The organism is Pseudomonas sp. LS44 (assembly GCF_024730785.1).
GTDB lineage: Bacteria > Pseudomonadota > Gammaproteobacteria > Pseudomonadales > Pseudomonadaceae > Aquipseudomonas.
Genome location: NZ_CP102830.1, coordinates 57,672 through 171,846, shown reverse-complemented (window position 1 = coordinate 171,846; position 114,175 = coordinate 57,672). Strand labels below are relative to the sequence as shown.

Sequence of the window (114,175 nt, the reverse complement as noted above, 5' to 3'; positions counted from 1 at the left end):
TGTGGGTTGTGGAAGCGGATCTGCGCGAGGGCTATCGCCACCTGTACAGCAAGCGGACCCTGTTCATCGACGAGGACACCTGGAGCGGTGTCATGGCGGATAACTACGACGCTCAGGGTCAGCTATGGAAATTTGCCCTCATCAACTACTACTACCACCCCGACATGAGCGCTTGGCACACCGGCACGTCTTTCTATCACGATCTCAGTTCCGGTCAGTATGTGGGGTACAACATGTCCAACGAAGCGAAGAAGGGGCCCGTGCTGGATGAGGGCAAGTTCGATCGCAGCATGTACACGGCCGACGCCATTCGCGGTCTAGGTCGTTGAGTGTTGCAGGGGCAGGCAGCACCCGCTGACCGCCCCTGAGCCCCCTCGCAGCCGGCACTAAACGAAGCCGCTCTCCCTCGGGAGAGCGGCTTTTTTGTGCGCCATTCGATGCCGGGGCATTTTGATAGCGTCAGCTCAATACCTCGTGAGACCAGAGCAGGCTCTTAGTCTCATCGGACGATGCCAGCCCCTTGGTGACTCGGTTAAATCCATAGCTCATGGGGCTTTGCGGCTTCCCGGCCGGCAGATCAAGTGCTGGGGGGCGGCCAGGCCAGCGCGACATCATCGAGCGGCACCAGGCGGACGGCTAGCCAGCGAGCAGCCTGTGGAAAACGCCTGAGTCGTCGGAGAGCGACAATGCCAATCTGCAAAGACCGCACAGTCAGCGTTGCCGACATCGGGCAAGACACGACTCATGCGCTGGCCTTCGCCGTCGCGAACGCCAGGGTGCCGATCAACAACATCGACCTCTCCACGGCCATAGCTGCGCCAGCGCAAAATGCGTACGGCAGCCTGGCAGTCTTGAAGCGCCCAGTGACGCCGTCTGCGGGCGCTGGTGGCGCTGTTCTATCCGAGTTGATCGGACTGGTTTATGAGGGGCTGAACGAAGCCACGCCCTGGGCCGGCCTGGCCGAGCGCCTGCGGCATGTACTGGCGGCGAGCAATGTCACGGTCACCCTGCATCACTTCAATGATCGGCCATACGATATCCAGGTGATGTCCGTCGCGCAGGACGACGACACGGACTGGCAGCTGGCGGAAAGGGTCTACCGCGAGCGCTTCTCGCATATCGAGCTGGTCAATCCCAAATCGCTGACGCCGGGCGATATCATCGTCTTCGGTCCGCGAGATGTGGAACCGGAGTGCGCCGCGCGCATGGAGTTTATAAATCTCGCCAGCTGTCTCAGGACCTGCTTTGCCGAGCCCGGAGGCATGCGCTGCTGGGTCGACGTGATCCGCGGGCGGGCTGTCCCGGAGCATCCTTTTTCGGCCAGCGATCTGGAGCTGATCAGGGCGCTGCTGCCCCACCTCTCCCGCGCCCTCGGGCTCTATGCCAGGCTCAAACAGCAGGAAGCGGAAAAGCTGATCTACGAAGGCTGCCTGGACCATCAGGCCCTGGGCTGCCTGCTGCTCGACGGCGATGCCCGGTTGCTCTACGTGAACCAGGCCGCCAGGGCCATAATCGACAAGCATCAGGGCATCGAGCTGAACCATGGTCGCGTGCAACTGCAGGACCGCACGGTCCAGCGTGCACTGGAGAAGGCGATCGCCAATGCCATCGCGGCCAGGGAGCAGGAAGGCGGGCGCTACCGTGGCGAACTGGTGCGTTTGAGTTCCCAGAATGGCGTGCTCCTGGGCATGCTGGCGATGCCAGCACCGTTGTTCGATTACTACCAGGGCCGGCATGTGCCGAGTGTGACCATCCACCTCTCGGAACTGACCGAGAACCTGGCCATGCAGCAGGTCTCGGGTGATTCTCCGACGAACCTGATAGCCCAGCTGCTGAATCTGACACGTCAGGAAGCCCGACTGGCCGAGCTGCTGGCCTACGGCCAGACCATCAGCGAAGCCGCCGGGCAGATGGGCATCGCGGTGACCGCCGCGCGCAATTACTCGAAGAACATCTACGCGAAGCTGGGTATCAAGGGGCAGGCCGACCTCATACGCATCCTCTTCAAGAGCTTCGCCCTCCTGCGTTGACCAGCGCATCCCGAAGGGCACGGGCCTGTTTTTGGGGTCATCGCGCGTTCCCGGGGAGTGCCGCTTTGATTTTCAGGAAGAAGGGGTATTGGTGTTTTGTCAGATTGGCTCAATCTGGATCACGGCACGCCTGCCGGGCTGGTCTTCGCCACCCGCCCCTTCAGTCTCAATGAGCTGTATCTCATCGCCCGCAGACCCTTTGCGGTAGAAAAGCACTCCCGGCTTGGCAGAGTGATCTGGGCATTACGCGGCTTTGAGCTGACAGAACACCAGATGCCCTATGCACACACCTTAAGCTCGACGTCAGCCTACTCGAAAGTGTCCGTGGCAAAGGGGGTAGACCCCGCGCACAAAACTCATTTACATCAGCTAGTTACTTAACTATTTTTAAGCCCGCCTGGTGCGCCACCTAACAAACGAAAGACCTCACGTGCAACGTGGGGCCTTTTTGTTGGCGGTGCCAGAACCCGCGCCAGCCAAGACCCTGAAGGTCAATCATCCCTCCTCGTACCGAGAACAGCCGATGAGCAGCGAATTGCAGATTGAAGATATCCAGCTCGGCGACGGCAAGGCCGTGGTCAAAGGCGCGCTGATCATCACCCAGTACCGCGGCTTTCTGGAAGACGGCACGCCGTTCGATTCCTCCTACGAGCGCGGCAAGCCGTTCCAGTGCGTGATCGGCACCGGCCGGGTGATCAAGGGCTGGGATCAGGGCTTGATGGGTATGCGTGTCGGCGGCACGCGCAAGCTGTTCGTGCCGGCGCATCTGGCCTACGGCGAGCGGCAGATGGGCGCGCTGATCAAGCCACACTCGAATCTGCGCTTCGAGATCGAACTGCTGGAAGTAATGACCCGCGACGATTGAATGGCGCGCGGGCCTCTCAACTGGGCCGTCGCGCAGCCTTCCAGCGCGCATAGTCCGCCGGCAGGCACACGGCGCAGGGTCGATAGCCGGCGGCTTGCGCAGCGCTGGCATTGAGAAAAAACACCCGATCGCTGACGTAGCCACCGCGGGCGATGGCTTGCAGGGCGGCGCGGCAATCGAGACGACCATAGATGCGGGTGCGCCGATGGCCGCCCAACGTGCCGGGTTGTTCGCTGAACCAGATCTGCCCATCGGGACCGAGCACGCGCCAGCGTTGGTCAGCCTTCGCCACCCCGGCCGGGTCAGCCACGCGTCTCGCGCTCGAGCAGCTGACGTTTGCGCTCCACGCCCCAACGGTAGCCGGACAGCTGACCGTCGCTGCGCACCACGCGGTGACAGGGGATCGCCACCGCCAGGCTGTTCGCCCCGCAGGCCTGAGCCACCGCACGTACCGCTTTAGGCATGCCGATGCGGTTGGCGATCTCGGCGTAGCTGGCCGTGCTGCCCGCCGGGATCTCCTGCAAGGCATTCCACACCCGCTGCTGAAACGCCGTGCCGCGCACGTCCAGCGGCAGGTCGAGGCCCAGCGCCGGCGCCTCGATAAAGCCGACCACTTTGGCGACCAATGCTTCGAACTGCGCATCGCCGCCGATCAGCGTGGCCCGGGCGAATTTGTCCTGCAGATCGCGCAGCAACGCGTCCGGATCGTCGCCGAGGAGAATTGCGCAGACCCCGCGCTGGCTCTGCGCAACCAGGATCGCGCCGAGTGAGCAGTCGCCGAGCGCGAAGCGAATCTCGGTATTCGCGCCGCCGGCGCGGTAGTCGCTGGCTTTCATGCCCAGCAGCCGATCAGCGTTTTCGTAGAAGCGGCTGTTGGAGCTGAAGCCGGCGTCGTACAGCGCTTCGGTCACCGAGCCGGCGTGGGGCAGTTGCGCGCGCATGCGCGCGGCGCGCTGGGCGGCGGCATAGCCTTTGGGCGTCAGGCCGGTGAGGGTTTTGAAGATTCGGTGGAAGTGATGCGGACTCAAACCCACTGCGCTGGCCAGCGCCGCCAGACTCGGCGTGGTTTCGGCCGTTTCGATATGCCGGCAAGCCTCGGCCACCCGCGCCGCATGTTGCGCGGCGAGGCTGCTGAGATCGGCGCCGGCGCGTTTGCTCGGTCGATAGCCGGCGGCTTCGGCGGCTTGCGCGGTGGCGAAGAACTCCACGTTGTGCGGGCGCGGCAAGCGCGAGGCACTGCTCGGCCGGCAGTACACGCCGGTGGTCTTCACCGCATAGACGAACTGGCCGTCGGCGCGTGGATCGCGGGCCAGCATCGCCGCCCAGCGCGGATCGTCTTCGATCTGCTCCGGCACCGGCGCGGCAACGTGCTTGGCGGCTTTCATGATGGCTTCCCGGGCTGTTCAGTTGCGCTCAGGTTATCCGCCAGGGCGGAGGGCGACACTCCGAGTCTTGCGCTGGAACTCGCCGGGTTCAACCCTCGCCCGTCAACCGATGGCGGCTGGGCGCCTCGACACTAGGTGCGCCCGGTCTGGATCTGGAGCAGACGCCGCGCACGACGGCACGCCTTCCCAGCGCAGTTCGAGGTGCCGTGGAGGCCGCTGCGGATCAGGTGCCGGTGCGGGGCGCCACACGAGCGGCGCCGCGAGCTCTCTCTAGCGCCGCGATGTGGTGCCGATCAAGCGCGCATCGAGCAAGGCCGCAGTGCGGTGCACGGTGGCGGCGTGGTATTCGGGATCGGCGAGCATGCCGAGAAACGCCGCCTTGGACGGATAGCGCACCAGCAGCAATTCGTCCCACTGCTCATCCACCGGGGCGATCAACGCCGCGTGAGCATCGGCGAACACCTGCACTTCGCCACCCAGGCCATTCACCTTGGCCAGCGCGATCCGGCTGTAGCGCGCATAGGCGCCACGGCCGCTGCACGGGCTGTACTCACTGCCCGGCGGATAGACCGCCTGCTCGCGGCAACGCAGCAGGTTGAGCATGAGGATCGGCGTGTCCGCCGGCATCTGCTCGGCAAAGGCTTTGAGTTGTTCGCGGGTCGGATCGATGCACGGCATGGGCGGAGTCCTGGTCGGTGAGGGATCAGGCAACGCTAGTCACTCAATGGCGGAGAAGCCAGATCGATCGGCTGGGTGAATGGAACAGCATCCAGCCTGTCGCAGCGCAGGTACGCCCTGCGTGATCCTCGGCTACAGCACCTTGGCGCTGCGTAGCGCGGCGATGCCGGCGGCGTCGAGGCCGAGCAGGCGTTGCAGGATCTCCTCGGTGTGCTCGCCGAGCAGCGGCGCGGCGTTGCGGTATTCCACCGGGGTGGCCGACAGGCGGATCGGGCTGGCCACCTGCGGCACCGTGCCGGCCAGCGGATGCGGCAGATCGAGGCGCATGCCGCGCGCCTGCACCTGCGGGTCGGCAAACACCTGGGCCAGATCGTTGATCGGCCCGCACGGCACGCCGGCCTGTTCCAGCGTGGCGATCCATTCGGCGGTGGTCTTGAACACCGTGGCTTGGCGGATCAGCGGGATCAGCTCGGCGCGGTTGGCAACGCGCGCGGCATTGCTGGAAAAACGCGAGTCGGCGGCCAACGCCGTGAGGCCGGCGACCTCGCAAAACTTGCGGAACTGGCTGTCATTGCCAACCGTGAGGATGAAATCGCCGTCGGCGGTGGGGAAATCCTGATACGGCACGATGTTCGGGTGGGCGTTGCCCAGTCGCCGTGGCGGCACGCCGGTGGTCAGGTAGTTCATCGCCTGATTGCCGAGGCAGGCGATCTGCACGTCGAGCAGCGCCATGTCGATGTGCTGGCCGCTACCGCCCTGGTCGCGACTGGCCAGAGCGGCGAGCACGGCGACCGTGGAGTACAGCCCAGTGAGGATGTCCGTGAGGGCCACGCCGACCTTGACCGGGCCGCCGCCCTCTTCGCTGTCGGCGCGGCCGGTGAGGCTCATCAGGCCACCGAGGGCCTGGATCATGAAGTCGTAGCCGGCGCGTTTGGCGTACGGCCCTTGCTGGCCGAAACCGGTGATCGAGCAGTACACCAGTCGCGGGTTGAGCGCCTTCAGCGACTCGTAGTCGAGACCGTAGGCGGCCAGGCCGCCGGCCTTGAAGTTCTCCAGCAGCACGTCGGACTGGGCCGCCAGCTCGCGGATCAGGCGCTGGCCCTCGGGCTGGGTGAAGTCGACGGTGATCGACTGTTTATTGCGGTTGGCCGACAGGTAGTAGGCCGCCTCGCTGGTGTCGCGGCCCTCGGTATCCTTCAGGAACGGCGGGCCCCAGCTGCGGGTATCGTCGCCGACCTCGGGACGCTCGACCTTGATCACTTCGGCGCCGAGGTCGGCGAGGATCTGCCCGGCCCACGGGCCGGCGAGGATGCGCGACAGGTCGAGCACACGGATATGCGAAAGGGCACCGGACATAAGAACCTCACGGAACGAGTCCCCTCTCCCGCTGGCGGGAAAGGGTTAGGGGGAGGGCGCGATTTCGCGGCGGACCACAGCCCTCTCCCCCGGTCCCTCTCCCACACGTGGGCGAGGGGGGAAAAGCCTGCGCGCGCGGATGAATTCGCGCCTACAGGGTCGTCAGAAAAACGCCTGGATGCCGGTCTGCGCGCGGCCGAGGATCAGCGCGTGCACGTCATGGGTGCCTTCGTAGGTGTTGACCACCTCGAGGTTGACCAGATGGCGGGCCACACCGAACTCGTCGCTGATGCCGTTGCCGCCCAGCATGTCGCGGGCCATCCGCGCGATGTCCAGCGACTTGCCGCAGCTGTTGCGCTTCATGATCGAGGTGATTTCCACCGCCGCGGTGCCCTCGTCCTTCATCCGCCCGAGACGCAGGCAACCTTGCAGGGCCAGGGTGATCTCGGTCTGCATGTCGGCGAGTTTCTTCTGGATCAGCTGGGTGGCGGCCAGCGGGCGGCCGAACTGCTGGCGGTCCAGGGTGTACTGACGTGCGGTGTGCCAGCAGAACTCGGCGGCGCCCAGCGCACCCCAGCTGATCCCGTAACGTGCGGAGTTCAGGCAGGTGAACGGGCCTTTCAGGCCACGCACCTCGGGGAAGGCGTTCTCTTCCGGGCAGAACACGTTGTCCATGACGATCTCGCCGGTGATCGAGGCGCGCAGGCCGACCTTGCCGTGAATCGTTGGGGCGGACAGACCTTGCCAGCCCTTCTCGAGGACGAAGCCGCGGATCTCGCCGGCGTCGTCCTTGGCCCAGACCACGAACACGTCGGCGATCGGGCTGTTGGTGATCCACATCTTGCTGCCGGACAGGCGATAGCCGCCGTCGACCTTCTTCGCCCGACAGATCATCGAGCCCGGGTCGGAGCCGTGGTCCGGCTCGGTCAGGCCGAAGCAGCCGATGAATTCGCCGCTGGCCAGCTTGGGCAGGTACTTGCGCTTGGTCGCTTCGTTGCCGAATTCGAAGATCGGCACCATTACCAAGGAGGACTGCACGCTCATCATCGAGCGGTAGCCGGAATCGATGCGCTCGACTTCGCGGGCGATCAGCCCGTAGCACACGTAGTTGAGGCCGCTGCCACCGTACTCGCTGGGAATGGTCGCGCCGAGCAGGCCGAGCTCGCCCATCTCACGGAAGATCGCCGCGTCGGTCTGCTCATGGCGGAAGGCTTCCAGCACGCGTGGCGCCAGTTTGTTCTGGGCGTACTGGCGGGCGCTGTCGCGGACCATGCGCTCTTCTTCAGTGAGCTGTTGATCGAGCAGCAGCGGGTCTTCCCAGTTGAAGCTTGCTTTGCCGGCCATGTGCGGAATCCTCGGGAGTGAATCAAAACGAACGTAGGTTGGGCTGAGTCCAGCGACGCCCAACAGCGATGTATTGATCCTAGGCCCGTCAGACGGTGCGGGCAAACGAGGATTTAGCACGCTATTGTGCGCATTACGCACTTCGAGATAGGTTTAATCGGCATTCAACTCCATTCAGAGTGAGGGTACTGCATAGATGCGCCGCAAGATCCCCAGCACCGCGGCCCTGGTGGCCTTCGAGTCCGCCGCCCGCCACCAGAGCTTCACCCGCGCCGCTGAAGAGCTGGCGCTGACCCAGAGCGCGATCTGCCGGCAGATCGCCGGGCTCGAGGAGTTCCTCGGCCTGGCGCTGTTCCGCCGCTCGCGGCGCGGCGTCAAACTCACCGAGGCGGGCCTCGCCTACAGCCGCAAGGTGGCTGCGCAGCTCGACGCGGTGGAGCGCGACACCTTGGCGATGATGGGCCAGCAGGGCGCGACGAGCATCGAGCTGGCGCTGGTGCCGACCTTCGGCACGCAATGGCTGCTGCCGCGCCTCAAGGATTTCCAGCGCGAGCATCCCGAGGTGACGGTCAATCTGACCAATCGCACGCGGCCGTTCCTGTTCGCCGATACCGAATTCGATGCGGCGATCTATTTCGGCGATGCCGATTGGTCGGGCACCGAGTCGCACTTCCTGATGCGCGAGAACTCGCAACCGGTGTGCAGCCCGGCACTGCTCGAAGGTCGCGCGCAGTTGGATGCGGCGAGCATCGCCAGCCTGCCACTGTTGCAGCAAACCACCCGCCCGTACGCCTGGCGCCAGTGGTTCAACTCGCTAGGCCTGAACGTTGCGCAGGACCTGCGCGGACCGCGCTACGAGCTGTTTTCCATGCTCGCCCAAGCGGCCAGCCATGAGATGGGCGTGGCGCTGATTCCGCCATTTCTGATCGAGCGCGAGCTGGCCGAAGGGCGCCTGGTGGTGGCGCTGCCACACAGCTGCGTCAGCGAGCGCGCCTATTACCTGATGATTCCCGAGCGCAAGGTCGAATCGGCGGCGCTGCGCGCGTTCCGCGACTGGCTGCTGCCGGTGGCCGAGGCGTATCGCCGCGAAACCGGGCTCTAAGCCTGAGTCTCACCCGGCTCTGTCCAGTTACGTGTTGCATGGTCTCGCGTAGGGTGGGTTAGCCGAAGGCGTAACCCACCGACCGTCAGGCTAGCAATGGCAATGGCAATGCCTTGTGGCATCGATGGTGGGTTACGCCGCGACGCGGCTAACCCACCCTGCGGAAACACCAAGTTTCGGCAGTCATCCGCGCCACCAACACGCAACTGGGGCATAGCCTTTCACCCAGCGAAATGACCGGATGTCGGCGGAAAATATGCTTTTTCCGGTTCGGGTCCACACTTCTAGCAGGCCGAAAGCCATCAGCTCGGCTCAGTTGGAGTACCAGCACCATCAACACCGTCAGCCCGAGCCGTCCGGCTCATTGGCGATAGTCCAACAGCCGTATCACTGTGACTCTTTTTGCCAGCCGCTGCGGCGTGTACTTCGCACACAACAACCGCAAAGGTCTCACGCATATGATCAGCTCTCGTTTTCTGCCTTGCAGCTGTCTGGCGCTGTCGCTGCTGGCCAGCAGTGTGATGGCTGCAGTCTCCCAACAAGAAGCCGACCAGCTCGGCACCACGCTCACCCCACTAGGCGCCCAGAAGGAAGGCAGCGCCGATGGCAAGATCCCGGCCTACGATGGCGGCCTGGCGAAGAACGCCGCGCCGATCAACAACGGCTTCCTCAACGATCCGTTCGCCAGCGATCAGCCGGAATTCACCATCACCGCGCAGAACGTTGACCAGTACAAAGACAAACTGACCCCCGGGCAACTGGCGATGTTCAAGCGCTACCCCGAGACCTACAAGATCCCGGTGTTCAAGACCCGCCGCACGGCCAACGCGCCCGAGGCGCTCTACGCGATCGCCAAACGCAGTGCGGTGCAGACCCAGTCGATCGATGGCGGCAATGGCCTGACCAACTTCGCCGACACCCACTACTACGCCTTCCCGATTCCCAAGTCCGGCGTCGATGTGGTGTGGAATCACATCACCCGTTACCGCGGCGGCAATGCCAGGCGCATGCTCGCCCAGGCGTCACCACAGGTGAACGGCAGCTTCACCATCGTGAAGTTCGATGATCAGGTCGCCTATCCCGATGGCATGCCCGATCTGGCCAAGGAGCAGGGCGCCAACATACTGCTGATGTTCCGCCAGGAAGTGACCGCTCCGGCGCGTCTGGCCGGTAACGTCACGCTGGTCCACGAGACCCTCGACCAGGTCAAGGAACCGCGCATGGCGTGGGTCTACAACGCCGGCCAACGCCGCGTGCGACGCGCTCCGCAGGTTGCCTATGACGGCCCCGGCACCGCCTCCGACGGTATGCGCACCTCGGATAACTTCGACTTGTTCAATGGCGCCCCGGACCGCTACGACTGGAAACTGATCGGCAAGCAGGAGATGTATATCCCCTACAACAGCTACCGGCTGGAGTCCAACAAGCTGAAGTACAGCGACATCCTCAAGGCCGGCCATATCAACCAAGATCTGGCCCGCTACGAGCTGCACCGGGTCTGGCATGTGGTCGCCACGCTGAAGGCCGGCGAACGGCACATTTACGCCAAGCGCGACCTGTACTTCGATGAAGACAGCTGGCAAGCCTCTGCCGCCGACCACTACGACGGTCGCGGCCAGTTATGGCGGGTTGGCGAGGGCCATGCCGTGCATCATTACGGCCAGCAGGCTTCGATCTATGCGGTAGAAGTCCTGTATGACCTGATCGCCGGCCGCTATGTCGCTAACGGCATGCGCAACGAGGAGAAACGCGGCATTCAATACGGCGGCACCGCCAAGTTCAGCGACTTCACCCCTGCCGCGCTGCGCCAATCCGGCGTGCGTTAAAGACCGTTCCTGTCGCCCTGCGACGATTCGTCGCGAGGGCGGCGGGCTTCCACCCCAGTTTCATCCCCCTCGGGATGCTTACGCCAGGCGTGCTGCATCCGCCGCGAACCCTACCAAAGCGCGGCTCGGCGCGATTACCTGACCCCGTAGTCAATAATTGCAGCACTACAGAAAGCCTCGGGAAAAATCGCTCTCCTGCGCAATAAAATCCTTTATATCCAATGGATTAACTCTTTCCACGCGCCCCTCGGCGAACCTAGTCCATAGGTGTGGTTCCGATGAATGGGCATTCAGCGCAGGTATGGAGCTCCAGCCGGCAACGTGCCATGCAACCCAACCAACGCCGGATGGCGCGGCGCTTTGCGCCCGTCCGTGGTGGCTCAGCGGTCAGCCGGTGACTTGTAGTAAACGCCGGGATCACCTTCAAACGTCTTGAAGGCCTCGGCGATCACCTGCAAAATGCCGCGCCCCGCCGGTTGCATACCTGCTTTCGCGGGTTGTGATGATCCGCCCCCAGCACGCCAACGTAGTGCGCTGGTCATGAAAAAAAACGATCACGCAGGAGATTCAAACGTGCTCATTGGTGTTCCCCTCGAGACCTTTACCGGCGAGACGCGGGTTGCCGCGACCCCGGAAACGATTAAGAAACTGATCGGCGCTGGCCATCAGGTCACTGTCCAGAGCGGCGCCGGCGTCAATGCCAGCGTTCCGGACGGTGCCTATGAGGCTGTCGGTGCCAAGATCGGTACTGCCGCAGAGGCTTTTGGCGCCGACCTGGTGCTCAAAGTAACGGCCCCGAACGATGCCGAACTGGCTCAGTTCAAAGCCGATGGTGTGCTGGTTGGCATGCTCAACCCGTTCAACAACGAAACCATCGCCAAAATGGCTGGACGCGGTATCACCGCCTTCGCCCTCGAAGCCGCGCCGCGTACCTCGCGGGCGCAGAGCCTCGACGTGCTGTCCTCGCAAGCCAACATCGCCGGCTACAAGGCCGTGATGCTCGCTGCCAATCACTATCCGCGCTTCATGCCGATGCTGATGACCGCTGCTGGTACCGTAAAGGCCGCCCGCGTGCTGATTCTCGGCGCCGGTGTCGCCGGTCTGCAGGCCATCGCCACAGCCAAGCGCCTGGGTGCCGTAATTGAAGCCTCGGACGTACGTCCGACGGTGAAAGAGCAGATCGAATCGCTCGGCGCCAAGTTCGTCGACGTGCCGTACGAGACTGACGAAGAGCGCGAATGCGCTGTCGGTGTCGGCGGTTACGCCCGTCCGATGCCGGCCAGCTGGATGGCCCGTCAGGCCCAGGCTGTACACGAGAAGGCCAAGCTGGCCGACATCGTCATCACCACCGCGCTGATTCCTGGCCGCGCCGCACCGGTGCTGCTCAAGGAAGAAACCGTCAAGGAGATGAAGCCCGGTTCCGTGGTCATCGACCTGGCCGCCGCTCAGGGTGGCAACTGCCCGCTGACCGAAGCCGAACAGGTAGTGATCAAGCACGGCGTGACCATCGTCGGCTACAGCAACCTGGCGGCCATGGTGCCGGCGGATGCTTCGGCCCTGTACGCACGCAACCTGCAGGACTTCCTCAAGCTGGTCATCGACGGCGAAGGCAAGTTCCACCTCAATCTCGAAGACGACATCGTCGCCGCGTGCCTGATGTGCCGCGACGGTCAAGTCGTCCGCAAGAACGGATAAGGAGCCCGAAATGGAAGACATGCTGATCTCCCACGGCATCTACAACCTGATCATCTTCGTGCTGGCCATCTACGTTGGCTACCACGTCGTATGGAACGTCACCCCGGCCCTGCACACCCCGCTGATGGCCGTTACCAACGCCATCTCGGCGATCGTGATCGTCGGCGCCATGCTGGCCGCCGCCCTCACCGTCACCCCGCTGGGCAAGACCATGGGCACCCTGGCTGTGGCCCTGGCCGCGGTTAACGTGTTCGGTGGCTTCCTGGTCACCCGCCGTATGCTGGAAATGTTCAAGAAGAAGGCGCCGAAAGCAGCATCGGCTGCCGCACCGGTGGAGAAACACTGACCATGAGCATGAATCTGATCACTGTTCTCTACCTGATCGCTTCGATCTGCTTCATCCAGGCCCTCAAAGGCCTGTCGCACCCGACCACCTCGCGCCGCGGCAACCTGTTCGGCATGATCGGTATGGGCATCGCGGTCGTGACCACGCTGTTCCTGGTGTTCAAGCTGGCGGCACAGCTCGGTGAAGGCGGCAATACTGCTGCCGGTCTGGGCTACGTGCTGGTTGGCCTGCTGGTCGGCGGCACTGCCGGTTCGATCATGGCCAAGCGCGTCGAAATGACCAAGATGCCTGAGTTGGTGGCCTTCATGCACAGCATGATCGGTCTGGCCGCGGTGTTCATCGCCATTGCCGCCGTGGTTGAGCCGCAGTCGCTGGGTATCGTCAAGCAACTCGGCGACGCCATCCCGGCGGGTAACCGTCTGGAGCTGTTCCTCGGCGCGGCCATCGGTGCCATCACCTTCTCCGGTTCGGTGATCGCCTTCGGCAAGCTGTCCGGCAAGTACAAGTTCCGCCTGTTCCAGGGCGCGCCGGTGCAGTTCAAGGGCCAGCACAAGCTGAACCTGCTGGTCGGCCTGGCCATCATCGGCCTGGGTCTGTACTTCACCTTCACCGGCAACCTCACCGCCTTCGCGGTGCTGGTAGCGCTGGCGTTCGTGATCGGCGTGCTGATCATCATCCCGATCGGCGGCGCCGACATGCCGGTCGTGGTGTCGATGCTCAACAGCTACTCGGGCTGGGCGGCCGCCGGTATCGGCTTCTCGCTGAACAACTCGATGCTGATCATCGCCGGTTCGCTGGTTGGTTCTTCGGGTGCGATCCTCTCCTACATCATGTGTAAGGCGATGAACCGCTCGTTCTTCAACGTCATCCTCGGTGGCTTCGGTGGTGCGACTGAGGCAGCCGGCCCGGCTGGCGACAAAGAAGCACGTCCGGTGAAGTCCGGTTCGTCCGACGACGCCGCGTTCCTGCTGACCAACGCCGACACCGTGATCATCGTTCCTGGCTACGGCCTGGCGGTGGCCCGTGCTCAGCACGCGCTGATGGAGCTGGCTGAAAAGCTGACTCACCGCGGCGTGACCGTGAAGTACGCGATCCACCCGGTAGCCGGTCGTATGCCTGGCCACATGAACGTGCTGCTCGCCGAGGCCGAAGTGCCGTACGAGCAAGTGTTCGAGATGGAAGACATCAACTCCGAGTTCGGCCAGGCCGACGTGGTGCTGGTGCTCGGTGCCAACGACGTGGTCAACCCGGCCGCGAAGAACGATCCGAAGTCGCCGATCGCCGGCATGCCGATCCTCGAGGCTTACAAAGCCAAGACCGTGATCGTCAACAAGCGTTCGATGGCCAGCGGTTACGCCGGCCTGGACAACGAACTGTTCTACCTCGACAAGACCATGATGGTGTTTGGCGACGCCAAGAAGGTCATCGAGGACATGGTCAAGGCCGTCGATTAAGACGTCTCTGCCTGTTAACGAAAACCCCGGCCCAGTGCCGGGGTTTTTCGTTTCCGGCACGACTGTAATGGGTCGGGGTGCCCAGTTGACGGGCATCGCAAGCTCAACCCATCCCCGCCTGTAGGAGCGAATTTATTCGCGAACCGGGGCAACTGCGGGCTGCCCTCAATCGCGAATAAATTCGCTCCTACGCAAAAGTCGCGCTCCCGAAAACCACTTTCCGCCCGACCAAAGGCGCCAGCCAGAGCGCTTTCTTCGACCTTGGTATAGAGGCCACCGCCCTCCCCGCGGCCTAGACTGCGCGCCTCGTTTCCGTTGTCCGAGGTTTCCCCCGTGTACCAAGATCGCGTGCGTCTGCCCTCCCTGCTGAGCAAACTGATGAGTGCGGCCGACGCCGCGGCCCTGATCGAGGACGGCATGACCGTCGGCATGAGCGGCTTCACTCGCGCCGGCGAAGCCAAGGCGGTGCCGCAGGCGCTGGCTGAACGCGCCAAGCACAGCCCACTGCAGATCAGTCTGATGACCGGCGCCAGCCTCGGCAACGACCTCGACAAACATCTCACCGAAGCCGGCGTGCTGGCCCGGCGCATGCCGTTCCAGGTCGACAGCACGCTGCGCAAGGCGATCAACGAGGGTTCGGTGATGTTCATCGATCAGCATCTCTCGGAGACGGTCGAGCAGCTGCGCAACCACCAGCTGAAGAAGCCCGACATCGCGGTGATCGAAGCAGTGGCGATCACCGAGCAGGGCCACATCGTGCCGACCACCTCGGTGGGCAACTCGGCCAGCTTCGCGATCTTCGCCGAGCGGGTGATCGTCGAGATCAACCTGGCGCACAACCCCAACCTGGAAGGCCTGCACGACATCTACATCCCCACCTACCGGCCGACGCGCACGCCGATTCCGCTGACCCGCGTCGACGACCGCATCGGCAGCTCGGCGATCCCGATTCCGATTCCGGCCGAGAAGATCGTCGCCATCGTCATCAACGACCAGGCCGACTCGGCGTCCACCGTGCTGCCGCCGGACGCCGAGACTCAGGCGATCGCCGATCACCTGATCGATTTCTTCAAGGCCGAAGTCGCCGCCGGGCGCATGGACAACAGCCTCGGCCCACTGCAGGCCGGCATCGGCAGCATCGCCAACGCGGTGATGTGCGGGCTGATCGAGTCGCCGTTCGACAACCTGACCATGTACTCGGAAGTGCTGCAGGATTCGACCTTCGACCTGATCGACGCCGGCAAGCTGCGCTTCGCCTCGGGCAGCTCGATCACCTTGTCCGGGCGGCGCAACGCCGACGTGTTCGGCAACCTCGAGCAGTACAAGGACAAGCTGGTGCTGCGCCCGCAGGAGATCTCCAACCACCCCGAGGTGGTCCGCCGCCTGGGCATCATCGGCATCAACACCGCGCTGGAGTTCGACCTCTACGGCAACGTCAACTCCACCCACGTCGGCGGCACCAAGATGATGAACGGTATCGGCGGCTCCGGCGACTTCGCCCGCAACGCGCACCTGGCGATCTTCGTCACCAAGTCGATCGCCAAAGCCGGGGCGATTTCCAGCGTGGTGCCGATGGTCAGCCACGTCGACCACACCGAGCACGACGTCGACATCCTGGTCACCGAACAGGGTCTCGCCGACCTGCGCGGCCTGGCGCCGCGCGAGCGTGCCCGAGCGATCATCAACAACTGCGTGCACCCGGACTTCCGCGGCCCGCTCAACGACTACTTCGCCCGCGCCTGCGCCAAGGGCGGCCACACCCCGCACCTGCTGCGCGAAGCCATGGCCTGGCACATCAATCTGGAAGAAACCGGGCGCATGCTGGCCAGCTGAGCGAGGGAAAAACTGTTTGCGGGAGGTGTGCCGCTGACCGCAAACAGGATCTATCCGGTTATTTCGAGATGCACTAGAACTGTGCTGGTCTCATACCACCGCAGCTCTCGGTTGATTGCTGGGGTTTCGGCTGATTTTTCCTGAAAACCAGCACAGCTTGCCGGCTCCGAAACACCGTCATTGCCGCGCTGGCAGGAATCCAGATGGTTTCGAGATCGAACATCGGGCGCCGCCAGACGGCGCCCTGCTGGGCATCACTTCGTTCAGCACCAGCCTACGGAGCCAGCCTACCCCCACGCTGGCGGCTTCGGCCGATAAAAAAGGGCGTCTGGGACGCCCTAAAGTTCACGCTCACTCGGTGGCGGCCCGCTTTCGACTGACAGCTTCAGACCCGCGGGCAGCTAACTGCAGCTGCTCATCGATAAATTGCTGGACCAGTCGATTGAACTTCACGGGTTGGTCCAGCGGCGTGGCATGCCCGGAGTCTTCAATCACCGCCAGGCGCGCATTGCGCAGTTGCCGCACATAGCTCTGTTTGTAGGCCAAGGGGGTGTAGTCCCGGTCACCGGCGACAATCAGCATCGGTGTGTCGACCACTTGCACGGCAGGCAGCGTCGACCAACCCAGAATGGCGCGCAGGGCATGCAAGTAGGACACTCGGTCATTGCGCGTGATACGTTCGGTGAATTGGGCGCGCAGTTGCGTCTGTTCGGCATAGGGGAACAGCTTGTGCGCCAGCAATTTCCCCATGACGCGCAACCCCAGCAAGTGGATCAATACCTTGCGTAACGCTACCTGGCTGCGCAGCCAGAGGGAGTCCAAGGGAAAGCTCGGCGCGCTGTTGACCGCCACAAAGCCACGCACCAGTTCCGGATTGCTGACCAGCAACTGAAAACCGACCATGCCGCCCATCGAGATACCGACCACGAAGCACGGCTCGCACTCCAGCGCCGTGATGAATTCGGCGACATCCGCCGCCATATCAGCGACCCCCAACCGGGCTCGCAGCAACTCGCTCGCCCCATGCCCGCGCAAGTCCAAGGCATATACCTTGAAAAAACCCGACAGATAATCGATTTGCGGCTGCCAATCCAACAGCGATGAGCCCAAACCGTGTAACAACAATATCGGTACCCCCTGCCCTTGGCAGGTATAGGCAAAACGCCCAGTACTCAACTTTATAAATTCCATTCTGGCATCCCCCTATATCGTTAAAACCGAATACCACCAATCCATTGATAGGCAATACCGACGCCTTATTGTGTTCGGCGCTAATTCCACGGCGCGAAACAATAGCCATTTGCTTTGCGGCGGTAAAAAAATTAAAATCTCACGAATTATGCTCAAGGGATTTCATATGAACGACCTCGCCAGCCCCACGCAAGAGCGCAGTAAGCAGGCCCTTGAGCGCTTTCTCAATGTGGCGGCAGAACTGCTGGCTAATAACACCTTCGAAGAAACCAGCATTTCCCAGATCACCAAACTTGCGAAATCTTCGGTAGGAACTTTTTACCGATTGCTCGGCGACAAAGATGTTTTGCTCTATGCCGTTCATGATCGCTTTGTTGAGGAATGCGAAACAGCCATCGATCAGGCGATCGAACTGATACTGCAAAGCGATCTTGACGCCAAAAAACAGATAGAAAGTGTTATCCACACGCTGATCGAACTCTTCCGTAATCGTGAAGGCCTGCTCCGTGCCTTGATCCGCCGCAGCTCGGTAGACCTTAAGTTCCGCCAACGCTTCCATGGGTTGAACGCCTATATCGCCAACGCTTTCTGTCGCATTGCCTTGGCCCATCTGCTGACGATCCAACACCCAAACCCCACCCAGGCAATCGATATGGTTGCGCATTTACTACTGGCGAGTTTGAACTACTACACCATGACGGGAAGTTTAGGCGTAACAGCCGAAGAAGATATCCCGACCGAACTGTCACGCCTGTTATTGAACTACCTAGAAGTCTCCAGCACTAATTAACCATTAGCGCAAACTATCCCGCCGTAACTGTGCCGGAGTGAAGTCCGTTGGCTTTAATGGAATGGAAAACTCATCGGCCGGTTCTTCATTCGACAAAATACCAATGACATAACGGCCACTGGTCAAGTCATATACAGCATCACCTTTCGTCCAGACCAAGGGTTGGTCGTAATAGTTGATGGTGTAGGACTCGCCTACGCGCCAAAGGTTGTCGCGATTGTCGTAATGATCGACCACGAGAATCTGGTAACTGTCCTCATCAAAGTAAAAGTCGCGCTGCTTATATTGGTGACGCATACCCGCCTTCAAAGTTGCGCGGACGTGCCAGACCCGGTGTAACTCGTAACGCAATAAGTCGGGGTTGACGTGGCCCGGCTTGACGATGTCGGCGTATTTATTCGATCGGGAAGCAAACTTGTAACTGTTGTACGGCACGTACAGCTCCTGCTTACCCACCAGCTGCCAGTCGTATTTGTCCGGCGCGCCCGAGAACATGTCGAAGTTGTCCGTGGTACGCATACCGTCGGACGCCGTGCCGGGTGAGTCATAGGCGACATTCGGCGCGCGCCGTACCCGCCGCTGACCAGACGCATAGAGCCAGGCTAGCCGCGGCTCCTTCACCTGGTTGACGGTCTCGTGCACCAGCAGCTCGGTCCCGGCGAGTCGGGCCGGAGCCAGTACTGACTGACGGAAGTAGAACAGGACGTTGCCGTTTTCCTGGCTGGCATCGCCGGCGGCCTGGTTGAAGAGGAACAGATCCTTGATCTTGGTGATGAAGTAATCACCGCCGGCCTGTGGCACAGCCTGCGCGTAATTGCGCTTGACGCTGTCACCGCGGTAACGCACCAAGTGGTTCCACAACACCTCCAACGCAGATTGCGGAATAGGGAATGGCGTAGCGACCTTGAAGTCCGCAATGCCATTGCCTTTCTCGATCAGCGTGGCCGATTGCGCATTGGCCTTGATCGCCGCATACACCTGCTGCGGGTAGGAGGCGGAGCGATGGGTCGGGTAGACCGGTAGCTTCCAGGTATCGGGAAAGCGCTTGAGCATGGCCATCTGGCCCGGACTCAGTTGCTCGCGATACTGCTCGGCATTGGCAGCCGTTATGGTGAACAGCGGTTTGTCTGCCGCGAACGGGTCCTTGTAACCCTGCGCCGAATCGAGGGCGCCGCTCGATTGCGCAAGGCCGCCGTCCCACGCCGGAATAGTGCCGGCGGCGTTGCCGGCGCGCTCCGCACCCATCGGGGTCAGATCTTTATCGAGGCGAGCCGCCTGCTCGCCGCCGACCTTGGCAAAGGCTTGTGGCAATGCGCATTGCGCGATCAAGGCAACCAGCGCGACACGGCTGAATCGTCTGAAATTATTGTTGTTGTTCATGCTGTGGCTCCACTCGTCAGAAGCTGTACTTGATATTGAGGCTCAGGTAGTCGCGATCAGTGCGCTTGTTCGACAGGCCGCCCCCGCTATAGCCGATATACTTGGCGCCGACAGTCATGGACTCTTGGTAGATCGCATCGATGCCCAGCGAATAGCTTTGCGCCTCTTCATCCAGGCCGTTGGTCAACTGCGGCGCAACCCCGTTGATGCTGTACTGGTAGCTGACGCTGGGCACCAGGTTCACCAGGTTGAACACGTTGCTATAGGTCAGTTGCAGGCTGGCCTGGGCGCCATAGGCACTGCTGGTGGCCTCGTAATAATCGATATCCGATTCCAACCCTTGCACGCGGCTGCCGACCACTTCCGAGAGGAGTTGCGCCGAGTTGGAACCGAGCAGGCCGTTGAAGCTGTAGATCGCTGACAGCGAGGCCTGGAACATGTCCTTCTCGCGGTAGCCATCCAGACGGGTACCGACGGGCATGCCGGCCAGGTTGCCGAGTAGCGCGGTCGGCAGGTATTCGCCCAAGCCCAGGGCAATCGGGGTATCCGGCCGGAAGCTCAGCTCACCGGCCAGCGACAGACCGTTGAAGATGTTGTCGCCGTCGATGCTGGTGTTGAAGCTGATGCCATAGAGGTCACGCTTTTCCAGGTATTCGGCGTAGTAGTTCGAGGTGCTGGCGACCGGCAGCACTCCAACGACCGGCAGCCTCGTCGGGCGACCCACCGTCAGACCGATCATCGGCACCTGCATGTTGTAGCGCAGGTAGTAGAGCCCCAACTCGGTATCGTTCAACTGCGGCACGAACCAGCGCAGCGACGCACCGTATTGCGCAGCGCTATCGGCGTCGATGTCGCTACTGCGCGGGATAAAGGTGGTCGGCAGATAGCCTTTGAGCAAGTTGTTGACAACGCCCGGAGACAGGCCATTCACAAAGTTTTGCGCCTGTTGCGGGTTGTCGAACGCCCGGCCGCCGACCAAGGGTTCCTGCAGCGGCGCCACGGAAAGGTAATCGCAACCTTCACCGATTACATCGAGGGTCGAGAAATAGGTGCCACACGGATCGATCTTCGAGGCTTCCCAGGCCCAGCCCGGTTGCCAGTAGCCTTCCACGGTCAGGTTATCGCGCAGCTCGTATGAGCCGGAGATCATGAAGGTCGGCATAAAGGCCTCCTTGATCTCGGAGCCGGGTGCGCGCAGGGCGTTGATATCCACCGGGTTGGTTGCGCCGATACCGTTTTGGTAGAACAGCCCCTCGCCCCAGTTGATCACCTGCCGGCCTAAGCGTGCGTTGAGGGCGCGCTCATCGAGCGTCCAACTGCCGTAGACGAAAGCATCCAGCAGGTCAGCGCTGGAGCCCGCCTCATCGAGCCCCTCCGAGCTGATCTCCCGATGCCGACGGTCGTCATCTTTCAACTCGAAGTCATAGAACGCACGACCGCGCACGAACAAACCGAACCGGTCCTGGTAGCGCAGATCCATCTCGGACACGGCTTTGACCACTTCAGAGAACAGATCCCCTTTGCGGAGGTTGAGGTTGCCATCATCCGAGTTGATCAATCCGGAGTTGCTGCCCGTACCGCCGTTGGCACGGGCGATCAGCTTGTCGTCCTGCCCCTCCATGCGATAGCTGACGCCATAGGACAACGTGGTATCCAGCGAAGTAGTCCAGTCGCCTGAACGCACCTGAAACGCTAATGATTGAGTCGCCGGCAGTAAGGCGAGTAGTGCCGCGGCGATAACGCCAAGGCTTTTCCCTTGTTTAACCACGATGACCTCCATTTTTTATTATTTGTCATGGTACATTCGGAATCGGAACCTCGATTCCGATACAATGTAGCCAGACCGCTTCGTCCTTGCAAGGGGGTATCTGGGAAAAATATTTTTCCTTCCACTAAGCCTTATTGCAGAGGCTGCAACGCGCATCAACGAACACAAGGCGGTGAAATACCGACTTGACGGAATCGGAATTTCTGTTTCGATTTAGCACCGCAAGGTGCTTCTCGAAGCATCTTTAGCGGCGCCAGGAGGCGCTGTTAGCGAGCCCGGACGTGCATATACCGGGCTCAATCATTCTGAATCGCTTAGGACGAAACGGTTCAGCAGCAATCCCGAGCATCCCAACAATAAGAAGGGCTCCCCATGTTTCGTTCCCGTTTCAACTGCCGCATCCTGTTGCTCAGTACCCTACTGAGCCTCATCTGCACTACCGCCGCCTGGGCTGACTCACGCTGTACCGAGCGCAAGCCGTTCCTGGGCATAGCGGGCAAGATCAGTTGCAGTCATCAATCGACCTGGATCTCTTCTGGAGATCTGCTCAGCCGCAAGGTGATCTATCAGACCCCCGTTGGCACGCCCCCGGCCGGGGGATGGCCGGTGGTGATCATGTATCAGGGGTCGTTCTTTGCGCTGGATAACTTCGTCTACTACAGCGACCAATGGCTTGGCCGGCTGTACAACGAGGGTAAGCTGATCAAAACCTTGCTCGACAACGGCTATGCGGTGATTGCCCCGAGTGCCCCAGCGGATCTGTTCTGGCATACCAATATTCCGGGGATGGCCCAGCTTTATGAGCAGACCACCGACTACACCCTCATCACCAACCTGCTACAGGCCATGGCCCAAGGGCATTTTGGCCCGCTGAACCCCAATCGGCAGTACGCCACCGGTATTTCCAGTGGCGGCTATAACACCAGTCGAATGGCCGTTTCCTTCCCGGGCAAGTTCAAGGCCCTGGCAATCCAGTCCGCCTCGTACGCCACCTGCTCAGGCCCGCTGTGCGTAGTGCCGGAGTTACCGGCCGATCACCCGCCAACCACGTTCTTACACGGGTTCGTCGACGCGGTAGTGCCTTGGTGGACCATGGATCTGTACTACGACCGCCTGCTCTATCAAGGCATCGAAACCACCCGTTACACCGACCCGCTCGGCAACCACGAATGGCCGGCGGCCGCACCGGCGCACATCCTCGCCTGGTTCAACGCCCACCCATAACCCCCCTGGAAACCTCTCCCTCTGCTGGCAAGCGCAAGCTGCCAGCAGTCCTGGCGCTCGCTATAACTCAGCACGCCCCGATGCGCCTGGTGTGGGTAGATGCCTGCCTACGCCCAGGCGTATACCGGGCATTCGGAGCTGCTCATGATTCACCGGCTTTTCACTTTTCTATTGGCCACACTCGCCACACTACCGTGCGCTGTTGCGGTTCCAACCAAGCCCGATGCAAACCTGCTCCGGCTGCATCAAGTGCAGTTGGCGACTCAGGGTGCGCTGGGCGACTTTTACCTGATGTATGGCGTCGATCCCGACCCGACCCACGCCCAGTCGATGGAGCTACGCATCCAGACTGCCACTCGTAATCTCGCCGGCATGGCCGAGCTACCCGGAACGAACTCAAGCACCCTGCTCACTCAACTCGAGCAGCAATGGCGCGCCTATGTTCAACTGCTTTCCGGCTTGACCGGGGAGCTGCAACGTCAGGGCAGCACCAGTGGCGGTGACATAGCCGAACTGGTCAGCCTGAATCGACAACTGGTCACCCTATGCCGCTCGCTCGAGGTCAGCCTGCGGCAAGAAAGCCCCCTCCCTCCGCCGCGGTTGGCGGAGCAAAGCCGCAACCTCAGCCTGCTGATGCAAAACATCGCTACCGACTACATCGCCCACAGCGTCGGGGCAAACTCCCTAGGCGGCGATGGTAAAGCGCTGGATGCACAGGCCGAAGAGTTCGCTACGCGTCTGGCCACGTTGCAGGATCACCCGGAGCAGCCCGCCGAAGCCCGTCAGGCGCTGGCCGACATCGCCCGCAAATGGCGCTACATCGAGCCGTCGCTGAAGCACTACAACGAGGCCGCGGTTCCTTCCTTGGTCAACCGGTATTCGGCCCGGATCATCGAAGAGCTGACGCAGCTGGAGACATCGAGCTCGGTCCCTGCCCCTGACAGTTCAGGACGATAGGGGCTCGAGGCGGAAGGTTGGGACCGCGCACTGGAGTCGCGGCTCCATGTTGGGCATCACTTCGTTCAGCGCCAACCTACGACCGCCGCACTCCCGTAGGTTGGCGCTGAACGAAGTGATGCCCAACAACAGGTCTGTAAAGGCGGGACTTAGCGGGCCGAGCGAACGCAAACGAAATCTAACAGTCAGCGGTTTATTTCGAGCAGCACTAAAACTGTACCGGTCGTAACGCCACAGCTCTCGGTTGAGTGCTGCGATTTCGGCTGATTTGGCCCGAAAACCAGCACAGATTGCCGCCTCGTGAGCAGAACAGTTTTTCAAAAAACCAGGTTAGACCAGCACAATTCTCCCCAACTGTGGCTGTGAGGCTAGCGCTAAGCAGCGGATCATAAGGGTCGTGAAATTCTCAATCCCGCCACAAGCGGAAGGACGACCACCATGGAACGTACCCTCGGTTCCAACCTGCACTTCGTAACCACCCCAGCCCTTGCTCACGCCACCCTGCCCACGCGGCTGATCGCCAATGTCATGCTCTGGCAGCGCCGGATCACTACCCGCCATGAGTTGGCCCGCCTCAACCCACGGCTGCTGGCCGACGCCGGTATCAGCGAAGCGGATCGCTATGCCGAACTGAGCAAGCCGTTCTGGCGCTAGAACCCAGATTCGTTGCATCCCAAACCCCGGTCAGTTCGCTGCATCGGGGTTTGTCGTTTCTAAGAACCTGTTTACGATCTTTTTGACTAGAGCCAGACAAGGCAAAAACAGGCGAGGAAGCGGAGTTTACGAGCTGTAAATGAGCATTCCGAGCCTGTTTTTAACGCGGTATGGCCGACGGACAGGAGATCGTAAACAGGCTCTAAGGCAGCCGTCAGGCATTGCCCGCACAGCTGTGGCTCGCCAACACCGATACAGTTTATGAAATAGATAATCTGTCCCAATACAATTTCAATGTACTGTGACTGCACAGGATCACGCGCCCACGCCACCATGAGTACCCATTCCTACTGCCCCCGCCGCTCGCGGGAAGGAACGTGCCATGGAACGCACTCTCGCCACTGCTGCTCCGCAGACTCTAAGCCCCCGCGTACGCGACCGCCTCCAGCGCCTGTTCGCCTGCCTGGCCCGCTGGACCGAAAACCGTCGCACGCGTCGACAACTGGCGCAGTTGGACGATCGCCTGCTGGCCGATGTCGGCATCACCCGTAGCGAGCGGCTGGCCGAACTGGATAAGCCGTTCTGGAAGTGAGCTGTTACAGCGCTGGGACTTTCCGCCGCTTGCTGTCCAGCAGTTCGGCATACAGCTCGGCGGTCTGCTTGCCCATCCGCTCGATGGTGAACAAACGCTGATAGCGCAGCCCCGCCTGGCGGCCCATCTCGGCCGCCAGCTGCGGGTTGTCCCAGAGCGTGCGCATCGCTTCGCGAAACGCCTGCGGGTCACTCGGCGGCACCACCAGACCCGTTTCACCATGGATGTTGATGTAGCTGGTACCAGTGCCGATCTCGCTGGAGATCATCGGTTTGCCGTACATGGCGCCTTCCAGCAGGGAAATGCCGAATGCTTCCGAGCGCAAATGCGAGGGAAACACGATGGCGCTGCACAGCTGCAGCAGCGCCACTTTGTCTTCGTCGCCCAGCCGGCCAACGAAATGCACATGCTCCAGGTTAAGTGCCTGCGCCTGCGCACGCAGTTCTTGCTCGAGCGGCCCGGCGCCGACGATAACCACCGGATAGCTCGTGCCGCGCAGCGCCTCGAGCAGAATATGCAGGCCCTTGTAGTAGCGCATCACCCCGACGAACAGGAAGAACCGCTGGCCAAAGCGCTGTTCCCAGCCCCGCATACGCTCGGCAGACGGCTTGGGGTAATTGTCTTCATCCAGTCCGTACGGAATGATCGAGGTTTTGTCGCGGTAGCGCGCCAACACCTCGCTGGTATCCAGGTAATTCGGCGAAGCCGCGACAATCCGGTCGGCGCTGCCCAGGAAGCGGTTCATCAGGGGCCGATAGAAATTCAGCAGGAGCTTCTGTCGCACGATGTCCGAGTGGTAGGTGACCACCGTCGGCTTGTTGATCCGCGCCGCAAAATGCAGCACGTCCATGAACGGCCAGGGAAAGTGGTAGTTGATCACGTCGGCTTCGGCGGCCAGTGCCTTGAACCGCCCCAGCACGCTGAGGGAAAACCCGGTCGAGGCCACATGCAGGTCCAGTTGCGCGCGGTGCACGCGGTGATCGCCAACCATCAGCTCGCGCGGCTCCGGGTCGGTGCTCAAGGTCAGCACGTCGCTCTCGATGCCATGGGCGATTCCGCTTTGGCAGATCTGGTAAATCACCTGCTCGATACCGCCCACGGTCTCCGGCAAGTAGGTCTTGAAGAGGTGCAGAATCCGCATGTCGTACTACTCCAACGCCTGCCGATAGACGGAAGCGGTGATGCTTGCGCAGCGCTTCCAGGAAAACTCTTGCGCCCGCTGCAGGCCCACGGTCCGGCGGGCCTGCCATTCCGGTTGATCACCCAGCAATCTCTGGATCGCCGCGCACCAGCCCTGGTCATCACCGGGCTCCAGGTAGACACCTGCGGGGCCGGCTACTTCCTGTAACGAAGTCCTCGCGGTGAGGAGCACCGGCACGCCGCTGGCCATCGCCTCCAGAACTGGCAGGCCGAAGCCCTCATACAGCGAGGGGAACAGCAACATCCGTGCCCCCGCCAGCAGCTCCGCCAAGGCCTCATCCGGCTGATAGCCCAACAATCGCACCGCGCCGCTGGCCAAGGCCTTTTGCAACTCAGGGGCCAGGTTGGCGTCGCGCCATCCGGGCATGCCGGCAATCAACAGCGGGAAACGGCGGCGCAGCGCTTCGGGCAGCAGGGCATGGGCGCGCAAGGCCTGGGCCAGGTTCTTGCGCGGTTCCAGAGTGCCCACGCAGAGCAGGTAACCACCGGGCTGCAGGCCGAACTGCGCCAAGCAGGCGCGCAACGCGTGTGCCTCGCGCGGGCGGAAGCGCTCGGCGTAGCCCAGCGGCGCCACCTTGATACGCTCGGCGGCGACGCCGTAGTGCTGGCGGATCTCGTTGGCGACGAACTGCGAGTCGGCGAGGATGAAGCGCGCGCGTTCGACGGCCGGTCCGACGCGACGGTCGATCTCGGCCAGCCGATCACGCGGCTGGGTCTGCGGGTAGTGCACGTGGGTCAGGTCGTGCAGAGTCATCACCATCGGCCCGGCAAACTCCAGCGGCCAGAGGCTGGGCTCATGGTAGAGATCCGCCGCGTGCCGACTGACGCCTCGGGTGAAGCGATACTGATCCAGCTGACGGCGCAACGAGTAGGCACCGGGCACCTGTTTGGCCAGGGTGGTCCACTTGTTGTAGCCGGGCAGCGCGGCGGCGGGCAATTGGCGACTCCAGCCCCAACCATGGAAGAAATCAAGTTCCAGCTGGGCATCGCAGCTCAGTGCCTGGCTCAGCTCGGCCACGTAGTGACCGATGCCGGTGCGCGGCGCCTGCAGAATCCGCGCGTTAAGGGCAATCCGCATGCGCCTCCCGTGCGGCCGTCGCCGGCGCTGCCTGGCGAATGCCGGCCAGCGAGCGGCCGATCAATTGCTGCGCCGCCTGTGGCCAGTCGATCCATTGCCAATCGGCAATCGGGCGGGCCGCCGGGAACTGGCCGCTGCGTTCGAAGGCCTGGATGTGCGCCACCAAGCTCAGCGGCTCAGCCAGATCGAAATAGGCCATGAAGTCCGCGCCGATCTCGCGAAACACCGGAATGTCGCTGGCCATCACCGGCAAGCCACGCTGCATGGCCTCGACCAGCGGCAGACCGAAGCCTTCGGCGTAGGACGGAAACACCAACGCCCGCGCCTGTGAATAGGCGAACTCCAGACTCGTGTCGTTAATGCCGTTGAACATGAACAGCTGGCGGTTCTTCTGCGGATGCCGGTCGATCCGCTCGATCAGCGCCGCGCATTTCCAGCCCACCTTGCCGATGATGCACAGCCGCACCGAGGAGCCCTGGGCCCATAGCTGCTCGAAGGCATCGAGCAGGTAAGCATGGTTCTTGCGCGGCTCGATGGTGCTGACGGCCAGATACACCGGCTCGCCCGCGGCGAACAGCGCCTGCAACTCGAGGTTGAGCGGCGCGTCGGCACGACTCAAATCCAGCTCCGCGCCCAGATGAAAATGGCCATGCCAGCGCCGTGCGGCCTCGGCAGGGCCCAGGCGTTTGTGCAGCTCGGCCTCGACCTGGCGGCTGATGGTCTGCGAGATCGCCATAAAGCCATCGGCGGTCCTGGCGATCCAGTCGAACCACTGGTCGAATACCCGCACCAGGCCTTCGTCACAGAACTGCGGATGGGTCAGCGGGATCAGGTCATAGATCACCGAGACGATGCCCACGTCCTGCGCCTTGAGGCGCTCGGCCAGCTGGAAAAAGTCGGCATGCCAGGACGAGTCGAGCAGCAATAACTGATCACCGGCACCGGCCTGCAATGGCACGGCGCGCTCCGGCGCTGGCTGGCCGTCGCGGTTGAGCCACATCAGGCCGCGCAGGGGCAGGGTAATGGCCAGGCTGGCGATCTTGCAGGGCCAGAACAGCAGGCGCCGCGCGAGCCGCGAAGTGCGAAACGGCCACAACCGCTCGAGCCGCGCATGCACCCACCAGAACCGTGTGCGGGCATGATCCAGCTGGATAATCAGCGCTTGGCGCAGCGTCGCGGCCGCGCTCGCCTTCAGCGGCGCCAGACTCAACACCCGGTACAGCTGGCCGCCATTCATCATCACCGGGATGCACTCGACCGCCGTATCGCCAGCGCTCAGCTGCTTGATGATGTTGCGCACCACGCGCTGGATTCCGGAGTTGTCCCGCGGGTGCTCGTAGACGTAGGTACATTCGATCAGAAACCGCATGGTGGGCTACTGCGCCTCGTGTTCGGCGGGCTCAACCGCGCTGCTGATCCGCTCCACCGTGGCGTGCGAGTTCAGCCAGGTACAGCCGACGAAATCCGCCTGCTTGACGTTGATGACATGGAACACCAAGGCAAAATCGCGCCATTCGTAATTGGTGTCCAGGTGCGAATCGAAGCGCGACAGTGACAGGGCGATCGAATAGTTGCCCTTGCCCAGCGCGGCCATGAAGTCGAAGCGATAGATGATCCGCTCGCCGGCAGCCACCTGCTCCATCGCCTGCCCGAGGCGGTGGGTGTTGATGCCATAGATGGCCTGGCCCATGCGGTCCTTGATCATGAAGCCGAGCACCAGGCGCGGGATGTCGACCTTCACATCGATCGTCACTTCGAGGGTGACCTGGCTACCCACCTCGATGACTTCGACCCGCTGGCCGTGCGCGTTGAGCAAGGCGATATCGGCGAAGCCAGCCTCGCCGGTGCCGGAAATCGTGCGCACCTTGCCATTGGCCAGACGCTCCTGGCGTACGGTCTGCTGCTCGCGCTCGGCGAGCATCGCGCTGTAGAAATCCATCACCTCTTCCGGCGCGCCTTCCAGCGCCAAGCGGCCGTTGGCAAGCAGGATGGCCCGGTCGCATAACGACTGAATCGCTTGGCGATCGTGGGAGACGATCAGCAAGGTGGTGCCCGCCTTACGAAACTCGCGGATGCGCTCGAAACTCTTGTGCTGGAAGTACGCATCGCCCACCGACAGCGCTTCATCGACGATCAACACGTCCGGGCGCCGCGCGGTGGCCACGCTGAACGCCAGGCGCATCTGCATGCCGCTGGAATAGGTACGCACCGGCTGATCCAGGTACTCGCCGATCTCGGCGAATGCCTCGATCTCCGGCATCAGCGCCTGCAGTTCCTCCATGCCCAAACCCAGCAACTGGCCGGCCATGAAGACATTCTGACGACCGCTGAAATCCGGGTGAAAACCCATGCCCAACTCCAGCAATGCGGCCACCCGGCCGTGGATCTCGATGCTGCCCGCGTTGGCCTGGGTGGTGCCGGTGATCATCTTCAGCAGGGTGCTTTTACCCGCGCCATTGATGCCGATGATGCCCAGCGCCTCACCCGGCTGGATCTGGAAAGACACGTCCTGCAGCACCCAGTGCAATTGATGCCGTGGTCGTGAAAAGGGCAGCAGCCATTCGGCCAGGCGTGCCCAGCGCGACGGATATTGCTTGTAGGCCTTGCCCAGCTGGTTAACTCGAATACTGCCCATCACAGCTCATCCACCATTTCGCCGGAGCGTTTGCGGAACAAACGCATGCCCAGCAGACACAGGACGATCGCCAGCACGGCGCTGGGCCACAGCGACTGCCAATCCGGCCAGCGGCCGTAGACGAAAATCCCCTGATACGCGGCAATCAGCGCGACCATCGGGTTGAGCTGCAGCCAGCCCTGCACGCGTTCGGGCAGTACCGCCAGCGGATAGACGATTGGCGTGAACCAGAACCAGAACTGCAGGAGGATGCCGACGAACTGCCCGACGTCGCGGAAGAACACGTTGAGCACGCCGAGGATGATGCCCAGGCCGATCGAGAGCGCGATCTGGATGAGCAGCACCGGCAGCACACCGAGCACCGCCCAGCCGGGGAAGTTGTCGGTGACCAGCAGAAAGCCGAGGAACAGCGCGAAGATGATCGCGAAGTTGACGCTGGCATTCAGCACCACGATCAGCGGCAGGCAGATGCGCGGGAAGCTCAGCTTCTTGATCAGGTTGGCGTGCTCGAGGAACACCGCCTGACTGCGACCAATCACCTCGGCGAAAAAGCCCCAGGCGAGAATTCCCGCGCACAGGTAGATGCCGTAGGCGAGGCTGTTATCCACGCCGGGCAGGCGCGCCTTCATCAGCTGGGAAAAGATCACCGTGTAGACGACGATCATCGACAGCGGATTGAGGATCGTCCACGTCGCGCCGAGCAGCGAATTGCGATAGCGCGTCTGAAACTCGCGCTGCACGCTGCCGAGAACGAAGCCGCGGTAATTCCACACCGCGCGCGCCATGCCCACCGCCATCACATGACCCTGCCGTATTGATCCTCGAAACGCACGATATCGTCCTCGCCCAGGTATTCGCCGCTTTGCACCTCGATCATCACCAGATCGATGACCCCTGGGTTTTCCAGGCGGTGTTTGTGCCCGGCCGGAATGTAGGTGGACTCGTTGCTATTGACCAGCCGCGCGCCTTCGCCATTGGTGACCTTGGCCATGCCATGCACCACCACCCAATGTTCGCTGCGATGGTGGTGCATCTGCAGAGACAGCGCGGCGCCGGGTTTGACCACGATGCGTTTGATCTTGAAGCGCTCGTCTTCCTCCAGCACGGTGAAGGTGCCCCACGGGCGACTCACCGTACGGTGCAGGCGGTAGGCGTCATGGTTGCGATCCTTCAAGCGCTTGACCACCTGACGCACGTCCTGCACGCGGTCGGCGCGGACCACTAGGATCGCGTCGGCGGTGTCGATGACGATCATGTCCTCGACGCCGACCGTGGCCACCAGCCGGCCCTCGCTCTGCACGAAGTTATTGCGACTGTCGATAAAGATCGCGTCGCCGGTCGCCCGATTGTTCTGCGCATCGGGGGCGACCAGATCGCTCATGGCATTCCACGAGCCGATATCGCTCCAGCCGAACGCCCCTGGCACCACTGCCACGTTGGTCGAGCGCTCGATCAGCGCGTAGTCGATGGAAATGTCCGGCAGCGCGGCGAAGTGGCTGGCGTCCAGCTCCTGCTGCAACAGCGCGCCCATCTCGCGGGGCGGACTGGCCGCCACGCAGGCAGTCGCCAACTCGAGCAGCTGCGGGGCATGCAGCTGCAATTCGCGCAGCAGCGTGGCGGCAGTGAAACAGAACATTCCCGAGTTCCAGAGGAACTTGCCGCTCGCCAGATAGCGCTCGGCGGTCGGCAGATCAGGCTTCTCGACAAAGCGCTCGACCTTGGCCGCGCCCTGGCTGCCCAGCGTTTCACCGGCCTCGATATAGCCAAAGCCGGTCTCCGGCGCGGTCGGACGAATGCCGAACGTCACCAGATAGCCGTCCGCGGCCAGCGCGCTGGCCTGGCTGACCGCCGCGAGGAAGGCCTCGCGATCCTGAATCAGATGATCGGCCGGCATCACCACCATGGTCACGTCGTCGCCATGCCGCTCGCGCAGCGCCAGCGCCGCCGCGGCAATCGCCGGTGCGGTGTTGCGGCCCATCGGCTCGAGGATGAAGTGGGCCTGCTGCTGGGGCAGCTTGGCGGCAAGGAACTGATCCTTACTTTGAAAGTAATAATCCCGGTTGGTGACGGTGACCAGTTCACCGCCCGCAGTGAGCAATTCGGCCGCCCGACGATAGGTCTTGAGCAGCAGCGACTCGCCATCCGGCAAAGCCATGAACGGCTTCGGTTGACCTTCGCGGGACACTGGCCACAGCCGCGTGCCGGCCCCGCCGGAAAGGATCACGGGAATCAGCATGGCCGCTACTCCTTGCTGACGCGCTGGAGGTCGGCGTCGACCATGGCATGGAGCATGTTCTGCAATCCGGTCTTGGGCATCCAGCCGAGCACTCGCTCGGCTTTACCCGGATTGCCGAGCAGCACTTCCACCTCCGCCGGACGGAAGAACGCCGGATCGATCACCACATGGTTGTGGTAGTCCAGGCCGACATGGCTAAAAGCGATCCGGCACATTTCCCGCACCGTGGTGGTGACGCCAGTGGCGACCACATAGTCGTCCGCCTGCGGCTGTTGCAGCATCAGCCACATCGCTTCGACATAGTCCCCGGCGAACCCCCAATCGCGTTTCGCGTCGATGTTGCCCAGGCGCAATTCCTGCTGTTTGCCGAGCTTGATGCGCGCCACCGCATCGGTGACTTTGCGGGTGACGAATTCGATGCCGCGCAGTGGCGACTCGTGGTTGAAGAGGATGCCGCTGGAAGCATGCAGGCCGAAACTTTCCCGGTAATTGACGGTGATCCAGTGGCCATACAACTTGGCCACGCCATACGGGCTACGCGGATAGAACGGGGTGTTCTCATCCTGCCGCTCGGCCTGGATCAGGCCAAACATTTCGCTGGTCGAGGCCTGATAAAAACGCGTGTGCGGGCTGGAATGGCGGATCGCTTCGAGCACGTGGGTGACGCCCAAGGCGTCGACCACCCCGGTGGTGACCGGCTGACTCCAGGAACTGCCGACGAAGCTCTGCGCCCCCAGGTTGTAGACCTCGTCGGGACGGCTGGTGAGCACCGCGCGATGCACTGACGGCGCATCGGCAAGATCGCCATCCACATAGTGGATGTCCGCCTCGACGCCCAGTTCGCGCAGGCGCCAGCGCGTGTCCGAGCTGCGCCGCGCGACCAACCCGTGGACCTCATAGCCCTTCTCCAACAGGAGCTTGGCAAGGTAGGCGCCGTCCTGGCCGGTAATCCCCGTAATCAGTGCACTTTTAGTCATTATTTTCGCCCTCTTTTGCTTCCCAGCCCGACAGCACGCGGTGCAGGGTTTCTTCGATAGAAATGCCGGGTTGCCACCCGGTCTCGTTGTGCAGCTTGGTGGAATCACCGACGACACGACGCTGCTCGGAGCGGCGCATTCGCGTCGGGTCCTGGACCAACTGCACTGTCACTCCCGCCAGCTCGGCCAGCTGCGTTATCAACTGACCGACCTGACGTTCTTGTCCGGAACAGACGTTGTAGATCTCGCCATTGCGGCCGCTCTGCAATAAGCGCAGGTACGCCTCGACGACATCGTCAACATCCAGAAAATCGCGGGTCACCTCGATATCGCCGACCTCGAGCGTCGCCGGCTGCAGGCCCCTGCGCACCCGCACGATCTGCCGGGCCATGCTGGAGACCACGAAGGAGTCGCCCTGGCCAGCACCAATGTGATTGAACGGACGGGCCACGACGATCCGCCACGGCTCGCTATAGCTCCATTGCCGGCACAGCAGCTCGGCGGCCAGCTTGCTCACCGCGTACGGGTTGCGCGGTTGGGGCGTCAGCGTCTCGACAATCGGCAGATCGGCCTCGCCGACCTGCCCATACACGTCGCCCGAGCTGACATACAGAAAGGTCCCGCTGAAGCCCCGGCGCTTGAGAGCCTGGAGCAAATTCAAAGTGCCGAGCAGATTGACCTGCAAGGTGCGCGCGGGATCGCGAAATGCTTCGGGCACGAAGGTCTGACCGGCCAGGTGAATCACCGCGTCCGGGCAGGTCGGCGCCAGCCAGGCATCGATACTGGCGGGATCGAGCAGGTCGTAAGCCTGCGGCGGGATTAGTTGCCAAGGCCCGTCCGTGGCTAACCGCCGTTGCACATGCCGACCGACAAAACCGCCCAAGCCTGTGACCAGTAACTTGTTCACTCCACTCTCCCGCGCGACATCAGCATTCCGACAACTTTATTTAGCGCTGCAACAACGGCTGAATAGTTTCTGCCTGCACTTCGCCCGGCTCCTGGCGCAAACGCCGCCGCGCAATCTCCGCACCTTTCTTGCGCAGCGGTTGCTCGATCAATCGATAATTCAATTCAGACAAGACGATGATGAAAAACGCGGCGGTCAACAGCAACTCCATGGTCAGTCCGCCGTTAAAGCCGATATTGTTGTTTTGCGCATAGCGATGCCAGATTTCCTGGCTGATTCGATAAGCCGGGAAATGAATGACATATATTCCGTAAGAACGTGATCCTAACCATTCCAATGCAGGAGAAACCAACGGCACACTCATGATGTAACCGCTGTTGAAACTAGCCATGAATACCAGCATGGCCGAAACCATGGCAATTAAACCGACCGCAATCGGTGCGGCCATCATCTGCGCAGAAATTGCGCCGAGCATATAAAGCAACAACAGATTCAGCCCGAGCACTTTGAGCGGAGAGTTGCTCAGGAACACCGGCTCGAATTGTCGATAGGTCGCCGTACGCGAAAACAGGCAGATCAGGATGCCCCACATCATCGCGTCCAGCCGGAACGACGCGGCCATCGCCGTCACCGAGTTGGCAAATGGATTGCGATCGAAGCAGAACTGCACGGCGATCAGCAGCAGCAGAATTGCCACCCGCCATCTGACCGTCGTCACCAGCAACAGAAACAGCGGGAAGATGAAATAGAACTGCTCTTCCAGGGCCAGGCTCCAATACACCGAGTTAGGCCCAAGGATCATGTTGTACTGATTGGCCAAGTTTCCGCTGAAGGTGATTACCGCAGTAATACTCTGCAGGTTTTCATACCAAGTCCCGAAGGCTTTCGACTCGTTAAAACAGATCGATAGCACCAGCGGAATCAATACCCATAACCAAGCGGTAGGTAATAACCGATAGATCCGGCGAATCCAGAAGCTTTGCGCCGCCAGCCAAAAGCGTCCTTGTTGGCGATGTTGGTCGAACGAGTCGAGATAGGCCTTGCTGACCACATAGCCGGATATACAAAAGAACAGGTCAACACCCGTCCATGGCATATAAATACGAAACAGCGAGTTCAATAATTCTTGATGAAACGGCAATAAATTCGGCAAGTGGCTGAGCAAGGTCAAACCAATCGCTACGGCGCGCAGATATTCAATTTCCATATTCTTGGTGGCGGCCATGGCGTTACCCAGCCGCCTGAGGCTTACGGGCAATGATCGCCTGGCTCTTGGGCATCACTTGATCCAGCGCCTGTTTGATCCGCGGACCGTCACGGGTGGTCAACAGGGCTTCCCAGGTGCGCGCCCAGTTCTCCAGCAACGGGTGCCAGGGCGGCGACAGGTCTTGATTGCAGGTCCAGAAGAACGCCCACCACACCGACCAATAGAAGCCGTAATACGCCCGCCGCTCGATGATCAGCCCGGCATCGGTGACCAGTTTCTCGAACTCATCGCGGGCAAAAATGTTGATGTGGTTGGGTTTCTGGAAGTGCGCCGACGGCGCCAGTTGCTGCTGCACGCCTTCGCTGACCGCATCCGGCACGCTAAGCAGATACAGGGCGCCCGGCTTGCCGATGCGCACCAGTTCGCGGAGGAAATCCGCAGGTGCGTCGACATGCTCCATCACTTCCATGGCGATGACCTTGTCGGCATAGCCAGCGGCCAGCGGTAGCGGGTTGGCGTCGCTGACCAGCGGGTGCACAGCGCGCGCCTTGGAGTTCTGCAGGCGCTCGGTAACCGCGGCAATCTTCTCGGCATCGATATCGGCGAAGGTGACTTCCGCGCCCAGACTGGCGCAGAAATTGATGAACACCCCATCGCCACAACCGACATCGATCACGTGGTCGTCGGGATGGATCGGGAAGCCTTCCAGCAATTCGCCGCTGTCATGGCGAAACCAGCCACTCAGGGTGGCGTCTTCGAACGTGAAATCGGCTGCTACCGGAGCGGTTTCAGGGTTCGCTGGGGGGTGATCGGACGAGGTAACGATCGGCTGTGCTTTGCCCTGACCGAACAAATGGCGCATACGGCTCAGCATGTCATTGGATCCTTTCATTAAATCCCCCGGGTCCCGTGAATCTATTTATTTGTTGTTGGCCGGCAAAATTGGCACGGCCTTAATTTCGCCAATTTTTAGATAGGCTTACGGGCAATAATTATTTGCGTCTTGGGTAGCGTCTTATCCATGGTCGCGGCCAGCGCTGGCCCGCCCGGTAGCTCGATGGCTGCATGCCAAAGTGCTGACCAGTCATTGACCAATGAGGGATACGGCGCGGTCAGCTGGTTATGAGTGGCCCCAGTGAAATCGCGGCCTTCGGCATTGGCCGCAGTCCAATAAAACATCATCCACAGCGCCCAGAAGAACCCGTAGGAATGTCGCTCGATAATCTCCAGGCCAGCCCCGCTGACCAGTTCGGCAAACTGCTCGGCGGAAAACACATTGATGTGGTTGGGCGCCTGAAAGTGCGAAGCCGGCGCGACGGTTTGCTGGAGTAGTTCACTCTCACGGGCCGGCACGGAAAGAAAATACAAAGCTCCCGGGCGACCCACGCGATAGAGTTCGTTCAAGACGTCTGCCGGGCGCTCGACATGTTCGAGCATCTCCAGCGCAATGATCCGGCTGGCGTGCGCATCGGCTAGCGGTAACGGAAGGCTGTCGGACACGATGCCCTCGATTTGGCGGGCCGCGCTGTGTTGCAGGGCAATGCGCAGCGCTTCGACTTTGGCCGCGTCCGAATCGGTAAAAATCAGGTGCGCGCCACGCCGTGCGCAGAACTGGCTGGCCCCGCCACCGCCGCAGCCGACATCCAGCACGATGTCGTCGGCGCTGATCGGAAAGCCGCGATACAACTCATCACTGTCGTTCTGAAACCAGCCCCCGCGCACCGCATCGACCAGGCCGCAGTTCTGTGTGGCGGCGCTGTGCACGGGCGAGTTATCCGCCGGCGCTGAAGAGCCGAAGTACTTCTTCAGCCATTTCATACCGGTAACTCCAACGGCTGGAGAAACGCAGTTAATCGGGAATGGGCAGTGGCCCGCGAACAATGCACGCGCATCCGCTCAATCGCATTGCTGGAAAGTTCGGCATAGCGCGCCGGATCATGTTTGGCGCAGTCATAAGCGGCTCGATAAGCCGTCTTCAGTGATTGCCAATCGATTTGATGCCGCAGGGTGCGATAGGCCAGGCGCGGGTCATGGGACCAGGCGGTGGCATCCAGCCAACTGTCGACCACGAAACCCACTTCCGCATCGAGGTAATCGACCATCGCCGAATGCCTCGGGGAAATAGCCGGTTTGCCACAGGCGAGAAACTCCATCAACGGCAGACATTGGCCTTCGCCATGCGAGGCATTCACGGCAAAGGCACTGGCGCGGATTAAGTTGTCGAAGTTTTCGCCTTGCAGATAACCATGCAGGATCACCACCCGGCACTGAAAACTGGGCATCCGCGCCAAACAAATCAACATGCCGTGCATGGCCGATTGGTATTCATGGTGGCCCAGTTTGAATACCAGCGTGGCATCAGGAATATCGCGGAAGGCGGCGCAGAAGGCGGTCAACATATCCGACCAGTTCTTACGGCCATCGTAAGGATTGAATAGGGCGGTAAACACCACGCCGGACAATTCCAGCCGCTGATCCGCCGGCCGCCATTCCGGCATCCGCGGGGTTATCCCGGATGCGGAGGGGAGCGGCGGCTCCACCGTATTCCGCGGTTCCAGGCGCTTTTCGCCTTGGGCAAAAACGACTTCCACGGGCGGCTTGGTCGGCGCAACCGACTCCTTAACAGCCGCAGCTGGCGCACCTGGCCGGGGCAAAAACGGCAGATGCTGGCAAAGCACACGGAGGTACCACTCGCCCATGTAGCGCCGGGTAATCTGCCGGCGCGACTGTATGCGCGCTGCCTGCATCGGCGCGCTTGCTGCGCGAGCGGCGGCCTGGGCGCGCTCATGATCGCGAATCGCCTCAGCGACTTTTTCCGCCGCCTCTGGACCGGAAAGGTACGAGGCCAACGCCGCGTCGCGACTGTCCACCACCACACCCGCCGACACCTGAATGGCGATCGGCTCGGTCAACGGCAAGCCCGGCGGCTGGGCACGGAAGGCGGCGAACTTGTCCCACACCGGCGATGGCACCGCGATGATCGGGAACTCCGCACCCAGCTCATTGCGCACGGCTTGCACGATCATTTGCGAATGGGTAATCCCAGCGCCGCACGCACCCAGCACATGCCGCCAATCCTGTTGCAGCTCATCCAACCAGGACTCATTGGGGATGCTGTCGAATTCCCAGGCAAATACCGGAATGGTCGGACAGCGCAGCCCCAACGGCGCCTTGTGCGGCGGCGAGAACGCCAGGAACAGACAGTCCTCGCCGGCGGCGCAGGCCTGGTCGTACAGCGCGTCGACTTCGAGCTCGGGACGCTCGACCACCACCACCTCGCCCAACTGCTGCAGCACCGGGAGGAAGTCGCGCAGGACGAAGTAATAGCTGTACTCGGGCAACCCCAGGCTGGTGGAGATGCGCTCAGCGGTGACCTGTGAATAGACCAGCAACTTCATAGCGCCACCTGGCTACGTTGCTGCTGGCAATCGGCTCGATCAGACACCTGCACGACGCCGTGCAGAAACCCCTCCAACGGTGCGGCAACCGCGTCGATCGAGGCGAACGCCTGCATCTTCGCGTAGGCATGCCGCGACATGCGCCGGTAGTCCCCGGGCGCCTGTTTCGCGGTCTGGTAACTGGCTTGATACGCCTCTAACAGCGACTGCCAATTGAGGCGATGGCGGTGCGTGACGTAAACGCCGCGCGGGTCATGCGGCCAGCAGAATGGCTCCAGCGAACACTGCAGAAGAAACGCCAATTGGTCGTCCACATAGTCAGCCATGGCGGTATGTACGGGGGCGATGGCCGGCTTGCCTGCAGAAAGAAACTCCATCAGCGGCAGGCACAGGCCTTCGCCAGACGACGCATTCACGTAGAAGCTCGATGCTTGAATGAGCGCCTGGTACTGCGCGTCGTCGAGAAAGCCGTGCAGGACGATCACTCGGCAGCGGAACGGCGACAAACGCGACAACAGGGTCAGCAAGACGACGCGGTAATGCTCCAGATCGTGATGGGTCATCTTCACGATCAGCGTGGCATCCTCGACGTCCTTGAACGCCCAGCAGAACGCGGTCACCAGTTCGAGCCAATTCTTGCGGCTATCGGCCGGATTCAACACGGTCGTATAGACCACCCCACGCACCCCGATCAGCTGTTGCGTGGGTACTTCAGGGCTGGATTGTGGCGCAGCAACGGCGCTCGGTTGCGCCGCCGACGGCTCAGTTTTACTGGTCGCAGGCAGGGTGGCGGAGACGGAGACGATTGGCTGACGAACCTCACGCCACCAGCCCTGCAGTAACGCTTTGCTGTGCTGCCAGCTCAAGGCCAGGCGCCTTGGCGCTGGCTTTAACTTGGGCGCCTGCATCGGCTGCGGCGGACGCACCAAGCCGTCCGCCGACAAGCCCAGTACGGGACTGTCGATGACAATGCCGTTGAAGGTGAACTGCCGCTCGCCATGCTCGACGCGCACGCCGGCTGGCGAGCCGAGATGCGCATAGCGATTCCACACCGGCGCCGGTAGCGCCGCGAGTGGAAAGCCATCGCCGGTGGCTTGTCGCACCAGCCCGGCCGTTTCCTGGCTGGTGCAAATAACGCCCTGCACATTGGCGAACACATAACGCCAATCGTTCTGTGGATTGTCGCCCCAGGTCACGTCCGGGAGGCTATCGAACTCCCAGGCAAACACCACCACGGTCGGGCAAGCCAAGCCCAGCGGCGCTTGGTGGGGTGGACTGAAACTGAAGAACAGCACCTGCTCACCGGCGGCCCGATAGTGCTGATGCAGCGCCTCGATTTCCGCCGTGCTTTTGACAAATTTGACCTCCCCCAGGCGCTCCAGCGCTGGCAGGAAATCCTTCATCAGAAAGAAATAGCTGTATTCCGGTTTACCCAGGGCGCCTTGAATACTGTCTTGGTCAATCTTCGACCCCACGAGGATGATCATATGGCGACCGCTACTCCTATACATCCGGACGCTCAACACAGGCTCCGCACGTGCCAGCCATGGCTATCGGAATCACTGCGTGGCCCTCTGCGGGGCTCCGTCATTGTTTGCGCGCTGATCGCGGCAATTTCTTCTTATGTGATTTCATTTGTATAGAGTTTCTCGGCAAAGTCAAACGGGCGCTTTCGAAGCTGATCGCCACAGCTTTTCGAAACTTATCAGTCACTTTGCAGCCTCATAATCACCTCCCGTTCTCTCTTGTTTGCAGCGGCTGGCAACATAATCGGCGCCAGGAAGACGAGAATCCGCGAGGGCATTGAGCTAGGATTGCACTGTGCAGCGACTTCGTCGTGCCGTTCCCTGCTCAACAGGAGCCTGATCATGACTGCTTTACGTCTTCTTACCGCCGCCGCGGTGCTTGCCTTTGCCACTGGCGCTTCGGCCACCAGTTTCGTCTACACCACCGACACCACCGTTGGCGCCTTCAAAGGCACCTCGGACATTACCTCGGATATCTCCTCGTCTTTCAGCGACGACAAGATCGTCCGCGCCGCCCGTGACGATGCGGCCAGTTTCGTCGCCAGTGCCGGCGAGGTTCGTGGTGCGCAGCTGGAAGCGGCGCTGCGCCACATCCGCGGCCAGCTGCCGCAGCTGGCCGCCAGCGACATGCAGCTGGCGCAGGCCATCCTGACGCTCTAGTTCGCCACATTGCACTGGCTCCGGCCGGTGCATTCGGCTAGCCTTGCGGCCGCCCAAAACCGGCCGCTCTCCAGTAGAGCTTTTCACGCCACACCGAAGCGGAACCGGCGGTGGAAGCGGCGGTGGAAGCGGCCCGTCCAATCCGTCACGAGCCCCAAGCCTTCTGGAGACCTTCATGCGTAGCCCGCTCATCGCTGCCCTCGCAGCCCTGACCCTGCTGTGCGCCAGCGCCCAGGCGCAAACCCTGGTGGCCACCAGCAACATCATCGTCCGCGCGGTCGACCGCAGCCTCGATTTCACCTCCGACACCACTACCTCGATTCGCGACATGAAAGTCGTGGTCGCGGCGCGTGACGATGCCGCCAGCTTCGTCGCCAGCCACGGTCAGATTCGCGGCGCGCGTCTGGAAAGCGCGTTCCACGTCCTGCGCAGTCAACTGCCGGCCGCCCAGCAAGCCTCCGACCACGCCCTCGCCGAAGCCATCCTCGCCCTGTGAGCCGCTGCCGCGCCTGGTTGCTTGGCGCCGTCCTGCTCCTCGGCAGTGCAGCGACCCAGGCCGGACTGCGCCTGAGCCTGGATGCCGACGGCCTCGACCCGAGCCAGCGGCAGGCCACTCAGGCGCTACTCGCCGAAGCCCAGGCGGCGCTGCCACCGTTGTTCATCGAACGCCTCGACCGTGAGGTGCAGGTGCGCTGGAGCGATGACCTGCCGAATCCGGTATTCGGCCGCGCCAGTCGCCCCAACCGGCTGCTGCTCAACCGCCGCCTGCTGCCCGCACTGAGCGACGGTTCCGCCGCTCGGCAAAGCACCGGCCGACCGCACGGCACCTTGCGCGGTGAGCTGCTGGCCACCGTGCTCCACGAGCTGACCCATCTGTATGACCGCGCCCGCCTGTGGCCGAGTGCCGACTGGCGCCACCAGCAACGCTGCCGGCAGAACGCCAACACCTACGGACCGGTTGGCCTGACCGACGAGTGTCGCGGGCAGACCGCGCGGCGCTTCACCCTCAGCGACGACCCGCGCCTGCTCGATCTGGCCGGCTGGCCGCAATACGTTGGCCGGCGCGGCATGCGCGAACAGCACAACGCGCAAGACGCCCGTAGCCCGGATACTTACGAGCTGCGCAATCCGCGCGAGTTCGTCGCGGTGAACATGGAGTATTTCCTCCTCGACCCGAGTTACGCCTGCCGCCGGCCGACGCTGCATGCCTACCTGCGTGCGCATTTCGGCTGGGCCCCGGCGAACGCCCCGGCCTGCGCCAAGGCTTATCCGTTCCTCAACGCCGGCCGCGATTTCGCCCGCCAGCCACTCGGCCAGCTCGACCCCGAGCGCGTCTACCAAGTCGACTATCTGTTCGCCGAGGCCAACGACAACCTGGCCAGCCGCTGGGGCCACAGCATGCTGCGCCTGGTGATCTGCGCGCCCGGCCGGCCGCGCGGGCCGGACTGCCGGCTGGATCTCGACCAGCATCTGGTGCTGTCCTACCGCGCCTTCGTCAACGATGTGCAACTGTCCAGTTGGGACGGCCTGACCGGCGCCTATCCCTCGCGGCTGTTCGTCCTACCGCTCGATCAGGTGATCGACGAATACACCAAGGTCGAACTGCGCAGCCTGGCTTCGGTGCCGTTGAAGCTGACGCGCGAGGAAGTCCACGGCCTGGTCGAACACGCTGCCGAGCTGCATTGGGGCTATGACGGCGACTACTGGTTCCTCTCCAACAACTGCGCGGTAGAAACCCTCAAGCTGCTGCGCAGCGGCACCGCCCGCCCGGAACTGCAGGGGCTCGACAGCATCATGCCCAATGGCCTACTCGCCAGCCTGATAGGCCGCGGCCTGGCCGATCGCAGCGTGCTCGATGACGATAAGGAAGCCTTGCGCCTGGGCTATCGCTTCGACTCCTTCCGCGATCGCTACCAGGCCATGTTCGACGTGCTCAAGCAGCGTCTGCCGATCCCGCAAACCGCGGTCGAAGACTGGCTGGGTCTCACTGCCGTAGAGCGCCGTAGCTGGTTCCCCCAGGCCGATCTGCGCGCCAGCGCCGCAATGCTACTGCTCGAACAGGCCGCGCTGCGCCGCCAACTGTTGCTCGCCCAAGACCAACTGAAACGCAACTACCTCGGCGCCCGCGAACAGCTCGGCGACAGTCGCTTCGCCAAGGCCGGCGGCACCTTGCAACAGATTCTCGCCAACAGCGGCTTTCTCAGCCGCCCGGCGGAGCTGCTCGACAGCGGTTACGGTCTGCCCCAGGCCGGTGAATGGCAGCGCTTGGAACAGCAAAGCGCCGAGCGCCAGCAAGTGCTCAAGCGCCTCAGCGAGGATCTCAATCAGGAAGTGCGCCAGCTGCTCGACCCGGCGCTGCTGGCCGAAATCGAAGCCGGTGAAACCAACCTGCAGCAGCTCGGCGAGCACCTGCGCGCGCTGCACAAGGCCAGTGGCGGTATGCGGCTGCCCTAAGAACCTGTTTACGATCTCCTGGCTCGCGGCCAGACCGCGTTAAAAGTGGCCTCAAAATGCTCATTTACACTTCGTAAACTGCGCTTTTCCGGCCACTTTTGCCTTGTCTGACTCTAATCCAGAAGATCGTAAACAGGCTCTAAGCGCGCAGATCGGCCGCTTGGCTTTGTGATGGGTTCTGCGATACCCATAGATCCGCGCGTGCCGCGTGGGTATCGCTGCGCTCAGGCTAGGCGCGCCCACCCGTCCTACGGTCTGGCGTGCGCTGTAGGAGCGAATTCATTCGCGAGCCGGCGATGCTGGATAGTCCGCTTTCGCGAATGAATTCGCTCCTACAAAGGCCGACACAGGGGCGATTGGATGGGTTGAGCCTGCGATACCCAGCGCATCGCCATGATGGCTATCGCGATGCTCGCCCATCCGGACTAGAGCACCGCGATCGGCTCACAACCGCTCCTCATCCTCTTCCGGCAGATGCGAATCCAGATGCAGCCAGGGCAAGCGGTTTTTCACCCAGATATGCCGGTCGGGCTTGGCGTACTCGGGCTGGTCGAGAGTGGCGACGGTGATATCGATACTGTCTGGACTGCGCAGGCTGAACAGCGCCAGCTGGGCGCCGCAGGTCGGACAGAAATAGCGCGTACAGCTGGCCGAGGAGCGGTATTGCGCCGGCTCGCCAACGCTCCAGGTAAAACACGCCAGCGGCACGCTGATCCAGGTGGTCACCAGGCCGCCGCTGGTGCGCCGGCATATCGAGCAATGGCAGTGGGCGATATCGCGTAGCGGCGCGCTGAACTGATAGCGCAGGCTGCCGCAATGGCAACCACCCAGATGCAATTCGGACATAGAACCTCCCGCTTCATCGGCACGGTCTGGGCACATGCACAGGGGCCATTCACCACGATAGCCAATCGCAACCCGCGCCGACCGCAACTTGCAGCGAGCCGATTCGCCAACCAAGCTGACGGGCTGGCTGGCCGATGGCAGTCTTATGTGTGTTTACTGCCTGTCCCGCGCGCCAAGCGCCTACCTGCCGACCTGAACGGAGCCGCGTTATGGAGTGGTTGAGCAGCCCGGAGCTGTGGATCGCCTTTCTCACCCTGACGGTGCTGGAAATCGTTCTCGGCATCGACAACATCATCATGATCACCCTGCTCGCCGGGCGCCTGCCGGCCCATCAGCAGCACCGCGCGCGGATGTTCGGCCTGGCACTGGCGATGGTCACGCGCATCGGCCTGCTGCTGTCGATCACTTCGGTGATGCGCCTGACCACCGACTTGTTCGAGGTGCGCGGCCATGGCCTGTCGGGGCGCGACCTGGTGCTGCTGGTCGGCGGCCTGTTCCTGCTCTGGAAGAGCAGCCAGGAGATCTACTACCACGTCGAAGGCCTCGAGTCGGATGCCAGCGAGCCGCGGCGCCGGGCCGGCGGACTGATCGGCACGGTGATCCAGATTGCCCTGCTGGATATCGTCTTCTCGCTCGACTCGGTGATCACCGCGGTCGGCATGGTGCAGCACGTGCCGGTGATGGTCGCCGCCATCGTCGCCGCGGTGCTGGTGATGATGCTCGCCGTGGGCCCGGTCGGCGACTTCATTAATCGCCACCCGAGCCTGCAATTACTGGCCCTGTCATTCCTCACCCTGGTCGGCACGGTGCTGATCGCCGAAGCCTTCGACGTGCACGTGCCGCGCGGCTATCTGTACTTCGCCATGGCCTTTTCCCTGGGGGTCGAGGCGCTCAACATCCGGCGCAGTCGCAGTCGCAGTCGCGAAAAGTCGCCCGCCGCGGACGCGAAGCAGGAGGATATTTCCGGGCCCTGAGCGGCTTGCCAGTGGCGGCAACCCAGACATTCCCCGGATTGCATCCGGGCTACGAGCTGCCGCTGTGGCCGGGGGATACCGATTCCGTAGCCCGGATGAAATCCGGGAGCAGCGCGGGACACTCCCAAAACTTCTAAAACAGATCGAGCTGTACGTCTGGCGCCGCCACGCTGTCGCTGGCTGGCGCGTCGATCGCCAGCCGTTCGGCCAAGCCGGCGGCACGTTCGGCGCGGGTATTCACCGCCTCGGCCAGGCGCGCCGGCAGCGCCCAGATTTCCACCTGGCGTTTGGCGCGGGTGATCCCGGTGTACAGCAGCGCGCGGGTCAACAGCGGGCTCGGGGTTTCCGGCAAGGCCAGCAGCACTTCGGCGAATTCCGAGCCCTGGCTTTTGTGCACGGTCATGGCGAAGGCGCTGTCGTGGCTGGGCAGCCGTGCCGGGGCGAAGGCGCGGAACCCGTCCTCGCCTTCGAAGAACACTCGCAGGCCGAATTCGCTGTTCAGGCACAGACCGATATCACCGTTGAACAGGCCCAGCGCGTAGTCGTTCTGGCGCACCATCACCGGCCGCCCGACGTACCAGCGCTCGCGCGCGGCAATCCGTTCGGTGCGCTTGATCCGTGCTTCCAGCGCCTCGTTGAGACCGCTGACGCCGAACGCGCCTTCGCGCTGCGCGGTGAGCGCGCGAAAGCCGTTGAAGGCCGCGAAGGCCGCTGCCGGATCGCCGGTCTGCGTGGCAGCCAGATACGGCGCGTAGCCCTGTTCCAGGCGCTCGAGCAGCGCCTGCGGGGTCGGCTGCGGCTGCCAGACCAGATCCGCGCGCCCTTCGCCGAGCAGCTGCAGCGTGCCGGGCGCATCGCCAGCATTGATCCGCCGGGCCAGCTCGCCGATGCCGCTGTCGCCGGCAAACCGGTGGCTGTGGGTGAGCAGGACCACGGCGTCGCCCAAGCGCGAGCGCGGGTTCTCGATCGCCACGGTCTGGCCGCTGATGCGCTGCAGATCGGCCGCCGCCTGGGCATCGAAACCGCGCCCTTCGCAGAGTTCGGCGAACACCGCGCCGGCCTCGACGGCGGCCAGTTGATCCTTGTCGCCGAGCAGGATCAGCCGCGCGTTGGCGGGCAGGGCCGCGACCAGCTTGGCCATCAAGGCCAGGTCGACCATCGACGCTTCATCGACCACCAGCACGTCGAGCGCCAGCGGGTTGCCGGCGTGATGGCGCACCTGCGGGCTGTCGCCACGACTGCCGAGCAGGCGATGCAGGGTGCGCGCCTGCTCCGGCAGCGCGGCCTTGATCGCCTCGCTGACCGGCAGCGCGGCCTTGGCCTGGCGAATCGCCTCGGCCATCCGCGCCGCCGCCTTGCCGGTCGGCGCGGCGAGACCGATAGCCAGGCTGGTGCCCGACTGTTCAAGCAGCGCCGCGAGCAGGCGCACCACGGTGGTGGTTTTACCGGTGCCAGGGCCGCCGGAAATCACCGCCAGATTGCGCCGCACTGCCTGCGCGGCGGCCAGGCGCTGCCAGTCCGGCGCGGTCGTGTTGAAGGCGAACAGGCGCGTCAGGCTGTCGCCCAGCTGCGCCTCGTCGACCAGCGGCTGCTGCGCCGCGCGGGCCAGCAACTGCGCCGCCAGCTGCGCTTCGTAGGCCTGATAGCGGGCCAGATAGAGGCGTTCGCGGTCGAGGATCAGCGGCGCGAAACCACCTGCGCCGGCGACTAGCGAGGAGTGCTGCAACTGTTCGCGCCAGCGCTGCAGCGGCGGCAGATTGAACGCCACCTCCGGCCAGGGCCGTTGCCCCGCCCAGCGGGCCAGCGGCAGGCACACGTCGCCACGCCCCAGCGCTTCGCAACACAGCGCGGCTGCGGCCAACACGCCGACCTCGGCTTGCGGGTCGAGGCGGTGCAGGCTGTCCAGCAGCGCGCGTTCCAGCGGGCCGAGCGGCAAATCAGCGAGATTCATCGGCCAACCTCCCGATAGCGGCGGCAGTAACCCGTAGCCCGGATGCCATCCGGGGCCATGGAAATCGGGTCCAGTTAACCCCGGATTTCATCCGGGCTACGTAGGTTGGGTCGAGCGCCTCCGCCCATCCGAGGGAACGCCCGCGCACAGTTCGGCCACGCGGGATGCGCGCATCGGTAGGACGGGGGCAACCCGCCGAAGGGATCGCGGCATCCAACCACGCGGGTTGCACCCGCCCTACGCAAATCATCGGCGGCCTTCCTCGAATAGGTCGTCCAGCGCATCCAGCAAGCGCTCGCTGGGGCGGGCGAAATAAACCCCGGCGGTCGGCATGCCGCGCAGGAACAGGTAGAACGCACCGCCCAATTGCTCGTCGCGAAAATCCGCCAGGCGCTGGCGCAGAAAGCGCCGCAGTGCCACCAGGTAGATCAGGTACTGCAGGTAGTAATGCTCGCCGGCCAGCGCCTGCACCAGGCGGTCGCCGCCGTAGTAGCTGACATCCGGACCCAGCCAGTTGGACTTGTAATCGGCGATGTACCAGCGCCCGTCATGCTCGAAGGTCAGGTCGATAAAGCCTTTGAGAAAGCCCTTCAAACTGTCGAACTCCAGACGTCCGGCGGCCTCGCGCAGCGGCTCGGCCAGACCCATCGCCGGATCAGTGAGGATTGCCCGCAGGCGCAGTACGTCGAGGCCGCCGACCGGGAAGGTGAAGCCCAGCTCCGGCAGACGCCGCGCCGGGGCGAGCGCACTCAGGCGCAGGCCGTGGCCGTCGAGGTCGCTGTCGAGCACCTGCTGCAGCTGCTCGACAGCGATCGCGCCCCATAGTTCGGCGGAGATGCCGTGGGCGCTGAGCGCCGGCTCGACCAGCTCGGTCAGGGCGCCTTTGCCGCGCGCCCAGTCTTCGAGAATCGCGTGCAGGCAGGTACCGGCGCGCGCGCCACGCGGGAAGGCAAAGAAGCCCAGGCCCGGCTCGCTGGCATCCGGCATTACCAAATGGTCGCGGTCCGGTGCCTCCATGTGCAGGCCGGCGGCCAGCCCGGAGAAACTGCCAATGCGCCAGGCGCTGGACAGGCTGCGGGTGAAGCGTTGCAGCAGCGCCGGCGCAGCGCCGCGTTGTTCGCCGGCGGCGCTGGCTTCGTGGCCGAGCAGCGGCAGGCGGGCGATCAAACCCTCGCTGCTGGCCGCCAGGGCATCGACTTCGGCGGCCAGCTGGGCGCCGTGGTTGTCCTGCAGGTGCGCGGCCAGTTCGCCGAGCGGATCGGCGCCGAGCGCATGGCGACCATGCAGCAGCCAGGCCAGGGCGCTGCTGTGCAGGCCTTCCTCGGGCAGCCCGCCATCCTTCTTGGCCTTGGGCACCGCGACCGGCCCCCAGTGCAGCCACAGCCGATCCCGCGCGCGGGTCAGCGCCACGTAGGTGAGGCGCAGTTTCTCGGCGAACACTTCGCGGCGCGCCTGCTGCAGGCGTTCGTCGAGCCGCGCACTGCCCAGATCGAGCAGCGGCTGGCCGTCTTCGTCGTGGCAACGCGCGCTGCTGGTATGTGGGCCGAGCAGGCGCCCGTCCCAGAGGAACGGGCAGAACACCAGCGGGTATTCGAGGCCCTTGGAGGTGTGGATGGTGACGATCTGCACGCGTTCGGCATCGCTTTCCAGGCGCAGCAGGGCATCTTCGCCGGCGCCTTCGCTGCCGCGCTGCGCGTTGAGCCAGGCGAGCAGCGCCTCCAGGCCCGGACGCTGGAGACTTTCGGCCTGCAGCAGTTCGGCCAGGTGCAGCAGATTGGTCAGCCGCCGCTCGCCGTCGAGCCCAGCCAGCAGGCGTTCGGCAACCGCCTCCTGATCCAGCCAGGCGCGGAACAGGCGCATGAACCCGTGCTGCTGCCAGAGCTGGTGATAGTGCTCGGCATCGCTGCGCTCCTTGTCCCAGGCGTGCTCGTCGTCCTGGCAACGCGCCAGTTGCGCGGCGTCGCGACCGAGCAGGCGAGTCGCCAGGGCGTAGCGCAGCAAGCCCTCACGACCCGGCTCGACATACGCGGCGAGCACTGCGCCGAGTTCGCCGGCCTCCTCGCTATGCCACACGCTGTCGCGGCCGCGGCGCACGCTGGGGACGCCGCGCATGGCCAATTCCTCCGCGATGCTGGCGGCCTCACGATGACTGGCGACCAGTACAGCGATATCGCCGCCCTTGAGCGGGGTGCGCTCTCCGTCCTGGTCGAAATACGCCTGGCCCAGCACGCTGGCCGCCAACAACCCGGCAATCCGCTGCGCGGTATCCAGCGCCGCCAGTTCACCCGCGCGGCCTTTGTTCAAGCCTTCGTCGGCGAGCCAGACCAGCGCCAGCGGCGCCTCGCCTTGCTCGGCCGGCAACACCAGCTGCGCCCGCGACTTGCTCCCGGCGCTCACCGGTGGATAGTCCAGACCGCGTTCGGCGAACGGCTGCGGACGGTCGAACAAGCGGTTCAGCGCGGCGATCAGCTGGGCCGTGGAGCGGTAGTTGAACGGCAGGTCGTAGCGCCGTGCGGCGGCATCGCGGGCCTGCAGATAGGTCGCCAGATCGGCGCCGCGAAATGCGTAGATGGCCTGCTTCGGATCGCCGACGAAACACAGGTCGCCACCGTCGCGGTAGATGCGCTCGAAGATCGCGTACTGCACCGGATCGGTGTCCTGGAACTCGTCGATCAGCGCCAGCGGATACTGGCTGCGCAGGGTGCTCGCCAGGTCGTCGCCGACCGGACCCTGCAAGGCCTGATCGAGACGATTGAGCAGGTCGTCGAAGGCCAGCAGGCGCTGCGCCGCCTTGCGCGTCGGCAATTCGGCATTCAGGTGATCGAGCAGCCTGACCTGCAGGGCGATGAATTGCTGTTGCCCGGCCGGCAGCGCCAGCTCGAGGGTCGTGGCCAGCGCATCGAAGGCTTCGCCGAGCGGGCTGTGCGGCGCCTCAAAGCCTTTCTTGCTGGCCTTGTGCAGTACGGCGTTGCCGAGTTTGGCCAGCGCCTCGGGCGCACCGAACAGCGCCGCCGGGTCGGCGAAATAAGCGTCCAGTTCGGCGCCCCAGAGCGCCAGCTTGCTCAGCTTGTGGGTGCTCTGGCTCAGGCCGCCGTGAGCCAACAGACTGGCCAGCCAGGCCTGGCCGTCACGGTGCCAGAGTTGCGCGGCCTGTTCCCAGGCGGCGCCGGCGGCGCTCAACTCATCGCCGGCCAGCAGCTCGCGCGGCTCGATGCGCAGATAGGGTTTGCCCAGATGGCTGCGCAACTGCTGGCGCAAGGTCGCCGGGGTGATCTTCTGCTTGGCCAGAAAGCGCGCCCAGGCCGGTTCGGCGGCCACCAGTTCGTGGCGCCAGGCGTCGGCGAGCAGCGCGTCGAGCACTTCGCGGTCGTCCTGGGTGAGCTCGCTGTCGAAGTCGCCACCGGCCTCGAACGCGGCGTCCTGCAGGGCGCGCTGGCAGAAGCCGTGGATAGTGAAAATCGCCGCCTCATCGAAACCATGCACCGCCAGCAGCAAGCGTCGGCGCGCGTCCTCGCCGGGATGGCGGCGGTGCAATTCGCTGAGGAAAGCATCCTCACTGGGCGTGCCGGCATAGATCGCCAGCAGTTCGGCCAGGCGCGCACGGATGCGTTCGCGCAGTTCGGCGGTGGCCGCGGTGGTGTAGGTGACCACCAGGATCTGCCCGACGCTGAGCTGCTGCTCGAGCAACAGCCGCGCATACAGCGCGGTGAGCGTCCAGGTCTTGCCGGTACCGGCGCTGGCTTCGATCAGCGAGCGGCCGCTGAACGATGAGGTGTGCAGGTCGAGGCTCATGCGTCGTCCTCGTCGCTGGCCAGGGCACGCAGCGCCGGGCCGAGCAGTTGTTCGGCGAGTGTTTCGAAGCGCGCGTCCAGCGGGTCGCGGTCGCGGAAGGCCAGGGCGTACCAGGGATCGAGGCTCTCGCCGGGGATCGGGCTGAAGTCAGCGCCGAGCCAGGCGGCTTGCGCGGCGCCGCGGGCGGCGTCGATCGGCTCCTTCTTGCTGCGCGCGCTTGGCGTGCACAGCGATTTGGCGAAGGCATAGCTGCTGCGGGTGAGGAACGGCAGCGGCGCGCAGAGCGCCTCGCGGTAGCCGACCAGCCAGGCTTCGAGCAGCGCGGTCGGGTTGTCCAGCGGGCCGAGTTGCCAGTCGCCAGTCGGCGAAATCAGCCGGCTGTGGCGGGCGATGCCGAGCGGCGCGGCACCCGCGGTCACGGCGCAGTTGAGCAGCAGGTGGCGCAGCCAGAAGCCAGGCAAGTCCCAGGCGCCGGGCGCATACAGGCGCCAGTCGAACAGGCCCTCGCTGGTCACCCCATCGAGCCAGCCGTACACGCGTACGCCGGCCAGCTGAATATCCACCAGCAACGGCTGTGGCGCCTCGGCCGGGCGCAACTCGAACAGCTTGGGCGCGAACGCGCGCACCGGGCCGCGCAGCTGGCCCCAGAGCGCGTGGCCGAGTTCACCGGACGGCAGCCAGCCGGCGGCGCGGGCTACCTGGCGCTCGGCGTGCTCGCTCCAGCCGCGCTCGATGGAATCCAGGGCGAGCAGACGCAGGCCGCGGCGCGCCGAGCCTTCGAGGGCGAAGGGTTCATCGGCGGCGATGGCTTCGTCGGCATCGGCCAGGCGCAACCCCAAGCGCTGTTCGAGCAGGAAGCGCGCCGGCTGGCGGAAGCACAGCAACAGTTGCGCCGGCTCGATGATCAGCGGAGCGCCGCCCGGCCCGTCGGCGGCCGGCTCCGGCAGCCGTTCGATAAACGCCGGGGCTTGCCGCAGCGGCGCTTCGGCCAGGCGCTGGGCGGCGCGGAACCATGGCGCGGCGAAACCCTGATGCGCGCCGCTGGGTTGGAAGTTGCCAGCGGCGAACGGCTGCAGCGGATGGGCGATGGTGATCTGCGCGCTGGCTTTCTGCTCTTCTGGTAGGAGCGAATTCATTCGCGATGCTTCTGCGCTGCCTGGATCGCGGATCAATCCGCTCCTACCCACGGCGGTGAGGTCGACGGCTTCGAGCACTTCGCTGATCAGCACCGAGGGCGGCAGGTGGGCGTTGTCGCGCGGGTCGCGGCCGACATAGCTGAGGTACAGGCCGTCGCGCGCCGAGAGCAGGGTTTCCAGCAGCAGGTAGCGGTCGTCGAGGCGCCGCGCGCGGTCGCCGCGTCGCGGGCGCTGGGCGATCAGGTCAAAGCCGGCGGCCGGCGCGCGGCGCGGCAGCGCGCCGTCATCCAGGCCGAGCAGGCAGACCCAGCGAAACGGCAGGCTGCGCATCGGCACCATGGTGCAGAAGGTCACCGCGCCGGTCAGGAATCCCGAGGCGCTGCCGCCCTGTTCCAGCTGGCCGGTGAGTTGTTGGCGCAACAGGGCGAGTTCCAGCGGACGCTGAATGCCGGACGCCTCGGCCTGGTCACGCAGCGCGGCGCAGGCCTGGCTGAGCAGCAACAGGCTGTCGCCGGCCTCGCGCTCGTCGAACAGGCCGTCGATCAGCAGTTGCAGGCTGTCGGCCCACTCGGCCAGCGGTCGCGGCCGTTGCAACTGTTCAGCCCAGCTGGCGAGGCGCTCGATGAACGCGGCGAGACGCCCGAGCAGCTGGCCACGGCCGCCTTCCACCGCATCCAGTGGCCAATTGCCGCCGAGCAGCGGCAGGCCGTCACCGGCCAGTTGCGGCGGCGCGGCGAAACCCAGCAGCAAGCGGTCGAGACCCTGGCGCCAGCTGAACGCGGCATCTTCCGGCAGACCCAGGCGGCCGCGATGCGCAGCATCCAGGCTCCAGCGCACGCCGGCTTCGTGCAGCCAGTCGCGCAGCAGCGGTAGGTCTTCGGCTTCGATGCCGGCACGGCGGGCGATGGCCGGTTGCTCCAGCCAGGTGAGCACCTCTTCGGCGGCGAAGCGGCTTTCTGGCAGGCCTAGCAGTTCGAGGAAGGCCTCCAGCAGCGGCACTTCCTTGCGCAGGCTGCGGTCGGCCAGGCTGAACGGAATGCGCGGCGCCACGGCCCGCGGCACGCCATCGCGCGGGGTGCCCTGGCGGGACGCGAACACCGCTTCGATATAGGGCGCGTAGCGCTCGATGTCGGGGGTCAGGACCACCACCTGATCGGGGCTCAGGCTGGGGTCGGCGGCGAAGCGGGCGAGCAGCTGATCGTGGAGGATCTCCACTTCGCGCAACGGCGAATGGGCGATGTGCAGTTCCAGCGAGCGGTCGTCGTCGCGCAGCTGCACGCGTTCCTCCGGCAGCCGGGTGCGCAGGCGCAGAATGTCGTGTTGCAGGGCGTGCAGCAGGCTGTCGTCGTGCAGGTCGGCGTCTTCGGAATACAACCCGGTGTCCTGCCCGCCTTCTTCGGCGGTGAGGGCGAACAGGCTGTCGAAGAAGTCGCGGCCCTGCTTGCCGAGACTGGCCAGTAACGGGTGGCCGACGTCGAGGTACCAGTCGTCGGGGGCGAGCGGCGGAGAAGCTGCTGCGCTTGAGGAGGCTGCGTTAAAACCAGGCTCGGGATGCTCATGTACTACTCGTACACTCCGCTCCCTCTCCTGGTTTTGCCTTGCCTGCTCTGCGCTCGCGACGCTTTCCGCTCGCCCGCCAAACGCCCCCTTGGCCAACTCGCGAACGTCGCGGATTTCGCCCCACGCCTCGCGGCACGGATTGAGGGCGAAGATCACCACCTCGGTATGCCGCGCCAGGCCGTCCAGCACGCGCAAGTGGTGCGGCGGCAGGCTGCTGATGCCGAACACCAGCAGGCGCTCGGGCAGGCCGGCGAGCGGCGCCGGGTCATGCAGGCGCTGGAGCAGATCGTCGAGCAGGCGCGCGCGATGCGGATGGCCCTCGGCAGTCAGCTCGCGCCACAGCAGCGCCTGCCAGGCTTCGTCGCGACCCAGCTCGAGCAGTTCGTTGCGTTCCCAGGCAGCCAGCCAGTCGTCGCGGTACAACAGATATTGGTCGAACACATCGGCTATCCGCGCCGCCAGGGACAGCCGCCGGCGTTCGTCGCCGCCTTCCAGGTACTGGGCCAGACGCGGCGCGCGGTCGAGGTTGGCCGGTTCGCACAACCAGTCATACAGGCGCCAGGCGAGGGTCTGCGGGGAAAAGGCCGATTGCTCGGGCAACTGACCGAGCACCTGACGGGTCAGTTCCCAGACGAACTTGGCCGGCAGCTGCACGTCCAGATGCATGGCAATGCCTTGCTCGCGCGCCAGCTCGAGGCTCAGCCAGCGACCGATCCCCTGACTCGGCACCACCACCCGCGCCGGCGCCAGCGGGTCGCGCTGCGGTTGGGCGAGCAGGGCGGTCGCCAGGGCGCCGAGGGTTTCCAGATCGGGGGCGTGGTAGAGGTTGAGCATGGGGCGAGCCGGCGTCCTGTCGAGGGCGTTAGCGTATCAGCTCGCTCGGGAGGGCGGGCAGGCGCGACAGCCGGTATCGCGTACGAGGCAGGACGCCGCCTGGGTGGCATGGGGGCGTAGGTTGGGTCGAGCGCAGCGATACTCAACAGAGGATCAGCCTTGGGTATCGCCGCTACGCGGCTCAGCCCAACCTACTGGGCAACCGGGATCACCTGCATCTTCAGTCGCGGCTTCGACCAGTAGCCGGTGCAGCTGTCCTCGTTCTTGTTCAGCGCACCTTCGGGCGGCGCGAGGACGAAGCCGTAATTGGGATGATCGTTGAGCACCCACTGCTGCACTTCGGCGGTCACCGGCAGGCTGACTGTGGTGGTCATGCTGCTTTGCGCCACCCGCTTGGGCGCACCGGGCAACGGGGTGCCGGCCACCACGGCAAAGCCACTGCCGCTCTCGACGGTCTCGCTGGCCATCAGCAGCGGCAGCGCGCATTGGTCGCCGCCGCCCACGCGATTGCTGAGCGCGGTGTTGCGCCGGTCGAGGAGCAGCTCGGCGGAGACGATGGTGGCGCCTTGCAGATCGTCGAGATTGAAGCCGAACACGCCGTTGTAGGCATGGCTGATCTGCGTGCTGCAGGGTGCGCCGAGCTCGACATGGTTGGTGTAGCCGGCGATGAATTCGCCGGGCTGGCCGGGGCCGACCGGGTTGCGCACGCTGGCCGGATCGAAGGGGCCGGGCAGGCAGCCAAAGCGGTCGGTATACAGCGAAACCTTGGTGCCGACCCGCTCGGCAGCCCGATCCGGGAGAATTTCCCCCGACGGAGTAGACGAGCTACTGGCGCAAGCAGCGAGGGTGCTAAGCAGGATCAATAGTGGGGGTAGGGACAGGACGTTGTGCATGAACGGTTCCTCCAGACGGTCGGCTACCGGGACGCTGCACCTCACTTACTCACTACGGCTCCGGGCTGGCGTCGGGACATCTCTAGCTCAGACCGTACAAACGGCAAAAAGTCCAAGACCGAACATTGGCGCGATCTGGGGTTGGAATTACCAACTGCCGTAGGGGATTCCGTACTTGTCGATGTAGCCCTTTGCCTCCTTGGATAGAGGGCGATGCTTGCCGCCTGAAGTTCCGTCGTAGGGGCCTACTTTGCTGATCGCGGCTTCGAAGCGGCCGACTTCAATGGACTCCATACAGCTTCCTTGCAACCACACCTTGGCAATACCCCCAGGCGCCAAACCAATGCTGATGAATTTACGGTAACCAGTGGTTACCTCTTTCCCCCAATCACCTTTCCAAGGACAAGCCACCGGTCCTCTACTCACCATGGCATTGCGCATTTCCTTGGAGATATTGATGCGCACGTTATAGGTCTGCGGTTCCGCCAACGACTGCCAACGCACGAAGATAATTTCCGGCAGATCGACACCGCCTACCGATTTAGTACTGCCGCCCGGATTTTTCGGCCAACCGGCCGGATTGCCCTTGCTGTTCGCGGGGTTGGTAATGGAGGCCACACCGCCATGCACGTGCTCGAACACCAGGCCGCGCTGATCGATCACATCCACGCTTTCAATCCAGGCCTCCATGTAGCTGGGAGCAAACACACCCACCTCCCAGGCATCATAGGGGAGCTTTGGGCGCTCCTGGCCTGTGGCACACGCGGCCAATAATAGGGTCAAAGAAACCAGCAATGGTCGCTTCATTCCGGATAGCCCTCTTGCGGTTTGTTGTTATAGGTCAGTCGAATGTTGGGTGCAGGCTTATTGATTAACAGGCCGTAAGTAGGTGTCCAATGCGCGGACAGATGGATATAGCGCTCCCGCAAATAGCATTGTTCCGTGGGGCTCAATTCTCCGCTGCGCCCTGCTGCAATACCCATGAGCTTTTCGGCGATGGCTTGCAGGTCTTTCGGAATGGCTGTGCGGTTGTCCGTTTCATCGATGCTGTCAAACGGCACCCCATGACCCACGGCCAATTCCCGCATGAGACGCAGATAGACCAGTGCCAATTCACCTCGCACTTGTCGCTCGATGCTCAAGGAAAGGGTGAAGCGTTGATGGATGTCCCGCTGGAAGGGATGACCTGCTGGCTGATTAGCCCGCCAATACACCGGGCGCAAGGTGCCTTTACCGGGTAGACCGGCTCGTTCCAGAACCAGCTGCTCACGCTCGAGCCCTTGCCAGGCACTGGTGGACTGCAGAGGTCGGCCCGGCGTGACCAAAACGCTAAGCGGCTTGGTGAGCAGCAGCTTCTCAATCATGTTCGGCGGGTAGCCGCCACCGATGTCCGAATGCACGCCGGGTACCGTCAGCTCCGTATGCCCGGGCGTCGGTGTCACACAGCTAAGGGAAAAATTCCAGCGCTTCTCGTCCTTCGCGGTTAGGTGGACCACCTTGCGCGCGCAACCGGCTGGCAGATACAGGTTGATGCCGGGATTAGATTCGTCGGCTGGGCTCCAATCGTTGCGGCTGAAATCGACAACCGCAGCCACCGTATCGAAGAGGCCGATAAAGTTGATGGTCGCTGCTGATTGCCAGTCGAATGTGGGAGCAAATCCGGGAGTGTCAGCATTGAGAGTTTCGGCCAACAGTCCACCGTGCGGCTTGAGCAACTCGTTGGCGAAATGCCGGGCCGCTGCCGCGCCGCGGCTGAAGCCGAAAATATCAAACTCGACATGGGAAATTTTTAAAGCGGCGTTCCTACTGACGAGCCGTATCAACTGCTCCCGAATTTTGGCCGGACTCTGCCTGACCCGCGCCACTATCCCCGTCTCACCATTCCCAGTACCTGAACCAATAATGGAATCTGACCCACCGCTACTGGTGCCAATACCTTCCAGATAAATCTTCACATGCGCGGTTTTAGTATCGGCGGACAACTGCTCAGAAGCCTGGTCCTTATACAGCCCATGCAGAAGCGCCACGTTGCTGGCGCTATTGGCGTAGCTATTGTCCGGCGGCAGTAGTCCATCGACGCCGTTGTCGCGATAGCCAAAGGCCGCGCAGTGGCGGGCGGTCTCCTGCAAAGTGCGCTCATCCAGCAGCTGCAGGTCGTCGCGCCGGCATTGTTCGGTGGCCGCGGAGTTGGCGAGGTTGTTGCCAGTGCCGTCGAAGAACACGCCGACGCGCAGGGTGATGAGCTGCTCGACCGATTCCTCCAGCTCTTCCTCCTCCTCTTCTTCCTCCACAGGCGAGGGCGCGGAGTCGCCAGGCTGTTCCTGCCAGATGCGCGCCTGCGGGGATTGCAGCGCCTGCGGCGAGGTCGATGCCGACGTGGCGCCGGTAAACAACAACGGGCTAGGCGCAGTGAACGAGGCGGGGCTGAACTGGGTGCCGATGATCACCGTGCCGGAGCCGCCGATCACCACATTGCCGTGCTCGCCGGTGCTGCCTTGCACGGCAGCCGCACGGCCGTTGATCAGCACATTGCTGATCAGCTTGCCGCTCAGCGCCGCGCCGCAGGCACAGCGGTCACCTTGGCGGGCGCTGGGCAGGCCATCGAACAGCACATCGGCAGAGCCGCTGGCGATGGTGTTGGGTTTGCATTTCGGACAGCTGACGGCATCGCTCAGGCGCGCTGCGGGTTGACCGGACATACCAATCTCCTTATCGGTAAAAGTCGGGCGCAGACCATGCCGCAGCGCGCCGCAGCAGGCAACTGCCGCACCGCGATTGCGGGGCTGGATCACATCTCGCGGGGCCAGTGCGCAAGATCTGGCGCAGCTGCACAGGGCAGTTCGCCTGACCCACAACGGCGCTATTTACCGGCACGACTGGCGCGGTCATCGAACCGCAACTACAGCTACAGAGACGGCCACGACGCAGTGATCAAGCAAACCAACCAATCCGCTGCGCGTGCGTCGATTTTTGATCGAGCGACGCCCGCCTATCGTGCCGTTGGGCCAGAGCGCCGCCACGTTGGTTTAGGGGGCGCTGCACATGCTGACCCTGCTCAATCTGCTGTCTGCCGTGACTCTGCTGATCTGGGGCACGCACATCGTCCGGACCGGCATCCTGCGGGTGTTCGGCACACAGCTGCGGCGCGCCCTCAGCCACACCATGAACAAGCGGCCGCTGGCGTTTGTCGCCGGTATCGGCGTGACCGCGCTGGTGCAGAGCAGTAACGCCACCGCCCTGCTGGTCACCTCGTTTGCCGCCCAGGGTTTGATGGCCCTGACCCCGGCGCTGGCGATCATGCTCGGCGCCGACGTCGGCACCGCGTTGATGGCGCGGGTGCTGACCCTCGATCTGTCGTGGCTGTCACCGCTGCTGATCTTCCTCGGGGTGATCTTCTTTCTCTCGCGCAAGCAGACCCGCGCCGGACAGCTGGGCCGGGTCGCCATCGGTTTGGGGCTGATCATCCTGGCCCTGGAGTTGATCGTCGCGGCCGCCGCACCGATCACCCAGGCCCAAGGCATCAAGGTGCTGTTCGCCTCGCTGACCGGTGACCTGCTGCTCGATGCGTTGGTCGGCGCCCTGTTCGCCTTGATTTCCTACTCGAGCCTGGCCGCCGTGCTGCTCACCGCGACCCTGGCCGGCGCCTCGCTGATCAGCCTGCCAGTGGCCATCGGCCTGGTGATCGGCGCCAATATCGGCAGTGGCGTGCTGGCGCTGCTCAGCGCCGGCATGCAGACCGCCGCCGGTCGCCGGGTGGCGCTGGGCAGCTTGCTGTACAAGCTGATCGGCTTGCTGCTGATCATTCCCGTGCTGCATCCCCTGGCGCAATGGATGGACGGTCTGAAGCTCAGTCCGCAAGGTCTGGTGATCAGCTTTCACCTGCTCTACAACAGCCTGCGCTGCGTGCTGATGCTGCCCACAGTGCGGGCCATGGCGCGTTTTTGCACCTGGCTGCTGCCGGAACGCGCGCCGCTCAACGACATGTCCAAAGCGCGCTACCTCGACCCCACCGCCCTGCAGCTGCCGGGTCTGGCGTTGGCCAACGCGGTGCGCGAAACCCTGCGGATCGGCGACCTGATCGACGCCATGCTGAGCAACTTCCTCGAGGTGCTGCGCGGTGGCCAGCCGGCGCTAAGCCGCGAGCTACGGCGCCTCGACGATGAGGTCGACGCGCTGTATAGCGCGGTGAAACTGTACCTGGCGCGTATCGACCAAGAGAGCCTGAGCGAGCGGGAGAAGCGCCGCTGGGCGGAAATCATCGAGTTGGCGGTCAACCTGGAACAGGCCGGCGACCTGATCGAGCGCATGCTGTGCAAGGTGCAAGACCAGAAGACCGCGCAGCGGCGCGATTTTTCCGCGCACGGCCTGGAGGAGCTGGCGACCCTGCACGTGCAGCTGATCGCCAACCTGCATCTGGGCCTGGCGGTGTTCGTCTATGGCGATCACGAAAGCGCGCGCCAGCTGCTGCGCGAAAAGCGCCGCTTCCGTGCCCAGGAACGGCGCTTGGCGCACGCGCACGTCAGCCGCCTGCATCATCAGAATCTGCAGAGCATCGAAACCAGCTCATTGCACCTGGAATTGATCGCCGAGATGAAGCGCCTCAATTCGCTGTTCTGCAGCAGTGCCTATGCGGTGCTGGAAGGCCACGACACCGGCGCGCTAGCCAGCGGAGCACGCGACGAAGCCAGCGAGGGCGTGCCATCGTCAAGCTAGGTTCGACCACCCCATGGCCCAGCGACCCGCCGCGCGGCCGGGCCGACACGCGTGCCCCTAGCAGACCGTTGAAAAATGTAGGCGAGGCAGCCGAGACAAGGCAAAAACGGCCGGAAAAGCGCAGTTTACGTGCTGTAAATGAGCACTTGATTCGCTCCGCTCACCCACTTCGGGGCCGCGCTAAAGCGCGTTCAGCCTTCGGCTGTGAGGCCATTTTTAACGCCGGATCGGCAACGCAGGTAATTTTTCAACGGCCTGCTACCCGGATGGCCCGCGCTTGGGCAGAATCCGAGAAATGAGCACGTCCCCGATCGATAACCAGCATGTTTCCGTCAGCGCCAGCCTGACCCTTGCCGTGCTGCATGCCGGGCAGCGCCTCGGCGTGGCGCGCGACGAGTTGCTCAGCGCCTGCGGCCTGACCGAGCAGCAATTGAGCGACCCGGATGCCCGCGTGCCCTTCGCCGTCCAGGAGCAACTCTGGCAGCAGCTGTCCAGCCGTCTGGCGCTGGCCGAGCCGGGCTTGGCGTTGGGCCAGCATCTGGCGCCGGGGCCGTTCAGCGTGCTCGGCTATCTGCTGCAAAGCAGCGCCACCTTGGGCGACGCCCTGGCCGCCGGCCTGCGTTATCAGCGCCTGGTCGGTGAAGGCGGCGAACTGCTACTGAGCGAACGCGGCGCCGAACTGCATCTGGTCTATCGGCCGCTGCATGCCGAGCTGCCGGCTACCCGAGCGCGGGTACTGGCGTTGATGGCGTTCTGGGTGCAGATGATGGTGCCACTGCTGGATGACTTCGAGCTGCTGCGCGCCGAGTTCGTGCATGCCGAGCCGGAGCAGCTGATGCCGTATGCCGAAGTATTTGGTTGTCCGCTGCGCTTCCAGGCCGTGGACTACGCCCTGGTGCTGCCGGCGCGGCTGCTGTCGGTGGCGCTGATCCAGGCCAATCCACCGCTGCAGCAGCTGCTCCGCCAGCATGCCGAAGCGCTGCTCGCGCGACTGCCCAGCGAAGGCTTGATCGCCCGGGTGGTGACCCTGCTCGGCGCGCAGCTGGCACATGGCGAACCGGACCGCGCTGAGCTGGCGCGTAACCTCAACCTCAGCGAGCGCACGCTGCAGCGGCGCCTGGCCGACGAGGGCAGCAGCTATCAGCAATTGCTCAGCGACACCCGCCGCCAGCTCGCCGAACGCCATCTGCGCGACGGCCAGTTGCCGGCGGCCGAGATCGCCGTGCTGCTCGGCTATTCCGAACCCAGCGTGTTCTTTCGCGCCTTCCGCCACTGGACTGGCCTGACTCCGGGCGAATACCGCGCGCGCTATAGCGGCCAGGTTTAAGTTCGTAGGTTGAGTTCGTAGGGTGGGTCGAGCGCAGCGATACCCATCTATTCGTAGGTTGGGCTGAGGAGCCTGCAACGAAGCCCAACTTGCGGTGGCGGGCACAACATCTAAGCCACGCCGAACGGTGCCGTTGGGCATCGCGGAGCTCAGCCCAACCTACGGGTGCGCGTCTCTCTATAGCCGGGGGACCAGGGCGCCATATGCCTCCACACCCTGCGCCGCCAAAAAGGCCATAAACGCTTCGCGGCTGGTGTAGCGCGGGCGATAGCCGAATTCTTCCTTCAGGCGCCGGTTGGCCAGCACCGGGCGATAGCGCAGAAAATCCAGCTGTTCGGGACCGTACTGGGTCAGGCCGAGCGGCTTGAGCACCCGCAGCGCGCCGGCGATCAGGCAGGCGGGCAACGCCCGATAGGGTTTGCCGAGAATCTGCGCGATCTCGCGCAAGCTCAGCGCACCGTCGCCGGCCAGGTTGTAGATGCCCGCGGATGAGCGCTCCAGGCCTTGGCGAATAATGCTCACCACATCCTGGTCCCAGATGAACACGAAGCGGCTGTCGCTACCGCGGATGCCCATCACCGAATGCTTCTTGAACATGTCGGTGATCTGGTTGTTGACCCGCTTGCCGAGGATGGTCCCCGGGCGCAGCACCAACTGCTTGAGCTCTGGCTGCTGGCGGCGCGCCTGGGCCAGCAACTGTTCGACTTCGCGCTTGTGCTTGGCGTAGGCGAACTGCGCATGGCCGCGCAACGGATCTTCCTCGTCGATCCATTCGGCGTTCTCCGGAAAATAGCCATAGGCCGCGCCGGAACTGGTGACGATCAATTGCTCGACGCCATTGGCCAGCGCCGCCTTCAGCACCGCACGGGTGCCACCGACGTCGATAGCATGCAGCTGCGCTTCGTTCATGCCCGGCGGCGGCGTCACCACCGAGGCCAGGTGGACGATGGCCTGCGGCTGCCAGGCGGCGATGCAATCATGCACCTGCTGCGGCTGGCTGATGTCCAGGGTCACGCTCTCGAGATTGGGTTTCAGCCACTGCTGGCCCAAGGCGCGGATGTCGGCGGCGATCAGGGTCCAGTCGGGATAGTGGGCACTGAGATCGGCGAGCACCTGCTGGCCGATGAAGCCGGCCGCACCGGTAATCAGGACACGCATGGCAGAGCCTCCTGCGTCGGCAATGGACGCTTGCGCCAGAACAGCACCAACAAGCCGCCGCTGACCAGATGCCAGGTGCCCCAGAAGGCCGCGACCAGGGCCATGTTCGGCTCGCCACCGAACTGGGCGAAGATCAAGCCGAGCGCTAACCCGGAGTTGTGCATGCTGATTTCGATCACCATCGCCCGCAGGTTGGCGCCGTGCTGCCGCGCCAGCTTGGCCATCAGCCAGCCGAGGATGATCGCGCTGAGGTTGTGCAGCACGACGATGAGAAACACCAGACCGAGATTGGCGACGAACATCCGCCAGTTACCGGCCACCGCACCGATCACGAACACCGCGAAGGCCAGCAGGGCGAAGCGCTTGAACCAGGGCATGACCCGCTCGGCGAACAACGGGTAGAGATTGCCGACCAGCATGCCGAGCAGCAGCGGCACGCCGAGGAGGAAGATCAGGCTGACCACGATGCTGCCCTGGTCGACCTGCAAGGCATGCAGGCGCCCGGCCAGATAGGTCGAGGCCTCGGGATTCAGCGAGCTGGTCAGGGCGAAGTTCAGCGGCAACAGGACCAAGGCGAGCAGGCTCGACAACGCGGTCATGCTCATCGACAGGGCCACGTTGCCGCGCGCCAGATGGGTCATCACGTTAGACAGATTACCGCCCGGGCAGCACGCCACCAGCAACAGGCCGAGTTCCAGGCCGGGGTGCAGATCGACCAGCAGGGTCACCAGCAGGGTCGCCCAGGGCAGGATCAGGCATTGACCAAACAGCCCGGCGAGCACCGGTAACGGGCGACGCAGCACGCTGGCGAACTGCGTCACGCGCAACTCCAGCGAGACGCCGAAGATCATCAGCGCCAGGACCAGGCCGAGGATCAACTGGTGGCTTTCGTCGTAGTTCATGGACAGGCTTCTCTTATTTTGATGGCACGAAGGGTAATCCGCGCGTGGCGGCGCAACAGTGGCAGTGCCGGCCAGTGCGGGTGGCGGATCGCGACAAACGCCTGGGGCGCCGCCGCTACCGGGAGCATCTACAGTCGTTGCGGGGCGCAGGCGATTGATATTGAATAGCCATCACTGCTGGCCTTCGCCCTGCCTTCCATCGGAGCGTCCTGCAAGGTCGGCGCAACCGGCCGATTTCACCAGAACATCACTCCGGTATTCGTTCATGCGCCTTTTGTTCGTCATGTTCTGGCTTTATCTGCTGCCGTCGCTGTCTGCTGCCTCGCCTGTGGTGCAGCTGCCGACCGCAGGAAGTATGCCGCTGGAGTCACAAGTTCAGTACCTGCTCGACGCGCCGGACCAGAGTTTCGAACAGATCGCCGCCGGCGAGTCGCCCGGCACCTGGCAAGACAGCACGCGGACCCCACTCAATCTCGGTGTCCAGCGCAGCGACGTGTGGCTGCGCTTCGACGTGCGCCAGCCGGCGGACATGCAGCGCCTCTGGCACCTGGTGATCAAGTGGCCGCTGCTCGATTACGTCGAGTTGCGCCTGTATTACCCGCAAACGGGGCGCTGGAGTCCCGCCCAGCTCGCCGGCGACGGTGTGCCGGCCGCCACTCGCGCGATAGCCAGCCGCTATCTGGTGTTCCCGCTGCCCCTGGCAGCGGGCGAGCAGGCCACCGCCTATCTGCGCGTGCGCTCCTTCGAGCCGGTGATCCTGCCGCTGGAGCTGATGGATGAGGCGCAACTACAGCAGAGCGAGATGCACGCTACCCTCCTGATCGGTCTGTTCTTTGGCGCCATGCTGGTGATGCTGCTGTACAACGCCTGCCTGAGCCTGTTCACCCGCGAACGCAGCTACCTGCTCTACGTCTTGTACATCGCCGCGGCGCTGTTTTACGCGCTGGTCGTCACCGGCCTTGGCCAGCTGTATTTCGACTGGGCGTCACCCTGGCTGGGGGTCCGTTTGTTCGGTGTGAGTTCAGGCTGCGTGCTGATTCTGGCCGGTTTGTATCTGCGCAATTTCCTCCACCTCGGGCGGATCGGCGGTTGGGTCGACTGGACAAACCGCTTCTTCATTGGCTACTGGTGTGTGTTCACCGTACTGATATTCATCGCGCCCTCCAGCAAATTGCTGCACTGGATGTGCCCCAAAGAAGTCGCCCCGCTGAGCGCCCTCATAGCCCTGATCTCGTGCATCCATCTGTGGCGTAAGGGCTACCGCTCGGCACGCTTATTCATCTATGCCTGGGGCCTGCTGATGGTGTTGTCGACGATCATGCTCCTGGCGCTGGCTGGCCACCTGCCGAGCAATGACTTCACCCTCAACAGTCAGGTGCTGGGCATGACCGTGGAATTCATCCTGCTGGCCATTGCCCTGGTCGAACACATCAACCAGGAGCGCAGCGAGCGCCTGCGCGCGCAACAGGCCGCGCTGGACTATTCCGGGCGCCTGGCCCGCGAGCGCGAAGAAAAATTGCACGCCCAGCAGCAGGCCTTGCGCATTCAGCGCAAGGCCAACGAGGAGCTGGAACAGCGCGTCGACGAGCGCACCCGCGAGCTGGCCGGGTTGAATGTGCAGCTGGAGCGTTTGAGCAGCCTGGATCCGCTGACCCACCTGTTCAACCGCCGGCATTTCGAGACGCGCATGGGCGAGGAGCTGTGCCGCGCCAAACGCGCCGGCTCGACCCTGGCCGTGCTGATGGTCGACATCGACCACTTCAAATCAATCAACGACCGCTTCGGCCATCCGTTCGGCGACGAATGCCTGCGCCGGGTCGCCGCCGTACTGCATGCGCATAGCCAACGCGCCGGCGATGTGGCGGCGCGCTACGGCGGCGAGGAGTTCATCCTGCTGTTCGCCGATACCGGCCCGGTCGGCGCGCGGCATTGTGCCGAGCTGATCCGCGCCGACATCGCCGCCCTGCGCCTCGCCCATAAAGGCGGCGAGGTGCGCATCAGCGCCAGCATCGGCCTGGTGGTGCAAGTCCCGGACTTGGCCGTCAGCAGTCAAACCCTGATTGCCCAAGCCGATGTCGCCCTGTATCGAGCCAAGGCGCAGGGTCGCGATCGGGTGATCTGCGCCAACGAGCTCGTCCAGACCTGACGCCGGGAGCGCAGGCTCGGCGCCTTCCCGAGGCTAGCCAGAGCGATGCGCGGTGAGCCGACAAAAGCGGCGAACTCTTCACGCCAGCCACCGGTCTTTGATCGTTCCCACGCTGGAGCGTGGGAACCATCGCCATCGCTGCCATGGTCCTCGCCCATGCGAGTCGCGAGGTGCGGATAAGCGCCAGTCAGGAGCTCCCCCCACCGCCACGACCACGTTCTCGCGACGCACTGCCGGCCATAAGCGCTTCTCCACCCGCGGGATGGGCAGTATTCTGCGCACCCGCCTTGCTTGACTGCCGCCCATGACTGTCGCCGTTTGGAAATCCCGCCTCGCCAGCGTGATCGCGCTGATCCAGCGCTATCCGGGGATCGTCGCGGCCTTCGGGTTCATTTCCGGATTGGCGAGTTTCGTGCTGGTCGATCGCCAGGCCACCCTGGCACCGGTGATCGCCGGCATCCTTCTGCTCAGCTGGGTCTGGCTGATGTTCGAAGGCCTGGCGACGCGGGTGTTCGCGCGCTCTTTCGGACGCAAGATTCCCGAGCCGTTGCTGCGCTACGTCACCCAGATGATCCATCAGGAAAGTCTGTTCTTCGTCCTGCCATTCTTCTTCATCACCACCACCTGGAACAGCGGCCAGGCGCTGTTTACCGGGTTGCTAGGCCTAATCGCGCTGGTCTCGATCGTCGACCCGCTGTATTTCAAATGGCTGGCGCCACGCCGCTGGCTGTACATCGCCCTGCACACCCTGGCGCTGTTCGCGGCGATGCTCACGGCGCTGCCGATCATCTTTCACCTGACCACCACGCAGAGCTACAACCTGGCGCTGGGGATTACCGTGCTGCTGTCGTTCCCGAGTCTGCTGGTGACCTTTCCGGTGCAGCGCTGGTGGCGCGGCTTGGCGCTGATCGGCGTCACCCTGGCCCTGGGTGGCGCCGGCTTCCTGCTGCGTTCCTGGGTGCCGCCGGCGACCCTGTGGCTGACCGAGGCCACGGTCACCACTCAGGTCGACGGACAAAACCGCACGCCGGGCAAAACTCTCACTCAGGTCAGTGCCAGCCAGTTGCGCCAGAGCGGTCTGTACGCCTACACGGCGATCAATGCACCGCGCGGTCTGCAGGAACGCATTTACCACGTCTGGCGGCGCGAGGGCGGCGACGAAGAGCGCATCGCCCTGGATATCCAGGGCGGACGCAAGGCCGGTTACCGCGCCTGGACCCACAAGCGGAATTTCCCCGAACAAGTGGTCGGCAACTGGCAGGTGCGGGTGATCACCGATAACGGCCAGCTGATCGGCGTGTTGCGCTTCGAAGTCACCCCCTAGCCCTAGCCAACCGCAGTTCCCCTTTCCTGCGGCCGTAGGATGGATCGAGCGCAGCGATACCCATCCTACAAAGGTGCGTGCGATCCTACCCGCTGGTCGAGTCTGATCAGCCCCGTAAAAGATCAAGCAGCGCATCTGCGGCAGCCGCGGAAGAGGCCGGGTTCTGCCCGGTGATCAGCAGGCCATCCTGTTCGATGTGCGCCTGCCAGTCGGCCGCCTTGCTGTAGTGGCCACCATTGGCCTTGAGCATGCCCTCGACCAGGAAGGGCACCACCTCGGTCAGCTGCACCGCGGCTTCCTCGCTGTTGGCGAAGCCGGTGACCCGCTTGGCCTGCACCAGCGGGTGACCGTCGGCGCCCTTGACGTGGCGCAGCACGCCCGGCGCGTGGCAGACCGCTGCGACTGGCTTGCCGGCGGCGATGAAGGCTTCGATCAGGGCGATGGACACCGCGTCCTCGGCGAGGTCCCACAGCGGGCCGTGGCCGCCGGGATAGAACAGCGCGTCGTAGTCGCGCGCATTTACCTCAGCGAGGATTCTGGTCTGCGCCAGCACCCGCTGCGCCGCAGGATCCTCGGCGAAACGCCGGGTGGCATCGGTCTGCGCATCGGCGGCATCGCTCTTCGGGTCGAGCGGCGGCTGGCCACCCTTGGGCGAGGCCAGGATCAGCGTGGCACCGGCATCCAGAAAGCGGTAGTAAGGGGCGGCGAATTCTTCCAGCCAGAAGCCGGTCTTCTGCCCGCTATTGCCGAGCTGGTCGTGAGACGTCAGCACCATGAGAATCTTCATCGCGGCTTCCTCGGGTCGGTGGTCTGGTCATGATAGGACAAGCATTTCGGTCCGAGATCGTGCCACCAGCGCCACGGGCGACAGCCGGCGATCACGGCCTGATCACGCCGAGCCGTAGGTTGGGTGGGGGCGCCTAGCCTGAGCGCAGCGATACCCAAAACAGGCGCGATGGGTATCGCTGCGCTCAACCTGCGCGGCCCAACCCATCCTACCCAGGTGCCTGCCGGGAAGGCGCCTCCGAATCAGCCCTCCAACGCCATCGCCGGGCCGAAGAACTCGTAATGGCTCTGGCTTTCCGGCACGCCCAGCTCGCGCAGGTGGCGCTTGACCTGGGCCATGAACGGCTTGGGCCCGAGGAAGTAGGCGTCGACATCGCGGCTCTCCGGTAACCAATCGGCCAGTTGCTCGCGGCTGAGCAAGCCGTGCGCATCGCCGCGATCGCCGGCGCGCGGCTCGCTGTAGCAGAAGAAGCGCCGCACCTGCGCATGCGCCGCGCTCAATTCCTCGACCCGCTCGGCGAAGGCCTGCACGCCGGCGTGCCGCGCGCAATGCACGAAGTGGATCGGCCGGCCGCTGGCGGCGCTGGCTTCGAGCATGGCCAGCGTCGGGGTGATGCCGACCCCGGCGCTGATCAGCACCAGCGGTTTGGCCGACGCACGCAGGACGAAGTCGCCGGCCGGGGCGAACAGCTCCAGTTCGTCGCCTTCCTTGACCCGCTCGTGCAGATAGTTGGACGCCCGCCCGCCGGCCTCGCGCTTGACGCTGATGCGGTACTCGCGGCCATTCGGCGCGGCGGACAGCGAATAATTGCGGCGCACCTCCTCGCCGTCCAGCTGCAGGCGCAGGCCGATGTACTGGCCGGGCGTGTAGTCGGCGACGGCGCCGCCATCGCTCGGTTGCAGGTAGAAGGAGCTGATCTCCTCGCTCTCCGCCACCTTGCGCGCCACGCGGAACAACCGGCCGCCGCGCCAGCCGCCGGGAGCCTGTTCGTTAGCGGCGTAGACTGCTTCCTCGGCGCCGATCAGCAGCGCGGCCAGCTGCCCATAGGCAGCGGCCCAGGCGGCGATCACCTCATCGGTGGCGATCTCGGCGCCGAGCACCTCGCGGATCGCCCGCAACAGGCAGCTGCCGACGATCGGGTAATGCTCGGGCAGGACCTGCAACGACACATGCTTGCTGATGATTTGCCCGACCAGCGGGCCAAGCGCCTCCAGGCGGTCGATATGCCGGGCGTACATCAACACACCGTTGGCCAGCGCACGCGGTTGATCGCCGCTGGCCTGGTGGGCTTGGTTGAACAGCGGGCGCACCTCGGGATGCTCGCTGAGCATCAGCTGGTAGAAATGCGTGGTCAGCGCTTCGCCACCGCTTTCCAGCAGCGGCACGGTGGCTTTGATCAGGGCAAGATGGTCGGCAGATAGCATCGGGGCAATCCTCAGTCGGTGAAATTCTGCCTTGACCTTTCCAGAATCCGTGCCAACTTTTACCCCTATATAAATCAGTAACTTATGCACTTGGTTGTAGTTATGACAACATACGAATCTGTGTCATAACCACAACGTGGAGTCTTAATGACAACCAATCCACTGCTCCAGGCATTGCTCCCGCTGGTCGACGACCTGAGTCGCGAGCTGGCCGAAGGCGAACGCTACCGGCGCCTGCTCAGTGCCTTGCGCGGCCTGATCCCCTGCGACGCCACCGCGCTGCTGCGTTTGGATGGCGAGCAGCTGATCCCCCTGGCGGTCGACGGCCTGAGCGCCGATACCCTCGGCCGGCGCTTCACCCTCGCCGAACACCCGCGCTTCATGGCCCTGCTGGCGAGCCCGACGCCGACCCGTTTCGCCGCCGACAGCGGCCTGCCCGACCCCTACGACGGCCTGGTCGAAGCGCACAGCGGCCAGTTGGAGGTGCACGACTGCCTGGGTTGCCCGCTGCTGATCGACGACCAGCCCTGGGGCCTGCTGACCCTCGACAGCCTCGACCCGGCGCGCTTCGCCCAGGCCGATCTGGACAACCTCGAAGCCTTCGCCCGCCTGGCCGCGGCCACGGTCAAGGCCAACGGCCGGCTGACCAGCCTGACCCGCCGCGCCGAAGCCGAGCACCAGCTGGCCGAGCGCTACCGCGCGGTCGCCGGGCAGGCTGAAAGCCCCGAGTTGATCGGCCAGAGCGCGGCGCACAAGCGCCTGCTGGCGGAGATCGACACGGTCGCCGGCAGCGACCTGACCGTGCTGATCGGCGGCGAGACCGGGGTCGGCAAGGAACTGGTGGCGCAGACCCTGCACGCCCGTTCGCCCCGCGCCGCGCGGCCGCTGATCAGCCTCAACTGTGCGGCGCTGCCGGAGGCGCTGGTGGAGAGCGAGCTGTTCGGCCATGTGCGCGGCGCCTTCTCCGGCGCTCACAGCGAGCGCAGCGGCAAGTTCGAGCTGGCCGACGGCGGCAGCCTGTTCCTCGACGAAGTCGGCGAGCTGCCGCTGGCGGTGCAGGCCAAGCTGCTGCGCGTGCTGCAGAGCGGCCAATTGCAGCGCCTCGGCTCCGACCGCGAGCACCGGGTCGACGTGCGTATCCTCGCCGCCAGCAACCGCGACCTGGCCGAGGAAGTGCGCGCCGGGCGCTTTCGCGCCGACCTCTACCACCGCCTCAGCGTCTACCCGCTGAAGGTGCCGCCGCTGCGCGAGCGCGGCCGCGATGTGCTGTTGCTGGCCGGCTACTTCCTCGAACAGAACCGTACCCGCCTGCACCTGCGCAGCCTGCGCTTGGGCGCGGCGGCGCAGGCCGCGCTGCTGGCACACGACTGGCCGGGCAACGTGCGCGAGCTGGAACACCTGATCGGCCGCGCCGCGCTCAAGGCCCTGGCCGGCCACGCCGAGCGGCCGCGTATCCTCAGTATCGAGGCCGAGCATCTGGATCTGACGACGCCAGCCGCAGCGCTTGCAGCCACCCAGAGCGCCAGCCCGCTACCGGCCGGAAAGGATCTGCGTACGGCGGTGGAGGCCTACCAGCGCCAGCTGATCCAGGCCGCCCTACAGGATCAGCAGGGCAACTGGGCGGCGGCCGCCCGCCAGCTCGGCCTCGACCGCGCCAACCTGCATCGCCTGGCCAGCCGCCTGGGGTTGAAGCAGGGTTAACCAGGACGGTCTGCAAATCCGAGGGCCGTAGCCCGGATGAAATCCGGGGAAAAGACGCCTGCGGTTCCCGGATTGCATCCGGGCTACGTTGATTACCTATGCATCAGGCGCCCGCCCGTAGGATGGGTTGAGACGCGCAGCGTCGATACCCATCGTGACGTGGTGATGGGTATCGCTGCGCTCAACCTACGCGGCCCGACCCATCCTACAAAGCTCCCATCAATAGGCGAAGGAGCAGGCCGCGAGCTTGCGCGGCCTAGCCAAAAAACCAGTAGCACACGCCGATCGCCGCCAGCACCCCGGCCAGGTCGGCGAGCAGCGCGCAGCCCACCGCATGCCGCGCGCGCTGGATGCCGACCGCGCCGAAGTACACGGCGAGGACGTAGAAGGTGGTTTCCGTGCTGCCCTGAATGGTCGCCGCCACCAGCGCCGGGAAGCTGTCGACGCCGTGGGTCTGCATGGTCTCGATCAGCATGGCGCGCGCCGCACTGCCGGAGAACGGCTTGACCAGCGCGGTCGGCAGCGCCTCGACGAAGCGCGTGTCCCAGCCGGCCCACTCGACCAGCGCGCGAATCCCGTCCAGACCCAGTTCCAACGCCCCGGACGCGCGCAGCACGCCGACCGCGCAGAGCATGGCGACCAGATAGGGCAGCAGACTCTTGGCCACGTCGAAGCCTTCCTGGGCGCCCTCGACGAAGCTCTCGTAGACCTTCACCCGCTTCAGCGCGCCAAGCAGCAGAAACGCCATGATCACGCCAAACAGGGTGAGGTTGCCGAGCAGCGACGACAGGCTGGCCAGGGCCACGGCCGACAGGGTGAACAGAAACGCCACGAAGCTGCCCAGCAGGAACATGCCGCCGAGCAGCCAGGCCAGGAGCACCGGATCCCACAGACGGATGCGTTGCATCACCGCCACCGACAGCAGCGCCGTCAGGTTGGCGCAGAAATGCGCCAGCAGGATCGGCAGGAATACCAGGGTCGGATCGGCCGCGCCCTGCTGCGCGCGGTACATGAAGATCGATACCGGCAACAGGGTCAGCGACGAGGCGTTTAGACAGATGAACAGGATCTGCGCGTTGCTCGCCGTGGTGCTGCTCGGATTGAGCTCCTGCAGCGCGCGCATGGCCTTGAGACCGATCGGCGTGGCAGCGTTGTCCAAGCCCAGGCCGTTAGCGGCGAAGTTCAGCGTAATGAAGCCGAGCGCCGGATGGCCGCGCGGCACTTCGGGCATCAAGCGGGCGAACAGCGGGCCGAGGGCGCGGCCAAGCGCATCGACCAAGCCGGCTTTTTCGGCGATGCGCAAAAAGCCCAGCCACAAGGTCAGCGTGCCAAACAGCAGCACCATCACCTCGACCGACAGCTTGGCCATGGCGAACAGGCTTTCCACTATGCGCGCGAATACCGCCGCATCGCCGTCGACCAGCCAGGCGCTGAGCGCCGCCACACCGGCCACCAGGAAAAACCCTAGCCACAAGCCATTAAGCATCGTCGTTCCCCCAAAATATGTGCCGCGCTGATCATAACGGCCCGCTCCCTCGCCGTCGCGCAGCCGTCACACGCTGCGTCTAGGCTTGCAGGCTCCAGCCCCCGGATAACAGCGGAGTCGACGATGAAGAAAATCCTGGTCCTGTACTACTCGATGTACGGCCATATCGAACGCATGGCCGAGGCGGTCGCCGAAGGCGCGCGCAGCGTGCCAGGGGTCGAGGTGACGGTGAAACGGGTAGCCGAAACCATGCCCGAGGACCTGGCCCGCAAGGCCGGCGCCAAGCTCGATCAGGCCGCGCCGGTGGCCACTGTGCAGGAGCTGGCCGACTACGACGCGATCCTGTTCGGCACGCCAACGCGCTTCGGCAACATGTGCGGGCAGATGCGCAGCTTTCTCGACCAGACCGGCGGCATGTGGGTCAAAGGCGCATTGATCGGCAAATTCGCCAGCGTATTCACCAGCACCGGAACCGGCGGCGGCTCGGAAACCACCATCACCTCGTTCTGGCACACTCTCGCGCACCATGGCATGTTGATCGTCGGTCTACCGTACTCAGCAGCGGAGCTGAGCGACATCAGCGAGCTGCGCGGCGGCTCGCCCTATGGGGCGGCCACGGTGGCCGGTAGCGATGGTTCGCGCATGCCGAGCCTCATGGAGCTGGCCCTGGCCACGTACCAGGGCGCCCATGTGGCAAAACTCACCACCCGCCTGCAATAACAGGCCGTTGAAAAACGTAGCGAGCGAAGGCTAGACAAGGCGAAATCAGGCGAAAAAGCGCAGTTTACGAGTGGTAAATGAGCATTTTGAGCCTGATTTCAACGCGGTATAACCGCGCGCAGTAGTTTTTCAACAGCCTGATAACTGCCAAACCCAACCAATAACGACCAAGCACTACCCCACCATTAGGAGTTTCACGGATGAGCAAACCATTGTTCGGCGCCTGCGCCCTGGCGGCCTGCGTGCTGCTGAGCAGCTGTGCCAGTAAAGTCACCAAGCCTGAGCAGTATTCCGGCTTCTTGAGCGATTATTCGGTGTTGAAGCCGGCCACCTCGGCCAGCGGCGTGCCGGTGCTGCGCTGGACCGCGCCGGGGCTGGACATGTCCCAGTACCACTCGGTAATGGTCGAGCGGCCACAGTTCTATCCGCGCCCACAGCCGTCCGCCCAGGTCAGTCAACAGACCCTCGACCAGATCGCCGGCTACCTGCAGCAAGCCTTCCAACGCGAACTGGGCGGCGAGCTGCAAGTGGTCCAGAACCCTGGGCCGAATACCTTGGTACTGCGCTCGGCAATCACCTCGGTGAACGTCTCGCCGGAAGGCCTGAAGGCCTATGAAGTGATCCCCATCGCCTTGGTCGTGGCAGCCGCCAGCGCCGCCGCGGGCACGCGCGACGAGAACAGCGAAATCTATGTGGAGATGCAGGTGCTGGATGGCGTTACACAGAAACCGGTCGCCCAAGTGGTACGCAAAGGCACCGGCCTGACCCTAGAGAACGACAGTACCCAGTTGAGCCTCAAGGACATCCAGCCGGCGCTTGATGTGTGGGCCAAGGACGCTCACCACTTTAAGCCCTGATCGCTCGTCAAAGCGGATCGCCGCAAGCGCCGGTGTGCCGGACGGCTTGGCGTTAAGCACGAGGGCAACGGGCCCACCCTGGTGGAAACCCGTCGCCGTCGCTACTTGCGCCTGACCCGGCCCTTTATGGAGGTACTCCCTGTACCCCTAGGTCACTCCGAACCCGAATCGTTCAGAGCATCCCGACCCCGTGGTCATGTGCCGTTCCTCTTCAGGGCGGCACAACTGCTGCTTTCTTGGTTGCCGCGCCGCCGGTCAATGCCCTGCGAATCGGCAAGGGCTTAGAGCCTGTAAACGATCTTTTGGACTAGAGCCAGACAAGGCAAAAACAGGCGAGGAAGCGGAGTTCACGAGCTGTAAATGAGCATTACTCGTTTCACTCGCCCTTCGGGCCGCGCTAAAGCGCGTTAGCCGCAAGCGGCTTTCCGAGCCTGTTTTTAACGCGGTATGGCCAACGGACAGGAGATCGTAAACAGGTTCTTAGAGCCCGCGTCCGCGCCGACCCATGATCAGCGAGACGATGAACATCACGATGAACACCACAAAGAGGATTTTGGCGATGCCCGTGGCGGCGCCAGCGATACCACCAAAGCCCAGCACCGCTGCGATGATGGCGATAATCAGGAAAGTGACGGCCCAACTCAGCATGATGATGCTCCTAAACGATTGATTCCCTTGGGTTCGACTGCTCACCGCAGTGAGGAGCGGTTCCCGTGAGTTCGACCCCATTGCCGGCGGCGAAATCAGTGGCATAACCGCATTCACACCCAACCCGACCGACCATCACTGCGCTGCCTCACAGCCCAATACACAGCACCAGCACGGCAGTGCACAGCCACAAGCCGCTCAGCATCGGGCGTTCCTATTTCAGGTGCTGATTCAGACTGCGCATGCGGTCATGACACTGGCGGACTTTCGGCATCTCCACCGACAACACGGCGCGGACATCCGGCCCAGCCTCTTCCATGACGTCTTCGAAGGCATGCAGGAGGCGGTCCTCGGCCTCTTCAAGCTGGGCGACATAGGTGGCGTTGACGTCGGTGGACAGCGTGGCGCGAGTATCGGCGTAGATCTGCCGCAGCTTGCCGACTATGGTTCCACCTTGAGCCGGTTGCTCATGATTGGCGGCAACTTTGATCGCCAGCGCCTGGATCACCTGGGTCTTGGCCTGCGACATGTCGCGGAACAAACTCTTCAGCTGCTCATCCTTCACCTCGTCACGGGCGTGCTCGTAGAAGCGCTGACCATCACGGGTGATCTCGATCAATTCATTCAGTTGCGACGTGCTACTGCTCATGGTGAGTCTCCTTGCGATTCCGAGCGCCCTGCACCCTGTATGGGATTACTTGGCGATCCATGGAGTTACTTTCGCAAGCCTTGTGCCAGTCTTAACTGATAATAAATATGTTCAAAATCAAATAGTTGTTTCTGATATCAGGCTGCCTTGCCATGCAGCATGCAGGATCGGACAGATTGCACCATGCAACTTGCACGACTTTCCCCTGACTAATGCACAGGCATGCTCCAACACCCCCGCTGAACCTGGGAGAGCACCAATGCAAGCGCCCGCAGCCGACAATGGCCGAATCCTGCTGGTCGACGACGAAACCGCAATTCTGCGCACCTTTCGTTATTGCCTGGAGGACGAGGGCTACTTGGTGGCTACCGCCACCAGCGCCGCACAGGCGGAGAACCTGCTGCAACGCCAGGTATTCGATCTGTGCTTCCTCGACCTGCGCCTGGGCGAAGACAACGGCCTCGACTTATTGGCAACCATGCGCGTGCAGGCGCCGTGGATGCGCGTGGTGATCGCCACTGCGCATTCGGCGGTGGATACCGCAGTGGACGCCATTCAGGCCGGGGCGGTGGATTACCTGGTCAAGCCGTGCACGCCCGACCAACTGCGCCTGGCCGCCGCCAAACAGCTCGAAGTCCGCCAGCTGGCGGCCCGCCTGGAGGCGCTGGAAGGCGAAGTGCGCAAGACTAAGGACGGCCTCGACTCGCACTGCCCGGCGATGATGGCGGTGCTGGCCACCGCCCTGCAGGTCGCCGATACCGACGCCAATATCCTCCTCCTCGGCGAATCGGGTACCGGCAAGGGCGAATTGGCGCGCGCCATTCACGGCTGGAGCCGGCGCGCGAAAAAAGCCTGCGTGACCATCAACTGCCCGTCGTTGAGCGCCGAGCTGATGGAAAGCGAATTGTTCGGCCATAGCCGTGGCGCCTTCACCGGCGCCAGCGAGAGCACCATGGGCCGGGTCAGCCAGGCCGATGGCGGCACGCTGTTCCTCGACGAAATCGGCGACTTCCCGCTGAGCCTGCAACCCAAGCTGCTGCGCTTCATCCAAGACAAGGAATACGAACGGGTCGGCGACGCGGTGACCCGCCAGGCCGATATGCGCATCCTCGCCGCCACCAACCTCGATCTGGACGAAATGGTCCGCTCCGGGCGCTTTCGCGAAGACCTGCTCTATCGCCTCAATGTCATCACCCTCAAGCTGCCGCCGTTACGCGAGCGCCACGAAGACATCGCCCCGCTGGCCGAGCGCTTCCTCGCCCACTTCGTCAGGGACTACGCCCGTCCGGCCCGTGGCTTCAGCGACGAGGCAATGGCCGCACTGCTGGCTTATCGCTGGCCGGGCAACATTCGCGAGCTGCGCAATGTCATCGAGCGGGCGAGCATCATTTGCCCGCAGGAAAAGGTCGAACTCAGCCACCTCGGCCTTGATGCCCAGCCAGCAACCAACACGCCACGCATCGGCGCGCAGATGAGCCTGGAAGAACTGGAAAAAGCCCATATCGCCGCGGTACTCGCCAATAGCGACACGCTCGACATGGCCGCCAAGACCTTGGGTATCGACACCTCGACCCTGTATCGCAAACGCAAGCAGTTCAACCTGTAGTGTTTCACGACAGGAGGTCCGATGAAGTTGCCCGTGAAACTACCGATGAAGCTGCGCACCCGGCTGTTCTTGAGTATTTCCGCGCTGATCAGCGTGGCCCTGCTCGGCCTGCTACTCGGCCTGATCAGCGTGATGCAGATGGCGCGAAATCAAGAACAGTTGATTCAGTACAACTTCGCCATCGTCGATACCAGTCAGCAATTGCGCGAGCACCTGAGCGACATATTGATCAACCTGATCGACAGCGAGCCGGCCAACAAACGCTTGCGGCTGGCCCAAACGCAGTTCCGCGAGGCACTGGCTACAGCCATCAGCACCAACCGTGATGCCACCACCTTACCCGCGTTACGCAATATCGAAAGCCTCTATGAACAGCTGGCCCGGCAGATCGACCATGGCCGCCCAGGAACGCCGAGCATGCACGGCAACGGTGAATTCGCCGAGGCCTTTACGCTACTGCGCCAGCACATCATTAACGTGCAGAAACAGGCGATTAACAGCATTACCGACGCAGAAGCGGATTCCCGCGAACGCGCCAAACTGATCGCCGGATTGCTCGGCTTGGTAGGCATCACCGTGCTGCTGATCGGCTTTATCACCGCCAATAGCGTCGCTCGCCGCTTCGGCGCGCCCATCGATATGCTTGCGCGGGCTGCCGAAGACGTCAGCAAAGGCAACTACGACGTCACCCTGCCAATTTCCAGCGTGGTGGAGATGTCGGTGCTCAGCCGACGCTTCGGGCAAATGACCGAAGCGTTGCGCCAGCATCAGCTGAGCAACGTCAGCCAGCTGATGTCCAGCCAGCACCGCCTGCAGGCGGTGCTCGACAGCATCGATGACGGGCTGGTGATTCTCGATGCCGAAGGGCGCATCGAGCACGCCAATCCGGTCGCTACCCATCAGCTGTTCTGGCGCGGCGACCCGCATGGCCAGCGCCTCGGCGCGGTGCTCGCCTATCCAGAGCTCGAAGAAGCGGTGCAACAGGTGTTCAGCGGCACCTCGCTGGAGCAACCGCATAATGACCTGCAGATCGACAGCCTCGGCGAGCACCGCGTGCTGGCCTGGACACTAACCCCGGTGCAGCACGGCGACAATGACAAAATCGGCGCGGTGCTGGTCCTGCGCGATGTCACCGAACAGCGGGCCTTCGAACGGGTGCGCAACGAGTTCGTGCTGCGCGCCTCGCATGAGCTGCGTACCCCGGTGACCGGCATGCACATGGCATTCAGCCTGCTGCGCGAACGCCTGCATTTCCCCGCCGAAAGCCGCGAAACCGATCTGATTCAGACCGTCGATGAAGAAATGCAGCGCCTGGTGCAACTGATCAGCGACCTGCTGAATTTCTCTCGTTACCAGAACGGCATGCAGAAAGTCGAACTGGCCCCGAACGAGCCCGGCGAACTGCTCGAGCAGGCGCGCCAGCGTTTCACCGTAGCGGCCGGGCAACGCGCTATCCGCCTGGAAGTCGCCTTCCAGGGCTCCTTGCCGCGCATCAGCATCGATCGGGCGCTGATCGACCGGGTGCTCGATAACCTGCTCAGCAATGCCCTGCGGCACAGCAAGGATGGTGATCAGGTGGAACTGCAGGCCCGTCGCCACGGCGAGCGTGTGGTGATCAGCGTGCAGGATCAGGGCGAGGGCATTCCCTTCAGCCAACAGGCGCGAATTTTCGAGCCGTTCGTGCAGGTCAGCCCCAAGAAGGGAGGCGTGGGCCTCGGCTTGGCATTGTGCAAGGAAGTCGTGCAGATGCATGGCGGGCGCATCAACGTGTATTCGCGACCGGGACAGGGCGCCCAGTTCTATCTCACCCTACCCATCTGAACGGCGCTCTAGAGCCAGGAGCGATCAGCGCAGCAGCGGGTCGAACGTGATCCGCCGGCCGGCCAGCAATGCCAGCAGGAAGCAGCCAGCGCACAGACCGCAAGCCAGTTTGAACAACCTGGGCGCAGCGGCTCAGAACATCCAACGCTGGATGGTCGGTTCATCCGCGCTGCGTGGTTCGGCGCCGATGCGCAGCCATTGGCCGTCAGCGCTGGCGCTAGGCTGGGTGGGGCGGGAGTTACCCAAGGTTTGCGCCGCCTGCTGGAATGTCGCGACGGCGGACCGACTGTTGACCACGCTGCTTTCGACCGGTATCCGCAGTTCGGTGGCGGTCGCTGCGACATCGGTTTCGGAGTCGTCGGCAGCAGCGCGCGCCGCCAGCAGCGCGGTGCAGGAGAGCAGGCTAAACAGGGCAATCTGGCGGACGGTCATGGCATTTCTCCAGCACAGAGTCAGTCTTTAGGAACTCAAGTGCAGCCGTCATGCCAGCCAAAAAATTAAATTATTCTCTTCTTAATCAGCCACTTGAGCTGCAATCAAATCGCCATGCCGTTGCGCTTTGCACGACCGCGGTCAAGCGGCCATTGCATTTTGCATTACTCGGCAAGACCGCTGCCGGGCTGCTGGGCTCCAGCCTGCCAGCCGTCCTCCGGCAACCACACCGAGAAACATGAACCCTTACCTGGCTCGCTGTGCAGCTCGATCTTGCCGCCATGTGCGCCGATGATCTGTTTGGTGATGAACAGGCCCAGGCCCAAGCCATGCCGCACGCCGGTCCCATCGACTCGTTCGTACTGCTGGAAGATGCGCGGCTGATCCGCCGACGAAATGCCGATACCCTGATCGCGGACCTCGATCCACGCACCTTGCGGACTGCCGTGCACCGTGACGTGCACGGGTTGGTCGGCGCCATAGCGCAGCGCATTGGTCAACAGGTTGGCAATCACCTGCTCGATGCGGAACTCGTCGACCAGCGCCAGCACCGGCTCGGGCGCATGGACCTCGACGGTGCCGGTAGCGTTGGCGATGTGCGCGGCAAGATTTTCCACCACGCGCCGCACCAGGGCGGCCAAGTCGCTGCGCTGCGGACGAATCGACAACTTGCCGGTGCGGATTCGCGAGGCATCGAGCATGTCTTCGATCAGCCGGGTCAGGCTTTGCAGCTGGCGCTCGTCGCGCTCGTTCATCACCCGCAACTTGTCGAGGGTGAAGGCCTCCGTGTTGTTCTGCTCGAGGCGCACCTTGCGCAGCTGGGTTTCCAGCATCAGGCCGTTGAGCGGCGTACGCAGCTCGTGGGAAATGATCGACATGAAGTCGTCGCGCATGCGCACCGCCTGATGCAGTTCGCTTTGCGTGGCGCGCAGCTCGCTGAGTAGCGCCTCCTGCTCGCGACGGCTGTGCTCCAGCGACTCGAGCTGGCACAGCAGGGCCTTGCGCTGCCGGTACAGCTCGACGAACACCGAGACCTTGCTGCGCACCTCGTGGGGCGACAACGGCTTGTGGAGGAAATCCACCGCGCCACTTTCATAACCTTTGAAGGCGTAATCCAGCTCACGGTCGGCGGCGCTGACGAAGACGATGGGGATCTGCTTGGTCTTCTCTGTGCTACGCATCAGCTCGGCCAGCTCGAAGCCATTCAGGCCGGGAATTTGCACGTCGAGAATGGCCAGGGCGAACTCGTGTTCGAGGAGCAGCGCCAGGGCCTGATCGGCATTACTGGCCTGGAAGACGCTGCGCTCCTCGCCCTGGATCAGGGCAGCCAGAGCCAACAGGTTTTCCGGCAGATCGTCGACGATCAATAGCTTGGCTTCGATCTTTCTCAGCATGATGGGGTATCCAAGTCCGCCAGTACGGGCTGCATGGCGGCGATGCTCAGAAGATAGTCCGGTGCAGGCGCTTCAGCACCGCCTCCGGCATGGTCGAGACCGGCGCATCGGCCGACCGCCACGTGCCAGAGCGCTTCATCGCTTGCGAAAAATCCGTTCGGGACGCAGCAGCGCCTCGAAATGCTTGGCATAGGCGGAGAAATCCAAGCTCTCCTTGCTGCCCAGGCCGAGAAAGCCACGGTTGCGGAATAGCCCCAGTACGCGGTTCTGCAAATCCGTGTTGAAGTAGATCAGCACGTTGCGACAGGAAATCAGCTGGGTTTCTGCAAACACGCTGTCGGTGGCCAGACTGTGGTCGCCGAAGGTCACGTGGGCGCGCTCGAACAACGCGATGAAGAACAGCACTCCGACCCCGCCAAAGCCCAGCGGTAAGGCGATGCTGCGATTGAGGATGCGGCGAAAGCTGGTTTCATCGGTCTGATTGGCCATCGAAGAATCCACGGGCAAAAGACTACGATTAGGATTAGTCCAGATTTACGCTGGGAGCTGCGATTCTGACCGTGCGGCGGCGCTTGAGGTTTGTGCCGCACGGAGGAAAGATCGCCGCCTCGCAGCCCCGACCTTCTTCAACTTCTCCCGAGATCGTCGCATGCCCAGGCCGTCCGCCCGCCAGCAGTCCAAGTCGATCCTCGTGGTTGAAGATGACGATGTGGTGCGCCTGCTCACCGTCGAAGTCCTTGAGGAGTTCGGCTATGCGGTATTGGCCGCCGGCGATGCCAGCGATGCTCTGGACCTGCTGCGCAGCGAACAGTCGATCGATCTGCTGATGAGCGACATCGGCCTGCCCGACATGAGCGGCCGCGAGCTGGCCGAGGCGGCGCGCGAATTGCGCCCGCAGCTGCCCATCCTGTTTGCCAGCGGCTATGCCGAGGGCGATCTGCTCAGCGACCTGCTCAACCTGCGCGGTGACGCGGCGATTCCCACGCAAACCATCACCAAGCCGTTCAACCTCGAGCTGCTGCGTGAGCGGGTCCGCGAGCTGCTCAAGGCCGGCTAACCGCAAGCACACTGAGCAGCGCCGCGGTCTGCGCGTCCGCCACCCCGTCGAAACGACTCGGCCGGTAATGCATCTGGAATGCCGCCAGTGCCCGGCGGGTGGCGTCGTCCAGCACGCCGGTGTGCGGCGTGGCATAACCGACTTGTTGCAACTGCTGCTGAAACCAGCCGATCTCGGGTAACCCTTGAGCGAAGCGCGCCTGCGCGCGCGCCACAGCGCCGGCCTCCGGCCAGCGCCCCAAACCGGCCGCGGCGAGTCGTTGCCAGGGGAACAACGGCCCCGGGTCGAGCTTGCGCAGCGGTGCGATATCGCTATGCCCGATGATGTTTTCCGGCGCGATGTGGTGGCGCTGGACGATGTCCTTGAGCAGCAGGATCAACGCATCGATCTGCTCGTCCGAGTAGGGATACCAGACGCGACCGTTGGGCGTGTCTTCGAAGCCTGGATTGACCAGTTCGATGCCAATCGAACTGGAATTCAGCCAGGTGCGGCCCTGCCACTCACTGACGCCGGCGTGCCAGGCGCGCTGGTCTTCCTCGACCAGACGGTAGATGGTCGGTGGCGCCGCGCCGATCAGGTAATGGCTGCTGACTTCGTCCTGGGTGAGGATCTGCAACGAGCGCTGCAAGTCGGTGGAGGTGTAATGCAGGACGATGAACTGCACGCGGCTGTCGTGATTGGCCGAGGGCTGCGAGGTGTCGATGCGCAACCCGCCGGCGCAACCGGCCAGCAGGGCGAGGGTGAGGAGCAGTGCGAAAGTCTTCATGGGCTGATGTGCAGGATGCTTTGCAGGTTATCGAGGAGCATGTCGACGCTGAGCATGATCAGCAACATACCGGTCAGGCGCTCCACCGCAGTCAGCCCGCGCACGCCGAGAAAGCGCTGCAGGAAGGACGCCTGAAGCAGAATGAAGGCGGTTGCCGCCCAGGCCAGGAACAGGCCCAGGTACAACTCCCAGAGTGGCTCGGGGTGCGTGTTGCGCAGAGTCAGTAGCACCGCCAGTGCGGAAGGGCCGGCCACGGCGGGCGTGGCCAGCGGCACCAGCAACGGCTCGCCACCGGGCAGCTCGCCGAGTACACCTTGCGGCGGCGGAAAGATCAGGCGCATGGCGATGACAAACAGAATGATGCCGCCGGCAATTGCCGTCGCTTCACGGGAAAGTCCCAGGCCGCTAAGGATCTTGTCGCCGAAGGTGAGGAACAGCATGAGCAGCACCAGGGCGAACAACAGCTCGCGCAGCGCCACCTTCACCCGGCGTTCGGGCGCCACGTTCTTCAAGGCGGCAATAAAGATGGCGATGTTGCCGAACGGATCCATGACGAAGAACAGCAGCAAGGCGATGCTGAAGATATCCATGACGCACTCCTGAGAGCCTGTTTACGATCTCGCGAGCTAGAGCCATGCAAGACGCTACGTTAGTAACAGCCTCCGGCTGGTCAAAACAGGCGAGGAAGCGGAGTTTACGAGCTGTAAATGAGCATTTCGAGCCTGTTTTTAACGCAGCAGGGCCGACGCGCAGCAGATCGTAGACAGGCTCTAAGCGATGCGTTCAGTGTCATGGCTGTTCGCCTTGGCCACAGTCAGGAACGCGCCACCCGCTTATGACTGCAGGTTTCCGCGCTAGCCGCGCTCGATGCGATTGCGCCCGCCGCGCTTGGCGCGGTACAGCGCCTGGTCGGCGCGCTCGAATACCGCTGGCGCCTGGTCGTCGGCGCTGAACGCCGTCAGACCGCAGGACAGGGTGATGCTCAACGGCTCGCCTTTGAAGTGGAACGGGCAGGCTTCAATGGCCAAGCGCAACGTGTTGAGCACCTGCGCGCCGCCGTCCAGCGGCGTGCCGGGCAGCAGCAGGACGAATTCCTCGCCACCAAAGCGGGCGATGAAATCGGTTTTGCGCAGGCGCCGGGCCAATTCGCCGGCGATGATTTTCAGCACCTTGTCGCCAGCCAGATGACCGAAGCTGTCGTTGATGCGCTTGAAATGGTCGATATCCAGCACCGCCAAGAGCAGCTCGCCGCCGTAGCGCTGCCAGCGCGCCACTTCGAGCTCCAGGCGCTCGCTCCAGGCGGCGCGATTGGGCAGGCCGGTGAGCGGATCGACCAGCGCCTTCTGCCGCTGGATTTCCAGACGCTGACGGAAGCCCTGGGCTTCCTCCTCCATGCTCGTCACTCGCTCGACCAGGGTCTGCAGGCGGCCGCTGACTTCCTGCTCGCGCTGGTCGCGCTGGCGCTGGTACTCACCCATGCTGCCGAGCAGATTCTCCAGACGGCTTTCCAGGGTGCGTTTCAGACTGTCCAGATCGGCAGCTTCCTGCACACTTTGTTGCAGGCCGCTGACCTGCTCACGCAACTGATCGTCCAGCGCGCGGGTGCTCTGCAACGACTCGGCATAGCCATCGTGCGCCTCGCTGAGGCTGCCGAGGAAGGTTGCCAGGCGCTCGTTGAGCTGCTTCAGGTAGCCGGCAAATTCGCGCTGGCCGTCATCGGTCACCGCCAGCACCAACACCGCCAGGTCGTCTAAGGCGGGGACCAGTTCGTACCAGTTCAGTCCGCCTTGCAGGCGCTCGCGCAGGGCATCGGCCTGCGGCTGGTGCAACGCCGGTAATTCCAGTTCGTCGAGCAACTTGCGCAGGCTCTCGGCCACATGCGGAGCAATGGCGCTGTAGCCCGGCTCCGGCGGCGGCAGCGCATAGGCGGGGTCGCCATCGCCGAGCAACACGCTGGCCGCCAGCGGCAGACTGTCGAGGCTGGAGGCCGTTGGTATGCGGGGCAGCAGCGCCGCACTATCCGCCACCGGCAGGCGCTCGGGCAGCGCTCTGGCGACTTCTTCCGGAACGATGAGTGGCGCCGCGTGCGGCAGCGCGGCCGACACCTCCAGCGCCGCGGCGGCCACGGTCAACGGCGGTGCCTCGGCCATCTCGTCCCGTGCACCAAACAGCCGCTGCAGCAAACCGGGCCGCTCGGCCTCCGCGCCACCCGGCTCCAGACTGGTCAGCGCTTGCTGCTGCAGGTCGCTCAGTTCGTTGAGTAGCACCGGCAATTCTCGGGACTGGCGGGCGCGCTCGTCGAGGCGTTTGCCGAACTGCTTGAGCGCTTTGCGCACCTCGCGCGGCAAGTCCAGCTGCAACAGCTGTTGGGCGAGCCCATTGAGGCCGGCGACGGTCTGCTCGCTGCGCTGTTGGCGGCGCTGCTCGGAATCCAGCACGGCGCGCTCCAGCCGTGGGATCAGCGCGGCCAGACCGGCATCCATCTGCTCGCCGCGCACTATTTCGCGCAGCTCCTGCATGCATTGGTCGACCGCCTTGTCGGCACCCTCGGCCGCCAGCGAACTGCGCACCAGGCCACGGCGCAGCAAGTCGAGACGCGCATCCCAGCGCCGCTCGAGCTGCTCCTGCTGTTCGAGACTGTCGAAGTATTTGTCCTTCCAGCGCTGGGTATCGTCGGTCATGGTCGCCATTAACGAGGGTCGGTCAGCCGCATCGGTGGTGTATCGCCAGCCAAGGAGTCGGGCAGGCGAATTTCCACGGCCACCGGCAGATGGTCGGAGATCGGCTGGGCCAACACTTGCACGCGCTCCAGGGTGAGGCTGGGACTGAGGAGGATATGGTCGAGACAGCGCTGCGGGCGCCAGCTCGGGAAGGTGGCTTCGATTTGCGGCGCCAGCAAACCGAGATCGCGCAGCGGCGAGTTTTCGAGCAAGTCACTGGCATGGGTGTTCATGTCGCCCATCAGCACCTGATGGCGGTAGCCGCCGATCAGCTCACGGATATACGCCAGCTGCCGCGTGCGCGTCCGAGTGCCCAGCGAGAGATGCATCATCACCACCGCCAGCGCGTCAGCGCCAGCGCCGAAACGCAGCAGAATCGCCCCACGCCCCGGCGGCCCGGGCAGCGGGTGATCCTCCAGCAGGGACGGCCGCAGACGGCTGAGCACGCCATTGCTGTGCTGCGCCAGGCGACCAAGATTGCGGTTGAGCTGCTGGTACCAGTAAGGGAACGCGCCGAGCTGGGCCAGATGTTCCACCTGGTTGATATAGCCCGAGCGCAGGCTGCCGCCATCGGCTTCCTGCAGGGCGACCAGATCGTAATCGCCGAGCAGCGCGCCGATGCGCTGCAAATTGCCGGAACGCCCTTGGTGCGGCAGGACGTGCTGCCAGCCGCGGGTCAGGTAGTGGTGAAAGCGTTCGGTGCTGTTGCCCACCTGGATGTTGAAGCTGAGCAGTCGCAGACGACCCTCGGCAGGCAAATCGCCGCGCCCTGAACTATCGCCGTTGATCTGCGGATCATGCAGTCCAACCATGCGTTCATTACCCCAGCGGCGCAGCATCTCGGTCGCCTTACTTCGCCGCGCGCTCTTTAGCGATCAGCTGGTCGGCAACCTCGAGCGCCTGCTGCGGGCCACCGGCCGAACCGATGTCAAACCGGTATTTGCCATTGATCACCATGCTCGGCACGCCGCTGATCTGATAGGCCATGCCGAGTTTCTTGGCTTTCTCGCTCAGACTCTTCACGCCGAACGAGTTGTAGGCTTTGAGGAAGGCATCCTTATCGACGCCCTGGGTGGCGAGGAACTCGGCCATTTCTTCCGGCGTCGCCAGCTTCTTGCCGTCCTTGTGGATGGCCTCGAACACGGCGTTGTGCACCTTGTGCTCGACCTTCATCGATTCAAGGGCAATGAACAGCTGGCCGTGCACGTTCCACACACCGCCGAACATGGCCGGGATGCGCACGAAGTTCACGTCAGCGGGAAGTTTTTCCACCCATGGGTTGAGCGTCGGTTCGAATTGGTAGCAATGCGGGCAGCCATACCAGAACAGCTCCACCACCTCGATTTTGCCGGGTTTCGCCACCGGCACCGGGCTGCTCAGCTCGACATACTGCTTGCCCGCCTCGATCGGTTCGGCAGCCTGGGCAGGCAGACAGAGCAGGCTTGCAGTGACGAGTGCGGCGGACAGAATCAGATTACGCATGCATTACTCCTTGGCATTTAGAGGCCCGCTCGAGCTGACGGCGGACCAGCTTTCGACCGACAGCGCAGAGCGCCGGTTCCGAATATTGTAGCGGCGCCCACAACGAAAAAGGGTGGCCTTGGCCACCCTAATTCTGACACCTCGCAGACCTTAGTGAAGGCCTTGGATGTAGCTGGATACTGCGGCGATATCTTTGTTGCTCAGCTTGGCAGCGATGGCGCGCATGACCATGGTGTCGCCATCGTTGGTACGCTCGCCTTCACGGAACGCCGTCAGCTGTTTGTTCACGTATTGAGCATGCTGGCCACCCAGATGTGGGAAGCCAGCGGCAGCGTTACCTTCGCCACTCGGCGAGTGGCAACCGGTACAGGCCGGCATGCCTTCCTGCAGCTTGCCACCGCGGAACAATTCTTCGCCACGCTTGACCAGCAGCGGATCGGCAGCGCCGACACTCATTTTCTGGCCGGCGAAATAGGCGGAGAGATCAGCCAGGTCCTGATCGCTGAAATTGGTCAGCAGACCGGTCATCTCCAGCACCTGACGATTACCGTCCTTGATGTCCTTCAGCTGCTTGAGCAAGTAGCGCTCGCCCTGACCAGCCAGTTTCGGGAAGTTCGGCGCCGCGCTGTTACCGTCGGCACCGTGGCAAGCGCCACACATAGCAGCTTTGCTCTGACCGGCGGCGGCATCACCTGCGGCATTAGCCGTACCGGCGATGCCCAGGGTCAACAGCAGACTCACGAGTACTTTGTTCATCAGCTAATCCAATTACGGCTAAGGGGAGAGAAAATCCAGCTCGACATTAGCGGGCCATCCACGTGATGACGGCCTGATAATCCTCGGCACTACAGTCTGCGCACATACCGCGCGGAGGCATGGCATTTAAACCATTGGTGACATGTTGCACCAACGTTTCCATGCCCTGATCCAAGCGCGGTTTCCATGCCGCCGCGTCGCCTTTTTTTGGCGCCGTCGGCAGTTGACCATTATGGCAGGCCCCACAACTGCGGTTGAACACCGCTTGCGGATCTTGGGCCGCCTGGGCACTGCAGGCCAACAGTATGCTAGTGGCTGCAAGCAGCAACAATTTCATCAGATTGACCTCATCAGAGATGGAACGTCCTGCGTTCTCAGTGCGCAGACTCTATAAATCGTTCCAGTGAACGCCCGCCTGACTAAGGGACAAAGCGCACACAAAATCTGCGGCATTATATACTGGAGCCGCTTAAACGGAAACGAAACCGCCCCCTGCGACACCGCGTCGCACCTGTGGAACCCCCTCCAATGTCAGTGAAAAACCCGATTCTTGGCCTGTGTCAGCAAGCCACTTTCCAGATCAGCGCCGCCAAGGTCGACCAATGCCCGGAAGACAGCGGCTTTGAAGTGGCCTTTGCCGGGCGTTCCAACGCCGGCAAATCCAGCGCCCTGAATACCCTTACCCACGCTAGCCTGGCGCGTACCTCGAAAACCCCCGGGCGCACCCAGCTGCTGAACTTCTTTCGCCTGGATGATGAACGGCGCTTGGTCGACTTGCCCGGTTACGGTTACGCCAAGGTGCCGATCCCGCTGAAACAGCACTGGCAGCGGCATTTGGAGGCTTATCTGGGCAGCCGGGAAAGTCTCGCTGGCCTGATCCTGCTGATGGATATCCGCCATCCGCTGACCGAATTCGACCGCATGATGCTCGACTGGTCACTGGCCAGCGGCATGCCCATGCATATCCTGCTGACCAAAGCCGACAAGCTGGCCTACGGCGCAGCGAAGAATGCCTTGCTCAAGGTCCGCCAGGATTTGCACAAAGGCTGGGGCGACGCGGTGAGCCTGCAATTGTTCTCGGCGCCCAAGCGTCTGGGCATCGAGGAAGCCCACGCGGTACTGGCGCAGTGGTTGCGCCTGGAAGATCAGGAGATCGAGCAGGAAGCCCAAGAAGGCTGAATCGCAGGCAAAAAAAACCCCGAGCTTCGTATGGGGAGGGGAGGCTCGGGGTTTAAGATCTGAACCGCTAGGGCGGGGTTCAGAGATCTGCCAACACTAAACACAACATTAGGAGCACCGAAGGGCTTCATCAGCCATTCAGGTACTCTGACTGCACGCTTTGCGGGAAAGTTCAGAACTCGTTTAACAATTCTTCGCAATAAGAGCGCCTTCGACCATTCCCTTCGGCTGTAAGCGCTCGTTATTTTCCTCAGTGCGCCTCGTCCCAATTGGCCCCGACGCCAACCTCGACCAGCAGCGGCACATCCAGCTGCGCAGCGCCGCTCATTAGCGGGCGGACTTGTTCGCGAACCTGGTCGATGAGGTCTTCGCGAACTTCGATGATCAATTCATCGTGCACCTGCAAGATCACCTTGGCGTCCAGCCCCGAGGCGCTGAGCCAGCTGTCCACCGCGACCATGGCGCGCTTCATGATGTCCGCCGCCGTGCCTTGCATCGGCGCGTTGATCGCCGTGCGCTCGGCGCCTTTGCGCAGCGCCGGGTTCTTCGCATTGATCTCCGGCAGGTGCAGGCGGCGGCCGAACAGCGTCTCGACGAAGCCTTGCTGCGCCGCCTGCTCACGAGTGCGCTCCATGTAGGCGAGCACGCCGGGATAGCGGGCGAAATAGCGGTCGATATAGGCCTGCGATTGCTTGCGGTCGACGCCGATCTGCTTGGCCAGGCCGAATGCGCTCATGCCGTAGATCAGCCCGAAGTTGATCGCTTTGGCGCTCCGCCGCTGGTCGTGGCTGACCTCATCGAGCGCCACGCCGAACACCTCGGCCGCTGTCGCGCGGTGTACGTCGCGATCGTTGCGGAAGGCATCCAGTAAACCTTCGTCCTTGGCCAGGTGGGCCATGATGCGCAACTCGATCTGCGAGTAGTCGGCCGAGAGCAGCTGGTAGCCGGGCGGCGCTACGAACGCCTGGCGGATTCGCCGTCCTTCGGCGGTGCGAATCGGAATGTTCTGCAGGTTCGGGTCGGTCGACGACAGCCGTCCGGTCGCCGCCACCGCCTGATGATAGGAGGTATGGATGCGCCCGGTGCGCGGGTTGATCTGCTCCGGCAGGCGGTCGGTGTAAGTACTCTTCAATTTGCTCAGGCTGCGGTACTGCATGAGCACCTTGGGCAGCGGGAAATCCTGCTCGGCCAGCTCGGCGAGCACCGCCTCGGCGGTCGACGCCTGGCCCTTGGCGGTTTTGCTGATGACCGGGTGGCCGAGCTTTTCATAGAGGATCACCCCGAGCTGCTTGGGCGAGCCGAGGTTGAATTCCTCGCCGGCAATCGCGAAGGCCTCACGCTCCAGCGCCACCAGCTTGTCGCCGAGTTCGCGGCTGTGCTCGCCAAGTAGCTTGGCATCCACCAACGCCCCCTGGCGTTCGATGCGCGCCAGCACCGGCACCAGCGGCATTTCGATCTCGGTCAGCACTTTGGCCAGGCTGGGAATGGCTTGCAGCTTGCCCCACAGCGTGTGGTGCAAGCGCAGGGTCAGATCGGCCTCTTCGGCGGCATAGGGACCGGCCTGTTCCAGGGCAATCTGGTCGAAACTCAGCTGTTTGACGCCCTTGCCGGCAATGTCTTCGAGGGCGGTGGGCCGTTGCTCGAGGTATTTCAGCGCCAGGTTGTCCATGTCGTGGCGCGTGGCGGTGGAGTCCAGCACATAGGACTCGAGCATGCTGTCGAACGCCACGCCGTCCACCTGCACGCCGTAGCGGGCCAGCACGTTGATGTCGTCCTTGGCCAGTTGGCCGAGCTTGATCTTGCGCGGATCCTCGAGCAGTGGCTTGAGCGCGGCGAGCACCTGATCGCGATCAAGCTGCTGCGGCACACCCATATAGGAATGGCCGAGCGGCAGATACGCGGCCTCATGGGCGCTGACCGCGAAGGACAAACCGACCAGCGCCGCCTGCTGGGGATCGGCGCCGGCAATCTTGGTATCGAAGGCGATCAGCTCGGCGTTGCGCAGCTTATCCAGCCAGGCATCGAAGTGCGCCTGCTCGAGAATCGTCTGGTAGTTGGCCGTGGCACTCGGCGCGATCGGTGGCTCCTCGCCATCCACCTCGGGGGCTGCGTCGAACAGTCCGCCGCTGGGCATCGGCGCGGCGCTGGCCTTGGGCGCCTGGCGCTGTACTTCATCGACCCAGCTGCGGAATTCCAGCTCCCGATACAGCTCGAGCAGTGCCGCGTTGTCCGGCGCGCCAGGGTACAGCTGGTCGATTTCCAGGTTCAGTTCGACGTCCAATTTGATGGTCGCCAGCTGATAGGACAGGTAGGCCATCTCACGATGTTCGGCGAGCTTGGCGGCCAGCGTCTTGGCGCCGCGAATCGGCAGCTCGGCGACCTTGTCGAGGTTGGCATACAGCACATCGAGACCGCCGCCGACCCCGACCAGCAGGCCCAGCGCGGTCTTCTCGCCGACCCCCGGCACGCCGGGAATGTTGTCGACCTTGTCGCCCATCAGCGCCAGGTAATCGATGATCAGCTCGGGACCGACGCCGAACTTGGTTCTCACCCCTTCGATGTCGTACACGCTGCCGGTCATGGTGTTGACCAGGGTCACATGCGGGCAGACCAGCTGCGCCATGTCCTTGTCGCCAGTGGAAATCACCACGTCGCGGCCGCTAGCGGCGCAACGCCGCGCCAGGGTGCCGATCACATCGTCGGCCTCGACGTTGTCGACGCACAGCAACGGCAGGCCGAGGGCGCGCACGCTGGCGTGCAACGGTTCGATCTGCACGCGTAGCTCGTCCGGCATCGACGGCCGGTTGGCCTTGTATTCGGCGAACAGTTCATCGCGAAAGGTGCCGCCCTTGGCATCGAAGACCACCGCGAAAGGGCTGTCCGGATACTGCTTGCGCAGACTCTTGAGCATGTTCAGCACGCCCTTCACCGCACCGGTCGGCAGACCTTTGGAGGTGGTCAGCGGCGGCAGGGCATGGAAGGCGCGATACAGGTAGGAGGAACCGTCCACCAGGACCAGGGGAGCGTGTGACATGAGCAGGATCAACCTTTTCGACGGGCCCAGCGCTAAACTAGCTGGAACATTGACGACAAAGGGACAAGGTTATCATGCGCACAATCAACCGCCTGGTGCTGGCCGGCTTGCTCGCTCTCGCGCCACTGGCCTCTTTCGCCGAAGAGCCGGCGAGCGGCGATCCAGATGTCACCATTCGCCAGGAAGGCGACAAGACCATCCAGGAATACCGGGTCAACGGTTTCCTCTACGCCATCAAGGTCATCCCCAAAGGCGGCAAACCCTACTTCCTGGTGCGTGCCGATGGCAGCGATGGCAACTTCGTGCGTTCCGACTACCCGGACATGCTGATCCCGGCCTGGGAGATCTTTAAATGGTAAGGCAGGGCTGAGCATGTCGGTATTCACGCCGCTCGAGCGCCATGAACTGGAGGCCTTCCTCGCCCCCTACGGACTTGGGCGGCTGAAGAATTTCCAAGGCATCAGCGCCGGCAGCGAAAACAGCAATTTCTTCATCAGCCTGGAACGCGGCGAGTACGTGCTGACGCTGGTCGAGCGCGGCCCGCGCGGGGAATTGCCGTTCATCATCGAACTGCTCGATGTGCTGCACGCCGCCAACCTGCCGGTGCCTTACGCGTTGCGTACCGAACACGGCGAAGCGCTGCGCAGCCTGGCGGACAAACCGGCGTTGCTGCAGCCGCGCTTGCCCGGCAAACACGTCACCGTGGCCAATGCCCATCACTGCGCCGAAGTCGGCCGCTGGCTGGCGCATCTGCATCTGGCCACCCGTGGCCAGATGCGCGAACGCAAAACCGATCGCGGCCTCGACTGGATGCTGGCCGAAGGGCCGAGCCTGGCGCTCAAACTGGCCGACGCCGAGGTCGATCTGCTGCGCGCCACGCTGGCGGAAATCGGCGCATGCCACGCGCAGATTCTCGCCCTGCCGCGCGCCAACCTGCATGCCGACCTGTTCCGCGACAACGTGCTGTTCGACGGCAATCACCTGTCTGGGGTGATCGACTTCTACAACGCCTGTTCCGGGCCGATGCTCTACGACCTGGCCATCACCCTCAACGACTGGTGCAGCGAAGCCGACGGCAGCCTGGATGCCGCCCACTCCCGCGCCCTGCTTGCCGCCTATGCCGCGCTGCGGCCGTTCACCCCGGCCGAGGCGCAACTGTGGCCGACCCTGCTGCGGGTCGCCTGCCTGCGTTTCTGGCTGTCGCGCCTGATCGCCGCCGAGGCCTTCGCTGGCCAGACCGTGCTGATCAAAGACCCCGAGGAATACCGCCGCAAACTGGCGCTGCGCCAACAGGTGCATGTGCCGTTACCGTTTGCGCTGTAGCCCGCCTGCCGGAGGGCAATCGCCGCGATCTGGTTAGATTGCCGGAATCGCGAATGAATTCGCTCCTACAACGGATATTGGTAAGGCGGGGGCTGCACGTAGGGCGCAGCGCTCGAGGCGGACTGTGCGCTCCGCTCCTGAGCGGCCGGCGCTCCGGGCCGCCCTACTGCTGTAGGAGCGAATTCATTCGCGACGAGAACAGCCGTCGTGCGGGTCAGCCGCACTTCGAATAGCCACAATTCAGGCAGGTCGCGCAGCCTTCCATCTGCACCACCGCCTGGGTATTGCACTTGCCGCACAGCTGCGCCCCAGGCGGAAAGCCTTCGCCGGGCTCGGCCTTGCTCACCCCCAGCTGCGCTTCGTAGGCGGCGCGCTTTTCGGCCAGATACAGGCGCTGCTCCTCGTCGACCTGCTGGCCCTGCATCAGGCCGATGGCGATCAGGTGACGCTCCAGCACCGCGCCGATCTCGGCAACCAGCGACGGCATGTACACCCCGCCACGCTTGAGATAGCCACCGCGCGGGTCGAACACCGCTTTCAATTCCTCGACCAGAAAGGTGCAGTCGCCGCCTTTGCGAAACACCGCCGACATGATCCGGGTCAGCGCGACGATCCACTGAAAATGCTCCATGCCCTTCGAGTTGATGAAAATCTCGAACGGCCGGCGCTGCTCGTGCGGGGTGCCGGGATTGAGGACGATGTCGTTGATCGTCACGTACAGGGCGTGCTCGAACAGCGGCGACTTGATCTTGTAGGTGACCCCGATCAGGGTCTCCGGACGTTGCAGGGTTTCGTCCATCTGCACCACGGCGGCCGCTTCGGCAGCGCTCTGGCGGGCGCGCTCGGTTGCTTCGTCGACTATCGCGAAACCCTTGATCTTCTGGCCGATCTTTACGCTCATGCGCTCCTCCGTAGGGCGGGTGCAACCCGCCGCTCATGGGGCTGGCGGGCTGCACCCGCCCTACTGTCTATCGCGAATAAATTCGCTCCTACCCTGGCTCTTCGCTCCGATCGCCGATCCCGGCCACGCCGCCGAGCTGCTCCCTCTCCCCCGGCCCCCCTCCCATCAATGGGCGAGGGGAGCAAAGCGCCGCCTCAATACTTACCGTAATAACCTTCCTTCAACGCCTCGAACAAATTCGCGGCGCTGTGCAGCTCGCCGTCGTATTCGACGTCTTCATCGCCGCGCAGCTCGACCGTGCTGCCGTCCTCCAGTTCGAAGCGGTAACGGGTGTTTTCCAGGTCGCTCTGCTTGACCAATACGCCCTGGAACGCCGCCGGGTTGAAGCGGAACGTGGTGCAACCCTTGAGGCCCTGCTGCCAGGCGTAGCGGTAGATGTCCTTGAACTGCTCGAACGGATAATCGGTGGGCACGTTGGCGGTCTTGGAGATCGACGAATCGATCCACTTTTGCGCCGCCGCCTGGATATCCACATGCTCCTGTGGGCCGATGTCGTCGGCACTGACGAAGTACTCCGGCAAGCGCTGCGCCGCGTTGTCGGCACCCGGCCGGGCGGCGGCGTTGACCTGCGCGCGATAGACCAGCAGCTCGTAGCTGAGCACCTCGACCTTCTCCTTGGTCTTGCGGCCGTGGCGGATCAGGTTGCGCGAATACTGGTGGGCGAAACTCGGCTCGATGCCGTTCGAAGCGTTGTTGGCCAGACTCAGGCTGATCGTCCCGGTCGGCGCGATGGAGCTGTGGTGAGTGAAGCGCGCACCGACCTCGGCCAGCTCGGCGACCAGTTGCGGCGCATGTTCGGCGAGGCGCTGCATGTAGCGCGAATAGCGCGCATGGAGGATGCGCCCGGGAATTCGGTCACCCAATTGGTAGCCATCGGCGGCCAGCTCCGGGCGCTGACGCAGGAGCGCCGCGCTGACCTCGAAGTCGCGCGTCAGCAGCGGCGCCGGGCCTTTCTCGCGGGCCAGGTCGAGGGCGATCTGCCAGCCGACCAGTGCCATCTCGCGGCTGACCTCCTCGGTAAACACGCAGGCCTGGGCGCTGCCATAGCGCAGCTTGAGCATGCACAGCGCCGAGCCGAGGCCGAGAAAGCCCATGCCGTGGCGGCGTTTGTCGAGGATCTCGTGACGTTGCGCCTCGAGCGGCAAGCCGTTGAGTTCGACCACGTTGTCAAGCATGCGGGTGAACACCCGCACCACTTCGCGAAAGCGCTCCCAGTCGAACCGCGCCCGCTCACCGAAAGGGTCGAGAACGAAGCCGGTCAGGTTGATCGAGCCGAGCAGGCAGGCACCGTAGGGCGGCAGCGGCTGCTCGCCGCACGGGTTGGTGGTGCGAATCGCCTCGCACCACCAGTTGTTGTTCCACTGATTAACCCGGTCGATAAGGATGAAGCCCGGCTCGGCGAAGTCGTAGGTGGCGACCATGATCATGTCCCACAGGTGCCGCGCGCGCAGCTGGCCGTAGACCTTGCAGGCCACCTGGCCTTGCTCATCGACCAGGTAGCCGTCGTGCAGCGGCCACTCGCGCCAGCGCACCTGCGCCGGATCGGCGAGGTCGAACTGGTCGCGCTGGCTGGCCGGCAGCGGATGCAGCAGCGGCCAGTCGGCATCGTCCTCGACCGCCTGCATGAAATCGTCACTGATCAGCAGGCTCAGGTTGAACTGGCGCAAACGGCCGTCTTCGCGCTTGGCGCGGATGAACTCGCGCACGTCCGGATGGGCGATGTCGAAGGTAGCCATCTGCGCGCCACGTCGGCCGCCGGCGGAGCTGACCGTGAAGCACATCTTGTCGTAGATATCCATGAACGACAGCGGCCCGCTGGTGTACGCGCCAGCCCCGGACACGTAGGCGCCACGCGGGCGCAGGGTGCTGAATTCGTAGCCGATGCCGCAGCCGGCCTTGAGGGTCAGGCCGGCTTCGTGGAGCTTGCCGAGGATGGCGTCCATCGAATCGCCGATGGTCGCCGACACCGTGCAGTTGATCGTCGAGGTGGCCGGCTTGTGCGCCTCGGCACCGGCGTTGGCGATGATCCGCCCGGCTGGCAGTGCGCCATTGCGCAAGGCCCAGAGAAAGCGCTCGTACCAGTGGCTACGCAGCGACTCGTCCGCCTCCACCGCGGCGATGGCGCGCGCCACCCGGCGCCGGGTGGCATCCGGGTCGGCATCCAGGGCCTGCCCGTGGCGATCGCGCAGCCGGTATTTGCTGTCCCAGATGTCCAGCGAGGCCGGCTGTAGCGGCAGCTCGGCCGAAGTGCGGTTCTGCGGTTCCTGGCCAGACTTGGGCATGGTCACTCCTCCTGTGCAACAGGGTTATAGACACCTTAGACAGGCTGGCCGCCCATGGTGCCGTTCATCGCATTTCCCCCGGCTACTCCATTTGGACGAGGAACAACGCGCCGGCGCTGGCCTATGGTGGTTAGACAACAACAACAGATGCGCCCTTACGAGGCGCCGGAGCTCCATATGCCGCACTCCGCCCGGAAATTCCTTGTCAGCCTATCGCTGGCCGCCCTCGTCGCGCTGCTCGCTGCGGCTACCCTCAAGCCCAGTCTCTCGGTGCGCACCGCCGCCCTCCAGCCCTGCTACTCCGGTGGCGGCCACTGCTACATCCCGGCACCTTCGTTCCACAACCTGCCGCGCTGAACCCGCTAGGTCGGCACGCCGCCGAAGAAGCGCCGCAGCGAGCGCGCCAGCCAGCCTCCCTCGCTGCGGTCGCTGGTCAGCGCGGCCATGCTCTGGCGCACCGTGTCGGCATAGCCGGCGTCGTCGTTGCGGATGTGGTTGAACAACCAGCGGGCGAGCAGTTGCTGCAGCTCTTCGGCAACGTCCTCGTCGGCCTTGAAGCGCAGGCGGTACTCATCGACGCGGCGGATGAACAGTTCGTGGACGCGTTTGTGCGCGCAGCTCAGCGGGTAGCCGGCGTCTTCCATCAGGGTTTCTTCGAAGGCGAAGTGCGACTGCGTGTAGTCGACCAGCTCCTCGATCACCGCCGCCACCGCCGGCCGCCCAGCGCTGCCATGACGGGCGATGTACAGACGGTTGATCATCTCGACGATGCGCTTGTGCTGATTGTCGATCACCCCGATCCCGGTGTTCAGGTCGTTCTGCCAGACCAGTTGCGTCACTGCGCGCTTCCCCATGCCGGGGCCCGCAACGAGCGGGCCAAGCCGGCAGACTAGGTGGACGCAGCAGCGCCGGTATTGATCCGGATCAATATCGGCGAGTGGCGGACTAGAGGCGTTCCAGGCAGCCGGCCAGGGTCCCGGCGAGGTTGTCGAGCAGCTGCTCGTAACCCTGCGCGCTGAGCGGCGCGGCCACGCCTAGGGCATCCAGCTCGGCCAATTTGACCGGCAGCCCGGCGCTCAGCGTCTCGGCCAACCTTGGCCGCAGTGGCGGTTCGCTGAACACGCAGCTCGGCCCGGCCTGCTGCAAGCGCGTGCGCATCGCCGCAACATGCCGGGCGCCCGGCTGCACATCTGCAGCCACGCTGAACACTCCGGCATGCTGCAGCCCGTAGGCCGCCTCGAAGTAATCGAAGGCTTCATGGAAAACGAAGTACGGCTTACCGGCCACGCCCTGCAGGCGCTGCTTGAGGCGTTGGTCGAGAGTTTCCAGGCGCTCGCCGAAGGCCTTGAGGTTGGCCTGGTAACGCGGCGCATTGCGCGGGTCGGCAGCGGCCAGATCGGTGGCCATCTTGGTCGCGATCACCCGCGCGTTGGCCGGCAGCAGCCAGAGGTGCGCGTCGAGGGTGCCGGGGCGATGATCGTGGTCATGCTCAGCGTCGTGATCGTCATGCTCGCGATGTTCTTCATGTTGATTCTCGTCAGCCTCGCCGTGGCCTTCGCCGAAATGCCGCAGCTGCAAACCCGGCAGGCTCTGCAGCGCCACGCTCGGGCCACTGCGCCCGGCCAGCACGCGCGGCAGGAAGCCTTCCAGATCGGGACCGATCCAGTACAGCAGGCTTGCCTCGCCGACCCGTCGCACATCCGACGGGCGCAACGCGTAGTTATGCGGCGAGGCGCCCGGCGGCAGCAACACATCGGGCTGGCCGACACCGTCCTGCACCGCGGCGGCGATCAGTTGCAGCGGCTTGATACTGGTCAGCACGCGCACTTCGGCCGGCGCGTCCGCGGCGTGAACGGCGCTGGCGAGCAGGCAGAGGAACAGACAAAAGGATCGCAACATGGACGCGCACTCGGAGACGGAATTGTTATAGAATAACGTCCTTATTCATCCTGTCGCCACTCTCATGATCCTCACGCCGCTGGCCTCGCGCCCCCACGATCATTCCCACTGCGTGCACAACGCGCTGAGCGAAGCCGAAGCGCTCTGCGAACGCCAGGGCGTGCGTCTGACCGCCTTGCGCAAGCGCGTGCTGGAACTGGTCTGGCAGAGCCACAAGCCGCTCGGCGCCTATGACATTCTCGGCGTGCTGACCGAAGAAGACGGCCGCCGCGCCGCGCCGCCGACGGTCTATCGGGCCCTGGATTTTCTCCTCGAGAACGGCCTGGTGCACCGCATTGCCTCGCTCAACGCCTTCGTCGGCTGCAACCACCCGGCGCATGTCCATCAGGGTCAGTTTCTGATTTGCCGCACATGCCGCGCGGCTATCGAGCTGCAGCAGCCGGCGATCAGCCAGGTGATCATCGATGGCGCCGCCGAAGTCGGTTTCAGCGTCGAACAACAAACCGTGGAAGTAGTCGGCGTGTGCGCCGGCTGCCGGCAAGCCTGATGAGCAGCGCGCTGATCCAACTCAGCGGCGTGGGCGTGAGCTTCGCCGGGCACACCGTGCTCGACGATGTGCAGCTGAGCGTGCAACCCAGCGAGATCGTCACCCTGATCGGCCCCAATGGCGCCGGCAAAACCACCCTGGTGCGCGCCGTGCTCGGCCTGCTCAAGCCGGACCGCGGCAGCGTGTGGCGCAAGTCCAAGCTGCGTATTGGCTACATGCCGCAGAAACTGCATGTGGATGCCACCCTGCCGCTCTCGGTGCTGCGTTTTCTGCGCCTGCTGCCCGGGGTGACGCGCACCAGTGCGCTAGCGGCGTTGGCCGAAGTCGGCGCCGAACAGGTCCTCGACAGCCCGCTGCAGACCATCTCCGGCGGTGAACTGCAACGCGTACTGCTGGCCCGGGCGCTGCTGCGCGAGCCCGAATTGCTGGTCCTCGACGAGCCGGTACAAGGCGTCGACGTCGCCGGCCAGGCCGAGCTGTACCAGCTGATCACCCGCTTGCGCGACCGCCACGGCTGCGGGGTGCTGATGGTTTCCCACGACCTGCATTTGGTGATGAGCACCACCGATCAGGTGGTCTGCCTCAACCAGCATGTGTGCTGCTCCGGCCACCCGGAACAGGTCAGCAACGACCCGGCCTTCGTCGAGCTGTTCGGCAGCGCCGCGCCAGCGCTGGCGGTCTATCACCACCATCACGACCACGCCCACGACCTGCATGGCGCGGTGGTCAATCCGCCGGGCGGCGGGCTGACCATTCTCAACCCAGTTTCCGGGCAACCGCACATGCACGGAGACGGCTGCAACCATGCCTGATTTTCTCCTCAACGCGCTGATCGCCAGCCTGACCCTGGCGCTGGTCGCCGGTCCGCTGGGCTCCTTCGTGGTCTGGCGGCGCATGGCCTATTTCGGCGACACCCTGTCGCACGCCGCGCTGCTCGGCGTGGCCCTCGGCCTGCTCCTCGACGTCAGCCCGACCCTGGCGGTAACCGCCGGCTGTCTGCTCCTCGCCGTGCTGCTGGTAGCCTTGCAACAACGCCAGCCGCTGGCCTCCGACACCCTGCTGGGGATTCTCGCGCCGACCACCTTGTCGCTTGGCCTGGTGGTGCTGAGCTTTATGAAGGATGTACGCATCGACCTGATGGGCTATCTGTTCGGTGACCTGCTGGCGGTGTCGCCCACCGACCTGGCCTGGATTGTCGGCGGTAGCGCGCTGGTGTTGCTGGCCCTGCTGTTTCTCTGGCGGCCGCTGCTGGCGGTCACCGTGCACGAGGAATTGGCCAAGGTCGAAGGCCTGCCGGTCGCCAGCCTGCGCCTGGCGCTGATGCTGCTGATCGCGGTGGTGATCGCGGTGGCGATGAAGATCGTCGGCGTGCTGTTGATCACCTCCTTACTGATCATTCCCGCCGCCGCTGCGCAGCGCCATGCGCGCACTCCCGAGCAGATGGCCTTCGGCGCCAGTTTGCTCGGCTTGCTGGCAGTCGGCGCCGGACTAGCGCTGTCGTGGTTTCAGGACACCCCGGCCGGACCCTCGATCGTGGTCGCCGCGGCCACGCTGTTCCTCTGCAGCTTTGCGCTGCCGCGGCGTCTGGCCTGACGGCGGACCCTGGACGAATTTGGTCGCGCGGGTCACGCAGTGTAGACTCGCGCGTTTTTTGCGCTATTCGAGAACCCACCGGAATGAAGCTGTTCGCCTGCCGTTGTCTGTCCCTCGTCGCCCTCAGCCTGGCCTTGTCCGCTTGCCAGCAGGCCCCCCAACAGCAGCCCGCCAACCTGCCCATCGATGAACTGGTCAGCGCCTTCAGTCAACTGCAGCAAAGCATCGACGCCGGCCAATTGGACAGCTCCGCCAGCCAGCTCGCCGCCCTGAAGACCCGCGCAGCCGGCGACACCCGCCTCGAATCGCTGCAGCGCAGTCTCGCCGAGGCCTATCTGCTGCAGGGCCAACGCGCTCTGCAACAGGGCGATCTGCATACCGCCAGCCAAGCCCTGGCTCAGGCGCGCAGCATGATGCCGCAGGCCCCGGCACTGACCACCGGCCTCGACAGCGCGATCAGCCAGGCGCGCAGTGCCGAGCAGAGCGCCGCCCAAGCCCGCGCCACCGCGGCGGCGAGCCAAGCCCAGGCCGAAGCCGCCGCCAAGGAAGCCGCCGCACGCGCCGAGCAAGCCAAGCAATTGCGCCAGGCCGCGGCGCTGCAAGCCAGCCAAGTGGCGAGCGCCGCGCCGGTCAGCGCACCCGCGGCGCCCCAGGCACGGCTGATCGACCCGGCCGCCGCCAGCTCCGTGGTGGCCCTGCCGATGCTCGACAGTCAGGACAACGAACAGCTGCGCGGCCTGCTCGACAGCGTCGCCGCCGATGTGGTGAATTTCCGCTGCGCGGTGCGCATCGAAGTGCGCCAGGCCAAGGATTTCCCGTGGGTCGCCGCGCTGTTGTCGGCGCGCATCAAGCGCCTCGATCCGGGCTTCGTGCCCAGCCTGAGCCAAGCACTGAAAGCCGATCAGGCGCCGCGCCTGGTGCTTAGCCCGCAGGGCTAATCGACTGAAGCGTCGTCGCTAACGGGTAAGGGCTCCGTAGGATGGGTGGGGACGCCTATCCGAAGCGCAGCGATACCCATGCGACACGGATCGACGGGTATCGACGCTGCGCGTCTCAACCCATCCGACGACTATTACCGGCCGCTTATCGCCTTATGCTTTTTCAGTCAGTTATTGAGTAAACAAAAGCTAAGACCGCATAAGCGGGCAGGCTAGAATGCGCGCCTTCGGCCTACCGCCTACTCTCACTATTCCGCGCCCAAAAGGTTCGTCCCAGTGATCGAATTCGACCGCGTCCACAAGGCGTACCTCGTCAACGGCCGCAGCATTGCTGCGCTGCAACCGACCGACCTGTCCATCGCCGATGGCGAAGTGTTCGGTCTGATCGGCCATTCCGGGGCCGGCAAAAGCACCTTGCTGCGCTTGATCAACCGCCTCGAAGAACCCTCCGGCGGACGCATTGTGGTCGCCGGCGAAGACGTCACCGCGTTCGACGCCAATGACCTGCGGCGCTTCCGTCAGCAAGTCGGGATGATCTTCCAGCACTTCAACCTGCTCGCCTCGAAAACCGTCGCCGACAATATCGCCCTGCCGCTCAAGCTGGCCGGCGAATTGAGCCGCGTCGAGATCGCTCAACGGGTCACCGAATTGCTCGAGCGGGTCGGCCTCAACGAGCACGCCAACAAGTATCCGGCGCAGCTTTCCGGCGGTCAGAAGCAGCGCGTCGGCATCGCCCGCGCACTGGCGACCCGGCCGAAAATCCTGCTCTGCGACGAAGCCACCAGCGCCCTCGACCCGCAAACCACTGCGCAGGTGTTGCAGCTGCTGGCAGAGATCAACCGCGAGCTGAAGCTGACCATCGTATTGATCACCCACGAGATGGACGTGATCCGCCGGGTCTGCGACCGGGTGGCGGTCATGGATGGCGGAGTGATCGTCGAACAGGGCCCAGTCGCCGAGGTGTTTCTCCATCCGCAGCATCCGACCACCCGGCGCTTCGTGCTCGAGGCCGAGCAGGTCGACGAGCACGAACAACGCGACGATTTCGCGCACGTCCCGGGGCGCATCCTGCGCCTGACCTTTCAGGGCCAGGCCACCTACGCGCCGCTGCTTGGCACCGTGGCGCGGGCCACCGGGGTGGATTACAGCATCCTCGCCGGGCGCATCGACCGCATCAAGGACACGCCCTACGGCCAGTTGACCCTGGCCATCACCGGCGGTGATCTGGACGCCGCGCAGGCGCATTTCCAGGCCGCCGATGTGCATATGGAGGTGCTGCGCGGATGAACGAGCTATTCACCACCCTGAGCTTCACTAATATCGACTGGCTGGAAATCTGGCAGGCGACGCTCGACACCCTGTTGATGCTCGGCGGCTCGCTGCTGTTTACCGTACTCCTCGGCCTGCCGCTGGGCGTGCTGCTGTTTCTCAGCGGGCCGCGCCAGTTGTTCGAACACAAAGGCCTGTATCGGGTGCTGTCGCTGGTTACCAACGTGCTGCGCTCGCTGCCGTTCATCATCTTGCTGATCGTGATGATCCCGCTGACCGTGCTGATCACCGGCACCTCGCTGGGTGTCGCCGGCGCCATTCCGCCCTTGGTGATCGGCGCCACGCCGTTCTTCGCCCGACTGGTGGAAACCGCCTTGCGCGAGGTCGACCGCGGCATCATCGAGGCCACCCAGGCGATGGGCGCGACGACCCGGCAGATCATCCTCAACGCCCTGCTGCCGGAAGCGCGGCCGGGGATCATCGCCGCGATTACCGTCACTGCGATTACCCTGGTGTCCTATACCGCGATGACCGGCCTGATCGGTGGCGGCGGCCTCGGCGACCTGGCGGTGCGCTATGGCTACCAGCGCTATCAACCGGATGTGATGCTGGTCACCGTGGTCCTGCTACTGGTGCTGGTGCAGCTGCTGCAAAGCGTTGGCGACCGTCTGGTGGTGCATTTTTCCCGCAAGTAACTTTTTCCGTAAGCAACAACCCATGCGGCGACCGCTACCCGCGGAGCCGCGTCGTAGATCCCACAAGGAGAGTCAATGATGAAGAAACTGATCGCAGCCCTGGCCGTAGTCGCCAGCTTCTCCGCCCAAGCGGAAGCCCTGAGCGTGGCCGCCACCGCCGTACCGCACGCGGAAATTCTCGAGTTCCTCAAGCCGAGCCTGGCCAAGCAAGGCGTGGAGCTGAACGTCAAAGTGTTCACCGATTACGTGCAGCCCAACGTGCAGGTCGCCGAGAAGCGCCTGGACGCCAACTTCTTCCAGCACCAGCCGTATCTGGACGAGTTCAATAGCAGCCGCAAGACCAACCTGGTCAGCGTCGCTGGCGTGCATATCGAGCCGCTCGGCGCCTATTCGACCAAGATCAAAAGCCTCGCCGAACTGCCGCAGGGCGCTACCGTGGTAATCCCCAACGACGCCACCAACGGCGGCCGCGCGCTGCTGCTGCTGGACAAGGCCGGGGTGATCAAGCTCAAGGACAACCAGAGCATCACCGCCACGCCGAAGGACATCGTCGAGAATCCGAAGAGCGTGAAGGTTCGCGAACTGGAAGCCGCGACCCTGCCGCGCGTGCTGACCCAGGTCGATCTGGCGCTGATCAACACCAACTACGCGCTGGAAGCCAAGCTCGATCCGGCCAAGGATGCGCTGGTGATCGAAGGTGCCGACTCGCCGTACGTGAACATCCTGGTCGCCCGCCCGGACAACAAGGACAGCGCCGCCCTGCAGAAGCTGGTCAGCGCCCTGCACAGCCCGGAGGCCAAGCAGTTCATCCTCGAGAAGTACAAAGGCGCGATCGTGCCGGCATTCTGATCGCCTGACCGCAACGCAAAAAGCCCGCTCCATGAGCGGGCTTTTTCATGACTGTACGCATCGCGATTGGTAGGGTGGGTTAGCCGTGCAGCGGCGTAACCCGCCAACAGGCCGATGTCCTGACATTAACGGCGGGTTACGCCTGCGGCTAACCCGCCCTACATGACCTTTTCTTGTCCGGCGCGCAGCAGGTACACGCCGACGGCGATCTGCCACAGCATCAGCAACAGCGAACTGGGCATGCTGCTGTTCATCGCCAACGCAGAAAAGCCGGTGTGCGCCTGCACCAGGCTAGAAGCCAGCACGGCGGCGCCGGCCAACAAACCGCTCAGGCCGAGCCAGGTCGGGGCGCGCGCACTCAGGCACAGCGCCACCCCGTAGAAGAGGATGGTGATGCCGAAGCCGATGCCCATCAGACTGGCCAGACCGGCCTCGATCTGCCGCACGCCATAGGCGGCCTCGAACACCAGCGCCTGGCTCGCCTCGCTGGCGTCGTGCCAGCGGCTGACCATCAACTTTAGCGCCACGCCGTCGACCGCCTGCAGAGCGAAGGCCAGCGCCAGGCTGACCGTGGCCAGCAACAAGCCCAGCAGCGCCCAGACGCCGGCGCGACCGTCACACAAGCGCGCGGTCAGCGCCGCCAGCCCGATCACGCCAAGGAGCACGCCGAGCAGTTGGCCAAGATGACTGCCGACCCAGTGGCGGTCGGCGGCGTACTCGGCGAACGCCGCCGGCGCGTCCCACGGCGGGGTTTGCATCGGATGCAGCAGGGTGGCGACGAACAGCAGCAGCACGCCAAGCAGGCTGGCGATGCCGCCAATCCGCGAGAAATACGGGAGATCGGGCATGGGCGTCCTTTCCCGGCGCGACTCAGCCGTCGCTTTTCAGGAGTTCGGGCAGCTGGGTGGCGAGTTTCTGATTGTTCAGCGGCGAACGGATGAAGCCGCGCTGGGTGCCGTCCGGGCCGATGATGACCAGGTTGCCACTGTGGTCGACGGTGTAGTTGGGCTTGCTGGTATTGGCCGGAATGAACGGGATGCTCACCGCGTTGGCGAGCTTCTGGATGTTCTCCAGTTCGCCGGTCAGGCCCTGGAACGCCGGATCGAAATAGCCGAGGTATTGCTTGAGCTGGGTCGGTGTATCGCGCTGCGGATCGACGCTGACCAGCACCACGCGCAGGCGGCTGAGCGCCTCCGGCGGCAGCAGAGTCTTCAGCTCGCGTAGCTGAGCCAGGGTGGTCGGGCAGATGTCCGGGCAGAAGGTGTAGCCGAAGAACAGCAGGCTCCATTGGCCCTTGAGCTCATCGACCTGCACCGCCTGGCCGTTCTGGTCGGTCAGGCTGAGACTCGGCAGGTCGCGACTCTGCGGCAGCAGGATGATGCCGGCGTCGATCATCGCCGCCGGATCGCCATGGCTGCGGCCGTTGAGCACTTTATGCACGGTCAAACCGAATACCACGGCGACCAGGGCGACCAGGGCGAAGACGGTTTTCTGGGTACGGGTCATTGAAGCAGTCCTCAAAGTCGGCGAGCGAAGGTCAGGCAAGGCAAAAATGGCTGAGGAAGCGGAGTTTACGAGCTGTAAATGAGCATTCCGAAGCCATTTTTAACGCCGCATGGCCGAGCGCAGCCACTGTGAGGGCTGCTTCATAGGCTCAGCAGTAAGTAGTGATCGACGAGTAGGGCGATAAACAGCAGAAACAGGTAGGCGATAGAGTACTTGAAGGTGTTGATCGCCGCGTGCGGTTTGCTGTCACGGTACAGCACCCACGCCCAGTGCAGGAAGCGTCCGCCGAGCAGCACGGCGCAGGCCAGATAGAGCGGCCCGCTCATGTGGATGGTGAACGGCAGCAGGCTCACCGCCAGCAGCACGAAGGTATAAAGGAGGATATGCACCTTGGTGTAATGCTCGCCATGGGTGACCGGCAGCATGGGGATGTCAGCCTTGGCGTATTCCTCCTTGCGGTGGATCGCCAGCGCCCAGAAATGCGGCGGGGTCCAGGCGAAGATGATCAGCACCAGCAGAAATGCGCCAGGGTCCAGATGGCCGGTCACCGCCACCCAGCCGAGCATCGGCGGGGCTGCTCCGGCCAAGCCGCCGATGACGATATTTTGCGGCGTGGCGCGCTTGAGAAAGCCGGTGTAGAGCACCGCATAGCCGAGCAGCGAGGCCAGGGTCAGCCAGGCGGTGAGCGGGTTGGTGAACGTCAGCAGCAACGCCATGCCGGCCACCGACAGCAGCAGCGCGAAGCTCAACGCCGCCAGCGGCGACACCCGCCCGGCCGTCACCGGCCGCTTGTGGGTGCGCGCCATGATCGAATCGATGCGCCGGTCCAGCACATGATTGACCGCCGCCGCACCGCCGGCGCACAGGCCGATGCCGAGATTGCCGAACAACAGCACCGTCCACGGCACCCCAGCCCGGGTGGCAAGGAACATGCCGACCAGTGAGGTGATCAGCATCAGCACCACCACTTTCGGTTTGGTCAGTTCCAGGTAATCGCGCCAGCTGGCGTGGTCCTGGTGGGCGCGCAGCAGAGTAGCCATAGAGTCTCTCCTCGGTCTTATTTGCCAACCTGGACAATGGGTGTAGGCGCGAGGGCTGCTCGCGAAGAAGTTGTTTGCGTCTCGACCCGCGCCGCCACCGGCAGCGCGCGCAGGCGATAGTTGACCAGCACCATGCTCAACAACAACGCGGCGCCGCCAGCGTTGTGCGCCACGGCCACTGGTAGCGGCAGATGCAGCAACACGTTGCTGACCCCCAGGCTGATTTGCAGCGCCAGCAGCGCCAGCAGCAGCCCGGCCAAGCGGCCCAGGTCGTGACGCCAGAGCTGCCAGGCGAGGCCGAGCAAGACCAGACTGACGGCCAGCGCGCCGAGCCGATGGGTCATATGGATGGCGGTGCGCGCGTCGCTATCGAGCTGGCCACCGAGGTAGTTGGGGCCGATGTGCTGGGTGAGGTGAAAGCCGTTGGCGAAATCCATGGCCGGCCACCATTGCCCATGGCAGGTGGGCAGATCGATGCAGGCCACCGCCGCGTAGTTGGAACTGACCCAGCCGCCCAGCGCGACCTGGCCGATCACCAAGACCAGGCCCAGCGCCGCCAGGTGCCGCAGCCGCGGTACCAGCGGCGGCATGACGAGCGGGCCGCCGGATAAGCGCAGGGTCAGGAGAAACAGCAGCGCCAGGGTGGTGAAGCCACCGAGCAGATGCGCAGTGACCACCTGCGGCCAGAGTTTCAAAGTCACCGTCCACATGCCGAATGCGGCTTGAGCAACGACCACGCCGAGCAGCAGTAACGGCAACTTGAGCGGTTGGCCGTCGCGGCCGCGGCGCAGCAGCGCGTGGCCAGCCAAGGCAAGAATCAGCAGGCCCAAGGCGCCGGCGAAGTAGCGGTGGACCATCTCGTTCCAGCCCTTGTGCGCCTCCACCGGCGCCTCGGGGAAATGCAACTCGGCATGCGCCAGCTGGGTCTCGCTCTGTGGTACGGCTATGAAACCGTAGCAGCCTGGCCAATCGGGGCAACCGAGGCCGGCATGGGTCAACCGGGTGTAGGCACCGAGCAGGACGACCAGCACCGCCAGTAGCAGGGCGATCAGCGCCAGGTAATAGCCGGGCTTGCGCTTGCGTGTCTCCACAACCTCTCCTAACCCTCCGCACGCGGAGGGACTGCTCAACCGATGTTCGAGAGTTTCAGCAACAGGCGTAGGTCATTGAGGATCGCCTTGCCTTTGACCTTGGTGTCGTAACGCAGGACCAAATTGCCGTGCGGATCGATGATCCACAGGTGCGCCGCCGGCACGCTGTCCCGCGCTTGTCGATAGGCGCCGAGATCGAGCGGGTAGCGCTGCAACTGCGGGTAGTCGCGACGCAACAGATCCTCGTAATCCGCCGCCAGCGGGCTGGCGGCCGACAGTGCGTGAGTGGCGCGGCCGGCCTCACGACCGAGGCCAATCTGGATCTGCCGGGCCATATACACCAGCTCGCGACATTCCGCGGCGCAGTCCGCCGGGGCGACCACCAGCAACTGCCAGCGTGCCTCATCGCCAGCCTGGACGCCGAGGTCGGCGCGGGTTTGGCCATCGCCGATCAGGGTGCCGTGAAAATTGCGACCTTCCGGCACCCAGAAGCGCCAGTGGTACATCGCCGACGCGAGAATCATCGGGCCGATCACCAGCAGCAGCAACATGATCAACTGCAAACGCCCACGCCCGCGACGCGGGGTCGACGGCTCAGCAGTCGGTTCAGAGAGAGTGGCTGGATTCATGCCGAGTCCCATGCAAATTTCCCCGTGCGTTATGGATTCCGAAATAGATGAACAAGCCACACAAGGCGATCGCCAGGGCGAACCATTGCACGGCATAGGCCTGATGTTTTTCCGGGCTCATGGCGACTACTGGCCAATCGGCTAGGTAGGCGGCCGGGCCCGACTGAATGCGCAGTTCGAAAGGCAGACCATCGCGCCGCAACTGTTGCCAGAGTGCGCGCGGATCGACCACGGTGACCAAGCGTGGCCAGTCGCTGCCCGGTTGATCGGCATGGAGCTGAAAGGCTTTGCCGGGTGGCACATAGACCCACGCATCGAGGGTTTGCGGGGCGTCCGGGGTGTCGAACTGCGGCGCCTGGCGGCGATCCGGCCACGGCAGCCAGCCGCGATTGAGCAGTACCCACCGGCCGCTGGGCTGGTCATAGAAGGGTTGCAGCAACTCCACACCGACCTTGCCGTCGTGGATGCGGTTATCCAACAACAGGCTGTGTTGGCTATCGAACTGGCCACGCAGATGCACACGCCGATAGGCCGGATCGCTGCTCTGTTCCAGCTGGTTGAGATCGACGCCCGGGGCACTCCGACGGGCCTCGTAACTGCCCAGCAACTGGCGCTTTTCTTCGCCTCGCTGCAACTGCCAGACACCCAGACCGATCAACAGTGGCAACAGCGCCAAGACAATCAGGGTCGGCAGCAGTCCAGGACGGAAATGGCTCATAAGAGCCTCCCGAATTGGCCTTGCTGGCTGGTTATACTGAACTGCATCCCCTACCCCCGGAGTCTCGCCATGCTCAAGGCCGCGATCGCCCTTTTACTGCTAGCCACTGTGGTGAGTCTTTTCAGTGGCCTGTTTTTTCTGGTCAAGGACGAAGGTCACGGCTCTCGCGTGGTCAACGCCCTGATGGTGCGGGTGACTCTCGCTGCCCTCACCCTGGCGCTCATCGCCTGGGGCTTCTACAGCGGCCAACTGTCACCCCATGTGACCTGGTAAATCCGGCGGCGCCAACCCCCGTTGACGCCGCTTCGATCACAGCACGTAGACGAAGATAAACAGACCGATCCACACCACATCGACGAAGTGCCAATACCAACTCGCCGCCTCGAAGCCGAAGTGCTGATCGGCATCGAAGTGGCCACGCATGATGCGCACCAGCATCACCGTCAGAATCAACGCACCCATGGTCACGTGCGCGCCGTGAAAGCCGGTGAGCATGAAGAAGGTGGCGCCGTAAATGCCCGAGCCGAGAGTCAGGCCAAGTTCCTGGTACGCCTCGATGTATTCCTCGGCCTGGAAGAACAGGAAGGTCACGCCAAGCAGGATGGTCAGCGCCAGCCAGGCCTTGAGCGGACCACGTTTGTTCTTCTTCAGCGCGTGGTGGGCGAAGGTCACGGTGAAACTCGAGGTGACCAGCAAGATGGTGTTGATCAGCGGCAAGTGCCACGGATCAATGACTTCCTTGGGGCCGGGGAACAGCTTTGGATCGGGCGTGTTGAGCAGCGGCCAGGTGTACTGGAAATTCGGCCACAGCATGTTCGCCACGCCCTTGTCGCCTTCGCCGCCCAGCCACGGCCCGGCCCAGGTGCGCACGTAGAACAGCGCGCCGAAGAACGCGGCAAAGAACATCACCTCGGAAAAAATGAACCAGCTCATTCCCCAACGGAACGAGCGATCCATCTGCGGGCTATACAGGCCACCGCGGCTTTCCTTGACCACGGCGCCGAACCAGCCGAAAAACATGTAGGCGAGGATCAATCCGCCGACGAAGAAGATCAGCGGACCATGGGACTCCGGCCGCGCCGCCTTCAAATCGTTGAACCAGGTGCCTAGTCCGTACACCGTGATCAACATGCCGATGGTGGCAATGATCGGCCACTTGCTCTGCGCGGGAACGTAATACTGCTCGTGCGTTGCCATTGTTCTTGTTCTCCTTAGCGGCTCGTCAGCTACCGGTTTTGGCTACCGGCGGCTTGCTTGCAGTGATGTCGAACAGCGTGTAACCGAGCGTCAGGTGATAGACATCCTGGGGCAGGTCGCGGTCGACGATGAAGCGCACCGGCATCTCGATGCGCTCACCTGGCTGCAACACCTGCTGGGTAAAACAGAAGCACTCGGTCTTGTGGAAATACGCCGCAGCCGCCGAAGGCACGATGCTGGGCACGGCCTGGGCGGTCATCGGTTTGTCAGTGGGGTTGTGGGCGACGAACAGCATTTCGTTGGTCGCCCCCGGATGGACGATCAGCGCATCCGCCTTGGGCTGGAAGCCCCAAGTCATGTCGCTGGCGTTGGTGGCGAGAAACTGCACGCGCACCTGACGTTGTTCGTCGACCGTCTGCGTGCCGGAATAGGCATCGCCGGTCTTGCCATTGATGCCGAACGCCTTGCACATCACGTCGTAGATCGGCACCAGGGCAAAGCCGAAAGCGAACATCACCACCACCAGCAGCAGCAGGCGTTTGATCAGGCTTCGGGTCGACAGCGAATCACTCATTTGTGGCTCACTTCGAGTTCTGGCGGAGTGCTGAAGGTGTGGTAGGGCGCCGGCGACGGGATCGTCCATTCCAGCCCTTCAGCGCCATCCCAAGGCTTGGCCGGCGCCAGCTGGCCGCCGCGGATGCACTTGATAACGATGAACAGGAACAGGAACTGGGTGGCACCGAACATGAACGCGCCGATCGACGAGACCATGTTGAAATCGGCGAACTGCAGGTTGTAGTCCGGAATCCGCCGCGGCATGCCGGCCAGGCCGACGAAGTGCATCGGAAAGAACGCCAGGTTCATGCCGATGAAGCTCATCCAGAAGTGCAGCTTGCCGAGGGTTTCGTCGTACATGTGGCCGGTCCATTTCGGCAGCCAGTAATAGGCCGAGGCGAAGATCCCGAAGATCGCCCCCGGCACTAGCACGTAGTGGAAGTGGGCGACCACGAAGTAGGTGTCGTGGTACTGGAAGTCCGCCGGAGCAATGGCCAGCATCAGCCCGGAGAAACCGCCGATGGTGAACAGGATGACGAAGGCCACCGCGAACAGCATCGGCGTCTCGAAGGTCAGCGAGCCCTGCCACATGGTCGACGCCCAGTTGAACACCTTCACCCCGGTGGGCACGGCGATCAGCAGGGTGGCGTACATAAAGAACAGTTCGCCAACCAGCGGAATGCCGACCACAAACATGTGGTGTGCCCAGACGATGAACGACAGGAAGGCGATCGACGCGGTGGCATAGACCATCGAGGTGTAGCCGAACAGCGGCTTGCGCGAGAACGCCGGGATGATCGCACTGACCGCGCCGAATGCCGGCAGGATCATGATGTACACCTCGGGGTGACCGAAGAACCAGAACACGTGCTGGAACAGCACCGGATCACCACCGCCGGCGGCACTGAAGAAGCTGGTGCCGAAGTGGATATCCATCAGCATCATGGTCACGCAGCCGGCCAGTACCGGCATCACCGCGATCAGTAGGAACGCGGTGATCAGCCAGGTCCAGACGAACAGCGGCATCTTCATCAGGGTCATGCCCGGGGCGCGCAGGTTGAGGATGGTGGCGATCACGTTGATCGCGCCCATGATCGAGCTGATGCCCATCAGGTGGATGGCGAAGATGAAGTAGGTGACGCTCTCTGGCGCGTAGGTGGTCGACAGCGGCGCGTAGAAGGTCCAGCCGAAGTTCGGCCCGCCGGCATCGCTGAACAGGGTACTGATCAGCAGGCCGAAGGCCGCCGGCAGCAGCCAGAAGCTGAAGTTGTTCATGCGCGGCAGGGCCATGTCCGGCGCGCCGACCATCAGCGGGATCATCCAGTTGGCCAGGCCGACGAAGGCCGGCATCACCGCGCCAAAGACCATGATCAGGCCGTGCATGGTGGTCATCTGGTTGAAGAATTCCGGCTGCACGATCTGCAGGCCCGGCTGGAACAGCTCGGCACGAATCACCATCGCCATGCTGCCGCCCAGCAGGAACATGGCGAAACTGAACCACAGGTACATGGTGCCGATGTCTTTGTGGTTGGTGGTCAACACCCAACGCATCAAGCCCTTGGCCGGACCGTGGTGGTGATGATCATGCCCCGCACTAGCGTGGCCGACGTGGCCGGATTCGGTGGCTGCGTTCATGGTCATTGCTCCTCAGCCTGCTTCAGGGCCAGCACGTCTTTTGGCGTTACCATGTCGCCCTTGTTGTTGCCCCAGGCGTTACGTTGATAGGTGATGACGGCAGCGATATCGACTTCCGACAGTTGCTTGCCGAACGCAGCCATGGCCGTGCCAGGCTTGCCATGGAAGACGAGATTGAGGTGATCCTCTTTCGGTCCGGTGGCGATCTTCGAGCCCTTGATCGCCGGGAACATCGGCGGCAGGCCCTGGCCTTCGGCCTGGTGACAGGCGGCGCAGGTGGTGTGGTAGATCTTGTCGCCACGCGCAGTCAGCTCTTCCAGCGTCCACTCCTTGCTGGTCAGCTCCTTGAGCTTGATAGCCTCGGCCTTGCGCTCGGCCAGCCAGGTGTCGTAATCCGCCTTGGATTTGACCTCGACCACCACCGGCATGAAGCCGTGATCCTTGCCGCACAACTCGGCGCATTGGCCGCGATAGATGCCCGGCTGCTCGATACGTGACCAGGCTTCGTTGACGAAGCCGGGAATGGCATCGCGCTTGACCGCCAACGCCGGCACCCACCAGGAGTGGATGACATCGGCGGAGGTAATCAGAAAGCGCACTTTGGCGCCGACCGGCAGCACTAAGGGCTGATCGACCTCGAGCAGATAGTGCTCATCTTTAGGCGCTTGGTTGTGGATCTGCTCGGCGGGCGTGGTCAGGTTGCTGAAGAACTCGACGTCTTGGCCCAGATATTTGTAGTGCCACTTCCACTGGTATCCGGTGACCTGGATATCCACATCCGACTCGCTGCTGTCGTAGATGTCGATCAGCGTCTTGGTAGCCGGAATGGCCATCACCAGAAGGATCACAAACGGCACGACGGTCCAGAGAATCTCTACCGTGGTGCTTTCATGGAAGTGCGCGGCCTGCTGACCGGTCGAGCGGCGGTGGACGATCATCGACCAGAACATGGCACCAAAGACGATCACGCCAATCACGGCGCAGATCCAGAAAATGGTCATGTGCAAATCGAATACTGCGTGGCTAACAGCCGTTGCCCCCGGCGCCATATTCACTGTCCAGGCAGCCTGCGCCTGAGAGAATATCGACCACAACAGGAGTCCCACCCAGACTCGTGGATGTCGCATCATTGCGGGTTCCCCTTATCGTTCTTGTTATCCCGCCGGCTGTGCCTGCGGTTAAGGGAGCGGCTGTCTGTACTACTGAATTAACGGCCGAACTCTCAACACTCAGGTGCGCAGTCGGGTGTCATCAGGTAACGCCTTTCGATTTCGAGTATAGCCAGCGGCTTTCGCCTCGCAACGTCAAACATAAAATGGCCGAAGGCCCCGAAGCCTTGTCCTAAACGCCACGGTGCCTTTTTTGCGGGCAAACACTCTAACGGGTGATATATCGCGGCCGCATAAACAATAAATAATTATGACAATCACGTCTGAGCCGCCTGCTGTAGCCAGCTAAGGTGTTTTCCTGCGTTGCACTCTCATGTCCTAGTTCAGGAGCCGTCATGAATACCTCCGCTCTGCGTGCGCAGATTCAGCAAGCCCAACAGCATGAAACCGGCAGTCACCAGCTTCATCGTCAGCTGCAGGCCCAACTGCCGCATCTGCATCCGTCGATTCAACTACCCACGCAGGATGCGCTCGGCGCGCTAACGCGCTTCGTCATCGCCTATATCGAACAAGTGCCGGACGTGTTGGATGCCGCCAATCAGGTGGCCCGCGAGGCGGGTGTCGAAGCGCAGATCAAACCGGTGCTCAAAGTGGCCGAACAGTTCTTTCTGCAGCCGCCGGCGCTAGTGGCCGGCCATGACGGGTTGAGCGGGTTGCTCGATGAGGCGTATCTGGCGCATCGCGTGGTCGAAGAGGTCAATGACCGCTACATCACCCACCTAGGCCAACCGCTGATCCCGCTGGATACCACGGTGGCCAACCTGATCGCCCACCAGCTGATCGGCGAGGCATTTGCCAACCAACTCGACGAGGCGGTGCACCACGCGGTGGATGGCATGCTCGATGAGAACACCTTCAGCCAGGAATCGGTACAGGTTTACCGCGAGCAACTCAGCAGCCCAGAGACCGAGGCCGCCTGGAAACGCTGGCCCTGCCTGTCGAGCCAGCTTGGGGTGGAATTACAGCTAGAGAAACAGCGTGCCAGCTGATCAGTCCGGCAGATAACGCGCCCGCGGCGTCGCCATTGGCAGCGGGCCGTCGCCGATCACCCGGAAGCAGCCTTGTGCGGCATCGTAGGCTTTGATTTCGCCGCTTTCGATGTCGTACACCCAGCCATGGATGAACAGTTGCCCGCTGGCCAGGCGCGCTGCCACCGAGGGGTGAGTACGCAGGTGGTCGAGCTGGGCGACGACGTTTTCCTCGGTGAGCAACTCGTAGGTGTCCCGATCGCTGCAGCCGCAGTTTTCCGCCACCACGGTTTTCGCCACCTCGGCATGCCGCAGCCAGGCCTTCACGGTCGGCATGCGTTCCAGCGTGTGCGGATCGAGCACTGCCTTCATCGCGCCGCAATCGGAATGGCCGCAGATGATGATGTGGTGCACACCCAAGGCCATCACGGCGAACTCGATGGCGGTGGAAACGCCGCCGTTCATCTGCCCATAGGGTGGCACCACAT

Annotated in this window: 101 protein-coding genes and 1 pseudogene (2 of these 102 only partly in view); 41 read left to right on the top strand and 61 right to left on the bottom strand. The window is 63.6% G+C overall.

The genetic code is table 11. The features are described from left to right. The 3 genes from NVV93_RS00810 to NVV93_RS00800 all read left to right on the top strand — a co-directional run. Window positions 1-329 carry the final stretch of a DUF1329 domain-containing protein gene (locus NVV93_RS00810; RefSeq protein WP_258252572.1) on the top strand. The gene continues 1,048 nt to the left of window position 1, outside the view, so only the last 329 of its 1,377 coding nucleotides appear in the window; its start codon lies beyond the left edge, outside the window; it ends in the stop codon at window positions 327-329. Window positions 330-776: 447 nt separating this feature from the next. Further along, on the top strand, window positions 777-2,030 hold the full coding sequence (locus tag NVV93_RS00805) for a helix-turn-helix transcriptional regulator (protein ID WP_258252571.1): 1,254 nt from the start codon (window positions 777-779) through the stop codon (window positions 2,028-2,030). Window positions 2,031-2,553: 523 nt separating this feature from the next. Then, a complete protein-coding gene (locus tag NVV93_RS00800; protein WP_258252570.1) occupies window positions 2,554-2,895 on the top strand; it encodes an FKBP-type peptidyl-prolyl cis-trans isomerase in 342 nt (113 codons plus the stop codon). 16 nt (window positions 2,896-2,911) lie between these two features. Here the strand turns inward: NVV93_RS00800 and NVV93_RS00795 are convergent, their stop codons facing one another. The 5 genes from NVV93_RS00795 to NVV93_RS00775 all read right to left on the bottom strand — a co-directional run bounded on the left by NVV93_RS00795 (window position 2,912) and on the right by NVV93_RS00775 (window position 7,658). After that, the gene (locus NVV93_RS00795; RefSeq protein ID WP_258252569.1) at window positions 2,912-3,205 is read right to left on the bottom strand and encodes an Ada metal-binding domain-containing protein; all 294 of its coding nucleotides are present in this window, start codon (window positions 3,203-3,205) and stop codon (window positions 2,912-2,914) included. Continuing rightward, window positions 3,198-4,280 (bottom strand): bifunctional DNA-binding transcriptional regulator/O6-methylguanine-DNA methyltransferase Ada, encoded by a 1,083-nt coding sequence (gene ada, locus NVV93_RS00790; protein WP_258252568.1) that lies wholly within the window; start codon window positions 4,278-4,280, stop codon window positions 3,198-3,200. Before ada ends, NVV93_RS00795 begins: the two co-directional genes overlap by 8 nt. 270 nt (window positions 4,281-4,550) lie before the next feature. After that, window positions 4,551-4,958: a DUF1330 domain-containing protein gene (locus NVV93_RS00785; RefSeq protein ID WP_258252567.1), complete on the bottom strand. Its 408-nt coding sequence runs from the start codon at window positions 4,956-4,958 to the stop codon at window positions 4,551-4,553. A gap of 132 nt (window positions 4,959-5,090) precedes the next feature. Then, entirely contained in the window at window positions 5,091-6,314 is a 1,224-nt protein-coding gene (locus NVV93_RS00780) for a CaiB/BaiF CoA-transferase family protein (RefSeq protein WP_258252566.1), read from the bottom strand. Window positions 6,315-6,476: 162 nt separating this feature from the next. Beyond that, complete coding sequence (locus NVV93_RS00775; RefSeq protein WP_258252565.1) at window positions 6,477-7,658, bottom strand: acyl-CoA dehydrogenase; 1,182 nt, start codon at window positions 7,656-7,658, stop codon at window positions 6,477-6,479. 196 nt (window positions 7,659-7,854) lie between these two features. On the opposite strand from NVV93_RS00775, the gene NVV93_RS00770 reads away from it, so the two are divergent. The 6 genes from NVV93_RS00770 to NVV93_RS00745 all read left to right on the top strand — a co-directional run bounded on the left by NVV93_RS00770 (window position 7,855) and on the right by NVV93_RS00745 (window position 15,914). Further along, a complete protein-coding gene (locus NVV93_RS00770; protein ID WP_258252564.1) occupies window positions 7,855-8,760 on the top strand; it encodes a LysR family transcriptional regulator in 906 nt (301 codons plus the stop codon). Between the two features lie 458 nt (window positions 8,761-9,218). Beyond that, the gene (locus NVV93_RS00765) at window positions 9,219-10,586 is read left to right on the top strand and encodes a DUF1329 domain-containing protein (RefSeq protein ID WP_258252563.1); all 1,368 of its coding nucleotides are present in this window, start codon (window positions 9,219-9,221) and stop codon (window positions 10,584-10,586) included. Window positions 10,587-11,159: 573 nt separating this feature from the next. Beyond that, window positions 11,160-12,281 (top strand): Re/Si-specific NAD(P)(+) transhydrogenase subunit alpha, encoded by a 1,122-nt coding sequence (locus NVV93_RS00760; protein ID WP_258252562.1) that lies wholly within the window; start codon window positions 11,160-11,162, stop codon window positions 12,279-12,281. A gap of 10 nt (window positions 12,282-12,291) precedes the next feature. Continuing rightward, the gene (locus NVV93_RS00755) at window positions 12,292-12,627 is read left to right on the top strand and encodes an NAD(P) transhydrogenase subunit alpha (protein ID WP_258252561.1); all 336 of its coding nucleotides are present in this window, start codon (window positions 12,292-12,294) and stop codon (window positions 12,625-12,627) included. 2 nt (window positions 12,628-12,629) lie between these two features. Beyond that, the gene (locus NVV93_RS00750; RefSeq protein ID WP_258252560.1) at window positions 12,630-14,081 is read left to right on the top strand and encodes an NAD(P)(+) transhydrogenase (Re/Si-specific) subunit beta; all 1,452 of its coding nucleotides are present in this window, start codon (window positions 12,630-12,632) and stop codon (window positions 14,079-14,081) included. A gap of 333 nt (window positions 14,082-14,414) precedes the next feature. Beyond that, window positions 14,415-15,914, top strand: a complete 1,500-nt coding sequence (locus tag NVV93_RS00745; RefSeq protein ID WP_258252559.1) for an acetyl-CoA hydrolase/transferase family protein — start codon at window positions 14,415-14,417, stop codon at window positions 15,912-15,914. Between the two features lie 351 nt (window positions 15,915-16,265). Here the strand turns inward: NVV93_RS00745 and NVV93_RS00740 are convergent, their stop codons facing one another. After that, entirely contained in the window at window positions 16,266-17,105 is an 840-nt protein-coding gene (locus NVV93_RS00740; protein WP_258252558.1) for an alpha/beta fold hydrolase, read from the bottom strand. Window positions 17,106-17,271: 166 nt separating this feature from the next. On the opposite strand from NVV93_RS00740, the gene NVV93_RS00735 reads away from it, so the two are divergent. Beyond that, on the top strand, window positions 17,272-17,895 hold the full coding sequence (locus NVV93_RS00735) for a TetR/AcrR family transcriptional regulator (protein WP_258252557.1): 624 nt from the start codon (window positions 17,272-17,274) through the stop codon (window positions 17,893-17,895). 3 nt (window positions 17,896-17,898) lie between these two features. Here NVV93_RS00735 and NVV93_RS00730 read toward each other — a convergent pair whose 3' ends face one another. Both NVV93_RS00730 and NVV93_RS00725 read right to left on the bottom strand, forming a co-directional pair. After that, the gene (locus NVV93_RS00730) at window positions 17,899-19,275 is read right to left on the bottom strand and encodes a DUF1329 domain-containing protein (RefSeq protein WP_258252556.1); all 1,377 of its coding nucleotides are present in this window, start codon (window positions 19,273-19,275) and stop codon (window positions 17,899-17,901) included. Between the two features lie 16 nt (window positions 19,276-19,291). Beyond that, window positions 19,292-21,043 carry a DUF1302 domain-containing protein gene (locus NVV93_RS00725; RefSeq protein WP_258252555.1) on the bottom strand — a complete coding sequence of 584 codons (1,752 nt, stop codon included), beginning with the start codon at window positions 21,041-21,043 and terminating at the stop codon, window positions 19,292-19,294. Between the two features lie 372 nt (window positions 21,044-21,415). On the opposite strand from NVV93_RS00725, the gene NVV93_RS00720 reads away from it, so the two are divergent. The 4 genes from NVV93_RS00720 (at window position 21,416) to NVV93_RS00705 (ending at window position 24,470) form a co-directional block, all read left to right on the top strand. Then, a complete protein-coding gene (locus NVV93_RS00720; protein ID WP_258252554.1) occupies window positions 21,416-22,267 on the top strand; it encodes a plasmid partitioning protein in 852 nt (283 codons plus the stop codon). 99 nt (window positions 22,268-22,366) lie between these two features. Then, a complete protein-coding gene (locus tag NVV93_RS00715; RefSeq protein ID WP_258252553.1) occupies window positions 22,367-23,224 on the top strand; it encodes a hypothetical protein in 858 nt (285 codons plus the stop codon). Window positions 23,225-23,662: 438 nt separating this feature from the next. Continuing rightward, window positions 23,663-23,878 carry a DUF1127 domain-containing protein gene (locus tag NVV93_RS00710; RefSeq protein ID WP_258252552.1) on the top strand — a complete coding sequence of 72 codons (216 nt, stop codon included), beginning with the start codon at window positions 23,663-23,665 and terminating at the stop codon, window positions 23,876-23,878. Between the two features lie 382 nt (window positions 23,879-24,260). Beyond that, window positions 24,261-24,470 carry a DUF1127 domain-containing protein gene (locus NVV93_RS00705; protein WP_258252551.1) on the top strand — a complete coding sequence of 70 codons (210 nt, stop codon included), beginning with the start codon at window positions 24,261-24,263 and terminating at the stop codon, window positions 24,468-24,470. A gap of 4 nt (window positions 24,471-24,474) precedes the next feature. On the opposite strand, the gene NVV93_RS00700 is transcribed toward NVV93_RS00705, so the two are convergent. The 13 genes from NVV93_RS00700 to NVV93_RS00640 form a co-directional block, all read right to left on the bottom strand. Further along, window positions 24,475-25,611: a glycosyltransferase family 4 protein gene (locus NVV93_RS00700; RefSeq protein ID WP_258252550.1), complete on the bottom strand. Its 1,137-nt coding sequence runs from the start codon at window positions 25,609-25,611 to the stop codon at window positions 24,475-24,477. A gap of 6 nt (window positions 25,612-25,617) precedes the next feature. Then, window positions 25,618-26,748 carry a glycosyltransferase family 1 protein gene (locus tag NVV93_RS00695; RefSeq protein WP_258252549.1) on the bottom strand — a complete coding sequence of 377 codons (1,131 nt, stop codon included), beginning with the start codon at window positions 26,746-26,748 and terminating at the stop codon, window positions 25,618-25,620. Further along, entirely contained in the window at window positions 26,732-28,117 is a 1,386-nt protein-coding gene (locus NVV93_RS00690; RefSeq protein ID WP_258252548.1) for a glycosyltransferase family 1 protein, read from the bottom strand. Before NVV93_RS00690 ends, NVV93_RS00695 begins: the two co-directional genes overlap by 17 nt. Window positions 28,118-28,123: 6 nt before the next feature. Continuing rightward, window positions 28,124-29,383 (bottom strand): ABC transporter ATP-binding protein, encoded by a 1,260-nt coding sequence (locus tag NVV93_RS00685; protein ID WP_258252547.1) that lies wholly within the window; start codon window positions 29,381-29,383, stop codon window positions 28,124-28,126. Beyond that, window positions 29,383-30,180: an ABC transporter permease gene (locus NVV93_RS00680; protein ID WP_258252546.1), complete on the bottom strand. Its 798-nt coding sequence runs from the start codon at window positions 30,178-30,180 to the stop codon at window positions 29,383-29,385. The genes NVV93_RS00685 and NVV93_RS00680 overlap by 1 nt, the downstream gene beginning before the upstream one ends. After that, window positions 30,180-31,619: a mannose-1-phosphate guanylyltransferase/mannose-6-phosphate isomerase gene (locus NVV93_RS00675; RefSeq protein WP_258252545.1), complete on the bottom strand. Its 1,440-nt coding sequence runs from the start codon at window positions 31,617-31,619 to the stop codon at window positions 30,180-30,182. The genes NVV93_RS00680 and NVV93_RS00675 overlap by 1 nt, the downstream gene beginning before the upstream one ends. 5 nt (window positions 31,620-31,624) lie before the next feature. Next, window positions 31,625-32,596 carry a GDP-mannose 4,6-dehydratase gene (locus tag NVV93_RS00670; RefSeq protein ID WP_258252544.1) on the bottom strand — a complete coding sequence of 324 codons (972 nt, stop codon included), beginning with the start codon at window positions 32,594-32,596 and terminating at the stop codon, window positions 31,625-31,627. Next, a complete protein-coding gene (locus NVV93_RS00665; RefSeq protein ID WP_258252543.1) occupies window positions 32,589-33,503 on the bottom strand; it encodes a GDP-mannose 4,6-dehydratase in 915 nt (304 codons plus the stop codon). Before NVV93_RS00665 ends, NVV93_RS00670 begins: the two co-directional genes overlap by 8 nt. A 40-nt stretch (window positions 33,504-33,543) precedes the next feature. Next, window positions 33,544-34,728, bottom strand: a complete 1,185-nt coding sequence (locus NVV93_RS00660) for an acyltransferase (protein WP_258252542.1) — start codon at window positions 34,726-34,728, stop codon at window positions 33,544-33,546. Window positions 34,729-34,732: 4 nt separating this feature from the next. After that, window positions 34,733-35,584, bottom strand: a complete 852-nt coding sequence (locus NVV93_RS00655) for a methyltransferase domain-containing protein (protein ID WP_258252541.1) — start codon at window positions 35,582-35,584, stop codon at window positions 34,733-34,735. Between the two features lie 95 nt (window positions 35,585-35,679). After that, entirely contained in the window at window positions 35,680-36,528 is an 849-nt protein-coding gene (locus NVV93_RS00650) for a class I SAM-dependent methyltransferase (RefSeq protein WP_258252540.1), read from the bottom strand. After that, entirely contained in the window at window positions 36,525-38,108 is a 1,584-nt protein-coding gene (locus NVV93_RS00645) for a glycosyltransferase (protein ID WP_258252539.1), read from the bottom strand. Before NVV93_RS00645 ends, NVV93_RS00650 begins: the two co-directional genes overlap by 4 nt. Then, a complete protein-coding gene (locus NVV93_RS00640) occupies window positions 38,105-39,595 on the bottom strand; it encodes a glycosyltransferase (protein WP_258252538.1) in 1,491 nt (496 codons plus the stop codon). Before NVV93_RS00640 ends, NVV93_RS00645 begins: the two co-directional genes overlap by 4 nt. Window positions 39,596-39,976: 381 nt before the next feature. Between NVV93_RS00640 and NVV93_RS00635 the strand changes: the two genes are divergently transcribed. From NVV93_RS00635 to NVV93_RS00625, 3 genes are all read left to right on the top strand, one after another. Next, entirely contained in the window at window positions 39,977-40,294 is a 318-nt protein-coding gene (locus NVV93_RS00635; protein ID WP_258252537.1) for a DUF2388 domain-containing protein, read from the top strand. A gap of 175 nt (window positions 40,295-40,469) precedes the next feature. Further along, a complete protein-coding gene (locus NVV93_RS00630; protein WP_258252536.1) occupies window positions 40,470-40,790 on the top strand; it encodes a DUF2388 domain-containing protein in 321 nt (106 codons plus the stop codon). Further along, window positions 40,787-42,748, top strand: a complete 1,962-nt coding sequence (locus NVV93_RS00625; RefSeq protein WP_258252535.1) for a DUF4105 domain-containing protein — start codon at window positions 40,787-40,789, stop codon at window positions 42,746-42,748. The genes NVV93_RS00630 and NVV93_RS00625 overlap by 4 nt, the downstream gene beginning before the upstream one ends. A gap of 444 nt (window positions 42,749-43,192) precedes the next feature. Here the strand turns inward: NVV93_RS00625 and NVV93_RS00620 are convergent, their stop codons facing one another. After that, entirely contained in the window at window positions 43,193-43,594 is a 402-nt protein-coding gene (locus NVV93_RS00620; RefSeq protein ID WP_258252534.1) for a GFA family protein, read from the bottom strand. A 209-nt stretch (window positions 43,595-43,803) separates the two neighbouring features. Between NVV93_RS00620 and NVV93_RS00615 the strand changes: the two genes are divergently transcribed. Then, window positions 43,804-44,568: a TerC family protein gene (locus tag NVV93_RS00615; protein ID WP_258252533.1), complete on the top strand. Its 765-nt coding sequence runs from the start codon at window positions 43,804-43,806 to the stop codon at window positions 44,566-44,568. A gap of 133 nt (window positions 44,569-44,701) precedes the next feature. On the opposite strand, the gene recD is transcribed toward NVV93_RS00615, so the two are convergent. The 6 genes from recD to NVV93_RS00585 all read right to left on the bottom strand — a co-directional run bounded on the left by recD (window position 44,702) and on the right by NVV93_RS00585 (window position 57,433). Then, entirely contained in the window at window positions 44,702-46,519 is a 1,818-nt protein-coding gene (gene recD, locus NVV93_RS00610; RefSeq protein WP_258252532.1) for an exodeoxyribonuclease V subunit alpha, read from the bottom strand. 246 nt (window positions 46,520-46,765) lie between these two features. Next, a complete protein-coding gene (gene recB, locus NVV93_RS00605; protein WP_258252531.1) occupies window positions 46,766-50,311 on the bottom strand; it encodes an exodeoxyribonuclease V subunit beta in 3,546 nt (1,181 codons plus the stop codon). Beyond that, the gene (gene recC, locus NVV93_RS00600; protein ID WP_258252530.1) at window positions 50,308-53,841 is read right to left on the bottom strand and encodes an exodeoxyribonuclease V subunit gamma; all 3,534 of its coding nucleotides are present in this window, start codon (window positions 53,839-53,841) and stop codon (window positions 50,308-50,310) included. The genes recB and recC overlap by 4 nt, the downstream gene beginning before the upstream one ends. Window positions 53,842-54,032: 191 nt before the next feature. Beyond that, a complete protein-coding gene (locus tag NVV93_RS00595) occupies window positions 54,033-54,734 on the bottom strand; it encodes a hypothetical protein (protein ID WP_258252529.1) in 702 nt (233 codons plus the stop codon). Window positions 54,735-54,881: 147 nt separating this feature from the next. Next, the gene (locus tag NVV93_RS00590) at window positions 54,882-55,541 is read right to left on the bottom strand and encodes a DUF2931 family protein (protein ID WP_258252528.1); all 660 of its coding nucleotides are present in this window, start codon (window positions 55,539-55,541) and stop codon (window positions 54,882-54,884) included. Further along, the gene (locus NVV93_RS00585; protein ID WP_258252527.1) at window positions 55,538-57,433 is read right to left on the bottom strand and encodes a PAAR domain-containing protein; all 1,896 of its coding nucleotides are present in this window, start codon (window positions 57,431-57,433) and stop codon (window positions 55,538-55,540) included. Before NVV93_RS00585 ends, NVV93_RS00590 begins: the two co-directional genes overlap by 4 nt. A gap of 343 nt (window positions 57,434-57,776) precedes the next feature. Between NVV93_RS00585 and NVV93_RS00580 the strand changes: the two genes are divergently transcribed. Together NVV93_RS00580 and NVV93_RS00575 are read left to right on the top strand one after the other, a co-directional pair. Then, window positions 57,777-59,447: a Na/Pi cotransporter family protein gene (locus tag NVV93_RS00580; RefSeq protein ID WP_258252526.1), complete on the top strand. Its 1,671-nt coding sequence runs from the start codon at window positions 57,777-57,779 to the stop codon at window positions 59,445-59,447. A 295-nt stretch (window positions 59,448-59,742) separates the two neighbouring features. Further along, on the top strand, window positions 59,743-60,774 hold the full coding sequence (locus NVV93_RS00575) for an AraC family transcriptional regulator (RefSeq protein WP_258252525.1): 1,032 nt from the start codon (window positions 59,743-59,745) through the stop codon (window positions 60,772-60,774). A 177-nt stretch (window positions 60,775-60,951) separates the two neighbouring features. Here NVV93_RS00575 and NVV93_RS00570 read toward each other — a convergent pair whose 3' ends face one another. Next, on the bottom strand, window positions 60,952-61,932 hold the full coding sequence (locus NVV93_RS00570; RefSeq protein ID WP_258252524.1) for an SDR family oxidoreductase: 981 nt from the start codon (window positions 61,930-61,932) through the stop codon (window positions 60,952-60,954). Continuing rightward, a complete protein-coding gene (locus NVV93_RS00565) occupies window positions 61,920-62,834 on the bottom strand; it encodes a bile acid:sodium symporter family protein (protein WP_258252523.1) in 915 nt (304 codons plus the stop codon). The genes NVV93_RS00570 and NVV93_RS00565 overlap by 13 nt, the downstream gene beginning before the upstream one ends. 265 nt (window positions 62,835-63,099) lie before the next feature. Between NVV93_RS00565 and NVV93_RS00560 the strand changes: the two genes are divergently transcribed. Further along, on the top strand, window positions 63,100-64,980 hold the full coding sequence (locus NVV93_RS00560) for a diguanylate cyclase (RefSeq protein ID WP_258252522.1): 1,881 nt from the start codon (window positions 63,100-63,102) through the stop codon (window positions 64,978-64,980). A gap of 304 nt (window positions 64,981-65,284) precedes the next feature. After that, window positions 65,285-66,304 (top strand): DUF2914 domain-containing protein, encoded by a 1,020-nt coding sequence (locus NVV93_RS00555; RefSeq protein WP_258252521.1) that lies wholly within the window; start codon window positions 65,285-65,287, stop codon window positions 66,302-66,304. Between the two features lie 106 nt (window positions 66,305-66,410). Here NVV93_RS00555 and NVV93_RS00550 read toward each other — a convergent pair whose 3' ends face one another. Then, window positions 66,411-67,091 carry a type 1 glutamine amidotransferase domain-containing protein gene (locus NVV93_RS00550; protein ID WP_258252520.1) on the bottom strand — a complete coding sequence of 227 codons (681 nt, stop codon included), beginning with the start codon at window positions 67,089-67,091 and terminating at the stop codon, window positions 66,411-66,413. Window positions 67,092-67,333: 242 nt separating this feature from the next. Further along, window positions 67,334-68,515 (bottom strand): NO-inducible flavohemoprotein, encoded by a 1,182-nt coding sequence (gene hmpA / locus NVV93_RS00545; RefSeq protein ID WP_258252519.1) that lies wholly within the window; start codon window positions 68,513-68,515, stop codon window positions 67,334-67,336. A 147-nt stretch (window positions 68,516-68,662) separates the two neighbouring features. Between hmpA and norR the strand changes: the two genes are divergently transcribed. Continuing rightward, on the top strand, window positions 68,663-70,216 hold the full coding sequence (gene norR / locus NVV93_RS00540) for a nitric oxide reductase transcriptional regulator NorR (protein ID WP_258252518.1): 1,554 nt from the start codon (window positions 68,663-68,665) through the stop codon (window positions 70,214-70,216). Window positions 70,217-70,472: 256 nt separating this feature from the next. On the opposite strand, the gene NVV93_RS00535 is transcribed toward norR, so the two are convergent. Then, window positions 70,473-71,702, bottom strand: coding sequence for a nucleoside recognition domain-containing protein (locus NVV93_RS00535; protein WP_258252517.1), 1,230 nt, complete (start codon window positions 71,700-71,702; stop codon window positions 70,473-70,475). Window positions 71,703-71,825: 123 nt separating this feature from the next. Here NVV93_RS00535 and wrbA point away from each other — a divergent pair, with 123 nt between their 5' ends. Both wrbA and NVV93_RS00525 read left to right on the top strand, forming a co-directional pair. Next, on the top strand, window positions 71,826-72,422 hold the full coding sequence (gene wrbA / locus NVV93_RS00530) for an NAD(P)H:quinone oxidoreductase (RefSeq protein ID WP_258252516.1): 597 nt from the start codon (window positions 71,826-71,828) through the stop codon (window positions 72,420-72,422). A 200-nt stretch (window positions 72,423-72,622) separates the two neighbouring features. Continuing rightward, window positions 72,623-73,279: a DUF3313 domain-containing protein gene (locus tag NVV93_RS00525; RefSeq protein WP_258252515.1), complete on the top strand. Its 657-nt coding sequence runs from the start codon at window positions 72,623-72,625 to the stop codon at window positions 73,277-73,279. Window positions 73,280-73,759: 480 nt separating this feature from the next. On the opposite strand, the gene NVV93_RS00520 is transcribed toward NVV93_RS00525, so the two are convergent. Next, a complete protein-coding gene (locus NVV93_RS00520) occupies window positions 73,760-73,927 on the bottom strand; it encodes a DUF1328 domain-containing protein (RefSeq protein ID WP_258252514.1) in 168 nt (55 codons plus the stop codon). A 214-nt stretch (window positions 73,928-74,141) separates the two neighbouring features. Further along, complete coding sequence (locus tag NVV93_RS00515; protein WP_258252513.1) at window positions 74,142-74,576, bottom strand: PA2169 family four-helix-bundle protein; 435 nt, start codon at window positions 74,574-74,576, stop codon at window positions 74,142-74,144. A 259-nt stretch (window positions 74,577-74,835) separates the two neighbouring features. Between NVV93_RS00515 and algB the strand changes: the two genes are divergently transcribed. Next, on the top strand, window positions 74,836-76,182 hold the full coding sequence (gene algB, locus NVV93_RS00510) for a sigma-54-dependent response regulator transcription factor AlgB (protein WP_258252512.1): 1,347 nt from the start codon (window positions 74,836-74,838) through the stop codon (window positions 76,180-76,182). A 21-nt stretch (window positions 76,183-76,203) separates the two neighbouring features. Next, window positions 76,204-78,003: an ATP-binding protein gene (locus tag NVV93_RS00505; protein WP_258252511.1), complete on the top strand. Its 1,800-nt coding sequence runs from the start codon at window positions 76,204-76,206 to the stop codon at window positions 78,001-78,003. A 132-nt stretch (window positions 78,004-78,135) separates the two neighbouring features. Here NVV93_RS00505 and NVV93_RS00500 read toward each other — a convergent pair whose 3' ends face one another. The 3 genes and pseudogenes from NVV93_RS00500 to NVV93_RS00490 form a co-directional block, all read right to left on the bottom strand. Then, on the bottom strand, window positions 78,136-78,435 hold the full coding sequence (locus tag NVV93_RS00500; protein ID WP_258252510.1) for a hypothetical protein: 300 nt from the start codon (window positions 78,433-78,435) through the stop codon (window positions 78,136-78,138). 164 nt (window positions 78,436-78,599) lie between these two features. Continuing rightward, on the bottom strand, window positions 78,600-79,829 hold the full coding sequence (locus NVV93_RS00495; protein WP_258252509.1) for a hybrid sensor histidine kinase/response regulator: 1,230 nt from the start codon (window positions 79,827-79,829) through the stop codon (window positions 78,600-78,602). 135 nt (window positions 79,830-79,964) lie between these two features. Next, a pseudogene (locus NVV93_RS00490) lies at window positions 79,965-80,207 on the bottom strand (CheR family methyltransferase); the annotation flags it as partial. Window positions 80,208-80,478: 271 nt separating this feature from the next. Here NVV93_RS00490 and NVV93_RS00485 point away from each other — a divergent pair. Next, window positions 80,479-80,886 carry a response regulator gene (locus tag NVV93_RS00485; RefSeq protein WP_258252508.1) on the top strand — a complete coding sequence of 136 codons (408 nt, stop codon included), beginning with the start codon at window positions 80,479-80,481 and terminating at the stop codon, window positions 80,884-80,886. Here NVV93_RS00485 and NVV93_RS00480 read toward each other — a convergent pair. The 7 genes from NVV93_RS00480 to NVV93_RS00450 all read right to left on the bottom strand — a co-directional run bounded on the left by NVV93_RS00480 (window position 80,873) and on the right by NVV93_RS00450 (window position 86,947). Beyond that, the gene (locus NVV93_RS00480; protein ID WP_258252507.1) at window positions 80,873-81,652 is read right to left on the bottom strand and encodes an N-acetylmuramoyl-L-alanine amidase; all 780 of its coding nucleotides are present in this window, start codon (window positions 81,650-81,652) and stop codon (window positions 80,873-80,875) included. The two genes, NVV93_RS00485 and NVV93_RS00480, sit on opposite strands and share 14 nt — an antisense overlap. Then, window positions 81,649-82,242: a MarC family protein gene (locus NVV93_RS00475; RefSeq protein ID WP_258252506.1), complete on the bottom strand. Its 594-nt coding sequence runs from the start codon at window positions 82,240-82,242 to the stop codon at window positions 81,649-81,651. Before NVV93_RS00475 ends, NVV93_RS00480 begins: the two co-directional genes overlap by 4 nt. Window positions 82,243-82,506: 264 nt before the next feature. Continuing rightward, window positions 82,507-84,333: a diguanylate cyclase gene (locus NVV93_RS00470; protein WP_258252505.1), complete on the bottom strand. Its 1,827-nt coding sequence runs from the start codon at window positions 84,331-84,333 to the stop codon at window positions 82,507-82,509. Window positions 84,334-84,341: 8 nt separating this feature from the next. After that, the gene (locus tag NVV93_RS00465) at window positions 84,342-85,211 is read right to left on the bottom strand and encodes an endonuclease/exonuclease/phosphatase family protein (protein WP_258252504.1); all 870 of its coding nucleotides are present in this window, start codon (window positions 85,209-85,211) and stop codon (window positions 84,342-84,344) included. A 10-nt stretch (window positions 85,212-85,221) separates the two neighbouring features. Then, window positions 85,222-85,854: a thiol:disulfide interchange protein DsbA/DsbL gene (locus NVV93_RS00460; protein WP_258252503.1), complete on the bottom strand. Its 633-nt coding sequence runs from the start codon at window positions 85,852-85,854 to the stop codon at window positions 85,222-85,224. A 150-nt stretch (window positions 85,855-86,004) separates the two neighbouring features. After that, on the bottom strand, window positions 86,005-86,610 hold the full coding sequence (locus tag NVV93_RS00455; protein WP_258252502.1) for a cytochrome c: 606 nt from the start codon (window positions 86,608-86,610) through the stop codon (window positions 86,005-86,007). A gap of 46 nt (window positions 86,611-86,656) precedes the next feature. Further along, window positions 86,657-86,947 (bottom strand): cytochrome c5 family protein, encoded by a 291-nt coding sequence (locus tag NVV93_RS00450; RefSeq protein WP_258252501.1) that lies wholly within the window; start codon window positions 86,945-86,947, stop codon window positions 86,657-86,659. A gap of 191 nt (window positions 86,948-87,138) precedes the next feature. Between NVV93_RS00450 and yihA the strand changes: the two genes are divergently transcribed. Continuing rightward, window positions 87,139-87,789, top strand: coding sequence for a ribosome biogenesis GTP-binding protein YihA/YsxC (yihA, locus tag NVV93_RS00445; RefSeq protein ID WP_258252500.1), 651 nt, complete (start codon window positions 87,139-87,141; stop codon window positions 87,787-87,789). Window positions 87,790-88,039: 250 nt separating this feature from the next. On the opposite strand, the gene polA is transcribed toward yihA, so the two are convergent. Beyond that, the gene (gene polA, locus NVV93_RS00440; protein WP_258252499.1) at window positions 88,040-90,823 is read right to left on the bottom strand and encodes a DNA polymerase I; all 2,784 of its coding nucleotides are present in this window, start codon (window positions 90,821-90,823) and stop codon (window positions 88,040-88,042) included. A gap of 74 nt (window positions 90,824-90,897) precedes the next feature. Between polA and NVV93_RS00435 the strand changes: the two genes are divergently transcribed. After that, window positions 90,898-91,182 (top strand): DUF2782 domain-containing protein, encoded by a 285-nt coding sequence (locus NVV93_RS00435; protein ID WP_258252498.1) that lies wholly within the window; start codon window positions 90,898-90,900, stop codon window positions 91,180-91,182. Window positions 91,183-91,195: 13 nt separating this feature from the next. After that, on the top strand, window positions 91,196-92,146 hold the full coding sequence (locus NVV93_RS00430; RefSeq protein ID WP_258252497.1) for a homoserine kinase: 951 nt from the start codon (window positions 91,196-91,198) through the stop codon (window positions 92,144-92,146). A gap of 214 nt (window positions 92,147-92,360) precedes the next feature. Here the strand turns inward: NVV93_RS00430 and NVV93_RS00425 are convergent, their stop codons facing one another. Then, complete coding sequence (locus NVV93_RS00425; RefSeq protein WP_258252496.1) at window positions 92,361-93,047, bottom strand: NrdJb; 687 nt, start codon at window positions 93,045-93,047, stop codon at window positions 92,361-92,363. A gap of 194 nt (window positions 93,048-93,241) precedes the next feature. Next, window positions 93,242-95,389 carry an adenosylcobalamin-dependent ribonucleoside-diphosphate reductase gene (locus NVV93_RS00420; RefSeq protein ID WP_258252495.1) on the bottom strand — a complete coding sequence of 716 codons (2,148 nt, stop codon included), beginning with the start codon at window positions 95,387-95,389 and terminating at the stop codon, window positions 93,242-93,244. 177 nt (window positions 95,390-95,566) lie between these two features. Here NVV93_RS00420 and NVV93_RS00415 point away from each other — a divergent pair, with 177 nt between their 5' ends. Continuing rightward, window positions 95,567-95,746, top strand: coding sequence for a hypothetical protein (locus NVV93_RS00415; RefSeq protein ID WP_258252494.1), 180 nt, complete (start codon window positions 95,567-95,569; stop codon window positions 95,744-95,746). Window positions 95,747-95,751: 5 nt separating this feature from the next. Here NVV93_RS00415 and NVV93_RS00410 read toward each other — a convergent pair whose 3' ends face one another. Together NVV93_RS00410 and znuA are read right to left on the bottom strand one after the other, a co-directional pair. Then, window positions 95,752-96,228, bottom strand: a complete 477-nt coding sequence (locus tag NVV93_RS00410; RefSeq protein WP_258252493.1) for a bacteriohemerythrin — start codon at window positions 96,226-96,228, stop codon at window positions 95,752-95,754. A gap of 106 nt (window positions 96,229-96,334) precedes the next feature. Next, window positions 96,335-97,288 carry a zinc ABC transporter substrate-binding protein ZnuA gene (gene znuA / locus NVV93_RS00405; RefSeq protein WP_258252492.1) on the bottom strand — a complete coding sequence of 318 codons (954 nt, stop codon included), beginning with the start codon at window positions 97,286-97,288 and terminating at the stop codon, window positions 96,335-96,337. 64 nt (window positions 97,289-97,352) lie between these two features. Here znuA and NVV93_RS00400 point away from each other — a divergent pair, with 64 nt between their 5' ends. From NVV93_RS00400 to NVV93_RS00370, 7 genes are all read left to right on the top strand, one after another. Further along, a complete protein-coding gene (locus NVV93_RS00400) occupies window positions 97,353-97,835 on the top strand; it encodes a Fur family transcriptional regulator (protein ID WP_258252491.1) in 483 nt (160 codons plus the stop codon). After that, a complete protein-coding gene (gene znuC, locus NVV93_RS00395) occupies window positions 97,835-98,647 on the top strand; it encodes a zinc ABC transporter ATP-binding protein ZnuC (protein ID WP_258252490.1) in 813 nt (270 codons plus the stop codon). The genes NVV93_RS00400 and znuC overlap by 1 nt, the downstream gene beginning before the upstream one ends. Next, on the top strand, window positions 98,640-99,428 hold the full coding sequence (gene znuB / locus NVV93_RS00390; protein WP_258252489.1) for a zinc ABC transporter permease subunit ZnuB: 789 nt from the start codon (window positions 98,640-98,642) through the stop codon (window positions 99,426-99,428). Before znuC ends, znuB begins: the two co-directional genes overlap by 8 nt. Before the next feature lie 83 nt (window positions 99,429-99,511). Beyond that, a complete protein-coding gene (locus NVV93_RS00385) occupies window positions 99,512-100,366 on the top strand; it encodes a hypothetical protein (RefSeq protein ID WP_258252488.1) in 855 nt (284 codons plus the stop codon). A gap of 276 nt (window positions 100,367-100,642) precedes the next feature. Next, a complete protein-coding gene (locus NVV93_RS00380; RefSeq protein ID WP_258252487.1) occupies window positions 100,643-101,653 on the top strand; it encodes a methionine ABC transporter ATP-binding protein in 1,011 nt (336 codons plus the stop codon). After that, window positions 101,650-102,330: a methionine ABC transporter permease gene (locus NVV93_RS00375; protein WP_258252486.1), complete on the top strand. Its 681-nt coding sequence runs from the start codon at window positions 101,650-101,652 to the stop codon at window positions 102,328-102,330. The genes NVV93_RS00380 and NVV93_RS00375 overlap by 4 nt, the downstream gene beginning before the upstream one ends. 78 nt (window positions 102,331-102,408) lie before the next feature. Continuing rightward, window positions 102,409-103,179: a MetQ/NlpA family ABC transporter substrate-binding protein gene (locus tag NVV93_RS00370; RefSeq protein ID WP_258252485.1), complete on the top strand. Its 771-nt coding sequence runs from the start codon at window positions 102,409-102,411 to the stop codon at window positions 103,177-103,179. A gap of 158 nt (window positions 103,180-103,337) precedes the next feature. On the opposite strand, the gene NVV93_RS00365 is transcribed toward NVV93_RS00370, so the two are convergent. From NVV93_RS00365 to NVV93_RS00340, 6 genes are all read right to left on the bottom strand, one after another. Next, window positions 103,338-104,027: a hypothetical protein gene (locus tag NVV93_RS00365; protein ID WP_258252484.1), complete on the bottom strand. Its 690-nt coding sequence runs from the start codon at window positions 104,025-104,027 to the stop codon at window positions 103,338-103,340. Between the two features lie 22 nt (window positions 104,028-104,049). Continuing rightward, entirely contained in the window at window positions 104,050-104,685 is a 636-nt protein-coding gene (locus NVV93_RS00360; protein ID WP_258252483.1) for an SCO family protein, read from the bottom strand. A gap of 140 nt (window positions 104,686-104,825) precedes the next feature. Continuing rightward, window positions 104,826-105,725 carry a heme o synthase gene (gene cyoE / locus NVV93_RS00355; RefSeq protein WP_258252482.1) on the bottom strand — a complete coding sequence of 300 codons (900 nt, stop codon included), beginning with the start codon at window positions 105,723-105,725 and terminating at the stop codon, window positions 104,826-104,828. Between the two features lie 17 nt (window positions 105,726-105,742). Continuing rightward, window positions 105,743-106,816, bottom strand: a complete 1,074-nt coding sequence (locus NVV93_RS00350) for a heme A synthase (protein WP_258252481.1) — start codon at window positions 106,814-106,816, stop codon at window positions 105,743-105,745. A gap of 35 nt (window positions 106,817-106,851) precedes the next feature. Next, window positions 106,852-107,457 carry a hypothetical protein gene (locus tag NVV93_RS00345; RefSeq protein WP_258252480.1) on the bottom strand — a complete coding sequence of 202 codons (606 nt, stop codon included), beginning with the start codon at window positions 107,455-107,457 and terminating at the stop codon, window positions 106,852-106,854. Then, a complete protein-coding gene (locus NVV93_RS00340) occupies window positions 107,423-108,163 on the bottom strand; it encodes an SURF1 family protein (protein ID WP_258252479.1) in 741 nt (246 codons plus the stop codon). The genes NVV93_RS00345 and NVV93_RS00340 overlap by 35 nt, the downstream gene beginning before the upstream one ends. A 69-nt stretch (window positions 108,164-108,232) precedes the next feature. Here NVV93_RS00340 and NVV93_RS00335 point away from each other — a divergent pair, with 69 nt between their 5' ends. Beyond that, window positions 108,233-108,436, top strand: coding sequence for a twin transmembrane helix small protein (locus NVV93_RS00335; RefSeq protein ID WP_258252478.1), 204 nt, complete (start codon window positions 108,233-108,235; stop codon window positions 108,434-108,436). Window positions 108,437-108,472: 36 nt separating this feature from the next. Here NVV93_RS00335 and NVV93_RS00330 read toward each other — a convergent pair whose 3' ends face one another. Genes NVV93_RS00330 through coxB form a run of 4 tightly spaced genes read right to left on the bottom strand, consistent with a single transcriptional unit; the run spans window position 108,473 to window position 112,680 of the window. Beyond that, window positions 108,473-109,360: a cytochrome c oxidase subunit 3 gene (locus NVV93_RS00330; RefSeq protein ID WP_258252477.1), complete on the bottom strand. Its 888-nt coding sequence runs from the start codon at window positions 109,358-109,360 to the stop codon at window positions 108,473-108,475. 25 nt (window positions 109,361-109,385) lie between these two features. Beyond that, window positions 109,386-109,934: a cytochrome c oxidase assembly protein gene (locus tag NVV93_RS00325; protein ID WP_258252476.1), complete on the bottom strand. Its 549-nt coding sequence runs from the start codon at window positions 109,932-109,934 to the stop codon at window positions 109,386-109,388. Next, window positions 109,931-111,550 carry a cytochrome c oxidase subunit I gene (gene ctaD, locus NVV93_RS00320; RefSeq protein WP_258252475.1) on the bottom strand — a complete coding sequence of 540 codons (1,620 nt, stop codon included), beginning with the start codon at window positions 111,548-111,550 and terminating at the stop codon, window positions 109,931-109,933. The genes NVV93_RS00325 and ctaD overlap by 4 nt, the downstream gene beginning before the upstream one ends. 2 nt (window positions 111,551-111,552) lie before the next feature. After that, window positions 111,553-112,680, bottom strand: a complete 1,128-nt coding sequence (coxB, locus tag NVV93_RS00315; RefSeq protein WP_258252473.1) for a cytochrome c oxidase subunit II — start codon at window positions 112,678-112,680, stop codon at window positions 111,553-111,555. Between the two features lie 374 nt (window positions 112,681-113,054). Between coxB and NVV93_RS00310 the strand changes: the two genes are divergently transcribed. Then, the gene (locus NVV93_RS00310; protein WP_258252472.1) at window positions 113,055-113,708 is read left to right on the top strand and encodes a hypothetical protein; all 654 of its coding nucleotides are present in this window, start codon (window positions 113,055-113,057) and stop codon (window positions 113,706-113,708) included. Here NVV93_RS00310 and NVV93_RS00305 read toward each other — a convergent pair whose 3' ends face one another. Then, window positions 113,709-114,175 carry the 3' portion of a carbonic anhydrase gene (locus NVV93_RS00305; protein ID WP_258252471.1) on the bottom strand. The gene runs 250 nt beyond the window's last position, so the window shows 467 of its 717 coding nt (coding positions 251-717); its start codon lies beyond the right edge, outside the window; it ends in the stop codon at window positions 113,709-113,711. It lies immediately after the preceding gene.

Bases quoted from the DNA above. Each gene is read 5' to 3' on its own strand.
- NVV93_RS00800 (WP_258252570.1), top strand. From the start codon at position 2,554: ATGAGCAGCGAATTGCAGATTGAAGATATCCAGCTCGGCGACGGCAAG.
- ada (WP_258252568.1), bottom strand. From the start codon at position 4,280: ATGAAAGCCGCCAAGCACGTTGCCGCGCCGGTGCCGGAGCAGATCGAA.
- NVV93_RS00785 (WP_258252567.1), bottom strand. From the start codon at position 4,958: ATGCCGTGCATCGATCCGACCCGCGAACAACTCAAAGCCTTTGCCGAG.
- NVV93_RS00780 (WP_258252566.1), bottom strand. From the start codon at position 6,314: ATGTCCGGTGCCCTTTCGCATATCCGTGTGCTCGACCTGTCGCGCATC.
- NVV93_RS00775 (WP_258252565.1), bottom strand. From the start codon at position 7,658: ATGGCCGGCAAAGCAAGCTTCAACTGGGAAGACCCGCTGCTGCTCGAT.
- NVV93_RS00770 (WP_258252564.1), top strand. From the start codon at position 7,855: ATGCGCCGCAAGATCCCCAGCACCGCGGCCCTGGTGGCCTTCGAGTCC.
- NVV93_RS00765 (WP_258252563.1), top strand. From the start codon at position 9,219: ATGATCAGCTCTCGTTTTCTGCCTTGCAGCTGTCTGGCGCTGTCGCTG.
- NVV93_RS00755 (WP_258252561.1), top strand. From the start codon at position 12,292: ATGGAAGACATGCTGATCTCCCACGGCATCTACAACCTGATCATCTTC.
- NVV93_RS00750 (WP_258252560.1), top strand. From the start codon at position 12,630: ATGAGCATGAATCTGATCACTGTTCTCTACCTGATCGCTTCGATCTGC.
- NVV93_RS00740 (WP_258252558.1), bottom strand. From the start codon at position 17,105: ATGGAATTTATAAAGTTGAGTACTGGGCGTTTTGCCTATACCTGCCAA.
- NVV93_RS00735 (WP_258252557.1), top strand. From the start codon at position 17,272: ATGAACGACCTCGCCAGCCCCACGCAAGAGCGCAGTAAGCAGGCCCTT.
- NVV93_RS00730 (WP_258252556.1), bottom strand. From the start codon at position 19,275: ATGAACAACAACAATAATTTCAGACGATTCAGCCGTGTCGCGCTGGTT.
- NVV93_RS00720 (WP_258252554.1), top strand. From the start codon at position 21,416: ATGTTTCGTTCCCGTTTCAACTGCCGCATCCTGTTGCTCAGTACCCTA.
- NVV93_RS00715 (WP_258252553.1), top strand. From the start codon at position 22,367: ATGCCTGCCTACGCCCAGGCGTATACCGGGCATTCGGAGCTGCTCATG.
- NVV93_RS00710 (WP_258252552.1), top strand. From the start codon at position 23,663: ATGGAACGTACCCTCGGTTCCAACCTGCACTTCGTAACCACCCCAGCC.
- NVV93_RS00705 (WP_258252551.1), top strand. From the start codon at position 24,261: ATGGAACGCACTCTCGCCACTGCTGCTCCGCAGACTCTAAGCCCCCGC.
- NVV93_RS00700 (WP_258252550.1), bottom strand. From the start codon at position 25,611: ATGCGGATTCTGCACCTCTTCAAGACCTACTTGCCGGAGACCGTGGGC.
- NVV93_RS00695 (WP_258252549.1), bottom strand. From the start codon at position 26,748: ATGCGGATTGCCCTTAACGCGCGGATTCTGCAGGCGCCGCGCACCGGC.
- NVV93_RS00690 (WP_258252548.1), bottom strand. From the start codon at position 28,117: ATGCGGTTTCTGATCGAATGTACCTACGTCTACGAGCACCCGCGGGAC.
- NVV93_RS00685 (WP_258252547.1), bottom strand. From the start codon at position 29,383: ATGGGCAGTATTCGAGTTAACCAGCTGGGCAAGGCCTACAAGCAATAT.
- NVV93_RS00680 (WP_258252546.1), bottom strand. From the start codon at position 30,180: ATGGCGGTGGGCATGGCGCGCGCGGTGTGGAATTACCGCGGCTTCGTT.
- NVV93_RS00675 (WP_258252545.1), bottom strand. From the start codon at position 31,619: ATGCTGATTCCCGTGATCCTTTCCGGCGGGGCCGGCACGCGGCTGTGG.
- NVV93_RS00670 (WP_258252544.1), bottom strand. From the start codon at position 32,596: ATGACTAAAAGTGCACTGATTACGGGGATTACCGGCCAGGACGGCGCC.
- NVV93_RS00660 (WP_258252542.1), bottom strand. From the start codon at position 34,728: ATGGCCGCCACCAAGAATATGGAAATTGAATATCTGCGCGCCGTAGCG.
- NVV93_RS00655 (WP_258252541.1), bottom strand. From the start codon at position 35,584: ATGCTGAGCCGTATGCGCCATTTGTTCGGTCAGGGCAAAGCACAGCCG.
- NVV93_RS00650 (WP_258252540.1), bottom strand. From the start codon at position 36,528: ATGAAATGGCTGAAGAAGTACTTCGGCTCTTCAGCGCCGGCGGATAAC.
- NVV93_RS00645 (WP_258252539.1), bottom strand. From the start codon at position 38,108: ATGAAGTTGCTGGTCTATTCACAGGTCACCGCTGAGCGCATCTCCACC.
- NVV93_RS00640 (WP_258252538.1), bottom strand. From the start codon at position 39,595: ATGATCATCCTCGTGGGGTCGAAGATTGACCAAGACAGTATTCAAGGC.
- NVV93_RS00635 (WP_258252537.1), top strand. From the start codon at position 39,977: ATGACTGCTTTACGTCTTCTTACCGCCGCCGCGGTGCTTGCCTTTGCC.
- NVV93_RS00630 (WP_258252536.1), top strand. From the start codon at position 40,470: ATGCGTAGCCCGCTCATCGCTGCCCTCGCAGCCCTGACCCTGCTGTGC.
- NVV93_RS00620 (WP_258252534.1), bottom strand. From the start codon at position 43,594: ATGTCCGAATTGCATCTGGGTGGTTGCCATTGCGGCAGCCTGCGCTAT.
- NVV93_RS00615 (WP_258252533.1), top strand. From the start codon at position 43,804: ATGGAGTGGTTGAGCAGCCCGGAGCTGTGGATCGCCTTTCTCACCCTG.
- recD (WP_258252532.1), bottom strand. From the start codon at position 46,519: ATGAATCTCGCTGATTTGCCGCTCGGCCCGCTGGAACGCGCGCTGCTG.
- recB (WP_258252531.1), bottom strand. From the start codon at position 50,311: ATGAGCCTCGACCTGCACACCTCATCGTTCAGCGGCCGCTCGCTGATC.
- recC (WP_258252530.1), bottom strand. From the start codon at position 53,841: ATGCTCAACCTCTACCACGCCCCCGATCTGGAAACCCTCGGCGCCCTG.
- NVV93_RS00595 (WP_258252529.1), bottom strand. From the start codon at position 54,734: ATGCACAACGTCCTGTCCCTACCCCCACTATTGATCCTGCTTAGCACC.
- NVV93_RS00590 (WP_258252528.1), bottom strand. From the start codon at position 55,541: ATGAAGCGACCATTGCTGGTTTCTTTGACCCTATTATTGGCCGCGTGT.
- NVV93_RS00585 (WP_258252527.1), bottom strand. From the start codon at position 57,433: ATGTCCGGTCAACCCGCAGCGCGCCTGAGCGATGCCGTCAGCTGTCCG.
- NVV93_RS00580 (WP_258252526.1), top strand. From the start codon at position 57,777: ATGCTGACCCTGCTCAATCTGCTGTCTGCCGTGACTCTGCTGATCTGG.
- NVV93_RS00575 (WP_258252525.1), top strand. From the start codon at position 59,743: ATGAGCACGTCCCCGATCGATAACCAGCATGTTTCCGTCAGCGCCAGC.
- NVV93_RS00570 (WP_258252524.1), bottom strand. From the start codon at position 61,932: ATGCGTGTCCTGATTACCGGTGCGGCCGGCTTCATCGGCCAGCAGGTG.
- NVV93_RS00565 (WP_258252523.1), bottom strand. From the start codon at position 62,834: ATGAACTACGACGAAAGCCACCAGTTGATCCTCGGCCTGGTCCTGGCG.
- NVV93_RS00560 (WP_258252522.1), top strand. From the start codon at position 63,100: ATGCGCCTTTTGTTCGTCATGTTCTGGCTTTATCTGCTGCCGTCGCTG.
- NVV93_RS00555 (WP_258252521.1), top strand. From the start codon at position 65,285: ATGACTGTCGCCGTTTGGAAATCCCGCCTCGCCAGCGTGATCGCGCTG.
- NVV93_RS00550 (WP_258252520.1), bottom strand. From the start codon at position 67,091: ATGAAGATTCTCATGGTGCTGACGTCTCACGACCAGCTCGGCAATAGC.
- hmpA (WP_258252519.1), bottom strand. From the start codon at position 68,515: ATGCTATCTGCCGACCATCTTGCCCTGATCAAAGCCACCGTGCCGCTG.
- norR (WP_258252518.1), top strand. From the start codon at position 68,663: ATGACAACCAATCCACTGCTCCAGGCATTGCTCCCGCTGGTCGACGAC.
- NVV93_RS00535 (WP_258252517.1), bottom strand. From the start codon at position 71,702: ATGCTTAATGGCTTGTGGCTAGGGTTTTTCCTGGTGGCCGGTGTGGCG.
- wrbA (WP_258252516.1), top strand. From the start codon at position 71,826: ATGAAGAAAATCCTGGTCCTGTACTACTCGATGTACGGCCATATCGAA.
- NVV93_RS00525 (WP_258252515.1), top strand. From the start codon at position 72,623: ATGAGCAAACCATTGTTCGGCGCCTGCGCCCTGGCGGCCTGCGTGCTG.
- NVV93_RS00520 (WP_258252514.1), bottom strand. From the start codon at position 73,927: ATGCTGAGTTGGGCCGTCACTTTCCTGATTATCGCCATCATCGCAGCG.
- NVV93_RS00515 (WP_258252513.1), bottom strand. From the start codon at position 74,576: ATGAGCAGTAGCACGTCGCAACTGAATGAATTGATCGAGATCACCCGT.
- algB (WP_258252512.1), top strand. From the start codon at position 74,836: ATGCAAGCGCCCGCAGCCGACAATGGCCGAATCCTGCTGGTCGACGAC.
- NVV93_RS00505 (WP_258252511.1), top strand. From the start codon at position 76,204: ATGAAGTTGCCCGTGAAACTACCGATGAAGCTGCGCACCCGGCTGTTC.
- NVV93_RS00500 (WP_258252510.1), bottom strand. From the start codon at position 78,435: ATGACCGTCCGCCAGATTGCCCTGTTTAGCCTGCTCTCCTGCACCGCG.
- NVV93_RS00495 (WP_258252509.1), bottom strand. From the start codon at position 79,829: ATGCTGAGAAAGATCGAAGCCAAGCTATTGATCGTCGACGATCTGCCG.
- NVV93_RS00485 (WP_258252508.1), top strand. From the start codon at position 80,479: ATGCCCAGGCCGTCCGCCCGCCAGCAGTCCAAGTCGATCCTCGTGGTT.
- NVV93_RS00480 (WP_258252507.1), bottom strand. From the start codon at position 81,652: ATGAAGACTTTCGCACTGCTCCTCACCCTCGCCCTGCTGGCCGGTTGC.
- NVV93_RS00475 (WP_258252506.1), bottom strand. From the start codon at position 82,242: ATGGATATCTTCAGCATCGCCTTGCTGCTGTTCTTCGTCATGGATCCG.
- NVV93_RS00470 (WP_258252505.1), bottom strand. From the start codon at position 84,333: ATGACCGACGATACCCAGCGCTGGAAGGACAAATACTTCGACAGTCTC.
- NVV93_RS00465 (WP_258252504.1), bottom strand. From the start codon at position 85,211: ATGCTGCGCCGCTGGGGTAATGAACGCATGGTTGGACTGCATGATCCG.
- NVV93_RS00460 (WP_258252503.1), bottom strand. From the start codon at position 85,854: ATGCGTAATCTGATTCTGTCCGCCGCACTCGTCACTGCAAGCCTGCTC.
- NVV93_RS00455 (WP_258252502.1), bottom strand. From the start codon at position 86,610: ATGAACAAAGTACTCGTGAGTCTGCTGTTGACCCTGGGCATCGCCGGT.
- NVV93_RS00450 (WP_258252501.1), bottom strand. From the start codon at position 86,947: ATGAAATTGTTGCTGCTTGCAGCCACTAGCATACTGTTGGCCTGCAGT.
- yihA (WP_258252500.1), top strand. From the start codon at position 87,139: ATGTCAGTGAAAAACCCGATTCTTGGCCTGTGTCAGCAAGCCACTTTC.
- polA (WP_258252499.1), bottom strand. From the start codon at position 90,823: ATGTCACACGCTCCCCTGGTCCTGGTGGACGGTTCCTCCTACCTGTAT.
- NVV93_RS00435 (WP_258252498.1), top strand. From the start codon at position 90,898: ATGCGCACAATCAACCGCCTGGTGCTGGCCGGCTTGCTCGCTCTCGCG.
- NVV93_RS00430 (WP_258252497.1), top strand. From the start codon at position 91,196: ATGTCGGTATTCACGCCGCTCGAGCGCCATGAACTGGAGGCCTTCCTC.
- NVV93_RS00425 (WP_258252496.1), bottom strand. From the start codon at position 93,047: ATGAGCGTAAAGATCGGCCAGAAGATCAAGGGTTTCGCGATAGTCGAC.
- NVV93_RS00420 (WP_258252495.1), bottom strand. From the start codon at position 95,389: ATGCCCAAGTCTGGCCAGGAACCGCAGAACCGCACTTCGGCCGAGCTG.
- NVV93_RS00415 (WP_258252494.1), top strand. From the start codon at position 95,567: ATGCCGCACTCCGCCCGGAAATTCCTTGTCAGCCTATCGCTGGCCGCC.
- znuA (WP_258252492.1), bottom strand. From the start codon at position 97,288: ATGTTGCGATCCTTTTGTCTGTTCCTCTGCCTGCTCGCCAGCGCCGTT.
- NVV93_RS00400 (WP_258252491.1), top strand. From the start codon at position 97,353: ATGATCCTCACGCCGCTGGCCTCGCGCCCCCACGATCATTCCCACTGC.
- znuC (WP_258252490.1), top strand. From the start codon at position 97,835: ATGAGCAGCGCGCTGATCCAACTCAGCGGCGTGGGCGTGAGCTTCGCC.
- znuB (WP_258252489.1), top strand. From the start codon at position 98,640: ATGCCTGATTTTCTCCTCAACGCGCTGATCGCCAGCCTGACCCTGGCG.
- NVV93_RS00385 (WP_258252488.1), top strand. From the start codon at position 99,512: ATGAAGCTGTTCGCCTGCCGTTGTCTGTCCCTCGTCGCCCTCAGCCTG.
- NVV93_RS00375 (WP_258252486.1), top strand. From the start codon at position 101,650: ATGAACGAGCTATTCACCACCCTGAGCTTCACTAATATCGACTGGCTG.
- NVV93_RS00370 (WP_258252485.1), top strand. From the start codon at position 102,409: ATGAAGAAACTGATCGCAGCCCTGGCCGTAGTCGCCAGCTTCTCCGCC.
- NVV93_RS00365 (WP_258252484.1), bottom strand. From the start codon at position 104,027: ATGCCCGATCTCCCGTATTTCTCGCGGATTGGCGGCATCGCCAGCCTG.
- NVV93_RS00360 (WP_258252483.1), bottom strand. From the start codon at position 104,685: ATGACCCGTACCCAGAAAACCGTCTTCGCCCTGGTCGCCCTGGTCGCC.
- cyoE (WP_258252482.1), bottom strand. From the start codon at position 105,725: ATGGCTACTCTGCTGCGCGCCCACCAGGACCACGCCAGCTGGCGCGAT.
- NVV93_RS00345 (WP_258252480.1), bottom strand. From the start codon at position 107,457: ATGGGACTCGGCATGAATCCAGCCACTCTCTCTGAACCGACTGCTGAG.
- NVV93_RS00340 (WP_258252479.1), bottom strand. From the start codon at position 108,163: ATGAGCCATTTCCGTCCTGGACTGCTGCCGACCCTGATTGTCTTGGCG.
- NVV93_RS00335 (WP_258252478.1), top strand. From the start codon at position 108,233: ATGCTCAAGGCCGCGATCGCCCTTTTACTGCTAGCCACTGTGGTGAGT.
- NVV93_RS00330 (WP_258252477.1), bottom strand. From the start codon at position 109,360: ATGGCAACGCACGAGCAGTATTACGTTCCCGCGCAGAGCAAGTGGCCG.
- NVV93_RS00325 (WP_258252476.1), bottom strand. From the start codon at position 109,934: ATGAGTGATTCGCTGTCGACCCGAAGCCTGATCAAACGCCTGCTGCTG.
- ctaD (WP_258252475.1), bottom strand. From the start codon at position 111,550: ATGAACGCAGCCACCGAATCCGGCCACGTCGGCCACGCTAGTGCGGGG.
- coxB (WP_258252473.1), bottom strand. From the start codon at position 112,680: ATGATGCGACATCCACGAGTCTGGGTGGGACTCCTGTTGTGGTCGATA.
- NVV93_RS00310 (WP_258252472.1), top strand. From the start codon at position 113,055: ATGAATACCTCCGCTCTGCGTGCGCAGATTCAGCAAGCCCAACAGCAT.